Source organism: Rhizobacter sp. P2_G4 (genome assembly GCF_056403575.1).
In genome coordinates, this window is record NZ_JBFUFG010000002.1 from 1 (window position 1) to 113,654 (window position 113,654).

At 64.4% G+C, this 113,654-nt stretch carries 108 protein-coding genes (1 of these 108 running past the window's edge); 63 read left to right on the forward strand and 45 right to left on the reverse strand.

Translation table 11 applies throughout. From position 1 onward, the window contains the following. Positions 1-3: 3 nt before the first annotated feature. From AC1DYS_RS06615 to rfbB, 7 genes are all read right to left on the reverse strand, one after another. Positions 4-1,779 carry a DUF4214 domain-containing protein gene (locus AC1DYS_RS06615; RefSeq protein ID WP_477897314.1) on the reverse strand — a complete coding sequence of 592 codons (1,776 nt, stop codon included), beginning with the start codon at positions 1,777-1,779 and terminating at the stop codon, positions 4-6. Then, positions 1,776-3,647, reverse strand: a complete 1,872-nt coding sequence (locus AC1DYS_RS06620; protein WP_477897315.1) for a hypothetical protein — start codon at positions 3,645-3,647, stop codon at positions 1,776-1,778. The genes AC1DYS_RS06615 and AC1DYS_RS06620 overlap by 4 nt, the downstream gene beginning before the upstream one ends. Before the next feature lie 14 nt (positions 3,648-3,661). Then, entirely contained in the window at positions 3,662-4,840 is a 1,179-nt protein-coding gene (locus AC1DYS_RS06625) for a polysaccharide biosynthesis/export family protein (RefSeq protein ID WP_477899572.1), read from the reverse strand. A gap of 176 nt (positions 4,841-5,016) precedes the next feature. Beyond that, positions 5,017-5,565, reverse strand: a complete 549-nt coding sequence (gene rfbC, locus AC1DYS_RS06630; RefSeq protein ID WP_477897317.1) for a dTDP-4-dehydrorhamnose 3,5-epimerase — start codon at positions 5,563-5,565, stop codon at positions 5,017-5,019. Beyond that, entirely contained in the window at positions 5,565-6,458 is an 894-nt protein-coding gene (rfbA, locus tag AC1DYS_RS06635) for a glucose-1-phosphate thymidylyltransferase RfbA (RefSeq protein ID WP_477897319.1), read from the reverse strand. Before rfbA ends, rfbC begins: the two co-directional genes overlap by 1 nt. 24 nt (positions 6,459-6,482) lie before the next feature. Then, on the reverse strand, positions 6,483-7,379 hold the full coding sequence (rfbD, locus tag AC1DYS_RS06640; protein ID WP_477897321.1) for a dTDP-4-dehydrorhamnose reductase: 897 nt from the start codon (positions 7,377-7,379) through the stop codon (positions 6,483-6,485). Beyond that, positions 7,376-8,443, reverse strand: coding sequence for a dTDP-glucose 4,6-dehydratase (gene rfbB, locus AC1DYS_RS06645; protein WP_477897323.1), 1,068 nt, complete (start codon positions 8,441-8,443; stop codon positions 7,376-7,378). The genes rfbD and rfbB overlap by 4 nt, the downstream gene beginning before the upstream one ends. Before the next feature lie 186 nt (positions 8,444-8,629). Here rfbB and AC1DYS_RS06650 point away from each other — a divergent pair, with 186 nt between their 5' ends. Continuing rightward, the gene (locus AC1DYS_RS06650) at positions 8,630-10,042 is read left to right on the forward strand and encodes a DEAD/DEAH box helicase (RefSeq protein WP_477899574.1); all 1,413 of its coding nucleotides are present in this window, start codon (positions 8,630-8,632) and stop codon (positions 10,040-10,042) included. A gap of 3 nt (positions 10,043-10,045) precedes the next feature. On the opposite strand, the gene AC1DYS_RS06655 is transcribed toward AC1DYS_RS06650, so the two are convergent. Together AC1DYS_RS06655 and AC1DYS_RS06660 are read right to left on the reverse strand one after the other, a co-directional pair. After that, on the reverse strand, positions 10,046-10,810 hold the full coding sequence (locus AC1DYS_RS06655) for an SAM-dependent methyltransferase (protein WP_477897325.1): 765 nt from the start codon (positions 10,808-10,810) through the stop codon (positions 10,046-10,048). Beyond that, positions 10,807-11,400 (reverse strand): Maf family nucleotide pyrophosphatase, encoded by a 594-nt coding sequence (locus AC1DYS_RS06660; RefSeq protein WP_477897327.1) that lies wholly within the window; start codon positions 11,398-11,400, stop codon positions 10,807-10,809. The genes AC1DYS_RS06655 and AC1DYS_RS06660 overlap by 4 nt, the downstream gene beginning before the upstream one ends. A 58-nt stretch (positions 11,401-11,458) precedes the next feature. Here AC1DYS_RS06660 and AC1DYS_RS06665 point away from each other — a divergent pair, with 58 nt between their 5' ends. The 22 genes from AC1DYS_RS06665 (at position 11,459) to nagZ (ending at position 30,662) form a co-directional block, all read left to right on the forward strand. Next, positions 11,459-12,004 (forward strand): YceD family protein, encoded by a 546-nt coding sequence (locus AC1DYS_RS06665; protein WP_477897329.1) that lies wholly within the window; start codon positions 11,459-11,461, stop codon positions 12,002-12,004. 124 nt (positions 12,005-12,128) lie between these two features. Continuing rightward, positions 12,129-12,311, forward strand: a complete 183-nt coding sequence (gene rpmF, locus AC1DYS_RS06670; RefSeq protein WP_047490326.1) for a 50S ribosomal protein L32 — start codon at positions 12,129-12,131, stop codon at positions 12,309-12,311. 140 nt (positions 12,312-12,451) lie between these two features. Next, a complete protein-coding gene (gene plsX, locus AC1DYS_RS06675; RefSeq protein ID WP_477897331.1) occupies positions 12,452-13,564 on the forward strand; it encodes a phosphate acyltransferase PlsX in 1,113 nt (370 codons plus the stop codon). Further along, positions 13,561-14,553 carry a beta-ketoacyl-ACP synthase III gene (locus tag AC1DYS_RS06680; protein ID WP_477897333.1) on the forward strand — a complete coding sequence of 331 codons (993 nt, stop codon included), beginning with the start codon at positions 13,561-13,563 and terminating at the stop codon, positions 14,551-14,553. Before plsX ends, AC1DYS_RS06680 begins: the two co-directional genes overlap by 4 nt. A 42-nt stretch (positions 14,554-14,595) precedes the next feature. Then, positions 14,596-15,534, forward strand: coding sequence for an ACP S-malonyltransferase (gene fabD / locus AC1DYS_RS06685; protein ID WP_477897335.1), 939 nt, complete (start codon positions 14,596-14,598; stop codon positions 15,532-15,534). Next, on the forward strand, positions 15,531-16,280 hold the full coding sequence (gene fabG, locus AC1DYS_RS06690) for a 3-oxoacyl-ACP reductase FabG (protein ID WP_477897337.1): 750 nt from the start codon (positions 15,531-15,533) through the stop codon (positions 16,278-16,280). The genes fabD and fabG overlap by 4 nt, the downstream gene beginning before the upstream one ends. Before the next feature lie 124 nt (positions 16,281-16,404). Then, positions 16,405-16,644 carry an acyl carrier protein gene (gene acpP / locus AC1DYS_RS06695; RefSeq protein WP_047490312.1) on the forward strand — a complete coding sequence of 80 codons (240 nt, stop codon included), beginning with the start codon at positions 16,405-16,407 and terminating at the stop codon, positions 16,642-16,644. A 16-nt stretch (positions 16,645-16,660) separates the two neighbouring features. Continuing rightward, on the forward strand, positions 16,661-17,905 hold the full coding sequence (gene fabF / locus AC1DYS_RS06700) for a beta-ketoacyl-ACP synthase II (RefSeq protein WP_477897339.1): 1,245 nt from the start codon (positions 16,661-16,663) through the stop codon (positions 17,903-17,905). Positions 17,906-17,971: 66 nt separating this feature from the next. Next, positions 17,972-18,409 carry a hypothetical protein gene (locus AC1DYS_RS06705; RefSeq protein WP_477897341.1) on the forward strand — a complete coding sequence of 146 codons (438 nt, stop codon included), beginning with the start codon at positions 17,972-17,974 and terminating at the stop codon, positions 18,407-18,409. A gap of 9 nt (positions 18,410-18,418) precedes the next feature. Continuing rightward, the gene (gene rpoE / locus AC1DYS_RS06710) at positions 18,419-19,027 is read left to right on the forward strand and encodes an RNA polymerase sigma factor RpoE (RefSeq protein ID WP_477897343.1); all 609 of its coding nucleotides are present in this window, start codon (positions 18,419-18,421) and stop codon (positions 19,025-19,027) included. Positions 19,028-19,066: 39 nt separating this feature from the next. Next, complete coding sequence (locus AC1DYS_RS06715; RefSeq protein ID WP_477897345.1) at positions 19,067-19,711, forward strand: sigma-E factor negative regulatory protein; 645 nt, start codon at positions 19,067-19,069, stop codon at positions 19,709-19,711. A gap of 20 nt (positions 19,712-19,731) precedes the next feature. Continuing rightward, positions 19,732-20,754: a MucB/RseB C-terminal domain-containing protein gene (locus tag AC1DYS_RS06720; RefSeq protein WP_477897347.1), complete on the forward strand. Its 1,023-nt coding sequence runs from the start codon at positions 19,732-19,734 to the stop codon at positions 20,752-20,754. A 78-nt stretch (positions 20,755-20,832) separates the two neighbouring features. Further along, a complete protein-coding gene (locus tag AC1DYS_RS06725) occupies positions 20,833-22,260 on the forward strand; it encodes a Do family serine endopeptidase (RefSeq protein WP_477897349.1) in 1,428 nt (475 codons plus the stop codon). 515 nt (positions 22,261-22,775) lie between these two features. Beyond that, a complete protein-coding gene (lepA, locus tag AC1DYS_RS06730) occupies positions 22,776-24,584 on the forward strand; it encodes a translation elongation factor 4 (RefSeq protein WP_477897351.1) in 1,809 nt (602 codons plus the stop codon). Next, the gene (lepB, locus tag AC1DYS_RS06735; protein ID WP_477897353.1) at positions 24,584-25,549 is read left to right on the forward strand and encodes a signal peptidase I; all 966 of its coding nucleotides are present in this window, start codon (positions 24,584-24,586) and stop codon (positions 25,547-25,549) included. The genes lepA and lepB overlap by 1 nt, the downstream gene beginning before the upstream one ends. 47 nt (positions 25,550-25,596) lie before the next feature. After that, positions 25,597-25,965 (forward strand): DUF4845 domain-containing protein, encoded by a 369-nt coding sequence (locus AC1DYS_RS06740; protein ID WP_477897355.1) that lies wholly within the window; start codon positions 25,597-25,599, stop codon positions 25,963-25,965. A gap of 29 nt (positions 25,966-25,994) precedes the next feature. Further along, positions 25,995-26,702, forward strand: a complete 708-nt coding sequence (gene rnc / locus AC1DYS_RS06745; RefSeq protein ID WP_477897357.1) for a ribonuclease III — start codon at positions 25,995-25,997, stop codon at positions 26,700-26,702. Between the two features lie 4 nt (positions 26,703-26,706). Next, entirely contained in the window at positions 26,707-27,627 is a 921-nt protein-coding gene (era, locus tag AC1DYS_RS06750; protein WP_477897359.1) for a GTPase Era, read from the forward strand. Then, positions 27,628-28,404 carry a DNA repair protein RecO gene (gene recO / locus AC1DYS_RS06755; RefSeq protein WP_477897361.1) on the forward strand — a complete coding sequence of 259 codons (777 nt, stop codon included), beginning with the start codon at positions 27,628-27,630 and terminating at the stop codon, positions 28,402-28,404. A 10-nt stretch (positions 28,405-28,414) separates the two neighbouring features. After that, a complete protein-coding gene (locus AC1DYS_RS06760; protein WP_477897363.1) occupies positions 28,415-29,212 on the forward strand; it encodes a pyridoxine 5'-phosphate synthase in 798 nt (265 codons plus the stop codon). Next, the gene (gene acpS, locus AC1DYS_RS06765; protein WP_477897365.1) at positions 29,209-29,610 is read left to right on the forward strand and encodes a holo-ACP synthase; all 402 of its coding nucleotides are present in this window, start codon (positions 29,209-29,211) and stop codon (positions 29,608-29,610) included. The genes AC1DYS_RS06760 and acpS overlap by 4 nt, the downstream gene beginning before the upstream one ends. Beyond that, entirely contained in the window at positions 29,607-30,662 is a 1,056-nt protein-coding gene (nagZ, locus tag AC1DYS_RS06770; RefSeq protein WP_477897367.1) for a beta-N-acetylhexosaminidase, read from the forward strand. The genes acpS and nagZ overlap by 4 nt, the downstream gene beginning before the upstream one ends. A gap of 69 nt (positions 30,663-30,731) precedes the next feature. Here the strand turns inward: nagZ and AC1DYS_RS06775 are convergent, their stop codons facing one another. After that, positions 30,732-33,749: an Rne/Rng family ribonuclease gene (locus AC1DYS_RS06775; RefSeq protein ID WP_477897369.1), complete on the reverse strand. Its 3,018-nt coding sequence runs from the start codon at positions 33,747-33,749 to the stop codon at positions 30,732-30,734. A gap of 606 nt (positions 33,750-34,355) precedes the next feature. Between AC1DYS_RS06775 and AC1DYS_RS06780 the strand changes: the two genes are divergently transcribed. Genes AC1DYS_RS06780 through AC1DYS_RS06795 form a run of 4 tightly spaced genes read left to right on the forward strand, consistent with a single transcriptional unit; the run spans position 34,356 to position 37,441 of the window. Then, entirely contained in the window at positions 34,356-35,381 is a 1,026-nt protein-coding gene (locus AC1DYS_RS06780; protein ID WP_477899576.1) for an RluA family pseudouridine synthase, read from the forward strand. Then, positions 35,378-36,040 (forward strand): HAD family hydrolase, encoded by a 663-nt coding sequence (locus AC1DYS_RS06785; protein ID WP_477897371.1) that lies wholly within the window; start codon positions 35,378-35,380, stop codon positions 36,038-36,040. The genes AC1DYS_RS06780 and AC1DYS_RS06785 overlap by 4 nt, the downstream gene beginning before the upstream one ends. Beyond that, on the forward strand, positions 36,033-36,422 hold the full coding sequence (locus AC1DYS_RS06790) for a Rieske (2Fe-2S) protein (protein ID WP_477897373.1): 390 nt from the start codon (positions 36,033-36,035) through the stop codon (positions 36,420-36,422). Before AC1DYS_RS06785 ends, AC1DYS_RS06790 begins: the two co-directional genes overlap by 8 nt. Continuing rightward, the gene (locus AC1DYS_RS06795; protein ID WP_477897375.1) at positions 36,419-37,441 is read left to right on the forward strand and encodes a S49 family peptidase; all 1,023 of its coding nucleotides are present in this window, start codon (positions 36,419-36,421) and stop codon (positions 37,439-37,441) included. Before AC1DYS_RS06790 ends, AC1DYS_RS06795 begins: the two co-directional genes overlap by 4 nt. Before the next feature lie 28 nt (positions 37,442-37,469). On the opposite strand, the gene kdpE is transcribed toward AC1DYS_RS06795, so the two are convergent. The 8 genes from kdpE to lysA form a co-directional block, all read right to left on the reverse strand. Next, on the reverse strand, positions 37,470-38,162 hold the full coding sequence (gene kdpE / locus AC1DYS_RS06800; RefSeq protein ID WP_477897377.1) for a two-component system response regulator KdpE: 693 nt from the start codon (positions 38,160-38,162) through the stop codon (positions 37,470-37,472). After that, complete coding sequence (gene kdpD, locus AC1DYS_RS06805; RefSeq protein ID WP_477897379.1) at positions 38,159-40,876, reverse strand: two-component system sensor histidine kinase KdpD; 2,718 nt, start codon at positions 40,874-40,876, stop codon at positions 38,159-38,161. Before kdpD ends, kdpE begins: the two co-directional genes overlap by 4 nt. Before the next feature lie 8 nt (positions 40,877-40,884). Continuing rightward, a complete protein-coding gene (locus tag AC1DYS_RS06810; protein WP_477897381.1) occupies positions 40,885-41,853 on the reverse strand; it encodes a magnesium and cobalt transport protein CorA in 969 nt (322 codons plus the stop codon). A 57-nt stretch (positions 41,854-41,910) separates the two neighbouring features. After that, positions 41,911-42,489 carry a potassium-transporting ATPase subunit KdpC gene (kdpC, locus tag AC1DYS_RS06815; protein ID WP_477897383.1) on the reverse strand — a complete coding sequence of 193 codons (579 nt, stop codon included), beginning with the start codon at positions 42,487-42,489 and terminating at the stop codon, positions 41,911-41,913. 13 nt (positions 42,490-42,502) lie between these two features. Then, the gene (kdpB, locus tag AC1DYS_RS06820; RefSeq protein WP_477897385.1) at positions 42,503-44,590 is read right to left on the reverse strand and encodes a potassium-transporting ATPase subunit KdpB; all 2,088 of its coding nucleotides are present in this window, start codon (positions 44,588-44,590) and stop codon (positions 42,503-42,505) included. Positions 44,591-44,595: 5 nt separating this feature from the next. Beyond that, entirely contained in the window at positions 44,596-46,386 is a 1,791-nt protein-coding gene (kdpA, locus tag AC1DYS_RS06825) for a potassium-transporting ATPase subunit KdpA (RefSeq protein WP_477897387.1), read from the reverse strand. After that, positions 46,383-46,475, reverse strand: coding sequence for a K(+)-transporting ATPase subunit F (gene kdpF / locus AC1DYS_RS06830; protein ID WP_477897389.1), 93 nt, complete (start codon positions 46,473-46,475; stop codon positions 46,383-46,385). Before kdpF ends, kdpA begins: the two co-directional genes overlap by 4 nt. Positions 46,476-46,682: 207 nt before the next feature. Continuing rightward, positions 46,683-47,906, reverse strand: a complete 1,224-nt coding sequence (gene lysA, locus AC1DYS_RS06835) for a diaminopimelate decarboxylase (RefSeq protein ID WP_477897391.1) — start codon at positions 47,904-47,906, stop codon at positions 46,683-46,685. An 81-nt stretch (positions 47,907-47,987) separates the two neighbouring features. On the opposite strand from lysA, the gene AC1DYS_RS06840 reads away from it, so the two are divergent. The 10 genes from AC1DYS_RS06840 (at position 47,988) to AC1DYS_RS06885 (ending at position 55,857) form a co-directional block, all read left to right on the forward strand. Continuing rightward, on the forward strand, positions 47,988-48,914 hold the full coding sequence (locus AC1DYS_RS06840; protein WP_477897393.1) for a LysR family transcriptional regulator: 927 nt from the start codon (positions 47,988-47,990) through the stop codon (positions 48,912-48,914). 77 nt (positions 48,915-48,991) lie between these two features. Further along, positions 48,992-49,732 (forward strand): hypothetical protein, encoded by a 741-nt coding sequence (locus AC1DYS_RS06845; protein ID WP_477897394.1) that lies wholly within the window; start codon positions 48,992-48,994, stop codon positions 49,730-49,732. A 153-nt stretch (positions 49,733-49,885) separates the two neighbouring features. Continuing rightward, positions 49,886-50,248, forward strand: a complete 363-nt coding sequence (locus AC1DYS_RS06850) for a PspC domain-containing protein (protein WP_477897396.1) — start codon at positions 49,886-49,888, stop codon at positions 50,246-50,248. A gap of 102 nt (positions 50,249-50,350) precedes the next feature. Next, positions 50,351-52,384 (forward strand): S9 family peptidase, encoded by a 2,034-nt coding sequence (locus AC1DYS_RS06855; protein WP_477897398.1) that lies wholly within the window; start codon positions 50,351-50,353, stop codon positions 52,382-52,384. A gap of 257 nt (positions 52,385-52,641) precedes the next feature. Then, positions 52,642-53,142, forward strand: coding sequence for a hypothetical protein (locus tag AC1DYS_RS06860; RefSeq protein ID WP_477897400.1), 501 nt, complete (start codon positions 52,642-52,644; stop codon positions 53,140-53,142). 42 nt (positions 53,143-53,184) lie between these two features. Beyond that, the gene (locus tag AC1DYS_RS06865) at positions 53,185-53,655 is read left to right on the forward strand and encodes a group II truncated hemoglobin (RefSeq protein ID WP_477897402.1); all 471 of its coding nucleotides are present in this window, start codon (positions 53,185-53,187) and stop codon (positions 53,653-53,655) included. 36 nt (positions 53,656-53,691) lie between these two features. Then, the gene (locus tag AC1DYS_RS06870) at positions 53,692-54,273 is read left to right on the forward strand and encodes a putative glycolipid-binding domain-containing protein (RefSeq protein WP_477897404.1); all 582 of its coding nucleotides are present in this window, start codon (positions 53,692-53,694) and stop codon (positions 54,271-54,273) included. Between the two features lie 19 nt (positions 54,274-54,292). Beyond that, positions 54,293-54,907 carry a DUF1294 domain-containing protein gene (locus tag AC1DYS_RS06875; RefSeq protein ID WP_477897406.1) on the forward strand — a complete coding sequence of 205 codons (615 nt, stop codon included), beginning with the start codon at positions 54,293-54,295 and terminating at the stop codon, positions 54,905-54,907. 27 nt (positions 54,908-54,934) lie between these two features. Next, a complete protein-coding gene (locus tag AC1DYS_RS06880) occupies positions 54,935-55,312 on the forward strand; it encodes a VOC family protein (protein WP_477897408.1) in 378 nt (125 codons plus the stop codon). A 74-nt stretch (positions 55,313-55,386) separates the two neighbouring features. After that, complete coding sequence (locus tag AC1DYS_RS06885) at positions 55,387-55,857, forward strand: GNAT family N-acetyltransferase (RefSeq protein ID WP_477899578.1); 471 nt, start codon at positions 55,387-55,389, stop codon at positions 55,855-55,857. A gap of 27 nt (positions 55,858-55,884) precedes the next feature. On the opposite strand, the gene ureG is transcribed toward AC1DYS_RS06885, so the two are convergent. The 9 genes from ureG to ureE all read right to left on the reverse strand — a co-directional run bounded on the left by ureG (position 55,885) and on the right by ureE (position 62,535). Then, positions 55,885-56,535: an urease accessory protein UreG gene (gene ureG / locus AC1DYS_RS06890; RefSeq protein ID WP_477897410.1), complete on the reverse strand. Its 651-nt coding sequence runs from the start codon at positions 56,533-56,535 to the stop codon at positions 55,885-55,887. A 52-nt stretch (positions 56,536-56,587) separates the two neighbouring features. Continuing rightward, positions 56,588-56,914, reverse strand: coding sequence for a hypothetical protein (locus AC1DYS_RS06895; RefSeq protein WP_477897412.1), 327 nt, complete (start codon positions 56,912-56,914; stop codon positions 56,588-56,590). 26 nt (positions 56,915-56,940) lie between these two features. Further along, complete coding sequence (locus tag AC1DYS_RS06900; protein WP_477897414.1) at positions 56,941-57,786, reverse strand: dioxygenase family protein; 846 nt, start codon at positions 57,784-57,786, stop codon at positions 56,941-56,943. Positions 57,787-57,909: 123 nt separating this feature from the next. After that, positions 57,910-58,230, reverse strand: a complete 321-nt coding sequence (locus tag AC1DYS_RS06905) for a hypothetical protein (protein ID WP_477897416.1) — start codon at positions 58,228-58,230, stop codon at positions 57,910-57,912. Beyond that, on the reverse strand, positions 58,227-59,081 hold the full coding sequence (locus tag AC1DYS_RS06910; RefSeq protein ID WP_477897418.1) for a dioxygenase family protein: 855 nt from the start codon (positions 59,079-59,081) through the stop codon (positions 58,227-58,229). Before AC1DYS_RS06910 ends, AC1DYS_RS06905 begins: the two co-directional genes overlap by 4 nt. Positions 59,082-59,171: 90 nt before the next feature. Then, complete coding sequence (locus AC1DYS_RS06915; RefSeq protein ID WP_477897420.1) at positions 59,172-60,302, reverse strand: ATP-binding protein; 1,131 nt, start codon at positions 60,300-60,302, stop codon at positions 59,172-59,174. A gap of 46 nt (positions 60,303-60,348) precedes the next feature. Beyond that, a complete protein-coding gene (locus tag AC1DYS_RS06920) occupies positions 60,349-61,068 on the reverse strand; it encodes a response regulator (RefSeq protein WP_477897422.1) in 720 nt (239 codons plus the stop codon). A gap of 106 nt (positions 61,069-61,174) precedes the next feature. Next, complete coding sequence (locus AC1DYS_RS06925; protein WP_477897424.1) at positions 61,175-61,909, reverse strand: urease accessory protein UreF; 735 nt, start codon at positions 61,907-61,909, stop codon at positions 61,175-61,177. Then, positions 61,909-62,535 (reverse strand): urease accessory protein UreE, encoded by a 627-nt coding sequence (gene ureE / locus AC1DYS_RS06930; protein WP_477897426.1) that lies wholly within the window; start codon positions 62,533-62,535, stop codon positions 61,909-61,911. The genes AC1DYS_RS06925 and ureE overlap by 1 nt, the downstream gene beginning before the upstream one ends. A gap of 181 nt (positions 62,536-62,716) precedes the next feature. On the opposite strand from ureE, the gene AC1DYS_RS06935 reads away from it, so the two are divergent. After that, positions 62,717-63,292 carry a hypothetical protein gene (locus tag AC1DYS_RS06935; RefSeq protein ID WP_477897428.1) on the forward strand — a complete coding sequence of 192 codons (576 nt, stop codon included), beginning with the start codon at positions 62,717-62,719 and terminating at the stop codon, positions 63,290-63,292. Between the two features lie 49 nt (positions 63,293-63,341). Here the strand turns inward: AC1DYS_RS06935 and AC1DYS_RS06940 are convergent, their stop codons facing one another. From AC1DYS_RS06940 to ureA, 6 genes are all read right to left on the reverse strand, one after another. Further along, positions 63,342-63,995: a LysE family translocator gene (locus AC1DYS_RS06940; protein WP_477897430.1), complete on the reverse strand. Its 654-nt coding sequence runs from the start codon at positions 63,993-63,995 to the stop codon at positions 63,342-63,344. Between the two features lie 61 nt (positions 63,996-64,056). Then, a complete protein-coding gene (locus AC1DYS_RS06945) occupies positions 64,057-64,629 on the reverse strand; it encodes a flavodoxin family protein (protein WP_477897432.1) in 573 nt (190 codons plus the stop codon). 64 nt (positions 64,630-64,693) lie between these two features. Then, complete coding sequence (ureC, locus tag AC1DYS_RS06950) at positions 64,694-66,409, reverse strand: urease subunit alpha (protein ID WP_477897434.1); 1,716 nt, start codon at positions 66,407-66,409, stop codon at positions 64,694-64,696. A 121-nt stretch (positions 66,410-66,530) separates the two neighbouring features. After that, entirely contained in the window at positions 66,531-66,836 is a 306-nt protein-coding gene (locus AC1DYS_RS06955; RefSeq protein ID WP_477897436.1) for an urease subunit beta, read from the reverse strand. A gap of 10 nt (positions 66,837-66,846) precedes the next feature. Continuing rightward, entirely contained in the window at positions 66,847-67,449 is a 603-nt protein-coding gene (locus tag AC1DYS_RS06960; protein ID WP_477897438.1) for a HupE/UreJ family protein, read from the reverse strand. Between the two features lie 302 nt (positions 67,450-67,751). Next, entirely contained in the window at positions 67,752-68,054 is a 303-nt protein-coding gene (gene ureA / locus AC1DYS_RS06965; protein WP_047492318.1) for an urease subunit gamma, read from the reverse strand. A gap of 82 nt (positions 68,055-68,136) precedes the next feature. Between ureA and AC1DYS_RS06970 the strand changes: the two genes are divergently transcribed. From AC1DYS_RS06970 to AC1DYS_RS07015, 10 genes are all read left to right on the forward strand, one after another. Further along, entirely contained in the window at positions 68,137-71,712 is a 3,576-nt protein-coding gene (locus tag AC1DYS_RS06970) for a hybrid sensor histidine kinase/response regulator (RefSeq protein ID WP_477897440.1), read from the forward strand. Between the two features lie 239 nt (positions 71,713-71,951). Next, entirely contained in the window at positions 71,952-72,494 is a 543-nt protein-coding gene (locus AC1DYS_RS06975) for a type IV pilin protein (protein ID WP_477897442.1), read from the forward strand. Continuing rightward, a complete protein-coding gene (locus AC1DYS_RS06980) occupies positions 72,488-73,111 on the forward strand; it encodes a pilus assembly FimT family protein (RefSeq protein WP_477897444.1) in 624 nt (207 codons plus the stop codon). The genes AC1DYS_RS06975 and AC1DYS_RS06980 overlap by 7 nt, the downstream gene beginning before the upstream one ends. Before the next feature lies 1 nt (position 73,112). Next, positions 73,113-73,496, forward strand: coding sequence for a type IV pilus modification protein PilV (gene pilV, locus AC1DYS_RS06985; protein ID WP_477897446.1), 384 nt, complete (start codon positions 73,113-73,115; stop codon positions 73,494-73,496). Beyond that, positions 73,493-74,689 (forward strand): PilW family protein, encoded by a 1,197-nt coding sequence (locus AC1DYS_RS06990; protein ID WP_477897448.1) that lies wholly within the window; start codon positions 73,493-73,495, stop codon positions 74,687-74,689. Before pilV ends, AC1DYS_RS06990 begins: the two co-directional genes overlap by 4 nt. A gap of 11 nt (positions 74,690-74,700) precedes the next feature. Further along, the gene (locus AC1DYS_RS06995) at positions 74,701-75,312 is read left to right on the forward strand and encodes a pilus assembly PilX family protein (protein WP_477897450.1); all 612 of its coding nucleotides are present in this window, start codon (positions 74,701-74,703) and stop codon (positions 75,310-75,312) included. A 10-nt stretch (positions 75,313-75,322) separates the two neighbouring features. Then, positions 75,323-79,294, forward strand: a complete 3,972-nt coding sequence (locus tag AC1DYS_RS07000) for a pilus assembly protein (RefSeq protein WP_477897452.1) — start codon at positions 75,323-75,325, stop codon at positions 79,292-79,294. Positions 79,295-79,305: 11 nt separating this feature from the next. Further along, positions 79,306-79,872, forward strand: a complete 567-nt coding sequence (locus AC1DYS_RS07005; protein ID WP_477897454.1) for a hypothetical protein — start codon at positions 79,306-79,308, stop codon at positions 79,870-79,872. A 157-nt stretch (positions 79,873-80,029) separates the two neighbouring features. Continuing rightward, complete coding sequence (locus AC1DYS_RS07010) at positions 80,030-80,992, forward strand: response regulator (RefSeq protein ID WP_477897456.1); 963 nt, start codon at positions 80,030-80,032, stop codon at positions 80,990-80,992. 9 nt (positions 80,993-81,001) lie between these two features. After that, positions 81,002-81,325: a low molecular weight protein tyrosine phosphatase family protein gene (locus tag AC1DYS_RS07015; RefSeq protein WP_477897458.1), complete on the forward strand. Its 324-nt coding sequence runs from the start codon at positions 81,002-81,004 to the stop codon at positions 81,323-81,325. Between the two features lie 21 nt (positions 81,326-81,346). Here AC1DYS_RS07015 and AC1DYS_RS07020 read toward each other — a convergent pair whose 3' ends face one another. Next, entirely contained in the window at positions 81,347-82,591 is a 1,245-nt protein-coding gene (locus tag AC1DYS_RS07020; protein ID WP_477897460.1) for an MFS transporter, read from the reverse strand. Between the two features lie 198 nt (positions 82,592-82,789). Between AC1DYS_RS07020 and AC1DYS_RS07025 the strand changes: the two genes are divergently transcribed. Beyond that, entirely contained in the window at positions 82,790-83,056 is a 267-nt protein-coding gene (locus AC1DYS_RS07025) for a hypothetical protein (protein WP_477897462.1), read from the forward strand. Between the two features lie 161 nt (positions 83,057-83,217). Next, positions 83,218-83,943: a c-type cytochrome biogenesis protein CcmI/CycH gene (locus AC1DYS_RS07030; RefSeq protein WP_477897464.1), complete on the forward strand. Its 726-nt coding sequence runs from the start codon at positions 83,218-83,220 to the stop codon at positions 83,941-83,943. A gap of 22 nt (positions 83,944-83,965) precedes the next feature. Here the strand turns inward: AC1DYS_RS07030 and AC1DYS_RS07035 are convergent, their stop codons facing one another. Further along, entirely contained in the window at positions 83,966-85,639 is a 1,674-nt protein-coding gene (locus AC1DYS_RS07035; RefSeq protein ID WP_477897466.1) for a caspase family protein, read from the reverse strand. A gap of 6 nt (positions 85,640-85,645) precedes the next feature. Further along, positions 85,646-86,488 (reverse strand): OmpA family protein, encoded by an 843-nt coding sequence (locus AC1DYS_RS07040; protein WP_477897468.1) that lies wholly within the window; start codon positions 86,486-86,488, stop codon positions 85,646-85,648. On the opposite strand from AC1DYS_RS07040, the gene AC1DYS_RS07045 reads away from it, so the two are divergent. Continuing rightward, a complete protein-coding gene (locus AC1DYS_RS07045; RefSeq protein WP_477897470.1) occupies positions 86,487-87,914 on the forward strand; it encodes an autotransporter outer membrane beta-barrel domain-containing protein in 1,428 nt (475 codons plus the stop codon). The genes AC1DYS_RS07040 and AC1DYS_RS07045 overlap by 2 nt on opposite strands. Positions 87,915-87,937: 23 nt before the next feature. Next, positions 87,938-89,158, forward strand: coding sequence for a glycosyltransferase (locus AC1DYS_RS07050; protein WP_477897472.1), 1,221 nt, complete (start codon positions 87,938-87,940; stop codon positions 89,156-89,158). On the opposite strand, the gene AC1DYS_RS07055 is transcribed toward AC1DYS_RS07050, so the two are convergent. From AC1DYS_RS07055 to AC1DYS_RS07065, 3 genes are read right to left on the reverse strand one after another with little or no spacing between them, the layout of a single operon-like run. Further along, positions 89,117-89,878 carry a head GIN domain-containing protein gene (locus AC1DYS_RS07055; protein WP_477897474.1) on the reverse strand — a complete coding sequence of 254 codons (762 nt, stop codon included), beginning with the start codon at positions 89,876-89,878 and terminating at the stop codon, positions 89,117-89,119. The genes AC1DYS_RS07050 and AC1DYS_RS07055 overlap by 42 nt on opposite strands. A gap of 5 nt (positions 89,879-89,883) precedes the next feature. Next, positions 89,884-90,624 carry a LytR/AlgR family response regulator transcription factor gene (locus AC1DYS_RS07060; RefSeq protein ID WP_477897476.1) on the reverse strand — a complete coding sequence of 247 codons (741 nt, stop codon included), beginning with the start codon at positions 90,622-90,624 and terminating at the stop codon, positions 89,884-89,886. A gap of 2 nt (positions 90,625-90,626) precedes the next feature. Continuing rightward, entirely contained in the window at positions 90,627-91,733 is a 1,107-nt protein-coding gene (locus tag AC1DYS_RS07065; protein WP_477897478.1) for a sensor histidine kinase, read from the reverse strand. A 220-nt stretch (positions 91,734-91,953) separates the two neighbouring features. On the opposite strand from AC1DYS_RS07065, the gene AC1DYS_RS07070 reads away from it, so the two are divergent. Further along, positions 91,954-93,477 carry an Lcl domain-containing protein gene (locus tag AC1DYS_RS07070; protein WP_477897480.1) on the forward strand — a complete coding sequence of 508 codons (1,524 nt, stop codon included), beginning with the start codon at positions 91,954-91,956 and terminating at the stop codon, positions 93,475-93,477. Between the two features lie 21 nt (positions 93,478-93,498). Here the strand turns inward: AC1DYS_RS07070 and AC1DYS_RS07075 are convergent, their stop codons facing one another. Beyond that, positions 93,499-94,395: an alpha/beta hydrolase gene (locus AC1DYS_RS07075; RefSeq protein ID WP_477897482.1), complete on the reverse strand. Its 897-nt coding sequence runs from the start codon at positions 94,393-94,395 to the stop codon at positions 93,499-93,501. Between the two features lie 83 nt (positions 94,396-94,478). Continuing rightward, entirely contained in the window at positions 94,479-96,278 is a 1,800-nt protein-coding gene (locus AC1DYS_RS07080; RefSeq protein WP_477897484.1) for a phospholipase D-like domain-containing protein, read from the reverse strand. A 222-nt stretch (positions 96,279-96,500) separates the two neighbouring features. Between AC1DYS_RS07080 and urtA the strand changes: the two genes are divergently transcribed. From urtA to urtE, 5 genes are all read left to right on the forward strand, one after another. After that, entirely contained in the window at positions 96,501-97,772 is a 1,272-nt protein-coding gene (gene urtA / locus AC1DYS_RS07085) for an urea ABC transporter substrate-binding protein (RefSeq protein WP_477897486.1), read from the forward strand. Positions 97,773-97,933: 161 nt separating this feature from the next. Then, positions 97,934-99,544 carry an urea ABC transporter permease subunit UrtB gene (gene urtB / locus AC1DYS_RS07090; RefSeq protein ID WP_477897488.1) on the forward strand — a complete coding sequence of 537 codons (1,611 nt, stop codon included), beginning with the start codon at positions 97,934-97,936 and terminating at the stop codon, positions 99,542-99,544. Then, the gene (gene urtC / locus AC1DYS_RS07095) at positions 99,541-100,671 is read left to right on the forward strand and encodes an urea ABC transporter permease subunit UrtC (RefSeq protein ID WP_477897490.1); all 1,131 of its coding nucleotides are present in this window, start codon (positions 99,541-99,543) and stop codon (positions 100,669-100,671) included. The genes urtB and urtC overlap by 4 nt, the downstream gene beginning before the upstream one ends. Then, positions 100,668-101,531, forward strand: a complete 864-nt coding sequence (gene urtD, locus AC1DYS_RS07100; RefSeq protein WP_477897492.1) for an urea ABC transporter ATP-binding protein UrtD — start codon at positions 100,668-100,670, stop codon at positions 101,529-101,531. The genes urtC and urtD overlap by 4 nt, the downstream gene beginning before the upstream one ends. Positions 101,532-101,534: 3 nt before the next feature. Beyond that, positions 101,535-102,227: an urea ABC transporter ATP-binding subunit UrtE gene (gene urtE / locus AC1DYS_RS07105; RefSeq protein WP_477897494.1), complete on the forward strand. Its 693-nt coding sequence runs from the start codon at positions 101,535-101,537 to the stop codon at positions 102,225-102,227. A gap of 60 nt (positions 102,228-102,287) precedes the next feature. Here urtE and AC1DYS_RS07110 read toward each other — a convergent pair whose 3' ends face one another. Beyond that, a complete protein-coding gene (locus AC1DYS_RS07110; RefSeq protein ID WP_477897496.1) occupies positions 102,288-103,058 on the reverse strand; it encodes a DUF4397 domain-containing protein in 771 nt (256 codons plus the stop codon). Between the two features lie 258 nt (positions 103,059-103,316). Here AC1DYS_RS07110 and AC1DYS_RS07115 point away from each other — a divergent pair, with 258 nt between their 5' ends. The 5 genes from AC1DYS_RS07115 to AC1DYS_RS07135 all read left to right on the forward strand — a co-directional run bounded on the left by AC1DYS_RS07115 (position 103,317) and on the right by AC1DYS_RS07135 (position 110,698). Then, positions 103,317-103,991 carry a glutathione S-transferase family protein gene (locus AC1DYS_RS07115; RefSeq protein ID WP_477897498.1) on the forward strand — a complete coding sequence of 225 codons (675 nt, stop codon included), beginning with the start codon at positions 103,317-103,319 and terminating at the stop codon, positions 103,989-103,991. Positions 103,992-104,121: 130 nt separating this feature from the next. Then, positions 104,122-107,145, forward strand: a complete 3,024-nt coding sequence (locus AC1DYS_RS07120) for a type VI secretion system Vgr family protein (protein ID WP_477897500.1) — start codon at positions 104,122-104,124, stop codon at positions 107,143-107,145. Next, positions 107,097-108,026: a DUF4123 domain-containing protein gene (locus AC1DYS_RS07125; RefSeq protein ID WP_477897502.1), complete on the forward strand. Its 930-nt coding sequence runs from the start codon at positions 107,097-107,099 to the stop codon at positions 108,024-108,026. The genes AC1DYS_RS07120 and AC1DYS_RS07125 overlap by 49 nt, the downstream gene beginning before the upstream one ends. Positions 108,027-108,065: 39 nt before the next feature. Then, a complete protein-coding gene (locus AC1DYS_RS07130) occupies positions 108,066-108,704 on the forward strand; it encodes a DUF3304 domain-containing protein (protein WP_477897504.1) in 639 nt (212 codons plus the stop codon). Beyond that, positions 108,701-110,698 (forward strand): phospholipase effector Tle1 domain-containing protein, encoded by a 1,998-nt coding sequence (locus tag AC1DYS_RS07135; RefSeq protein ID WP_477897506.1) that lies wholly within the window; start codon positions 108,701-108,703, stop codon positions 110,696-110,698. Before AC1DYS_RS07130 ends, AC1DYS_RS07135 begins: the two co-directional genes overlap by 4 nt. A 61-nt stretch (positions 110,699-110,759) precedes the next feature. Here AC1DYS_RS07135 and AC1DYS_RS07140 read toward each other — a convergent pair whose 3' ends face one another. From AC1DYS_RS07140 to AC1DYS_RS07150, 3 genes are all read right to left on the reverse strand, one after another. Continuing rightward, positions 110,760-111,905, reverse strand: a complete 1,146-nt coding sequence (locus AC1DYS_RS07140) for a DUF6607 family protein (protein ID WP_477897508.1) — start codon at positions 111,903-111,905, stop codon at positions 110,760-110,762. 91 nt (positions 111,906-111,996) lie between these two features. Continuing rightward, positions 111,997-112,827, reverse strand: a complete 831-nt coding sequence (locus AC1DYS_RS07145; RefSeq protein ID WP_477899580.1) for an urease accessory protein UreD — start codon at positions 112,825-112,827, stop codon at positions 111,997-111,999. A 2-nt stretch (positions 112,828-112,829) separates the two neighbouring features. Beyond that, positions 112,830-113,654, reverse strand: partial view of an MFS transporter gene (locus AC1DYS_RS07150; RefSeq protein WP_477897510.1) — the 3' portion only. Its footprint extends 423 nt past the window's final position; 825 of the gene's 1,248 nt are visible here — the last part of the coding sequence; its start codon lies beyond the right edge, outside the window; the stop codon is at positions 112,830-112,832.

The window sequence follows — 113,654 nt, forward strand, 5'->3', positions numbered from 1 at the left end:
TTCTCATCGTGTCCTCGCCGAACCGTTCGCTTTAGCAGCTTCTTTTATCTGGCGGTAGATCATTTTTGTATTTGCACTGCCATCCAGAATCTCATTATGAGAATCACTTATCTCTAGATTAGAAGTGGCCTTCATTTTAGAAATTTCAATGAGTGCAGCGTCTATTTCATCGAAACGCATCGCAGACATTTGAGCAAGAGCTGCTAGCTGTTGATTCAGAGACAATATTTGAAGTGACATGGGCCGGAGTGCGCTCATCGCGACACGGCGGACTACCTTTGTCATAAAGCTCGGGCGATTACGCCTAGCCCGCGCCAAGACCTGCTCGAGATCGTGTGGCTTGGAGAGTGCGGGCTGCATGCCTTCAGGCGAGGTCGCAAGCGCTGCGATAAGCTGTTCTTTGTCAGCTCCAGATCGGACTTGATTGAGGAAGGCTTCAAAGCCAGACGGATCTGCGCGTCTGCCAAGGATAGTCAGGTAAGCGCAATTGACGAAATCAACGTCATTGAGCATAAGCAGCTGTTCCACCGATTGGGCGGGTTGATTGGTTGGCGCTTGGTGATGCATCGGTAATCGTCTCGAGGAAGAAAGGGAAGGCGTGAGCTTCGAAGGAGAGCCGTTACCAGCAACATCAAGGCTAGGGGCCATTAGTTGCTGAAGGTTTGGGTCAGAGATCGGTCGTCGAGCGCCGCTTCCAAAAACTCGTAGTGGTCTGGTCAAACGCCACGACCATGAGCCGCGGAGTTCGGTGAGCGCCGCGTTCAATGCCTGCTGTACTGTTTTTTCCACATACAACTGGCGGCGAAGTTCGTTCTGCAATTCCTCAGCAGCCCCGGCGAGGAGCTGTCGATTGTCCGTCGCCTCCCTTTCTAAGGCCTGCAGCGCACCGTGCTGCTGCGCGGTGACCACCTCGAGCTGGCGTGATGCATCCTTCTGCACCTCGGCCAATTGTTGAGCCGCGAGCGCGTGCTGGGCTTCGCGCGCATGCAGCCAGGCTGTTGCGTCGTCGGCCCTGGCTTGCTGGGCCTGCCTCGATCGTTCGTAGGCCTCCAGCAGTGCTTGGTGGGTGGCCGAATGCTCATGCGCTTGCTTGTGCAGCGCCGCCACGGCCTGGGCGAGCTGGGCTGAGAGCGAGGCTTCGTTTTGYGCGGCCAGCTCAACCACTCGGGCGCGCTCGCCGGCGGCAGCGTCGAGGCGGACCTCGAGTTCAGCACGGCGCCGTTGGTGCTCGCGCGCTTGTTCGTCAAGCCGCGTGAGCTGTTCATTGCAGATCAGCAGGCGGTGCTCGAGGTCAGCCTGCTTTTCGCGGTGCGCGTGCGTCTGGTCGGCAATGGCGCTCTTGAGCCGGCTCACCTCGTCACCGAGCTGACGCTCTCGTTCGCGAGACTCTTGCAGCAGGCGTTCTCGCGATTGACGGCCCTGTGATGCTTCAAGTTCGAGTGACTTGATCAGGCCAGCCTGGTTCGCCTCGGAGTTGGCGACAGCCCGGACGACGAGCGAGCGTACGCGCTCGTCTCCGGCAAGCCGCTCTTCACTCAACGCTTTCTGCGCAGCCGCAAGCTCACCTTGCAACTGGCGCAGCTGCAAGGCGTGGCGTTCATTGGCTTGGCGAAGCGCGCTCGCGTCGAGTTGAGCTTCGGCCGCTGCCTGGGTGGCCCGGTTCAGCTCGGAGGCGCTGGATTCAATTTGCGCTCGCAGCTTTGCCTCTTGCTCGGCAAAGGCGGCGTTGATGGCGTTGAGGTGATCGGCCGGTGTGGCCGGGTGTGCGGGTTGAGTCATGCTTGTACTGTTTGCCCCGCGGGCTCCGAAAGAGCAACCTCGAAACCCATAGCTAAAACCGGGCCAGCACCGTGGAGTGCATGATCAAGCGCATTCGGTGGCTGGCAAGAGATCGTCAACCGGTGCAGCTCGACACCTGGGGGCTGCCGGTCGTGCGCCTCGCCGGTGAGCGCAGCTTCTTGCGACTGAGACAACTCCAACGTGATTTCGCACGAACACGACTGAGGTCGGACCATGAAGTCGACAACCTGTTGTGTTGCACCGCTTGGCCGAAAGAATACGCATGCCAGCAGCTGCGCTTCGTGCGAGATTTGCACAAGCGCAGATCGAGCAAGCAGGCTTCCCGCTGCGTGCAACTCCATGCGCACGGCCACGACGGCTTGTTGTCGCAGCGCATCTGGTGCGACAGGAATGCTCAGCCGCGACAGCAACCCGCTTGTCCAGTATCCGCCGCTGGCGGGTGCGTGGAAGCCCATCGCCAGGTACTGCGCGGCGTGGTCCGACTGGGTTTGTACTTCGCGCTCTTCGCCAACCCTCAACGGCGGCTCACGAAGTTCTAGCTGAAGCCCAAGTGCCTTGGCCCGGTCCGCCGCCTGGCTCGGTGACAGGGGTTCACTGGCGTTTGTCAGCCCGGCAAGAATCTCTGCCTGACGAACGTTTGAGAGAGTGGCCGATGGAATCAAGGTCTTGCGGCTCGATAGGCTTTCTGCGCCTTGCTGGACCGGCCGGAAAGCCCAGGCCTCCAGGCTTGTGCGTAGGTAGTCTTCACCGAACGCAAAGGCGCYGATTGACTGTGGCGCGCCCTCGAGCGCGGCAGGCATGTCGGCCAACAGGTGGCGCCACCGCTGGGGGTCGCAGATCGAGTGACCGAACGCGCCTGGGCTTGGAACATCGACACCCTCGACGACAAATATTCGGCGAGGGTCGTCTATTAAGAAGTCTGTTTGGAGGCCCATGGCGTGCGCTTCGACACCGAGCGACGAGGCGAGCGTGACGACTTTCGGGATGGCACTGTTGCTGAACAAGGTGCCATAACCGTTGGCATTGGTCGCGATGACTGTCTTGCCGTGGGCGCTGCGCAGATAGTCGAAGACGCTGGCGCTGGTGGCGCGGTACGGGTGCTCGAGAAAGACCACCTCTTCAAATCCCGACAGCTTTTGTGCAATGGCTTCGGCATGGTCTTCCCACCTAGAGAAGCGTCCGTTGCGAATTAGCACTGAATCGAATTCGGTCTGCCCGACCAAGATGGGCAACCCGGGCGGCACCGCACAGGCGGCGGGTTGCCGCCGGACAAACAGCGCGCGGAAACGCCGCACCTGGCTCTCGATCTCAAACTGCGGAATCTGCTGCGAACCAAGCCAGTCGGCAATGGCCGGCACGTTGGTTGTAGCGCCAAAGCATAGGTCGCGCAGAAAGCGCAGCGGGTGAACATAAAAGTTCACATAGGGGCGTCCGTTTGCATGCAGATGACGTTTCAGCGTGGGTGGTATCTCGAAGCCCACCACGAGGTCGAACTCACACAGGCGCGCGAGTTCGGCAGGGAAGATGTCGAGCCCTGATGTGTCGTAGCGTTGAGCCCACGCGTGGTCGGCGTTCTGCTGGTATTCGCTGAGCGCGTTGGGGTTGCCCACCGCTTGCTCGAACGCTGCCGTCGCGGTGGGCGGCAAGACGACGTTCACGTCGACGCCCAGTTGCTTCCAGGCGAGGTTGCCTGTCAGCAGCTCAACGAGCCAGGCCAGGTTCCGAGACTGAAAGCTGCTGTACCGGCCGCCGCCATAGACGAAGCGAAGAAAGTCGCAGGTGAATGCCACCCGGCTGGCCGGGCGACTCAGTCCACTCTTCGCAAGCCTCGGTTTCTTTGCTTGCATGTTTGATGGCGCTTCTACTTCGTCAGCTGAATCCCTGTGAGCACAGGGTAGGCCACTGAGAACACCAGATTCAAGAACTTTTGCAGTTCGGTCGCCGGCGCGTTTGACACATAGACGATGTCTTTGTTATTGATGGCAAAGCTCTGCATCACGAAGAAGCTGCTGGGGTTCTTCAAGTCGAGCCGGTACACGACTGGAACCATGCCGTCGGGCGTGGTGGCTGCCGGGCTGCGAGGCCAGTCGAGTGCGCCCTGAGGTTCCAGTCGGAAGATGAACACCCCTTGGGCATCTGAGCGCGAATCGATCAACCCACCTGCGCGAGCAAGCGCTTGGGCGAGGGTGATGCCTTGCGCTTCGAAATTCACTTCCTCGTTCTTTCCTGTAGCGCCCAATGCGGTGAAGCTGAGCGGCTGGAAGAGGGCGGTTACCACATCGCCCGCTCTAAGCGGCACGTTTTGACGGGGATCCCGAATGACTGCATCGAGCGGCATCGCGTAGTAGTCGGTGCCACGGGTCACCTGCAACGTCATTTTGCTCACGGGCTGGCGCACGCCACCTGCGGCGGCGAGTGCGTCGAGCAACCGTTCGCCGGCCGCGCTGAGCGGCAGGCGCACGCTGTTGGCCACCTCACCCACGACGGTGACGGTGGCCGAGACATTGCGCGTCTGCCGCAGTGTCACTTCCGGCAGATGGGCCTTGCTGTTGAGGCGCTTGACGATCTCGGTTTCGACATCGCGGAGAGTTTGCCCGACAACAGGAATTCGGCCAGCAAATGGCACCGTAATGCTGCCGTCGCGCTCGACCACTTGATCGGGCAGGGTGGTGACGCGGGCTGTCGACGTGGCGGAGCGGGTGTCGATGCTGCTGGTCAATCCGAACAGCGTTGCGGGGGGGGCCTCCCACACGCTGACTTCAAGCACATCACCAGGGCCGATGCCTGCATAAGGTGCTGGTGTTTGGCCGAGTTTCTCGGAGAAGAGCTGTTGCGTGCGCTGCGCCAGCAGGCGGCGCGTGATGGCATCGTCGACTTCAACGACCTGGATGGCCGCCGTGCCGGGGCCAGACGTGTTGGTTTGAATCTCTTTGGTGCTCGGGCCCGAGGTCGGCATCTGGGAGCAGGCTGCCAGCAGCGTCAGACCGGTGAGGGCGATCGATTTCAGCAGCATGGAGCGTAGGAGGGGGGCGCGAGACATGAATGCCAAGGGGTCAACTTCTTCCATAGTTTTTTGTCGAGGCGCGCGGGTCCGCCGGCAGGCGATAGTTTTGAAGCCGTAGCCCCCGTTTCGGCGTGCCCGCGTCGGGCGATTAYCTGTGCAGTTCTGCGCCAGGCAGCACGACAATCAGCCGAAAGACGAAGGGCATGTTGCGATCAGAATGCCGCGGCCGACGACAGTGGCGGTGCGGCGGCATCCTTGGTGGCCAAGACCGGTGCAGTACCGAGGTCCGGCCAGGTGATGCCCAGTGCCGGGTCTGACCAGAGCACGCAGCCTTCGGCCTGCGGATTGTAGAAGTCGGTTGTCTTGTACAGAAAGTCGGCGCTGTCGCTGGTGACCAAAAAGCCGTGCGCCATGCCCGGTGGCAGCCAAAGTTGGCGATGGTTCTCGCCCGTCAGTTCAACGCCGATCCACCTCCCGAAAGTCGGGCTGCTGCGCCGAATGTCCAAGGCCACATCGTAGACGCTGCCTTGCGTGACCCTCACTAGCTTGCCCTGAGCGTGAGGCGGCTGTTGGTAGTGCAGTCCGCGCAACACGCCTTTGGCCGAGCGCGAATGGTTGTCTTGCACGAAAGCAACCTCTAGGCCCGTCACGTCGCTGAAAGTCTTCTGGTTGAAGCTTTCCATAAAGAAGCCGCGGCTGTCGCCGAACACCTTGGGCTCGAGGATCAGCACGCCTTCGATGGCGGTCTTGGTTACCTTCATCAAAAGACCTGACTCTTCACGATCTGCATCAGGTACTGGCCGTAGCCGTTCTTGAGCATGGGCTGGGCCATCGCTTCCAGTTGCTGGGCTGTGATCCAGCCCGAGCGAAAGGCAATCTCCTCGGGGCAGGCGACCTTCAGCCCCTGACGCTTCTCGAGCGTGGCGATGAACTGGCCTGCTTCCAGCAGGCTGTCATGCGTGCCGGTGTCGAGCCATGCATAGCCACGGCCCATGATCTCGACGTTGAGGTGGTCCTCCGCAAGGTAGTGCGCGTTGACGTCGGTGATCTCGAGTTCGCCTCGGGGGGACGGCTTGATGTGGGCGGCGATGTCGCACACGTGTTCGTCGTAGAAATAGAGGCCCGTCACCGCGTAGTTGCTCTTCGGTGCCTTGGGCTTTTCTTCGATGCTGAGTGCGCGCTTGTTCGCGTCGAACGCCACCACGCCATAGCGCTCGGGGTCGTGCACGTGGTACGCGAACACCGATGCGCCCGAGCTGCGGCCCGCGGCCGAGTGAAGCAGGCCCTGCAGATCGTGGCCGTAGAAGATGTTGTCGCCCAGCACCAGAGCGCTGGGCTTACCGTCGACGAACTGCTTGCCGAGGATGAATGCCTGTGCCAGGCCGTCCGGGCTCGGTTGCACGCAGTAGCTGATGTTGACGCCCCATTTGGCGCCATCACCCAGCAGGGCCTCGAAGCGCGGCGTGTCTTGCGGCGTGCTGATCAGCAGGATGTCGCGGATGCCGGCGAGCATCAGCGTGGCCAGCGGGTAATAGACCATGGGCTTGTCATACACCGGCAGCAGCTGCTTGCTGATGGCCAGCGTGGCGGGGTGCAGGCGGGTGCCGGAGCCGCCGGCGAGGATGATGCCCTTGCGGACGGGTGCTGTGCTCATGCGGGGGCCGTTCGGAGATGAGATTCAGACGAGGACTTCGGTGAGCATGCGCTCGACACCGGCCTGCCACGCCGGCAGTGTGAAACCAAAGGTCTCTTGAAGCTTGCGCGTGTTCATGCGCGAGTTGCTTGGGCGCTTTGCAGGCGTCGGGAACGCGCTGGTGGGCACGGGCTCGATCGCATCGGCGGCGACCTTGATTGGCTGGCCTGCATTGCGCGCGAACTCGACAACGTGCTTGGCATAGCCATGCCAGCTGGTCTCGCCGCTGGCGACGGCGTGGTAGGTGCCAGACAGCACCGGTTGCTGCTGTGCGACGCGGAGTGCGTGGGCGGTGATGTCGGCCAGCAGGTCGGCTCCGGTGGGGGCGCCGATCTGGTCGTTGATCACGGTGAGTTTGTCGCGTTCCTTTGCCAGGCGCAGCATGGTCTTGGCGAAGTTGCCGCCTCGCGCGGCGTAGACCCAGCTCGTACGGAAGATCAAGTGGCGTACGCCGCTGGCGCGAATGGCGTTTTCGCCTTCGAGTTTGGTCTGGCCATAGACGCTCAGCGGGCCGGTCGGCGAGTCTTCGAGCCAAGGCGTCGAGCCGCTTCCATCGAAGACATAGTCGGTGCTGTAGTGCACAAGCCAGGCGCCGATCGCAACGGCCTCACGGGCCAGCACGCCGGGGGTGGAGGCGTTGATGGCGCGAGCCAATTCGGGCTCGCTTTCGGCCTTGTCGACGGCCGTGTGGGCGGCCGCGTTGACGATGATCTGCGGGGCCACGGCGCGCACGGTAGCGGCCAGCGATTCGGGTTTGGAGAAATCAGCGCCCAGCGGCCCGGGGCTGTCGAAATCCAGCGCGATCAGTTCGCCCAGCGGGGCCAGTGCGCGCTGCAACTCCCAGCCGACTTGCCCGTTCTTGCCCAGCAGCAGGATCTTCATGCGCTGGCCCGGTCGGCGTAGTTGCGGCTGACCCAGTCGCGGTAGGCGCCGCTTTGGACGTGGTGCACCCACTCGGTGTTGTCGAGGTACCAGCGCACGGTCTTGCGGATGCCGGTATCAAACGTCTCGGCCGGCTTCCAGCCCAGCTCACGCTCGAGCTTGCGTGCGTCGATGGCGTAGCGGCGGTCGTGGCCCGGGCGGTCGGTGACGTAGGTGATGAGTCGGCTGTAGCTGCCGGCCGGGTCGGGCTTCATCTCGTCGAGCAAGGCGCAGACGGTCTTGACTATCTCGATGTTGGGTTTCTCGTTCCAGCCGCCCACGTTGTAGGTTTCGCCGAGACGCCCACGTGCCAGCACCTCGCGGATGGCCGAGGCGTGGTCTTTCACGTACAGCCAGTCGCGCACCTGCTGGCCGTCGCCATAGACGGGCAACGGCTTGCCGGCGAGGGCGTTGACGATCATCAGCGGGATCAACTTCTCGGGAAAGTGATACGGCCCGTAGTTGTTGCTGCAATTGGTGGTGACGACCGGCAACCCGTAGGTATGGTGCCAGGCACGCACGAGGTGGTCACTGGCTGCCTTGCTGGCGGAGTAGGGGCTGTTGGGCTCGTACGGGTGGCTCTCGGTGAACGCCGGGTCGGTGGGCGCCAGCGATCCGTAGACCTCATCGGTGGACACGTGGTGGAAGCGGAACGCCTGCTTGCGGTCGGCTGGCAAGGGCGCCCAGTACGCCCGGGCGGCCTCGAGCAGGGCGAAGGTGCCGTTGACGTTGGTCTGAACGAAGGTGCCTGGGCCGTGGATGCTGCGATCGACGTGGCTTTCAGCCGCAAAGTGCACAACGGCGCGAGGCTGGTGCTCTGCGAGAAGGCGGTCGAGCAGCGGGCGGTCGCCGATGTCGCCTTTTACGAAGATGTGCCGCGTGTCGCCATCGAGCGATTTCAGGCTCTCGAGGTTGCCGGCATAGGTGAGGGCGTCGAGGTTCATCACCGGTTCGCCCGTCGCGGCAATCCAGTCGAGCACGAAGTTGGCGCCGATGAAGCCGGCGCCGCCAGTGACAAGAATCATGGTGTTGGCGTGGTTGTTGAGGAGGGAGTCACACCGACTGCTGCGGGCGATTCTAGTGGCGTGTGTCAGGTCATCGGAGGGCATTTGCGGCCGAGGGATAATCTTCGGATGACCAAAACCGCTCTAGAACCCGTCGGTCTCGTGCCTTCACAAGAGGCAAGTGCCGAATCTGCCGCACCAGCCACCATGGAGTTTGCATCGCTGGGCCTCGCCCCGGTGCTTGAAAGGGCGGTCGCTGAGTCCGGCTACACGACCATGACGCCCATCCAGGCCAAGGCGATTCCGATCGTGCTGGCCGGGCGAGACGTGATGGGTGCTGCACAGACGGGCACCGGCAAGACGGCGGCCTTCTCGCTGCCGCTGCTTCACAAGATGATGAAGCACGAGAACAGCAGTGCGTCGCCTGCCCGGCACCCGGTGCGAGCGCTCGTGCTGGCGCCCACGCGCGAGTTGGCCGACCAGGTGGCCAAGAACATCAAGACCTACTCCAAGCACACCAAGCTGCGGGCGATGGTTGTCTTCGGTGGCATCGACATGAAGCCGCAGACGCTGGAGCTGAAGACCGGCGTCGAAGTGCTGATCGCTACGCCGGGTCGCCTGCTCGACCACATCGAAGCCAAGAACTGCGTGCTCAACCAAGTGGAGTACGTGGTGCTCGACGAGGCGGACCGCATGCTCGACATCGGCTTCTTGCCCGACCTGCAGCGCATCCTGAGCTACCTGCCCAAGCAGCGGCAGACGCTGCTGTTCTCGGCCACGTTTTCGCCCGAGATCAAGCGCCTGGCCGAGAGCTATCTGCAGGACCCCATCCTGGTCGAAGTGGCTCGGCCGAACGCCACGGCCACCAATGTGGAGCAGCGCTTCTACAGCGTGACCACCGACGACAAACGCGCCGCGGTGATTAAGCTGCTGAAAGACCGCGATCTCAAGCAGGCCATCGTGTTCGTCAACTCCAAGCTGGGTTGTGCGCGCCTCGCGCGCTCGCTGGAGCGCGACGGGCTGAAGACGAACGCCTTGCACGGCGACAAGTCCCAAGACGAACGCTTGAAGGCGCTTGAGGCCTTCAAGAGAGGCGAGGTCGACGTGCTGGTCTGTACCGACGTGGCGGCGCGTGGGCTGGACATCGCCGATCTGCCGGCAGTCTTTAACTTCGACGTGCCGTTCAACGCCGAAGACTATGTGCACCGCATCGGCCGCACGGGGCGGGCAGGCGCTTCGGGTCTCGCGGTGACGCTGGTCACGCGAGACGACGCTCGCCTGGTGGCTGACATCGAGAAGCTCATCAAGAAGAAGATCGAACTCGAGCCGATCGAGCTCGACGACGCCCGCCCACCGCGCGAAGAGCGGCCGCGGCGTGTGCGTGAGGAAGCTCCGTCGGAGGAGAGCCCGCGCCCGTCGCGCAGCTACGCTCAGTCGCCCCGTGCGTCGCGTGACCCCTTCTTCGACAAGCCCTACGAGCCCAGCGAATCTACGGACACCCCGGCGTGGGACAACAAGGCGTCGGCGCCCACACCTGCGGTGCGCGGCCTCTCGCCCAACATCAAACCCAAGAAGAAGGTGGCTGCGCTGTTCGGCGGTAAGCCGACGACGACGAGCTGAGGTTCACTGCGCCAGCAGGGAAAAAACGGCGGGAATGTCCGCCGGCATCCGGATCGCGGCGGTTTTCCACTCGGCGACCGTGCGGGTTCGGGTCCAGGCCTGAGGCAATGTCAGGCCGCAGCTCACGGAGAGCAAGGTGTCTCCTCGCAGATGCATCAGCAGCGCCGACAACAGCGCTTCGTTGCGATACGGCGTCTCGATCATCAATTGCGTTTGCGCGCCGCGCTTGGACAGTGATTCCAGTTCGCGAATCCGCTGGCCCCGCTCCGCCTGATCGACCGGCAAGTACCCCACAAAAGCAAAACTCTGCCCGTTCAGGCCGCTTCCAGCGAGGGCAAGCAAGAGCGAGCTTGGGCCGGACAGCGGTATCACCTCGACCTGCAGATGATGTGCCGCCTGTACCAGTGCTGCGCCGGGGTCGGCTATGGCCGGCAGGCCTGCTTCCGAAATCAAGCCGATGTCGTGGCCTTGCAGGGCGGGCTGCAGCAGGGGCTTCAAGTCCGGCGGCGACGTGAGCCGCGACCCTTTGGCGGGGCGAGGCAATTCGACGATGGAAAGCGCTTGCAACGGTTGGGCAAGCGGCGCGATGGCGTCCACCCGCTTCAGGAAGGCCCGCGTGGTCTTGGCGTTTTCAGCCACCCAATGCGTCAGTCGGGCGGCCGTGCGAATGACGGTCAGGGGCAGCACTTCTTGCAGGTCCGCATCGCCCGCCACTCCGAAATCCAGCGTATTGGGAATGAGGATCAACCGACCCCGGGGTGATGTCATGGCTGGAGCGGGTCGATGCCGGCTGCACGCAACAGCTCGCAGGTCTTGATCAACGGGAGGCCGACGAGTGCGGTTGGATCGTCGGACTCGATGGCGCTGAGCAGGGCGATCCCAAGGGCCTCTGACTTGGCGCTGCCGGCGCAGTCGTAGGGTTGTTCCGTGCGCAGGTAGTGCTCGATTTCGGCATCAGTCAACGCCCGGAAGCGAACGGTCACCGGTACCAGCGCTGATCCTTCGTAACCTGTGGCGAGGTTCACCACGGCTACTGCAGTTTGGAAGACCACGGCCTTGCCACGCATGGCACGTAGCTGCTCGGTCGCTTTGGCGTGGGTGCCGGGCTTGCCGATCGGTTCGCCGTCGAGATCCGCCACTTGGTCGGAACCGATCACCACGGCGTGGGGGTGCAGCGCCGCCACAGCGCGGGCCTTGGCGACGGCCAGTCTGAGGGCCAAGTCGGCCGGTGCTTCCTGGTGAGCCGGCGTTTCGTCGACGTGGGGCGCTTGAACGTCGAACGGAATCCGCAGTCGTTCGAGCATTTCACGGCGATAACGCGAGGTGGAACCAAGGATCAGAGCGGGGCGTTCTGTCATGGGCGGGATTGTCCCATTCGAGGGTAGGTTTCGTGGGCTGAGACTTACACTGCGATCCATGAAAGCGCGTGATTTCGACCCAACCAAGCTCGACGTGGAAGCTTTTGCGAAGGCCGATGCCAGCATCGAGGGCGCATGGCCCATCGCCCAACTGGAGCGGCTTGCGTCTTTGACGGTTGCGCCGGCAGAAACCGATCTGGTAGCTTGGCAGGCTCGGGGGGAGAGTCGGGCAATGCGTGGGGGCCAGCCGCAGGCTTGGCTGCACATCGAGGCCAAGACTCAGGTGATGCTGGAGTGCCAGCGCTGCCTGGCTCCGGTGGCCGCAGATGTGGATGCAAAGCGTTCCTTTCTGTTTGTTCATGGTGAAGAAGCTGCCGCCGAACTTGACGCCGACAGCGAGGACGACGTACTTGCCCTGACACGTTCGCTGGATTTGCGGGACCTGATTGAAGACGAACTGCTGCTGGCGCTGCCACTCGTCCCACGCCACGAAACTTGTCCGCAGCCGTTGTTGCAGAGCGAAACTCCGGCTGCGGCCGAAGAAAAGGCTCCTCACCCCTTCGCGGCATTGGCCTCTCTCAAGCGGGGGAGTTTGCCCAACTAGGCGGTGTCATTTCGCCATGCTAGAATTGCAGGCTTTCCGTCGGGTGTTCCGCCCACGGCACCAACCCCTGGCTCCTGTGCTCAATTTCTAGAGCTTGAGCTGCAGGAGATCTAAGGAGCATTCCATGGCTGTCCAGCAAAACAAGAAGTCGCCTTCCAAGCGCGGCATGCATCGTGCACACAACTCGCTGACCAATCCGGGCACGGCGATCGAGCCGACCACCGGTGAAACGCACTTGCGTCACCACATCAGCCCCAACGGTTTCTACCGTGGGCGCAAGGTGCTCAAGACCAAGGCAGACGCCTGATATCGCAGCGGCGTTTGGCGCTACCTTGTGGCGCCTGTTCGCGACTTCTCGCGTTCACCGCTGATGCTTGAGTCAACACTTCCACCCGGCCTGCAAAACGCTGCAGTGTCGGGTGTTTGTTTTTCCGCGTCGTGGCACTCATGAATTCCCATCTGGCGCATCCTGTCAATGACGCGGTTCGTCTGTCCGTTGATTGCATGGGGGGCGACTTCGGCCCGTCGGTCACCCTGCCGGCATGTCGCGCGTTTCTGGCTGCGCACCCCCAGGCTCATCTGATTCTGGTTGGCAAGGCAGATGCCTTGGCGTCGGCGGCTGGCTGGGAGCGTTGCACCATCGTGGCGGCCAGCGAAGTGGTCGAGATGGACGATCCGATCGAGGTGGCTCTTCGCCGCAAGAAGGACTCGTCACTCCGGGTGGCACTCAACCAACTCAAGGCCGGGCCAAATGGGGAGCCAGCGAGCGCTCACGTTTGTGTCTCCGCGGGCAATACCGGCGCCCTGATGGCGGTGGCTCGCTATCTTTTGAAGACGCTCGAAGGCATCGACCGCCCTGCGATTGCGACGGTGATGCCCAACGAGCGCGACGGCTTCACCACCGTGCTCGACCTCGGTGCCAATGTGGATTGCTCGCCGGAACATCTGCTGCAGTTTGCGGTGATGGGCAGCGCACTCGTCTCGGCTGTCGAAGGCAAGGAAAACCCATCGGTGGGCTTGCTGAACATCGGCGAAGAAGCCATTAAGGGCAGCGAAACCATCAAGAAGGCCGGCGAGTTGCTGCGCAATGCTGCCGAGGGCGGCCACTTGAACTTCTACGGCAACGTGGAAGGCAACGACATCTTCAAGGGCACGACTGACATCGTCGTCTGCGATGGCTTCGTCGGCAACGTGGCGCTCAAGACGGCCGAAGGCCTGATCGCGACCCTGGTGGGCTTCATCAAGCAGGAATTCAGCCGCAACATCTTCACCAAGATGGCGGCCGTGGCGGCACTTCCCGTGCTGAACAACCTGAAGCGGCGCATCGATCCGCGGCGCTACAACGGTGCCGCCTTGCTGGGCCTTCGTGGCCTGGTGTTCAAGAGCCATGGTTCTGCCGACGCCTTCGCGTTCGAAGGGGCCTTGAATCGGGCTTATGATGCGGCCCGCAATTGTTTGCTTGACCGGGTGCATGATCTGATTCTCGAGACGCTCGAAGCGATGCCCTCTGGTGGCGACGCCGACGAGCCAGTGAATCCCGACGACGCCCTCGCTGCATGACACCACCTCTTCCTGCCAGCTATTCGCGTATCACCGGGACTGGCAGCTACCTGCCGCCCAACCGCGTGAGCAACGCCGACCTTGCCGTCCAGCTCGCCGGCAACGGCGTCGAAACCTCAGACGACTGGATCGTTGCCCGTACCGGTATCCGGGCTCGCCACTTTGCTGCGGCCGATGTGCCCTGCAGCGACTTGGCGGTCGAGGCATCTCGCCAGGCTTTGGCCTCGGCCGGCGTCGACGCTTCGCAGATCGATCTGATCATCCTCGCCACGTCCACGCCGGACATGGTGTTCCCTTCTACTGCCTGCATCGTTCAGCGCAAGCTTGGCATCCAAGGCTGTGCAGCCTTCGATGTACAAGCCGTTTGCTCCGGCTTCGTCTACGCGCTGACGATTGCCGATTCAATGATCCGCACCGGCGCTGCACGCAAGGCGCTGGTCATCGGCTCCGAAGTCTTCTCGCGAATTCTCGATTTCTCCGACCGCACCACCTGCGTACTGTTTGGTGATGGTGCTGGTGCCGTGGTGCTCGAGGCCAGCGACACGCCCGGAATTCTCGCCACGGAATTGCATGCCGATGGGCGCCATGTCGACATCCTCTGCACGCCTGGAGCGATGGCGGGTGGAGAAGTACTGGGCTTGCCTTTCCTCAAGATGGACGGGCAAGCCGTGTTCAAGCTGGCCGTTGGTGTGCTTGAAGACGTCGCGCGCTCCGTGCTCGAGAAGGCGAATCGCGAGGCGACCGACATCGATTGGCTGATTCCTCACCAAGCCAACATTCGCATCATGCACGGCACGGCCAAGAAGCTGAAGTTGCCGCTGGAGAAGGTCGTCGTCACCGTCGACGAACACGGCAACACGTCGGCTGCGTCCATCCCACTGGCGCTGGATGTGGCCGTTCGAGCGAATTCCATCCAGCGCGGTGACACCGTGATGCTTGAAGGCGTGGGCGGCGGCTTCACTTGGGGTGCTGTACTGCTGGATTTCTGAGCCAGCTGTACCTGCTCGCTGCGACGACAAGAAAGTGCTGCCATGACACCGTTTGCATTCGTATTCCCGGGCCAAGGCTCGCAGTCCGTGGGCATGCTGAATGCCTGGGGCGACCACGCTGCCGTGCGGGCCACTCTCGCCGAAGCCTCTGAAGCGCTTGGCGAGGACATGGCTGGAATCATCCAGCAAGGCCCAAAGGAAACGCTGGACCTCACCACCAACACCCAACCATACATGCTGACGGCGGGCGTAGCGTGTTTGCGGGCCTGGTTGGCGGAGACCGGAGTCCAGCCGTCTGTGGTGGCCGGACATTCGCTGGGTGAGTACACGGCCCTCGTGGCTGCCGGTTCCCTCACGTTGGCGCAGGCCTTGCCGCTGGTGCGCTTTCGCGCGCAAGCGATGCAGCAAGCCGTTCCGGTGGGGCAGGGCGGCATGGCTGCCATCCTGGGTCTCGATGCGCAGACAGTGATCGAAGGTTGCGCAGAAGCTGCGCAGCTGGTGGGCGAGCCCGTGGAGGCTGCGAACTTCAACGATCCCAAGCAGACCGTGATCGCCGGAACCAAGGCTGCTGTCGAGCGTGCATGTGAAGTGCTCAAAGCCAAAGGCGCGAAGCGCGCATTGTCGCTGCCGGTCTCAGCGCCTTTCCATTCCAGCCTGATGCGGCCGGCGGCCGAAGAGCTCAAGGCCCGTCTTGCCGACACCGACATCAAGGCGCCGCAAATCCCGCTCATCAACAACATCGATGTGGCGGTGCAAACCGACCCGCAGGCTATTCGTGATGCGCTCTATCGGCAATCGTTCGGCGCAGTGCGCTGGGTCGAGACGATTCAATCCATGCGTGCTCGCGGCGTGTCCCTCATCGTCGAGTGCGGGCCAGGCAAGGTGCTGGCTGGCATGGTCAAGCGCATCGACGCTGAAGCGACAGGCCTGCCCATGTTCGACCCCGCCAGCTTGGCTGAAGCGAAAGGACTGTTGTCGTGAGTGAGATTCAATTGGCAGGCCAGGTTGCGCTCGTCACAGGTGCGTCCCGCGGTATTGGCCGGGCCATTGCCTTGCAGTTGGCCGGACAAGGTTTGAAGGTCATCGGCACGGCCACCACCGATGCCGGTGCGCAGGCGATCAACGACGCACTAGCAGCGTTCCCTGGAAGTCGCGGCTTGTGTCTTAACGTCAACGATGGCGCAGGTGTCGACGCGGCCATCGATGCGATCGTCAAGGAGCATGGTGCGCTGCATGTTTTGGTCAATAACGCTGGTATCACGCGCGACATGCTGTCGATGCGAATGAAGGACGACGACTGGGATGCGGTGATCGACACCAACCTCAAGGCCGTCTTCCGTACCAGCCGGGCTGCGACCCGCCCGATGATGAAGCAGCGTTACGGCCGCATCATCAACATCACCTCGGTGGTCGGCGCCAGCGGTAACGCCGGCCAGACCAATTACGCGGCGGCCAAAGCCGGTGTGGCCGGCATGACGCGATCGTTTGCCCGTGAGTTGGGTAGCCGTGGCGTCACGGTCAACTGTGTGGCGCCGGGTTTCATCGAAACGGACATGACCAAGAAGTTGTCTGAGCAGCAGACCAATCTGCTGATGTCGCAAATTCCGCTGGGCCGCCTGGGGCAGGCCGCCGACATCGCTCATGCAGTGGCTTTTCTTGCCTCGCCGCAGGCGGGCTACATCACCGGCACTGAGCTGCATGTCAACGGCGGCATGTTCATGAGCTGAGCTTTTCTTTTCTCGTTTTATCCGGTTCCTTGGCCCGACCGGCGCGTGCTGGGCGTGTCTTAGAGAAGACACCTTACAAGCCGTAGAATCTCGGGCTGTTTACGTAAACCCTCCTGGAGGAGTCATGAGCGATATCGAAGCACGTGTGAAGAAAATCATTGCCGAACAACTAGGCGTGCCTGAGGCCGATGTGTCCAGTGAAAAGGCATTCGTGGCCGATCTCGGCGCCGACTCGCTTGACACGGTAGAACTGGTCATGGCGCTGGAAGACGAATTCGGCATCGAGATCCCCGACGAAGAAGCCGAGAAGATCACCACTGTCCAGTTGGCGATCGACTACGCGCTGAAACACCAGAAGGCTTGAACCCGGAGTGGTATCAATGACTCGTCGCCGCGTCGTTGTCACTGGCCTGGGGCTGATCAGCCCCGTGGGCAACACAGTGGAAGAAGGCTGGGCCAACCTGGTGGCAGGGCGCTCCGGCATTGACACCATCACCAAGTTCGATGCGTCGAACTTCAGCTGCCAGTTCGCAGGTGAGGTGAAGGGGTTCAATGTCGAGGAGTACATGCCGGCGAAGGAAGCGCGCCACATGGACACCTTCATCCATTACGGCGTGGCGGCCTCCATCCAGGCGGTGAAGGACTCCGGTCTGCCCACTGGCGATCAACTGACCGAAGAGCAGGCCGAGCGCATCGGCTGCCTGGTGGGTTCAGGCATCGGCGGTCTTCCGCTGATCGAAGAAACCCATGCTGAGTACGCGTCACGCGGACCACGGCGGATCTCGCCGTTCTTCGTGCCGGCATCGATCATCAACATGATCTCGGGTCATGTGTCGATCCGATTCGGCTTCACCGGTCCCAACCTGGCGATCGTGACGGCCTGCACCACAGGCTTGCACTCGATCGGCCAGGCTTCTCGCATCATTGAGTACGGCGATGCCGATGTGATGGTGGCTGGCGGTGCCGAATCGACCATCTCGCCGCTGGGCATCGGTGGCTTTACCGCGCCTCGGGCCTTGTCTACACGGAACGATGATCCCAAGACGGCCTCCCGGCCCTGGGACAAGGACCGCGACGGCTTCGTGCTGGGCGAGGGTGCGGGTGTGCTGGTGCTCGAAGAGTACGAACATGCCAAGAAGCGCGGCGCGAAGATCTATGCCGAGCTCAGTGGTTTTGGCATGGGCGCCGACGCCTTCCACATGACGGCACCCAACGTCGATGGGCCCAAGCGCTCCATCCGCGCAGCTCTGCGAAATGCCGGCATCGATGGTAGCCAGGTGCAGTACCTCAACGCTCACGGCACGTCGACGCCGCTGGGCGATGTGAACGAGAGTAATGCCATCAAGCTGGCTTTCGGTGACCACGCCAAGAAACTGGTGGTGAATTCCACCAAGTCGATGACGGGGCACCTGCTCGGCGGTGCAGGCGGCATCGAGTCGGTATTCACCACCTTGGCGTTGCACCATCAGGTGTCCCCGCCCACGATCAACATCTTCAACCAGGATCCTGAATGCGACCTGGATTACTGCGCCAACACCGCACGTGACATGAAGATCGAATACGCCGTGAAGAACAACTTCGGCTTTGGTGGGACCAACGGCACGCTGGTGTTCAAGCGCATCTGACCGCGCTGCGGTCAGGTTCTTCTTTCCGCGTCTGCCATGCACGCGTCTCCTCCTTTCCAGATGGCCGTGCATCGCTACGGCGTTTGGCGGGCGGCAGCTGTGTTTCTGGTGGCCTCAACGACGGCTGCCGTGGCGGCATGGCTCGTTCACTCTCATGTCATGACGCTTGTTTGGGCAGTGCTTTGTTTGCTCGTCTCCGGATCGGTCGCCGTGCTTGCCCATGCCTGGCGCCTGCGGCCTGTCAGCTTGCGCTGGGATTCGCAACGCTGGCATCTCGGGCCTTTGACCACGACCTGGCACGAGCACGACGCCGGTCGCCTTTTGGTGGCCATAGATTTCGGTGCTTGGATGTTGCTGCGCTTCATCCCGGACAGTGCGACCGTGCTGCGCCCCGGCGTCTGGCTCCCCGTGCAACGCCTCGGTCACGAGCCAGCATGGCATTCGCTACGCTGTACGGTATATTGCGCGCGACCTGTATCCCTGCCCGCCGTGGCGCCGTTCTGAATTCTCTGAATGACCGCCACTGACGCCGATGCCCCCCTGATCGAGCGCGTCAAGCTCGGCGACGTGAAGGCGTTCGAGATGCTCGTGGTGAAGTACCAGCGGCGCATCGAACGGCTGATCGGCCGGATGGTTCGCGACGTCGATCTCGTACCCGACATTGCGCAAGAGACCTTCATCCGGGCCTATCGTGCGATCCCGCAGTTTCGCGGGGACAGCGCGTTCTACACCTGGCTCTATCGCATCGCAGTCAACACGRCCAAGAAGGCCTTGGTCGACTTGAAACGCGACCCGATCGTGACGGAATCCGCACGCGCGCTGCGCGATGAAGACGATGAAACTTCCCGCGGGGAAACCGAACTAAGTGACGGCGAAACCCCGGAAGCCTTGCTGGCGAGCAAAGAAATTGCATCTGCCGTGAACGCCTCCATAGAAGCGCTGTCTGAAGATCTGCGGCAGGCCATTACCCTGCGTGAAATCGAAGGCCTCAGCTATGAAGAAATCGCTGAGGTCATGAATTGCCCGATTGGTACCGTTCGGTCGCGGATTTTTCGTGCGCGCGAAGCCATTGCGCAGAGGTTGCGGCCTTTGCTGGATACGCGCGAGGGTGAGCGGTGGTAAGCGCAGGTGTGGTGATGTGTTTGAGTGCTGGAGGTTGTGATGTCTCAATGGTCTGAAAGCAAGCTTCCCCCGACGGACGAGCTGTCGTCGCTGATGGATGGTGAACTGGACGCATCGGCCGTGAGCCGAGCATGCGGCCAGTGGCGAGACGACCCTGAGGTACGCGCTCGGTGGCACACCTATCATGTGATCGGCGACGTGCTCCGGTCCGACGAGCTGGCCTCGGATGGCGGGCACGATGCCGCTTTCCTCGCAGCCTTCAGGCAGCGCTTGGCTCAAGAACCCGTGGTGTTGGCGCCTGCTGCGTTGGGTGCTGTGCAAGTAACCGTGGCGCGTAGACGCTCCTGGGTGGCTCCCGCTGCAGTAGCTGCAGGTTTCGTCGCAGTGGCGGGTGTGCTGGTCGTCACGCAGTTGTCGGGAGGCCTGTCGCTATTGAGTTCGCAGCCGAATGCCAGCTTGGCCAAGGTGCAAAGCCCGTCCTCCGTGATGGTCGTGGCCGTGGATGGAGCGGCCTCGTCCGGTGCGGCAGACGATCTACCCGCTGTTGTGCCAAATGGTCGATTGATTCGCGATGTGCGCCTTGACGAGTACCTGGCGGCGCACAAGAAGTTCGGCGGCAGCTCGGCCCCGGGTGGCCCCTCAGGTTTCCTGCGCAACGCGGCCGCCGACGGCACGGTTCGCTGATTCGCCGCTCCATCACGCACATGCTGTCTCGCCTGCCTGCCTTCGTATTCGCTTGTGCTGCCGCCGCTTCCGTTCCTCTGGCCCATGGTCAGAGTGCGTTGGCGAACGGCGATCCACTGGTCGAGGCACGTGAGACACGGGCCTGGCTGACGCGCATCCAGGATGCAGCCAACAAGCGCAACTTTGCCGGCACCGTGGTGGTCAGTGCCGGCGGTACGGTTGCCAGCACTCGCCTCGCCCACTATTGCGAGGGCCGCGATCAGTTCGAGCGCATTGACTCTCTCGATGGCCAAGTGCGCAATGTGTACCGACACAACGATGTCGTGCACACCGTCTGGCCACAGCGTCGTGTGGCCGTGGTCGAGCAACGCGATCAGATGAGTTCCTTTCCGGGTCTGCTGCAGGCCGGAAGCGATCACGTCCAAGACTTCTACGACCTCAAGCCAGTGGCCTTGGAGCGGGTGGCCGGGCACGAAGCGAACGTGCTGGTGCTGAGGCCGCGCGACAAGATGCGTTTCGGCTATCGCCTGTGGGCCGATAAAGCTACTGGCTTGCTCTTGCGCTCTGAAGTGCTCGGTGAGCATGGCGAAGTGCTGGAGTCATCGGCCTTCTCAGACGTGTCCATTGGCATCCGCGCGCAACCCGATAGCGTGCTCCAGGCGTTGAAGAAGCTTGATGGCTTCCGCATGATCAAGCCCGCGTTGGTGCCGACACAATTGGAGACGGAGGGCTGGACGCTCAAGGCGTCTGTGCCTGGCTTCAAGATGGTCAGCTGCGTCAAGCGCCCATTCGAAGGCGCGTCGCACGCGTCATCGGACGCCGCAGACCAGGCGTTGCAGACCGTTTACTCCGATGGCTTGACTTACGTCTCCATCTTCATCGAACCCTACAGCCCCGAACGCCACAGCCGACCGATGTTCACGACCATCGGCGCGACCCAGACCATGATGCGCCGTGAAGGCGATTGGTGGGTCACCGTGATGGGCGATGTACCGACTGCTACCTTGCGCCAATTTGCCAATGGGGTGGAACGCAAGAAGTAGCGGTTGAGCGACGAGCGAGGCATGCATCAGACCTCGCAACGTTGTCTCGATTCAGGGTTTCACAATCGAGGGGTTCGCATGCGTTCCAGCATTTCCATCGGGCCGAGGGCCTGGAGTGGCCCGCGCTCGCTGCAGCGAGTGGTAGCAGCCTTTGCGGCTGCGGGTGTAGTGGGCCTGACTGGAACGCTGTTGCCGCTCCCGAGCAAAGCGCAATCACGTGAGTTGCCTGACTTTGCCGATCTGGTCGAGCGTGTGGGCCCCGCTGTCGTCAACATCCGCACCACCGAGCGCGCGCCGGACGGACCGCGTACGCCCTTTCGCCGCCGCGCACCCGCGCTGCAAGGCAGCGACGAAGTGCCGCGTGGCGAGGGCTCGGGCTTCATCCTCAGCGCAGATGGCTATGTGATGACCAACGCGCACGTTGTCGAAGGCGCGACCGAGGTCTACGTCACCCTGACCGACAAGCGCGAGTTCAAAGCCAAGATCGTTGGTGCCGACGAGCGCACCGACGTGGCGCTGGTCAAGATCGAGGCCAGTGGGCTTCCCTTGCTGCGCATCGGCGACGTGAGCCGCTTGCGCGTGGGCGAGTGGGTCGTGGCCATTGGTTCGCCCTTCGGGCTCGACAACACCGTCACGGCAGGCATCGTGAGCGCCAAGCAGCGCGAGACAGGCTCCGATGTTCCGTTCATCCAGACCGATGTGGCGGTCAACCCCGGCAACTCGGGCGGCCCGTTGATCAACATTCGCGGTGAGGCGGTGGGGATCAATTCGCAGATCCTGAGCCCGGTAGGCAGCTTCGTTGGAATTTCCTTTGCGATCCCCATCGACGAGGCCATGCGCGTCGCTGATCAGCTCAAGGCAACGGGTCGCGTGGTGCGTGGCTACCTCGGCATTGCGCCGACCGATGTGCCGCGCGAACTGGCCGAGGAATATGGTTTGAACAAGGGCAAGGCCAAGGGCGCGTTTGTGCGCCAAGTCGTGCCCGGTGCGCCGGCCGACAAGGTCGGTATTCAACCGGGAGACGTGGTGCTCTCGGTCAACGGAAAACCTGTTGAAGGCGCAGTGGAACTTCGCCGCACCTTGGCTGCGTTGAAGCCTGGCTCGTCGGTGATCCTGCAGGTCAACCGCCGCGGAAAGTTGATGGAGTTCAGGCCCAATCTGGCCGAACTGAATCCTCAAGTGGCGGCGATCGATCGTCCGGAAATTGCCGACCAACGCACATCGGTTGTCGCTAAGGTATGGGGCCTCACCGTCGCCAATCTCACCGAGGCAGAGCGACAGGCTGCACGCGGCGTTGCGGGCGTTCGCGTGACGGCTGTCGCCGCAGGCGCCGAGGCTGTGGGTATGAGGGTGGGTGACGTGATTCTTGCAGTCGGAACCGACGACACGGCTGACACCAAGCAGTTCGACGCGGTGGTCTCCCGCCTCGACAAGACTCGCTCACTGCCTGTGACCGTGCTGCGAGGAGAGTGGGCCCAATTTCTGCGAATTCCCGTCGTCAAGTGACGCGCACGCCGATTGCTAGGAAACCGAGTCCCGTTTCAAGGGATTTGCACCAGAAAAAAATACCTGCAGCTTTCACATCTCTGGAAAGTCAGTGTGTGCACACATATGAAATTTGGATTCCGTCTTTTGCCGCCTACAATTGTTGATCGGTGAGGCTGTTTATCGTCACCATCGGCAACGAGTTTCAACGTTCCAAACTATCCCCAAGCTGCCCACAAGCATTTGTGGATAAACTGTTGACAGTTTTTCATGTTGGTGACTCGCAACGGCGTGAAATCAAGCAATGGCGCGGTTTGCAGCGAGGGGCTTTTGGCTACAATGAAAGCCCAACAAGCAGTTGCCATACGTTTTGTTGGAAGGCGCGTCAAAAGTTCGACGTGCCTTTTTTTTAGCCTCTTTTTAGTCTTTGCGCGACGCATCTCGCGCTCATCTTGTCTTGCGATTGAGAGCTTTTGCTGCGACGGTCGCGCCGTTGTCTCTACGCGAAGCCTCTCGCCAAGCATTTAGCGGTTTGCATGGATCACATCCGAAATTTCTCCATCATTGCCCACATCGATCACGGCAAATCCACGCTCGCCGATCGCTTGATTCAGCGCTGTGGCGGCTTGAGCGACCGCGAGATGGAAGCCCAGGTACTCGACTCGATGGACATCGAGCGCGAGCGCGGCATCACCATCAAGGCGCAAACTGCTGCGCTGACTTACATCGCCCGCGACGGCCAGACGTACCAGCTGAACCTGATCGATACGCCCGGGCACGTCGACTTCTCATACGAAGTGAGCCGCTCCTTGTCGGCCTGTGAAGGAGCCCTGCTGGTGGTCGATGCCAGCCAAGGTGTGGAGGCACAGACGGTTGCGAATTGCTACACCGCGCTCGACCTGGGTGTCGAAGTGGTGCCGGTGCTCAACAAGATGGATTTGCCCAACGCCGACCCGGCGAACGCGAAGGCGGAAATTGAAGATGTGATCGGCATCGACGCCGACAATGCCATTCCATGCAGCGCCAAGACCGGTGAGGGCATCGACGACATCCTTGAAGCGGTGATCACCCGCATGCCGGCGCCCAAAGGGAKGCCGAATGCGCCGTTGCGGGCGATGATCATCGACTCCTGGTTCGACAACTATGTCGGTGTCGTGATGCTGGTCCGCGTGGTCGATGGCGAGCTCAAGAAAGGCGAGCGCTTCAAGATGATGGCCAACGGCTCTGCTTATGCTGCAGAGCAATTGGGCGTGTTCACTCCCAAGTCGGTATCGCGCGATGCTCTGCGAGCTGGAGAAGTGGGTTTCGTGATTGCCGGCATCAAGGAGCTGCAGGTGGCCAAAGTGGGGGACACCCTCACGCTGGAAAAGAAGCTGCCCAACAATATGGGCTCGGCCAGTGAGGCGCTCCCTGGCTTCAAAGAAATCCAACCCCAGGTGTTCGCCGGCCTGTACCCCACCGAAGCGAGCGAGTACGACCAGCTTCGCGATGCGCTGGAGAAGCTCAAGCTCAACGATTCGTCACTGCGCTATGAGCCCGAGGTGTCACAGGCGCTGGGATTTGGATTTCGTTGCGGATTCCTTGGCCTTTTGCACATGGAGATCGTGCAGGAGCGCCTTGAGCGGGAGTTCGATCAAGACCTGATCACCACCGCGCCGTCGGTGGTGTATGAGGTGGAGTTGGGAGGCGGGGAGGTCATCAAGGTAGAGAACCCGTCGAAGATGCCCGACCTGGGTCGCATCAGCGAGATTCGCGAGCCCATCGTGACCGTGCATCTGTACATGCCACAGGATTACGTCGGCCCGGTGATGACCCTGGCCAACCTGAAGCGCGGCAACCAGCTCAACATGGCCTACCACGGCCGCCAGGTGATGCTCACGTATGAGATGCCGCTTGCCGAGATCGTGCTGGACTTCTTCGACAAGCTGAAGAGCGTGTCGCGCGGCTACGCGTCGATGGACTACGAATTCAAGGAGTACCGCGCCTCCGACGTGGTGAAGGTCGACATCCTGCTCAACGGCGATCGGGTCGACGCACTCTCAATCATCGTGCACCGGGTCCAAAGCCAGTACCGCGCGCGTGCCGTGGTGGCCAAGATGCGCGAGCTCATCTCGCGCCAGCAGTACGACGTGGCAGTGCAGGCCGCCATCGGCGCCAACATCATTGCGCGTGAGACAATCAAAGCGCTTCGTAAGAACGTCATTGCCAAGTGCTATGGCGGCGACATTTCCCGCAAGCGCAAGCTGCTCGAAAAACAAAAGGCTGGCAAGAAACGCATGAAGCAAATCGGCTCCGTCGAGGTGCCGCAGGAAGCGTTCCTGGCCATCCTCCAAGTGGACGATTGATGGGTTCTTTGACCGGTTTGCTGTATGCGTGCCTCGTGGTGTATCTGGGAGGCTGGTATGTGGGTAAATGGACAGGCAACTTCTCTCTGCTGCTGTTCATCCTGACCTTGGTGACGCTGGCCTACTGGCTGGCTGAGCGCTTCTACTTCGCCCCCGCCCGTCTCAGGGCTGCGAAGACGCTCGAACGGCACGACGCTGCGCGCCGAGAAGATCTCGCCAAGAAGGGCATCGCGAAGGTCGATGGCGATGTCGCGCAAGCCCGCGAAGCCTTGCTGATGCAACCCTGGTGGCTGGATTGGACGGCGGGTCTGTTCCCGGTCATCCTGGTTGTCTTTTTGCTGCGCTCGTTCCTGTTCGAGCCGTTCAAGATTCCATCGGGTTCCATGGTGCCCACGCTGCTCATCGGCGACCTGATCCTGGTCAACAAGTACCACTACGGTGTACGCCTGCCGGTCATCAACAAGAAGATCATCGAAATCAACGATCCGCAGCGCGGTGACGTGATGGTGTTCCGCTATCCGGCCAATCCCAGCGTCGATTACATCAAGCGGGTGGTGGGCGTGCCGGGTGATGAGGTGGCGTATCTGAATCAGAAGCTCTACCTCAACGGTAAGTTGGCCGAGACACAGCCACTGCCCGAGTTTTACGACGACGAGAGCACGCGGTACTTCAAGCAGTACAGCGAAAAGCTCGGACCGGTGGAGCACCGGATATTGGTGGACGTGCAAAGGCCGTCCTATATTCGACCGACCGACCCGTTCCCGTTCAAGGAAAACTGTCGCTACAGTGCCGAAGGGGTCACTTGCAAGGTGCCCGCAGGCCACTACTTCATGATGGGCGACAACCGCGACAACTCGGAAGACTCGCGCTTCTGGGGCTTCGTGCCGGACCAGAACATCGTCGGCAAGGCCTTTTTTGTCTGGATGAATTTCGGTAACCTCGGGCGCATTGGCGCTTTCCATTGATGAGCGCGACCCTTTGCAGATCAAAATATCAAGAGGAGCATGAGGCCATGACCGTTGAGTTTCACAAGAGGCGTTCCCAGCGGGGTGTCACCCTGTTCGGGCTGCTTTTTTGGGCCATCATCATTGGCTTCTTTGCTCTCGTGGGCTTGCGCGTATTGCCGACGGTGAACGAGTTTTTCACCATCAAGCGTGCGGTCGAGAAGATTTCAGCCAGTGGCGCCACCACCGTGCCTGAAATCCGCAACGCGTTTGAGAAGCAGAAGGAGATCGAGTACTCCATCGTTTCGATCACCGGCAAGGACCTTGAAATCACGAAGGTCAATGAGAAGGTGGTGATCTCCTTTGCCTACAACAAGGAAATCGAACTGATGAGCCCCGTCTTCTTGTTGATCAAGTACGAAGGGCGTTCGAGGTAAGGCCGTGGCCTGATTCGAATCGACGATCCATGGACGCCCGCCTCGCCGCCCTCCAGCAACGCCTCGGTCATCGGTTTGCCGATCCCGAGCTGCTGAGCCGCGCGGTGACGCACCGCAGTTTCGGGGCCGACCACAACGAACGTCTCGAGTTTCTGGGCGACGCGGTCTTGAGCTTGGCCATCAGCGCTCTGCTGTTCGAACGTTTTGGTGGTTCTGACGAAGGCGATCTGACCCGGGTTCGTGCCCACCTTGTGCGTGAAGACACCTTGCACCGTGTGGCCGTCGTGATCGGCCTGCCCGAGGTCTTGCGTTTGAGCGAAGGCGAAGCGCGTGGCGGTGGCGCGCAGCGTCCGTCCATCCTCGCTGACGCGTTGGAAGCCATCATCGGTGCAACCTTTCTTGACGGCGGCTTCGAGCCTGCGCGTGCGCTGGTTCAGCATCTGTTCGGCGAGGTCATCGCTACCACCGACATCGACAGCTGGACCAAGGACGCGAAGACCGAACTGCAGGAATGGCTGCAAGCGCGCCGCCTGCCCGTGCCCAGCTACCGCATTGCCAGTACCCGGGGCCAGGCCCACGCACAGACCTTCGAGGTGGAATGCGCTGTTCCCGCATTGAGCCTCACCGAAACCGGCGAAGGCCGTTCGCGTCGCGTAGCGGAGCAAGAAGCCGCACACCGCATGCTGGTGGCCTTGAAGGCCAGCGACGACAAGCCCGACAGCGCGCTGCGTTCGTGATCCCATGACCGAAAACCAGGTGCCGGACGGCTCGGCCACCCCCAACAACCTGCGCTGCGGCCTCGTGGCCATCGTCGGGCGGCCCAACGTGGGCAAGTCGACGCTGCTCAACGCGCTGGTGGGCCAGAAGGTCAGCATCACCTCGGCCAAGGCTCAGACCACGCGCCACCGCATCACGGGCATCCGCACGGTGGACGATACGCAGTTCGTTTTCGTTGACACGCCTGGCTTCCAGACGAAGCACAGCGCGCCCCTCAATCGCAACCTCAATCGCACCGTGCAAGGTGTGCTCGGTGACGTGGATGTGGTGCTGTTCGTCGTCGAGGCAGGGCGTTTCGGGCTGGACGATGCCAAGGTGCTGGCGCTGATGCCCTCCGACAAGCCGGTGATCCTGGTCGCCAACAAGCTCGACGCCGTGCACCGCCGAGCCGATCTCGTGCCCTGGTTGAAGGGCATGCAAGACCGCCATGCCTTCGCTGAGTTCGTGCCGCTCACGGCCAAGAAAGACGCTGACGTGCAGCGCCTGCTCGACATCGTCAAACCCTATTTGCCCCAGCAGTCGTGGTTCTACGACGAAGATGCGCTGACCGACCGCAGCGATCGCTTCCTTGCCAGCGAACTCATCCGCGAGAAGCTCTTTCGCTTGACCGGCGATGAGTTGCCCTACACATCCACCGTCGTGATCGACAAGTTCGAGGAAGAGGGCAACCTGCGCCGCATCGCCGCCACCATCATCGTCGAGCGCGACGCCCACAAGGGCATGGTCATCGGCAACGAGGGCGAGCGCCTCAAACGCATCGGCTCCGAAGCCCGGCAGGAGCTGGAGCGTTTGATGCACGCCAAGGTTTTCCTCGAAGTGTGGGTCAAGGTGCGCTCCGGCTGGGCCGACAACGAAGAGCATTTGCGCAGCTACGGCTACGAGTAGATGGCCACGCGGGTCACACGCGCACCAGCCACGCTGACTGCTTTCGTGCTCCACCGATATGACTGGAGCGAATCGAGCCTGATTCTCGATCTCTTCACACGCGAGCAAGGGCGTCTGGGCGTGATCGCCAAAGGCGCCAAGCGACCATATTCGCAGCTGCGTTCGGTGCTGCTGCCGTTTCAGCGCATCCAGGTGTCGCTCGGGCGAGCACCCAAGACCGACTCGACCGGTGAACCGACCAGCGAAGTGCAAACCCTGCGCGCCGCCGAATGGGCAGGTGGCAGTGCGATGCTCACCGGGGCCGCACTGTTCAGTGGGTTCTACCTGAACGAGCTGCTGATGAAGCTGCTGGCTCGCAGCGACTCCCATCCAGCCCTGTTCGACATCTACGCCGGCACCTTGTCGGCCTTGGGCAGCAACGACGAGGCTGCGCTGCGTGCGTTCGAGGTGTCGCTGCTCAAGCAGATCGGCCTGCTGCCGGACCTGAGCCTGGTCACCTTGACGCAAGAAGCCGTTCGCGGCGAGCACCGCTACGCCCTGTTGGCCGAGGCCGGAGTCGGTGCTCCGCGTGCCACCGACCCTGCGTTGCCCGGCAGCGTGTTGATCGGCCTGCAGGCCGCCCTGGAGCATGGCAGCGTGCCCGCATTGCAGCAGGCCTGTGCCCTTGCTCTGCCAGAGCTCAAAGCGGCGTTGCGCGGCTTGCTTCACTATCATCTCGGTTCGCCTGTGTTGCGCACGCGCCAGGTCATGCTCGACGTGCAAGCCCTCGACCGATGAATCGCCTGCCATGAACCCATTGCTCATCACCGGACTGGACGCCCACCGAGGTTTCACCTCCTTGTCTGTCAACGTGAACCTGGTGGCGCAGATTCGCAACCGGCGCCCGCTGGACTTTCCCAGCGTCACGCGCATGGCGACCCTGGCGCTGGAGGCGGGCGCCCACGGCATCACCATCCACCCACGTCCGGACCAGCGCCACATCCGCACCCACGACGTGCACGACCTGTCCGAGCTGATGAAGCAGTGGCCGCAGGCCGAGTTCAACATCGAGGGCAACCCGCTGCAGAACCTGATGGCGCTGCTGCGCGAACTCGCTGCGAAAGGCCAGGCTCCGCAGCAATGCACCTTCGTGCCTGACGATGAATCACAGCCCACCTCTGACCACGGCTGGCGCTTCCCGCAAGACGCTGCACAGCTGGCGCCTTTGATTGCAGAAGCGAAGGCGCTCGGCATTCGCGTCAGCCTGTTCATGGATCCGCAGCCCGAGGCGATGATCGCCGCGCGTCAGGTCGGCGCCGACCGCGTGGAGCTCTACACCGAGAGCTACGCGCGCGCCCACGGCACGCCTGACGAACCCGCCGTCCGGGCCGCGTTCGCCGTGACGGCCGAGGCAGCCCTGCGTGAAGGCCTGGGCATCAATGCCGGGCATGACCTGAACCGCGCGAATCTCGCGGACTTTCTGCGTGGCGTGCCGGGCGTCCAAGAGGTGTCGATCGGCCACGCGCTGATCTCCGACACGCTGGAGCTCGGCATGACGGAAACGGTGCGCGCCTACCTCCGCTGCATCCACGAAGCCGTCGCATGATCTACGGCATCGGCACCGACATCTGCGATGTGCGCCGCATTGCCGCCACATACGCCCGCCGCGGTGAGCGCTTCGCCGAGAAGGTGCTCGGCCCGCACGAGATCGAGGTGTTTCGCTACCGGCTCGCCAAGGTCGAGGCACGCGGGATCAGCTACCTTGCCACACGTTTCTCTGCCAAGGAGGCCTTCTCCAAGGCGATCGGTCTCGGGCTTCGCATGCCGATGACCTGGCGTGCGTGCGAGTTGGTGAAGGCGCAGAGCGGCAAGCCTGAGATTCGTCTGCACGGCGCGCTGGCCGAATGGTTCGCCGCCCGCCGTTTGCTCGCCCATGTGACGGTGTCCGACGAGACCGATTACGCAGCCGCTTTCGTGGTGGTTGAAACCCAAGACCAACGATGAACGACATCCAACATTCGCCAGTGATCCTCGACATCGCAGGTACCGCGCTGACCGACGACGACCGCCGCCGCCTGCAGCACCCACTGACTGGCGGGCTGATCTTCTTCACACGCAACTGGGTCAATCGGCAGCAGATTACCGAGATCACCGCGGAGGTCAAATCCATCCGCCCCGATCTGCTGATCACCATCGACCACGAAGGCGGTCGTGTCCAACGCTTTCGCACCGACGGTTTCACCCACCTCCCGGCCATGCGTCGGCTCGGCGAGCTGTGGATGGAAGACGCGATGCGCGCCACTGACGCCGCCAGTGCGTGCGGCTACGTGCTCGGCGCCGAGCTGCGTGCCTGCGGCATCGACCTGAGCTACACACCGGTGGTCGACCTCGATCACCGCCGCAGCGAGGTGGTGGGTGACCGCGCCTTCCACCGCGACCCGCGCGTTGCCACCTTGCTGGCCAAGAGCATGATGCATGGCCTGCTGAGCGCTGGCATGGCGAATTGCGGCAAGCACTTCCCCGCGCACGGGTACGCGATTGCTGACTCCCACGTGGCACGCGCCGTCGACGACCGCTCGCTGAAAGCCATCCTCGCCGAGGATGCGCGGCCCTACGACTGGCTGACCACCACGCTCACCTGCGTGATGCCGGCCCACGTGACCTTTCCCAAAGTCGACGCGCTGCCAGCCGGCTTCTCGGCCCGTTGGCTGAAGGACATCCTGCGTGGCCAAATCGGCTACACCGGCGCCATCTGCTGCGACGACCTCAGTATGGAAGGTGCGCGCATTGCCGGCAGCGCCGTCGAAGGTGGCATCGCTGCCCTCAACGCAGGCTGCGATTTGGTGCTGCTGTGCAACCAATCCAAGGTCGATGGCGGCAAGCCGGTCGATGCGCTGCTCGATGGCTTGCAGCAGGCGCTCGAGCGCGGCGAATGGCAAGCCGACGCCGACAGCGAAGCACGCCGCATCGACCTGTTGCCGCAGACCGCGCCGCTCACCTGGGATGAGCTGATGCACCACCCGGCCTATCAGCTCGCGCTGGAACGCCTGCCGTAGAGTCGTCTGTGCTGGAATGAAAAAGGGCGCACCGTGGTGCGCCCTTTTCGTTGGATGAAGCCCCGTTCTTCAGGCCTGAGGTTGCGAGCCGCCTTGTGCGGTCTCGAATGGCAGCTTGATCTGAGACAGATCCTTGCGAGTCTCCACCAGCACCAGCGGACCTTCATCCACTGCTTCCAGTGGCTTGGGCTCGCGTGGCACATGCACTGGCTTGGGCTCACGCGCCATCGCTTCTTGCACTGCACGGATCTTCTCGGCGTCCGAGTTCACCCATTGCAAGCCGGCGGATTCGGCTACCGACTGCAGTTGCTCGGTCGGCAGCACAAAAGGTGCGTGAACTGCTTCGGGTGCGGGAGCTACCGCAACGGGAGCGGGCGGCGCGGCCGTCACCACGGGCGCGGACACCGGTGCCGGGGTCGGTTCCGGTTGTGCTTCAGCCAGCGTGGCTGGAACCGGCTCGGCTTCGGCAGCAATCACCGGCTCCGCGGTTTCGACCTGCGCCGCGATCACGGCACGCGGCTCGTCCACTGCGATGTCAGCGGTTTGACCATCAACAGCTGAGGCGTCGACAGCTGCCGTGCCTTCTGCACCTTCCTCGCGACGCTGGCGGTCACGACCCCGGCCACGGCCACGGCGACGACCGTCGCGCTCACCACGTTCCGCGCCTTCGGCTGCCGGTACAGCGCCCTCTGCGTCAGCCGTCACCGGCTCAGCTGATTCATTCGCGGTTTCGAGCGGCAGGGCTGGCTGTGCGGTGTCGTCGGTCGATACCGCTTCTGCGGTTTCGCCTTGACGGGTCTCGTCACGGTCACGCCCGCCACGTCCGCCACGGCGGTTGCGGCGGCGGCCGGTGCGTTCGCCCTGGGCTTCAGCAGTGGCGGTTTCTGGGGCGTCGCCACCCGGCACCGTGTCGACGAAGGCGCGCACCTGCGTCGCCTCGTCGGTCACCGTCTCTGGAGCGGGCTGGCGGCGCGGCTCACCACGCTCGGGGCGCGGGCCACGGCGCCCTTCCTGGCGTGGTTCGCCGCGGCCTTCGGCTGGCGGCGCATCGCTGCGTGCTTCCTGGCGGCGGCTGCGGTCTTCGCTGCGGGCTGGCGCCTCTGCGCTGACTTCTTCCGGCTTGTCACCACGCTCGTTGCGACGGCCACGGCCATCACGGCCGCCGCTGCGCTCACCACCGCGTTCTGCACGTTCGCCGCCGCGCTCGCCACGGCCACCGCGACCGTCACGGCCGCCTTGACCACCACGGCCACCGCGACCATTGCGGTCACCGCGACCTTCGCCACGTTCCTGCTTGTCGGTCGCTGGCGCCTTGACGGCTGGCTCAGCGATCACCGGTGCGGGCTGTTCGCTCGTGCCGAAGAGTTTCTTCACCCATGAAAAGAAGCCACCACCCGACGAGACAGGCGCTGCCGCCGCCACGGGCGCAGCGACCGGTGTCGGCGCAGCCACAACCGGCTCAGGCTTGGGCACGACGATGGGTGCGGGCGTCTCGGGCAGGATGCCCTTGATCACCGGCTCCTGCTTGGCCTTGGTCTTCTCTCGGCGGGTGATGCCAACTTCATCGTCCGGCTCCTCGATCATCGAGTAGCTGACCTGCAGGTTCTCGAGACGCGGGTCGTCGTGGCGCAGGCGCTCCAGGCGGTAGTTCGGTGTTTCCAGGTGCTTGTTCGGCACCAGCAGCACGGTGATGCGCTGCTTCAGTTCGATCTTGGTAATTTCGGTGCGCTTCTCGTTCAGCAGGAACGAGGTCACCTCCACCGGTACCTGCACGTGCACGGCGGCGGTGTTGTCCTTCATCGACTCTTCCTGGACCATGCGCAGGATCTGCAGTGCGCTCGATTCGGTGTCGCGGATGTGGCCAGTGCCGTTGCAGCGCGGGCAGGTGATGTGGCTGCCTTCGCTCAATGCCGGACGCAGGCGCTGGCGGCTCAGTTCGAGCAGGCCGAACTTGCTGATCGAGCTGAACTGCACGCGGGCGCGGTCTTGGCGCAGCGCGTCGCGCAGGCGGTTCTCCACGTCGCGGCGGTTCTTCGACTCTTCCATGTCGATGAAGTCGACCACGATCAGGCCGCCCAGGTCGCGCAGCCGCATCTGGCGCGCGATTTCGTCGGCGGCTTCGAGGTTGGTGCGGGTGGCGGTTTCTTCGATGTCGGAGCCGCGCGTCGAGCGGGCCGAGTTCACGTCGACCGAGACCAAGGCTTCGGTGTGGTCGATCACGATGGCGCCGCCCGAAGGCAGGTTCACCGTGCGCGAGAACGCGGTCTCGATTTGGTGTTCGATCTGGAAGCGGCTGAACAGCGGCGCGTCGTCGCGGTAGCGCTTGACCTTCGATGCCGACTCCGGCATCACATGGCTCATGAACTGCTGCGCCTGGTCGTAGATGTCGTCGGTGTCGATCAGGATCTCGCCGACGTCGGCGGTGAAGTAATCGCGGATCGCGCGGATCACCAGTGACGATTCCTGGTAGATCAGGAAGGCGCCCTTGCCAGCCTGTGCTGCGCCATCGAKGGCGCTCCACAGCTTGAGCATGTAGTTCAGGTCCCACTGCAGCTCGGGCGCGGTGCGGCCGATGCCAGCCGTGCGGGCGATCAGGCTCATGCCCTTGGGGTACTCGAGCTGGTCGAGGTTTTCCTTCAGCTCTTCGCGGTCTTCGCCCTCGATGCGGCGCGACACGCCACCGCCACGGGGGTTGTTGGGCATCAGCACCAGGTAACGGCCGGCCAGCGAGACCATGGTGGTCAGTGCTGCGCCCTTGTTGCCGCGCTCTTCCTTCTCGACCTGCACGAGCAGCTGGTCGCCTTCCTTGATGGCGTCTTGAATGCGTGCGGTCCGCACGTCCACGCCTTCACGAAAGTAGTTGCGCGAGATTTCCTTGAACGGCAGGAAGCCGTGGCGGTCTTCGCCGTAGTCGACGAAACAGGCTTCGAGCGACGGCTCGACGCGGGTCACGACCGCCTTGTAGATATTGCCCTTGCGTTGCTCTCGGCCTTCGATTTCGGTTTCGAAGTCCATCAGCTTTTGACCATCGACGATGGCCAGGCGACGTTCTTCTTGCTGCGTCGCGTTGATCAGCATGCGTTTCATGTGCGCTCCTTGGTCGCCTCCTCCGCTGTGTGCGGTAGGGGCAACTCACTCAACATGCCGCCACTGAAAAATCAGGGGCGACTCATCGATGCACGAGAAACGTGAATGAACCGGAAGGAATCGCCCTGGACTGCGGTGACGGGGTGCCGATCAGTGGATCGGTGGCCCGTCTGGCAGCGTTGGCGCATGCGTGGCAGTGGGCACAGTGGTGGGCCGTGAGGCTCGTGTTCGGGACCGAGCCACGGCGCTGCCAGCACGACGAGCGCGCGAGGGACAGTGTGGGGTGGGGGCCGGGAACAACATCCGCTTTGATCACTTGGACGCGGGTGGGAGACTTGAATTCATGCCGCGCTTGTGGCGCTGGCTGTATCCGCTGTCTCCCGCCTGGAAACCTTTTTTGCAGGGTTCGTTCTTGTTTCTCTGCCGCACCGGGTTGCCAGCTGTCTGGTCACTTGGGGGCCAGACCCGCCGCACGCCGGGTGCGTTGCATCACCTTGTGGCTAGGCCTTCGGCTTCGCCGCCGCGTGTTCTACCGTGTGCTTGGCTGAGGAGCGCCGCAGGTGCGACGTAAACTCAGATAAATCAATCACTTACAGCGAAAACGTGGTGCAACGCATTATAAGGGCCAAAAACGGGCCAGCGGCAAATGCCCGCGAGGCCTCGCCCAAGCCCGCCGTGCACACGGTCGAGATCGACGAAGGCTCACAGGGGCAGCGGCTCGACAACTTCCTGGTCAAGCTGCTCAAGGGTGTGCCCAAGACCCATGTCTACCGGGTGATCCGTTCGGGCGAAGTGCGGGTCAACAAGGGCCGAGCTGCTGCCGATACGCGCCTGGAACTGGGCGACATGGTGCGCGTGCCGCCGGTGCGGGTGGCCGAGAAGACCTCGGCGCCGGCAGCGCCGGCCCGCGAATTCCCCGTCGTCTTCGAAGACGAACACCTGATCGCCATCAACAAGCCCGCCGGCGTGGCAGTGCATGGCGGCAGCGGCGTCAGTTCAGGGGTCATCGAGCAATTGCGCCAGGCCCGCCCCATGGCCAAGTTCCTGGAGCTGGTCCACCGGCTCGACAAGGAAACCTCTGGCCTGCTTTTGATCGCCAAGAAGCGCTCGGCGCTGGTGGCGCTGCAGGAACAGTTCCGCAGCCGCGAGACGGGCAAAACCTATTCGGCGCTGGTGATCGGTACCTGGCCTGCGAGCCGCAAGGTGATCGACGTGTCGCTGCACAAGTTCCTCACGGCCGAGGGCGAGCGCCGCGTTCGCACCGTGGATCAGGACAACGAAGACGGTCGCCGCTCGATCACGCTGGTGAAGGTCGCGCAGAAGTTCGCCAACTTCACGCTGCTCGACGTCACCATCAAGACCGGCCGCACCCACCAGATCCGCGTGCATCTGGCGCACGAAGGCCACCCCATCGCCGGTGACGAAAAATATGGCGACTTCGCCGCCAACAAGGCCTTGGCCAAAGGTGACGCCGCCAGCGGTCACCGCTTCGACCGCATGTTTCTCCACGCCCGACGCTTGCGCTTCGAGCACCCCGCCACAGGCGAGGGCATGGAATTTGAGGCACCCTTGCCACCCGAATGCGACGTCTTCATCGAGGCGCTCGCTTCCATCCGATCCGCATCATCATGACCCGACCCCGCCGCTTCGACCTCATCGCCTTCGACTGGGACGGAACACTGTTCGACTCCACCGCGCTCATCGCCCGCTGCATCCAGGCCGCCTGTGCCGACGTCGGCGTGCCGGTGCCGAGCGACAAGGACGCGAGTTACGTGATCGGCATGGGCCTGATCGAGGCCCTTCAACACGCCGCGCCCGGCTTGCCGCGCGAGCGCTATCCCGAACTCGGCGCACGCTACCGCCATCACTACTTCGCGCGCCAGCACGAGATCGTGCTGTTCGACGGCACCTTGCCGATGCTGAAGGCGCTCAAGGCACGCAACCACTGGCTGACGGTGGCCACGGGCAAATCTCGCAAGGGCCTGGACGAAGCGCTCAGCAGCGTCGAGCTGCATGGCGTGTTCGACGCCACGCGCACCGCCGACGAAACGGCCTCCAAGCCCCACCCGATGATGCTGCTGGAGCTGATGCGCGAGTTCGGCGTCGAGCCCGAGCGCACGCTGATGATCGGCGACACCACGCACGACCTGCAGCTCGCCATCAACGCCGGCGCGGCCAGCGTGGGCGTGAGCTACGGGGCCCACACGCCTGAGACCTTCGCCGCCTTCTCGCCGCTGCACATTGCGCATTCGGTGGGTGACCTCAGCGGCTGGCTGGCCCGCCATGCTTGAAGCCGCAACACTCCCGCCACCACAGCACCTGTGCGCCGCAGACCAGCTCACCGAGCGCGGCGCGGCCCTCGTCTTTGACGTGATGCACTACCGCGAGCCGGCGCGCGCCTTTGCGCTGCGCTTCGACGGCCAGATCGTCGCCTACCTGAACCGCTGCTTGCACGTGCCGACCGAGATGGATTGGCAGCCCGGTGAGTTTCTCGACAGCAGCAAGGAATTCATCATGTGCTCCATCCACGGCGCGGTGTACGAGCCCCAAACCGGGCGCTGCGCCGGTGGCCCCTGCGGTCGCGGCAAGCTCACCTCGATCCAGGTGATCGAGCGTGATGGGCAGGTGTATTGGTATCCTTCCCGCGACACCCAACCTGTGCTCTTCGAATGAACCCCCAAGACGATATTCCGCCGGCAGCCGAACCGGCTGCGGCAGCGCCAGCCGTGCCGGCTCCCGCTGTGCCGATTGCAGCCGCCGCGCCTGCCGCGCCAGGCTGGGACCAGACCATGGCCGCCTTCGCCAAGGACTACCTGGCCGACCGCCGCACCGAGCGTCGCTGGCGCGTTTTCTTCCGCCTGATGTGGATTGGCCTGTTCGCCGTGCTGTTCTGGGCCGCACTCAATGCGCGCAACCATGCGGCCGCGCCGAGTGGTCCGCACACCGCGCTGGTCGAGGTGCGTGGCGAGATCGCAGCCGATGGCGAAGCCAGCGCCGAGGTGCTGGTTGCCGCGCTGAAGGCCGCGTTCGAGGACGACGGTGCACAGGCTGTGGTGCTGCGCTTCAACTCACCCGGCGGCAGCCCGGTGCAAGCTGGCATCGTCAACGACGAGATCCGCCGTCTCAAGGCGCTCTACAAGAAGAAGGTCTACGCGGTGGTCGAGGAAGAGTGCGCCTCGGGGGCGTATTACATCGCCGTGGCGGCTGACGAGATCTACACCGACAAGGCCAGCATCGTCGGCTCGATCGGCGTGTTGATGGACAGCTTCGGCTTCACCGGCACCATGGAAAAGCTCGGCGTCGAGCGCCGCCTGATCACGGCCGGCGAGAACAAGGGCATCGGTGACCCGTTCTCTCCGCTGACCGACAAGCAACGCGCCTACACGCAGGCCACGCTCGACCAGATCCATCAGCAGTTCATCAAGGTCGTCAAAGAGGGCCGCGGCAAGCGTCTCAAGGTATCGGCCGACACTTTCTCAGGCCTGTTCTGGAACGGCGAAGAAGCCGTCAAGCTCGGCCTCGCCGATCACCTGGGCAACCTCGACTACGTAGCACGCGAAGTGGTGAAGGCCGAAGACATCATCGACTACACCCCGAAAGACAACGTGGCCGAGCGCCTCGCCAAGCGCTTCGGTGCGTCGATCGGCGCGGGCGCGGTGAAGGCCATGCGCAGCATGGGTTCGATCCGCTGAAGTTCAGCGCACGAATAGGCGACGAATCTCAGGGAACGAAGCGGTAGCCGATGCCCGTCTCGGTGACGAGGTGGCGCGGTTGTGACGGGTCCGTCTCGATCTTGCGCCGCAGGTGGCCCATGTAGACACGCAGGTAGTGCGTGTCTTCCAGGTGGTTCGCTCCCCACACGGCGCTGAGCACCTGGCGGTGCGTGAGCACGCAGTCTGGCCGAGCGGCCAGGTGCGTCAGCAACCGGTATTCGATGGGCGTTAGGTGCAGCGGCTCGCCTTGGCGCTCAACCGTGCGGCGCCCCAGGTCGATCTTCATGTCACCGAACTCCAGCGAGGTGCTGCCTGCGGTGGCACCCGCTGCGCGTCGGCGCAGGTGGGCGCGCACACGGGCCAGCAATTCACCGGCACCGAAAGGCTTCACCAGGTAGTCGTCGGCCCCCGCATCCAGTGCGGCGATCTTGTCTGCCTCGGTCGTCCGGGCCGACAGCACCAGCACCGGCACGTCCGACCAGGTGCGCAGGTCGCGGATCAGGTCGACGCCGTCGCCGTCGGGCAGGCCGAGGTCGAGGATCACGATGTCGGGATGGCGCGTGCCGGCTTCGATCAGCCCGCGCTGCACGCCGTCGGCTTCGTGCACCTCGAAGCCTTCTCTTGTGAGCGACAGGCGCACGAAGCGGCGAATCTCCGCTTCGTCTTCCACCACCAACACCTTGACGATCGGTTCACTCATGTCTCGACATTGTCCGCTTCGATGCGATCCAGGCTGGGTGGCGTGCCACGCGGCAGCTTGACGCTGAAGCGCGCGCCGCCGCCTGGCCGCGTCTCCCCGCGGATCGTGCCGCCGTGCGCTTGCACGATGGCGCGGCAGATCGCCAGGCCCAGGCCGACGCCGGGTGCGGCACTCTCCTTGCGGCCGCGTTCGAACATCTCGAAGATCGCTTCCTCGCGCCCCTTGGGCAGGCCCAGCCCATGGTCGTCAACACACAGCGTGACATGCGCGTCCGAGGCCCGCGCGCTGATCTCGATCGCGCTGCCGGCCGGCGTGTACTTCACCGCGTTCTCAAGCAGATTGCACAGCACGCGCTCGAGCAGCACGGCATCGACATCCAGCAGCGGCAAGTCCTCGGGCAGCGAGACGCGCACGCGGCTGAGGTCGAGCGAGCCGCTCATCGCCTTCAACGCGCTGCCCACCACTTCTTCGAGTGGCTGCCACTGGCGGTTGAGCTGCACTGGGCCGGCCTGCAGGCGCGCCATGTCGAGCAGGTTGTTGACCAGTGCGTTCATGCGAAGCGCAGCCTCGCGCATGCCGGTGACGATCTCGCCTTGCGCACCGGTCGGCGCCGGCTCCACCAGCGCCAGCGAATCGGCCATGCCCACGAGCGCCGCCAGCGGCGTGCGCAGGTCGTGCGAGATGGCGGCCAGCAGCGAGTTGCGCAGCCGCTCCGATTCCATCTGCAGCGTGGTGCTCTGCGCCACGTCCACATAGTGGATGCGCTCCAGCGAGATGGCGAGCAGCGACGCGCAGGTGTCGAGCAGGCGGCGCTGCTCGGGGCCGATCAGCCGGGCAGGATTTTTCGGTTCGATGGCCAGCACGCCGCGCACGCGCATCGGCGCCTTCAGCGGCAGGTACAGCACCTGCGAGCCGGGCAGGGTGTCGGTGCCGTGCCCGGCCGCTTGTGCGTGGGAATGAGCCCACTGCGCGACACCGAGGTCGATGTTGGTGGCTGGCTCGAAACCAGGCAACGACAGCGGCAAGGGCGGTGCGACACGGTCCTGCAAATCGGCCACCAGCAAGCCGGAGCGCGCCTCGAACTCCGACCGCAGGAAGCGCGCAGCGATCTCGGCCACCTGCTCCGGCATTAACGCACCGGACAGGTCGCGTGACATCGCATACAGCGCGCTGACACGCTCCTCCCGCTGCGTGGCCACACGCGCCTGGAACTTGAGCCCCGCGGTCATCTGGCCGATGAGCAGCGCGACCACCAGCATCACTGCAAAGGTCAGCAGGTACTGGGCGTTGCCCACGTTGAAGGTGAAGCGCGGGGGCACGTAGAAAAAGTCGAACGCCCCCACGCTCAGAAAGGCGGCCATCACCGCCGGCCCACGCCCGAAGCGCACGGCCACCAGCACCACCGCGAGCAGGAACACCATCACGATGTTGGCGAGCTCCAGCTTCGAGTGAAGCGGTGCGGTGAGCAGCGTGACGGCAGCACAGATCGCAGCGCTCCAGGCGTATGGCTGCCACGGCTGGGCCGGGTCGGTCTGCGATAGCGAACTTGAGGGCGGGACAGTCGCGCCGCGCTCGCGGGCTGGCAGCGCGATCTGAATGACGTCGAGGTCATTGCCTTGACGGCCGACCGCCTCGGCCAGCGTCGGCCGCCACGGCCGCGGCAGGCGCCCGGTGTCGCGGCCCAGCACCACACGCGACAGGTTGTGCTCGTGCGCGTACTTCACCACGGTGGCGGCCAGCGTTTGCCCGCTCAGCGAGGCCGTGGTGGCGCCTGCGTCTTGCGCGAGCTTGAGCAGGCGCAGCACGCGCTGGCGCGCTGCCTCCGGCAGGCGCTGCAGCTTCGGCGTCTCGACGTGCACGCAATGCCAGGGCACGTCGAGCTGGGTTGCCATGCGGGCAGTGGCGCGCACCAGCTTTTCAGACCGCTCGTCGGGGCCGATGCACAGCAGCAGCGCTTCGCGCGTCTGCCACACCGGCGGCGCGGCCATCGTGCGGCGGTACTGCAGCATCTCGTCGTCGACGCGGTCGGCAGTGCGGCGCAGCGCCAGCTCACGCAGCGCGATGAGGTTGCCCTTGCGGAAGAAGTTGCGCACCGCCGCGGCGGCCTGCTGTGGCAGGTAGACCTTGCCCTCCTTCAGGCGCTGCAGCAGCTCGTCGGGCGGCAGATCGACGATCACCACCTCGTCGGTCTCGTCGAACACGCGGTCGGGCACCGTTTCCGACACGCGGATGCCGGTGATCCCGCTCACCACATCGTTCAGGCTCTCGAGGTGCTGCACGTTCATGGCCGACCAGACGTCGATGCCGGCACCAAGCAGCTCTTCCACGTCTTGCCAGCGCTTGGGGTGGCGCGAGCCGGCCACGTTGGAGTGTGCGAGCTCGTCGACCAGCACGAGCTGCGGCCGGCGCGCGAGCGCCGCGTCGAGGTCGAACTCTTTCAGCGTGCGCTGACGGTAGGCCACCTCTTTCAGCGGCAGGCGCTGCAGGCCATCGACCAGGGCCTCGGTCTCGGCGCGGCCATGGGTCTCGACCAAGCCGATCACCACGTCGCCACCTTGCGCACGCAGCGCGCGTGCTGCGGAGAGCATCGCGTAGGTCTTGCCGACGCCGGCCGAGGCGCCGAAGAAGATCTTCAGCTTGCCGCGCTTCGCCTGCACCTCTTCCTGCTTCAGGCGTGCGAGCAGTTCATCGGGGTCGGGTCGGAGGTCCGTCACGTCGGCCACTACAACCAGCCCACCTTCCTGAAGCGCCAGTACATCACGCTGCAGGCCACGACGATGAGGCCCAGCGCCATCGGGTAGCCGTACGGCAGCTTCAGCTCCGGCATGCGCTCGAAGTTCATGCCCCAGATGCCGGCGAACGCGGTGGCCACCGCGAAGATGCCGGCCCAGGCCGCCAGACGCTTGGTGGTTTCGGACTCTTCGATGGTTACCATCGCCAGGTTCACCTGGATGGCAGTGCCGATGGTGTCGCGCAGTGTGTCGAGCGTGGCGTTGATGCGCAGCAGGTGGTCGTAGACGTCGCGAAAGTATTCGCGGCTACCTTCGCACACCGAGGGCACGCGGCCGCTCGAAAGCTTGCCGGTCGACTCCATCAGCGGCGTCACCGCGTGCTTGACGACCATGATGCGGCGCTTCAGGCCGTACAGGTGCTCGATGTTCAGGCGCGCGGCGCCGCGGTCGAAGATCTGGCCCTCGATGCCTTCGAGCTCGGTTTCCATCGCGTCGATGACGGGGAAGTAGCGGTCGACCACCGCGTCCATCAAGGCATAGAGCACGAAGCCGGCACCATGGCGCAGCAGGTGCGGCTCGCGTTCGGCGCGTTCGCGCACGCCTAGCAGGCTGTGCTGACTGCGGTTGCGCACCGAGAGCACGAAGTTGCGGCCGACGAACACGTTCAGCTCGCCGACGCACAGCTCGTCGATGGCGCTGAACTCCACCGAGTGCATCACCACGAACAGCGTGTCGCCGTACTCCTCGACCTTGGGGCGCTGGTGCCCGTGGCGTGCGTCTTCCACCGCCAGGTCGTGCAGGCCGAACTCCTGCTGCATGGTGGCCAGCTCGTCATCGCTCGCATCGCGCAGGGCCACCCACACGAAGCAGTCGGGCCGGCAGACGTGCTTGCTGATGTCGGCGACGCTGATGTCGGCGAGCTTCTTTCCTTCCTGGTAGGCAACGCAGTTGATCAGCATGGTGTTCTCTCCCGTTGGCTTCTGCGCCATTCTTGCGCCGATTTCAACTGCGCATGCTCAGGGCTTGCCAGCGGCATCGAGCGCGAGGTTGAGTGCCAGCACGTTGACGCGCGGCTCGCCCAGAAAGCCCAGCATGCGGCCTTCGGTGTGGCGCTCGACCAGTTTGCGCACGGCCTCGGGCGCCATGCCGCGCACGCGGGCCACACGAGCCGCCTGGTACTCGGCGGCAGCCACGCTGATGTGCGGGTCCAGCCCGCTGGCCGAGGTGGTGACGAGGTCGACCGGCACGAGCGCGGTGTTGCCCGAGTCGGCCGACTTGAGTGCGTCGACACGGCCTTTCACCGCGTCCACCAGCGCCGGGTTCAGCGGCCCGAGGTTCGAGCCGCCGGAGCCGGTGCCGTTGTAGGGCATCGGTGCGGTGCTCGATGGGCGGCCCCAGAAATACTTCGGGTCGGCGAAGTTCTGGCCGATGAGGCTGGAGCCGATGGGCTTGCCGTCTCTCACCACCAGGCTGCCGGCCGCCTGCGCAGGAAAGGCAAGCTGAGCTGCACCGGTGACGAGCAGCGGGTAGGCGACGCCGGTCACGGCAGTCAGCAGCACGAAGAGGCTCAAGGCCGGGCGAATCAGGTTTTTCATCTTCAGCTCCAGTTCAGACGAGGCCGGCGACGCCGAGAACCAGGTCGATCAGCTTGATGCCGATGAACGGCACGATCACGCCGCCGACGCCGTACACCGCAAGGTTTCGGCGCAGCAGCGTCGCGGCGCCGACGGGCCGGTACTTCACGCCCTTCAGCGCCAGCGGGATCAGGAAGATGATCACCAGCGCATTGAAGATCACCGCCGACAGGATGGCCGACGATGGGCTGCCCAGATGCATCACGTTCAGTGCGGCGAGTTGCGGGTAGGTGGTGACGAAGGCGGCCGGGATGATCGCGAAGTACTTCGCGATGTCGTTCGCGATGCTGAAGGTCGTGAGCGAGCCGCGCGTCATCAGCATCTGCTTGCCGGTCTCCACCACCTCGATCAGCTTGGTCGGGTTGCTGTCGAGGTCGACCATGTTGCCGGCCTCCTTGGCGGCCTGCGTGCCGGAGTTCATCGCCACGGCGACGTCGGCCTGCGCCAGCGCCGGCGCGTCGTTGGTGCCGTCGCCGGTCATCGCGACCAGCTTGCCTTCGGCCTGGTACTGGCGGATGAGTGCGAGCTTCTGCTCCGGCGTGGCCTCGGCAAGAAAGTCGTCGACACCGGCTTCGGCTGCGATGGCGGCGGCGGTGAGCCGGTTGTCGCCGGTCACCATCACCGTCTTGATGCCCATGCGGCGCAGTTCGGCAAAGCGCTCCTTGATGCCACCTTTGACGATGTCCTTCAGCTCGATGACGCCGAGCACCTTGGCCCCGTCGGCCACGACCAGCGGGGTGCTGCCGCGGCGCGACACGTCGTCCACCGCCGTGCTCAGTGCAGGCGGAAAAGCGCCGCCCAGGGCTTCGACATGCTTGCGGATCGCTTCGGCTGCGCCCTTGCGCACCTGGCGCGCGCCTTGGGTGGCCGGCAGGTCCACGCCGCTCATGCGCGTCTGCGCCGAGAAGTGAACGAACTGGCCGTTCAGCGCTTGCAGGTCGCGCTCGCGCAGATTGAACTTCTGCTTGGCCAGCACCACGATGCTGCGGCCCTCGGGCGTCTCGTCTGCCAGCGAGGCGAGTTGCGCCGCGTCGGCGAGTTCGCTCTCGCTCACGCCCGGTGCCGGAAGGAAGGTCGATGCCTGGCGATTGCCGAGTGTGATGGTGCCGGTCTTGTCGAGCAGCAGCACGTCCACATCGCCCGCGGTCTCGACGGCACGGCCTGAGGTCGCAATCACGTTGGCCTGCATCATGCGGCTCATGCCCGCTACGCCGATGGCCGAGAGCAGGCCCGCGATGGTGGTGGGGATCAGGCACACCAGCAGCGCGATCAGCACGGTCACGGTGATGGGCTGAGAGGCCACACCCGCTGCCTTGGCCATGTCCACGCTGAACAGCGAGAAGGGCAGCAAGGTCACCGTGACGACCAGGAACACGATGGTCAGCGCCACCAGCAGGATCGTCAGCGCGATCTCGTTCGGCGTCTTCTGGCGCTTGGCGTTCTCGACCATCGCGATCATCCGGTCGACGAAGGTCTCACCCGGGTTGGTGGTCACGCGCACGACGATCCAGTCCGACAGCACGCGGGTCCCACCGGTCACGGCCGAGAAGTCGCCGCCCGATTCGCGGATCACCGGGGCCGACTCACCGGTGATGGCGCTCTCGTCCACCGAGGCCACGCCTTCGGTCACCTCGCCGTCGGCCGGTACCACGTCGCCGGCGAGCACCAACACGATGTCGCCCTTGCGCAGGTTCTGCGACTCCATCGGGTGCCACTTGGCCCCATAGGCCGGGCCTTCCATCTTCTTGGCCCAGGTCTCCTTCTTCAGGCCGCGCAGCGAGGCCGCTTGCGCCTTGCTGCGGCCTTCGGCCATGGCCTCGGCGAAGTTAGCGAAGATCACCGTGAACCACAGCCACAGCGTGATGGCGAGGATGAACGCTGGCGGGGCTTCACCTTGGCCGCCGATGGCCTGGGCGGCGAGCAGCGTGGTGATGATGCTGCCGACGTAGACGACGAACATCACCGGGTTGCGCCATTGCACGCGCGGGTCGAGCTTCTTGAACGAGTCGACGATCGCCGGTTTCACCAGCTTGGGGTCGAACAGGGTGAAGGTGGTGCGCATGAGGGTCACTTCCTGAGAACGAGGTGTTCAACCACGGGGCCGAGCGCGAGCGACGGCACGTAGTTGAGCAAGCCGACGAGCAGCACCACGCCGATCAGCAGCACGACGAACAGCGCGCCGTGTGTGGGCATGGTTCCAGGGGTCACGGCAATGCGCTTCTTCGCGGCCAGCGAGCCGGCGATGGCCAGCACCGGCACGATCACGCCGAAGCGGCCGAACCACATCGCCACCGCCAGCAGCACGTTGTAGAACGGCGTGTTGGCCGACAGCCCCGCGAAGGCGCTGCCGTTGTTGTTGCCGGCCGAGGTGAGGGCGTACAGGATCTCCGAGAAGCCATGCGCGCCCGGGTTGGCGATGCCGGCACGGCCCGCCTCGCTCATCACCGCGATGGCGGTGCCCAGCAGCACCAGCAGCGGCGTCACGAGGATGGCGATCGAGCTCATCTTCATCTCGTGCGCCTCGATCTTCTTGCCCAGGTACTCGGGCGTGCGGCCGATCATCAAGCCCGCGATGAAGACTGCGAGGATGGCGAAGATCAGCATGCCGTACAGGCCCGTGCCGGTGCCGCCGAACACCACCTCGCCGAGCTGCATGTTGACCAGCGGCACCAGCCCGCCCAGCGGCGTGAAGGAGTCGTGCATCGCATTCACGGCGCCGCAGGATGCGTCGGTGGTGACGGTGGCGAAGAGGGCCGACGCGGCGATGCCGAAGCGCGCTTCCTTGCCTTCCATGTTGCCGCCCGGCTGCGCGGTGCTCACCGACTGGTCGACACCCAGCGAAACGAACTGCGGGTTGCCCTGTTGCTCGAAGTTCATCGCCGCGATGGCGCCGGCCACGAAGAGCACGAACATCGCGATCACCACCGTCCAGCCCTGGCGAGGGTCCTGCACCATTCGGCCGAAGGCGAAGCACAGGCCGGCCGGGATCAAAAAGATCAGCAGCATCTGCACGAAGTTGCTCAGCGCCGTCGGGTTCTCGAACGGGTGCGCTGAGTTGGCGTTGAAGAAGCCGCCGCCGTTGGTGCCAAGCATCTTGATGGCTTCTTGCGAGGCGACCGGGCCCATCGGCAGCGTCTGCGCCGCCGAGGTCTTGTCTTCCATCACTACTTGGCCCTGGTCGTTCTTCAGCGCCTGGCCGTCGGCACCGAGCTTGGGCACCTGGTAGTGCGTGGCTTCGATGGTCGTCACATCCTTGTTGGTGTCGAAGTTCTGCACCACGCCTTGCTGCACGAAGAACAGCGCCGACACGAACGCGATCGGCAGCAGGATCCACAGCGTGACGCGCGTCAGGTCGACCCATGCATTGCCGATGCCTTGCGCCGAGTGGCGCGCAAAGCCGCGGATCAGCGCGATCACGACGGCGATGCCGGTGGCGGCGGACAGAAAGTTCTGCACCGCCAGGCCCAGCATCTGGGTCAGGGTGCTCATGGTCTGTTCGCCGCTGTAACCCTGCCAGTCGGTGTTGCTGATGAAGGCCACGGCGGTGTTGAGCGCCGAGTCGGGCGACACATTGCCGAAGGCCTGCGGGTTGAGCGGCAGCCACAGCTGCAGGCGCTGCAGCGCATAGAGCGCGAACACGCCCAGCAGGTTGAACAGCAAGATGGCCAGCGCGTACTGCAGCCAGCCCATCTCGACTTCCGGCTTGATGCCGCACAGGCGGAACAGTGGCTGTTCGATGCGGCTTGCGAAGCGCAACTGGCCGGTCATCACATGGGCGATGTAGCGGCCCATTGGCAACGCCAGCAACAGCAGCACCACGCTGAACGCTGCGAGGAGAGCCCAAGCGTGGCCGCTCACGAGAAGTCCTCCGGCCGCAACAAGGCAGCCACGAGGTAGACCAGCAGCGCAATCGACACGACGCTGCCCAGCACGTAGAGCCAGCTCATGGCTTGGGCCCTCCGAGCCGGGCGCAGCCCTTGGTCATGGCGGCCAGGATCAGCCAGAACGCGGCGACCAGCGCCAGATACGCGATGTCCATCGACAACCTCCATCACAAGATGAAGGAATCGTAGGAATCAGCGCATCAAGATGTCGTCAAAGTTGTGGGGCGCCGTATAAAAACGGTATCAACGAGCCTCGCTGATCGCCGCCGTTCAACCTTCGACACGCTCCAGCGCCAGCAATTCATCCACCGTCTGCCGGCGCCGGATCAGGCGCGCCGTGTCGCCATCCACCAGCACCTCGGCGATGTAAGGCCGCGAGTTGTAGTTGGACGACATCGACGCCCCATAAGCCCCGGTGTCGTGGAACACGATCAGGTCATCCACCTGGGCCCGCGGCAGGTCACGCGTCAGCACCACACCGCCTTCGCCCTGCGTGAACACGTCGCCCGACTCGCACAGCGGGCCGGCCACCACGGTAGGCTGCACCGGGCGCGGCGTGTCATCTGCAGGCAGCAGCTCGATGCCGTGGTAGCTGCCGTACATCGACGGCCGCATCAGCTCGTTGAAGCCGGCGTCGACCAGCACGAAATGGTTGCCGCCCATCTGCTTGGTGGCACGCACCTCGGCCACCAGCACGCCCGATTCGGCGACGAGGTAGCGGCCGGGTTCGATCTCGAGGTGCAGCTTGTGGCCGCGCTGCTGCTCGATCTGCCGGCGGGCGGCGTCCCACAGGCTGAAGTAGTGCGCGGTGTCGATGGTGGGTTCGCCGGCGCGGTAGGGGATCGACAGCCCGCCGCCGGCCGAGATGGCCTCGATGGGCACGTCCACCCGGCCGACCATCTCGACCATCGCGCTGCACACCTGCTCCAGGTGCGAGTAGTCGACGCCCGAGCCGATGTGCATGTGCAGGCCGACGAGCTTCAAGCCATGCTGGCGGATCACCGCCAGCGCAGCCGGCAGGTCGGTGTGCCAGATGCCGTGCTTGCTGTGCTCGCCGCCGGTGTTGGTCTTGTTGCTGTGGCCGTGGCCGAAGCCGGGGTTGATGCGCAGCCACACGCGGTGGCCGGGTGACAGCGCGCCGAGCTGATACAGCATGTCGATCGAGCCGGCGTTGACGTCGATCTTCTCGGCCACCACTTTGGCGAGCGTGGCGTGGTCGAACAGGTCGGCGGTGAAGACGATGCCCGGCGCGGTGTAGCCCGCGGCCAGCGCGCGCTCGATCTCGCCCAGTGACACCGCGTCGACCCGCACGCCTTCTTGCCGCATCAGCCGCAGGATGTGCGTGTTCGAGTTGGCCTTCTGTGCGAAGCGCACGGTGTCGAACGCGCGCAGCGCGTTGATGCGCTCGCGGATGGTGGCAGCGTCGTAGGCCCAGACGGGGGTGCCATGGGTTTGCGCGATGGCGCGCAGCGTGGAGGGGCTGAATGGGTTCATGGCCTGCATGGTGCCGTGGGCGAGGCATTCTGAAAATTACTTGTTTGTCGGCCATCTATTCATTCTTGATATGCTGGATCGATGAAGATCACGCATCGCCAGGTCGAGGTGTTCCGCGCGGTGATGAACACCGGCAACGTCACCCAGGCGGCCCTCGCGCTGCACAGCTCGCAGCCCACCGTGAGCCGCGAGCTCGCGCGGCTTGAGCAGCTCCTGCAGATCAACCTGTTCGACCGCGTGCGGGGCCGGCTGCGCCCCACGGCGCAGGCGCTGGCGCTGCTCGAAGAGGTGCAGCGCTCCTACCTGGGGCTCGACCGCATCGCCTCGGCCGCCAAGTCATTGCGCGAGTTCACCCAGGGCCGCCTTGCCATTTCCTGCCTGCCGGCGCTGGCGCACGGCCTGCTGCCGCAGGCCACACAGCTGTTTGCGGCCGCCCATCCGCAGGTGGGCATCAGCATCACGCCGCAGGAGTCGCCGCTGCTCGAAGAGTGGCTCACCGAGCAGCGCTTCGATCTGGGGCTGTGCGAGCGCATCCACGCCCCGGCGGCCACAGCGCTTACCCCGCTGCTGCAGGCCGACGAGGTGTGCGTGCTGCCCGACGGCCACCCGCTGCTGGCCAAACGCGTGCTCAAACCGAAGGATTTCGCCGACCTGCCGTTCGTGAGCTTCGCACCGGCCGACCCGTATCGCTTGCTGGTGGACGAGATGTTCGAGCAGCAGGGCGTGCGCCGCCGGCTGGCGCTCGAGACGGCCAGCGCCGCCTCGGTGTGCGCCCTGGTGCGGCAGGGCCTGGGCGTGGCGATCGTCAACCCGCTGACGGCGATGGAGCTCGCCGGCGCCGGCCTGCAGGTGCGGCCGCTGTCGGTGTCCATCCCGTTCGCGGTGACCCTGGTGGTGCCGCAGCTGCGCCCGGCCAGCCCGCTGCGCGAGGCGTTCGTGAGGTGCCTGAAACAGGCGGCAAGCACGCTGCAGGCCAGTCTTCGGGATCTGTCCCGGCGGCCGCGCTGACCGCCCGAAATTGCATCAACCTGTAGACTTTCCGGGAATAAGTCACGAATCAGGCGGGTCGGACTAGTATCCGACCCATGCGCGACTTCGACTCGACTCTCTGGCGGATCAGCGCTTTCGAACGCGCACGGCAGGCGGGCGAGGACTCGCCCGGCCTCAACTTCGACCGGCCCACGCTGCTGCCGACCACGCTGCTGGCCGACCTGCAGCGCCTGGAAGCGAACCCTGCCGCCAACGACGTGGTCGAGGTCGTCGCCGCCTGCATCCGCAACCGCGAGGCCGCGCTGCTCTATCTGGCGCACGGGCCTTACGTCTGGCCGGTCACGCTGTTCCCGCGGCAAGAGATCTACCACTCGCCGGTCGACGTGACTGACATCGCCGCCGAAACCTCGCTTTCAAAGCTGACGCTGATCAGCGCCGAACCGCCCGGCATCATGCCGCCTGGCCACTCGCGCCATGAGCTGGTGGCCGCGGCCGACAAATACCGCCCGATCGCGAAGCTGCTGTGGGCCGTCGCGCTCAACGGCCCACGCGACTACGTGCTGAACGAGATCGGTGGCAAGGCGGCCTACCGCTTGTCCGGCCGCATCGAAGACCTGCCCGGCGCGCTGGGCGCTTTGCAACCTGCCGCCGTTCGCCTGCGCCAGGATTCGGCCTCGCTGCGAGACATCGCTGCCTGGCCCGGCATGAGCCCGCAGCGCGCTGCCCGGCTGCTGAATGCGCTGTACCTCACCGGCAGCTTGATGGTCACGCGCAGCCACCCCGCCGCGCGCGACGAGCCGGCCGGCTGGCGCGGGCTCTTCGGCCGGCGCAAGTAAGGCAAGTCCCTAACGCCGAGAGCGGTGCCGGGGAAGGCAGCCGCTCCGCCAATCTTGCGGCCCTGTCGCTCCCAGGTGCAGTCTGTCGCACGCTGCTGGTGCGCAGCGATGCAATCGCTAACCTGATGGCTCTCAACCTTCAGGAGATGCGACATGAGCATGAGCGACGAACTGGCCCGCCTCGGCCAACTGCACAGCCAAGGTGTGCTGTCCGACGATGAATTCGCCCGCGCCAAGGCGCGCGTGCTGAACGGGGTGGCGTCGGCCCGACCCGAAGCCCCGGCCGTCGCCGCCGTGAACGCAATGCGCCGCAGCCGTGACGAGCGCTGGCTCGGCGGCGTGTGCAGCGGCATCGGCAAGATCACCGGCATGGCCACCTGGATCTGGCGCCTCATCTTCACCTTGCTGGCGGTGTGCGGCGGAACCGGCGTGCTCTTCTATGTGCTGATGTGGATCTTCGTGCCCCTGGACGAGCCTGGCTTCCACCGGACCTCGGGCGGACAGCCCGTCGCGTAGCGCGCTTGGTGTGCTTGGTGCATCGCGCGGGCCGTTGCGTGAGGTACAAACGCAGTTCTTCCGGCGCCGACCCGGGCGCCGCACATCACTCACGAGGTGTCCATGATCCGTTCTCTCTTGTCGGTGCTGCTACTGGCCAGCACCGTGGCCTGCAGCGTTGCGCCGCAGAACCCGTCCAAGCCGGCGGCCGACGTGCCCCTGATCGAGCGCGCCAAGTTCTTCGGCAACCCCACCAAGACGGGCGGCCGCATCAGCCCCGACGGGAAGTGGCTCTCGTGGATCGCGCCGCGTGATGGCGTGCTCAACGTGTGGGTCGCGCCGGTGAACGACGTGAGCCAGGCCCGCGCGGTCACGGCGGAGAAGCTGCGCCCGATCCGCACCACCTTCTGGTCGCCCGACTCGAAGTCCGTGCTCTTCATCAACGACAAGGGCGGCGACGAGAACTTTTTGCTCTACGGTGTCGACGTGGCGAGCGGCGCACAGCGCAACTTCACGCCCTTCGAGAAAACCCGTGTGCAGGTGATCAACATCAGCCGCAAGGTGAAGGACCGCATCCTCGTCGGCATCAACAACCGCGACCCGCGCTGGCACGACGTCTACAGCCTCGACCTCGCCACCGCCAAGCTCACGCTGGTGCAGCAGAACGACGGCTACGGCGGCTTCATCAGCGACGAAGACCTCAACCTGCGCATCGCCGAGAAGTCGCGCGATGACGGCGGCACCGACTACTACCGCATGACCGGCGGCAAGGTTGAAGCCAAACCCATGGCCGAGGTGGGCCTCGAAGACTCGCAGACCACCAACCCGCTCGGCTTCACAGCCGACGGCAAGACGCTCTACTGGACCGAATCTCGCGGCCGCGACACGGCCGCGCTGGTCGCGCAAGACGTGGCCTCGGGCCAGACGCGCATCGTCGCGCAAGACCCGCGCGCCGACATCGGCGATGCGGTCTACGACCCGAAGACAGGCGTGGCGACCGCCTATTTGCTCTCGTACCTGAAGAACGAATACGTGGCGCTCGACCCAGCGATGAAGGCTGACGTCGACTTCCTGAAGGGCAAGACGACAGGCCAGTTCAGCATCACCTCGCGCACCGATGCCGACGACAAGTGGATCGTGGCCATCGACCCGGTGACCGCAGCCGTGTCCACCTGGCTCTACGAGCGCCAGGGCCAGCGCCTGACGCAGCTCTTCGTGAGCCGGCCCGAACTCGAAGGGGCGCCGCTCGTGCAGATGTACCCGCATGAGATCAAGGCCCGCGACGGGCTGACGCTGGTGTCCTACCTCACGCTGCCCAAGGCCGCCGATGCCAACGGCGACGGCAAGGCCGACAAGCCGGTGCCGATGGTGCTCTTCGTGCACGGCGGCCCGTGGGCGCGCGACGACTACGGCTACAACGGCTATCACCAGTGGATGGCCAACCGCGGCTATGCGGTGCTGTCGGTCAACTACCGCGGCTCCACCGGCTTCGGCAAGAAGTTCACCTCGGCGGGCGACATGCAATGGGGCCGCAAGATGCACGACGACCTGCTTGACGCCGTCGACTGGGCCGTGAAGAACGGCGTGACCACGCGCGACAAGGTCGCGATCATGGGCGGCTCGTACGGCGGCTACGCCACGCTGGCCGGCATGGCCTTTACGCCGACCGCCTTCGCCTGCGGCGTCGACATCGTCGGGCCGTCGAACCTCTTCACGCTGCTGAAGACCATCCCGCCGTACTGGGAGGCCTTCAAGCAGCAGATGTACAAACGCATGGGCGACCCGAACACCGAAGCCGGCCAGGCCGTGCTGAAGGAGCGCTCGCCGCTCTACTCGGCCGACAAGATCGTGCGCCCGCTGCTCATCGGGCAGGGCGCCAACGACCCGCGCGTCAACGTCGCCGAGTCCGACCAGATCGTCGCCGCCATGGCCGCCAAGAACATCCCCGTGACCTACGTGCTCTTCCCCGACGAAGGCCACGGCTTCGCTAGGCCGGTCAACAACATCGCGTTCAACGCGGTGTCGGAGAACTTCCTCGCGCAGTGCCTGGGCGGCCGGGCCGAGCCCATCGGCGAGACACTGAAGGCCTCGACGGCGCAGATCAAACATGGCGCGGAGTTCGCGCCTGGGTTGAAGGCGGCGATTGAGGCGAAGTGAATGAAGGAGCTGCCGTCATGTCAGCATCCACGGTCGTCTTCGTATGCCTGTACTGCAAAGTCACTTTTGCGCCTGATGAAGGTGGGCACTGCGGAAGATGCGGTGGCTTGTTCTGCTTAAGTCACTTGGCCCTTGGCAAAGAGAAGCAGATTCCGGGGCGGTCAGACATGAGGTGCTCTGGATGCCGGCTGGCAGACACAGGAGCCCCGCAAACATCACGGGGCTGTGATGCCGCCTAGAGTGAAATTGGAGGCTCCATGAACATTCAAAGATGTGTCGCTATCCTCGTGTTCACCGCCGCTCTTTCGACGACAAGCGCCATGGCAGCATCTCCTTGTGAAGCATCGGCGCATCGAGCGTTCGATTTTTGGCTGGGTGAATGGCAAGTTCACACACCGGACGGCAAGCTCGCTGGAGTCAATCGCATTTCGAGCGAGTACAACGGGTGTGTTCTTCATGAGCGCTATGACACGAACCGCGGCTACAGCGGCGAGAGCCTGAATACATACGATGCAGGACGAAAAGTCTGGCATCAGACTTGGGTCGATACGTCGGGCACATTGCTGGTACTGGAAGGTGGCCTGCGTGGTGGGAGCATGGTGCTCGAGGGGCAAACCACCGCAACCGATGCGCAGGTCACGAAGCATCGCATCACATGGACACCCAATGCCAATGGAAGCGTGAGGCAGTTGTGGGAGTCCACCGATGCAAAGGGCCAGTGGAGTGTTGCCTTCGACGGCATGTACACGCGCAAGTAACCTATCTCATCTCAAACGTTGAACCGCAGCAGAGGTATCCGCATGCAGACTTCTGGACCGCCGACCCTCTACGAATGGCTGGGGGGAATCGATGCCTTGAATCGCCTGACGACGCGCTTCTACGAGCATGTGAATCAAGATGAACTGCTGATGCCGGTCTTTGCCCACATGGGAGCAGATCATCCCGGGCATGTGGCGGCCTTTCTGGCCGAGGTTCTGGGCGGCCCCGCGGACTACTCCGCGCGCCATGGTGGGCATCCACGCATGATTCAGCAGCATCTGAATCGTCACCTCACTCAACACAAGCGGCGTCGATGGGTCGAGCTGCTTCTTGCAACGGCTGATGAGCTGGGGCTTCCGGATGACCCGGAGTTTCGTTCAGCGCTCGTGGGCTATCTGGAGTGGGGATCGAGGCTTGCTGTCATCAACTCGCAGCCGGGCGCGACCGTTGATCAACATGCACCCATGCCGAAATGGGGCTGGGGTGAAGTGAAGGGCCCGTACCAGGGGTGAGCTTGGCGCCTGCTGCACTGAACAGGAGAGTCGATCATGGCCTCTCAAACCCAAACGATCTGTTGGACGCCCACGTGGAATGAGAAACAGAAGGGAGTCGGACTCGAACATCTTCTTCTGGGGGAGGGCGAGGCCGACAGCACCATCCTGGCGATCGACGACGAGCATGGCCCGTTCCAACTCAGCTATCAGCTTCACTGGGACGCTTATTGGCAGATCCGCAGCGCAGAGCTGCTCGTCAAGACAGCACGCTTCACCGGATCGCTCAGCCTGCAAACTGACGGTCTCGGTCGTTGGCAGCATCGCGATGGCCGCGCCATTGATGAATTGGACGGTTGCAGAGACATCGACATCTGGCCCACTCCGTTCACCAACAGTTTTCCGATCCGCCGCGAACCGTTGCAGGTGGGTGAACGGCGCCTTTTCCGCATGGCGTGGATATTTGCCCTCGACCTCACTTTCCACGCGCAGCCGCAGGCCTACACGCGCCTTTCCGACAGCCTCTATCTTTTCGAGAATCTTGACGGAACGGGCTTCCGTGCGGAGCTTCCGGTTGATGACGAAGGCATCGTGCTTGACTACCCGGAACTCTTTCGCCGCGTGAAGAGCGGCCACTAGCCCGAAGCGCCGATCAAGCATGAGATTTTCGGGACAACTTAAATCTTGGGATGCCGAGCGTGCCTTCGGCTTCATTGAGCCCACTGACGGCGGCCAGGAGATCTTCTTGCATGTCTCCGCTGTCCCGACGCAGCTGCGCCCGCCGAAGATCGGTCAGCGCTTCACCTTCGAAGTCGAACTGAACCGAGAAGGCAAGAAGCGCGCTTCAAATGTTGGCGTGGAGCGTGCACCGCTCAAGCGCCGTCAACCGAGAAGAGACTCCCCAGCACACTGGAGCAGGGTCAGCGCACTCGCGATTCCTGTCTTCATCGCCATCTACATCGCTCTGGCGTTGACCCGCGGCGTATCGATCTGGTTTGCGGGAGCCTATGGCGCTCTCAGCATCGTCTGCCTGATGGCATACGCGTCTGACAAGTGGGCTGCCCTGGCCGGTCGGTGGCGCTGGTCGGAGAAGTCATTGTTGCTTCTTGGGCTCGTCGGTGGTTGGCCGGGAGGTCTCGTGGCTCAGCAGTTGCTTCGTCACAAATCAAGCAAGGCATCGTTCCGCAGTGCTTTCTGGGTGACCGTGGTTGCGAATGTCGCTGCCTTCGTCGTCTTTCACGTGTACATCAAGGCCGCACTGCCGCTCATCTGACCAGACCCACACACCTTGGGAGAACTCATGTTTGATCACGTCAAATTCGGCGTCAGCGACTATGAAGCGAGCAAAGCGTTCTTCCTCGCGGCACTGAAACCGCTCGGCGTAGCCGTTGTGTCGGAGGGCTCGCCTGCGTACGGTGTCGAGCTCAGCCAGCCGAACGGCAAGGTGTCGCTGTGCTTGTGCCAAACGGCGGAGAAGCCCGCGCATCTCCACCTGGCGTTCGTGGCTGAGAGTCGCCAGCAAGTCGATGCCTTCTATCGCGCAGCGCTGGAGGCGGGTGGCAAAGACCATGGGGCGCCGGGTCTGCGCCCGAACTATCACGCGAACTACTACGCGGCTTTCGTCATCGGCCCGGATGGGCACAACATCGAAGCGGTCTGCCACGCATCCGAGGCCTGACAGCCCAGCCATCTCCGTCACGTGGGTGGCCGACGATGCCGCTTCAGTCAAACATTCCGCTACATCACCAAATCATGAACGTCTCTCTAGAGTCACCCGATCAGCCTGAGGTCATCGCCCTCATTGCCGAACTGGACGCTTACCAGGACGCGCTCTACCCGCCGGAGAGCAGGCATGCGCTGGACCTGTCGTCGTTGAAGCAGCCGAACGTCTTGTTTGCCGTCGCACGGGATGAATCGCATCGCGCGCTTGGCTGTGGCGCCATTGTTCTGAACCCGGAGTTCGGTGAGCTCAAGCGCATGTATGTGAGCCCGCAATGCCGTGGTCAGGGAGTCGCCAGGCGCCTCATGGCCTTGCTCGAGTCGAAGGCCGCGGAGCTTGGCTGCAGCTTGCTCAAACTCGAAACAGGTCCCTTCCAGCCTGAGGCATTGGGCCTGTACGAACGCTCTGGTTACGAGCGCAGGGGGCCGTACGGCAAGTACGCCGACGACCCGCTGAGCGTCTTCATGCAGAAGCGTCTTCTCCCAGGCACCGCTGTCAGATGAAGCAAGGGCGAGCCTGACGCAGCGATCTCAGGCGGCCGCCTTCAGCATGCCCTTGGTCTCGATGAAGGCCACTACTTCGGCGAGGCCGGTCAGCGTCTTGAGGTTGCTCATCACGAAAGGCCGGTTGGGCCGCATGCGTTTGGTGTCGGCTTCCATCACGCCGAGGTCGGCGCCGACGTAAGGGGCGAGGTCGGTCTTGTTGATGACGAAGAGGTCGCTCTTGGTGATGCCGGGGCCGCCTTTGCGCGGGATCTTCTCGCCGGCGGCGACGTCGATCACGTAGATGGTGAGATCGCTCAGCTCGGGGCTGAAGGTGGCGGCCAGGTTGTCGCCACCGGACTCGATGAACACGATGTCGGCGTTGGGAAACTTCTCGAGCATGCGGTCGACGGCTTCGAGGTTGATCGACGCGTCTTCGCGGATGGCGGTGTGCGGGCAGCCGCCGGTCTCCACGCCCATGATGCGTTCGGCGTCGAGCGCGCCGGCCACCGTGAGCAGGCGCTGGTCTTCCTTGGTGTAGATGTCGTTGGTGACGACCACCAGGTCGTATTGCGTGCGCATGTGCTTGCACAGCATCTCGACCAAGGTGGTCTTGCCCGAGCCGACGGGGCCGCCGACGCCCACACGCAGCGGCGGGAGTTTCTTCGTGCGATGGGGGATGCTGTGCAAGGTGTTCATTCGCCGATTATCTGCGCGGTGCAGCAGCCTCAGGGCCTTCCGTTGCGGTCGATCAGCGCGGGGGCGGCGGGCGTTGGCCTGAGCCGCCGGGGCCGCCAGCTGGCCGAGCGGCGAGCACGCCGTTCGTCATCTGGCAGGTGCCGGTGAGCGTCTCGCCGCTGCGACCGGTGAAGCTCACGCTGGCGCCTTCGGCCTTGCCCTTGCAGGCTGCAATGGCTTCAGGAGGTGGGCCAGGCGGAGCGCCGCTGGCCGGCGGTGCGGGCGGCTCAGCGGTCGTGGAGGTCGCGGCGGCCGTGGCAAAGCCGATGAGCGCCGCGCCGCAGGCGGCGATGACCGGGGCGATGAAGCGGATGTTGAGCATGGTGTTTCGTCCTGTCATGGAGTGCGCTCCTTGCCGTTCGGGGGTCAGACGGCGACGCCGACGTTCAGGGCAATGGCGTAGCCGGCCGAGACACTGCCGCTGATGGTGGGCGTCTCCAGCGTGGCGCCGTCGCTGAACACGCCGTCGGTGGACAGGCTGACCTGGCTGAAGTTCGAGACGCTCGCGCTGTAGCCGGTCGTTGCGAACACGGTGTCGCACTCCGCCTCCGGCATGGCGATCTGCGAGGTCTTGATCTTGTTGGTGGCGACCGTGGCTTTGGCCAGGCTGGGATAGACCTCGAAGTGGATGTGCGGCCAGCGGCCGGCGTAGCAGGCGGGGAAGATGGTCGTGAACGTCACCTGGCCATTGCTGTCGGTGCTCTGCACGCCGCGCAGGTAGTTCTGGTTGGTGACACCGGAGGAGTAGAGCGAATACAGGCCCTCACGGCTGCAGTGCCAGAGGTAGATCGCATAGCCCTCGAGGCTGGCGCAGCTGCTCTTCGTGTTGACGAGGGTCAGGGTGACGGTCAACGGCACACCGGCCGCGGTGCCCGAGGCACCGGCGATGCTGGTGCGGATGTCGCTGCGCACGATGCCCGACAACGTCAACACGTTGACCACGCCGCTCGAATTGCTGTTGGAGCCGTCGCCAGGGTAGGGGCCGGCCGTTTCTTCGGGGATGACGGAGCAGGTGCTCGTGCCGCTGCTGCCGGTCGATGAGCTGCCGCCAGTGGTACTGGTCGTGCTGGTGCCGTCGTCGTCGCCACCACCGCCGCAAGCCAGCAAGGGGGCGACTGCGGCACCGGCGGCCAGCCACAGCAAGGAACGCCGGCGCTTCAGCATCGTGTTCAGGTCGTGGGCGAGGCCGTGGTCGTGGTCATGAGTGTGCATGGTGGTGCTTCCGTGAAGTGATGGGTGCAATGGTGTGGGGCGACTGTTGCAGGCGTATCCGCTTTGTGTGTCAACGCCGAAGCGGTCGCTACAAGACGCCTCGCGTGCAGCGCAAATGGGCGCTCACGTCAGCTCCCGCGGTGTGCGGCGGTCGGATGAGCGGCTGCCCATCCTTGCGGTGCCGTCGGGGACGAGCTGTGCCCGGGAGGCCTGCGACTTGACCCATTCGGCTTGCAAGGTGTCGACGCCATGGGTGATCCGGCGCAGCCAGGCCAGCGCGACCGCCGTGTGGCCGCTCTTGACCAGCCGCTCCGCGATCACGCCGGCCTGCTGGGTGGCAGCGAGCAGGCGGCTCGGTTCAAGCGCCGAATCCAGGTCGGCGATGGCCAGGCGCTGCACCAGGGCCTGCAGCTCGTCGGCACCGGGCGCTTGCATGGCAATCATGCGGCGATGCCGATGGTGAGCGCGGCGGCATAGCCGGTGGTCACGCTGCCGGTCATGCTGGCCATCTGCAGGCTGGTGCCGTCGCTGAACACGTTGTCGTCGGCGAAGCTCATCTGCGCAAGGTTGGCTGCGCTCGGGCCGTAGCCGCGGGTGGCGTAGACCTCCTGGCAGGTGGCGACCGGGAAGGCGAGCTGTGATGTCTTGAGCTGGTTGGCAGAGCCGGTGGCGGTGGCCAGGTTGCGGTACACCTCGAAGTGGATGTGCGGCATGCGGCCTGGGTAGCAACCGGGGAAGACGGTGCTGAAGGTCACCCGGCCCGCGCTGTCCGTGACTTGCAGGCCGCGCAGGTAGTTCTCGGCCGTCACGCCATCGGAATACATCGAGTACCGGCCGGCCGCGTCGCAATGCCACAGGTAGATGGCGTAGCCGGCGAGGTCTCTGCAGTTCGACAGAGTGTTGACGAGGCTGAGCGTCACCGTCAGCGCCATGCCCGTGGCCACGCCGGTGGCACCGGCGAAGCTGCTGCGGATGTCGCTGCGGTCGATGCCGGCGAGCATCAGCGCATTGGCCACGCCGCTGTCTGTGCTGTTGGATCCGTCGCCAGGGAAGGGACCGGCCGTCTCTTCGGGGATCACCGCGCAGGTGCTGGCGGCGCTGGTGTTGCCGGCCGATGCCACCGTGCTGATGCCGGTGCTGCCCGACGTGGTGCTCGTCGCCTTGCCACCGCCGCAGGCGAGCAGCGGTGCGCTGGCGACGCCTGCCGCGCCGGCGAGCCACAGCAGCGCACGCCGGCGCTTCTGCAGGGTGGTCAGGTCGTGGGCCAGCCCTTCGGGGTGGTCGTGGTGCGGCATGGTGGCGTCTCGTAACTCGCGATGACGCCAGTCTGAAGACGCGCTGTATCCACCGTATCGCCTTTTTGTGTCAAGGCCGACACGGTTGCATCAAGCCACCCCGGTGCCCACCGATTCTTTCAGGGGCAACAGCAGTTCGGCACGCAAGCCACCGCCTTCGCGGTTGGCCAGCGTGAGCTGCCCGCCATGGCGGCGTGCCAGGTCGCGGGCGATGTACAGGCCCAGGCCAGTGCCGCCGGTCTGCTTGCTGCGCGAGGTGTCCACGCGATAGAAAGGCTGGAAAACCGATTCGAGCTGGTCGGCCGGGATGCCGGGCCCGCGGTCGTCGATCAGCAGCTGCACGCGGTCGGCCTGCACCTGGACCGAAATGTCGGCCGAGCCACCATGGCGAATCGCGTTGCTCAGCAGGTTCGCGACGACGCGGTTCAGTGCGGCCGGCTGGCCCGGTACCACGGCCGGCTCGGTGGCCTCAGCGTTCTGCAGCGTGACGGCATGGCCCTGCTCGGCCAGGTCGTCGGCGAGCGATTGCACCAGCGCGCGCAGGTCGACGCGCAGCGGTGCAGCCGCCGTCCCGTGGTTGAGCTGCATCATCTCCAGCACGCTGGCGATGAGCTGGTCCATCTCGCGCACGTCGTTGATGGAGCGCTCGGTGTGGGCGTTGGGCTCCATGTGCTCGAGCCGCAGGCGCAGGCGCGAGAGCGGCGTGCGCAGGTCATGCGAGATGGCCGCCATCAGCAGCGCCTGGGCGCTGAACTGCTCATGCAGACGGCGTGACATGGCGTTGAACACCTCGGCCGTCCGGCGCACTTCGAGCGTGCCTTGCGTTTCGTCCAGCGTGGGTGCGGGCCGGTGCGAGCCCAGTCCCTGCGCCAGCGCGCGCGAGGCGTCGGCCAGCTGGCGCATCGGCATCGACAGCCAGCGGGCGCCGATCCATGCGGCTCCGCCGATGACGATGCCGCGCACGAGGTAGTCGATCCACAGCCAGCGCCCGAGCGGGCTGTCGTCCGGCGGGCCGCCATCGGGCGGCCGGTCCATGCCCGGCCCACCCATCGGCGGCAGCGAAGGCATGGGCGGCAGGCCTGCTTCATGTGGCATGCCGTCCGGGGGCGGTCCCATCAACTCCTGCACCGACAGGAAGCCGGCCAGGTGGCTGACGACCAGCGCCACCCACATCAACAGGAAGAGGCGCTTGAACAAGGTGTCTTCGAGAGGGTTCTTCATGGCAGCTCTTGCCAGGCCTGGGTAAGCGACGCGGATGCGCGGGACGTCATCCCAGATCGGCGTCGAAGGAGTAGCCCTCGCCCCGCACGGTGCGGATCAATGCCGGGTCATCCAGCTTCTGCCGCAGGCGCGAGACCGCGAGGTCGATGCTGCGGCCGGTGATCTCGACGCCGGGCGCATGGGCCAGGTCGAGCAGGCGGTCGCGGCTGAGAACACGCCGTGGGTGGTCGACGAAGGCCGACAGCAGGCGGAACTCGGCGCTCGACAAGGCCAGCACCACCTGCTGCGGCGAGCTGAGCTGGCGGCGCAGACGGTCGAACACCCAGCCGTTGAAACGCACCACCGCATCGGGCTGCTCGGTGCTCTGCGGGCTGCGCCCGGAGACCGAGCCGGCACGCCTCAGCACGGCGTTGATGCGGGCCACCAGTTCGCGTGGCTCGAAGGGTTTGGGCAAGTAATCATCGGCCCCCAGTTCGAGGCCGACGATGCGACTCGCCGGGTCGCCCTGGGCCGTGAGCATGATGACCGGCAGCGGGTAGCTGCTGCGTACCCAGCGGCACAGGTCGAGCCCGTTGGCGTCGGGCAGCATCACATCGAGCAGCAGCACGTCGAACGGGTCGGCGGCGCCAGGCTGGCCGGTGGGCAGCGTGCGGCGCAGCGAGGCGCCGTCGGGCAGCGTGGTGACCCGCATGCCGTACTGCTGCAGGTAGCCGGCCATCAGCGTGCGCAGGTCGGCGTCGTCGTCAACGAGAAGCGCGTGGATCATGAGGACTCCCCGCTCGCCGCGTACGTCGATCGACCCTCCAAGAGGGTCGGGCCTTGCTTGGGAGCGGCCCGGCGCGGCGGCCCGCCTCGTTGAGGGTAATGTCGCTTCATGAACGGAAGAGACGCGAGTACTGCGTCTCGTGTTGCGCCGAGAGGATGGCGAGCATCGGCGTGAAGGCCTGCCGCTCGCTGTCCATCAGGCGCATGGCGTGGTCGACGGCATCGGGGATGGCGGCGCTGAGCTGCGACAGCACGCGCTGGCCCGCACTCTGGCCGAGCGGCACTGCCTTGAGCGCGGCCTGCATCATGTTCTCGGCCCAGCTGAAAGCGAAGCTGAGCAGGCTGTCGCGCCACGGCGCGCCGGTTTGCGCCGCGGCGAGCGCGAAGGCCACGGGCCAGGTGGGTGCGGGCTTCAGGGCGCCGAGCTGCGCGACGCGGGGGTCGACCGCTGCGTCGCCAGGCAGGCCGCGGTTCTTCAGCCACTCGACCAGCGAGCGGCCCATCTGCTCGGTCTGCAGCCTCATCTCGCTGGCTTCACGCGTGGTCGTGACCCAGGCGTTGAGTTCGGCGATGGAGGTGATGTCGGCTCGCTGCCAGGCCTTGAAGGCCTTGGCCGCCACGGCCAGCTCACCGCGCGCCAGCCCGAGGTGCAACTGGTCGAGCAGCCACGATGCCGTCTGCGCTTCGTTGGTGACCAGGCCTGCTTCGACGGCGGCTTCGAGGCCTTCGGAGTAGCTGAAGCCGCCCACTGGCAAGGCCGGCGAGGCCAGCCACATCAGTTGCAACAGCGATGTGGCGGAGAGCGCCGGGCTGCCGCGGCGCGAACTGGGCTTGGACCTCATCAGTGGTCGTGCTGGCAGCCGGGCCCGTGGACATGGCCGTGCCCATGCTCGTGGGGGTGCTCGTGCTTGGCCTCGTGCTTGTGTTCGTGCTGATGTCCGTGGTCATGCCCGTGATCGTGGCCATGGGCCGCGTGGTCGTGCCCATGGTCCTGGTGGCCGTGGCCATGCCCGCTGGCGGCGTACGCACCGCCTTCCGGCTCGAACGGAGCCAGCTCCTCGGTCACGATCAGGTGCATCTGGCGCAGCATGTCGGCCAGCACGTGGTCGGGTTCGAGGTGCAGGTGGTCGGGCTGCACTTCGAGCTGCACGTGGCGGTTGCCCAGGTGGTAGGCGGCGCGCAGCAGGTCGAGCGGCGTGCCATGGTCGGGGCAGGTGCGCACCACCAGCACCGGCTGCGGCGTGGCAACCACTTTGACCAGCGAGCCGTCTTCGGCCACCAGCACGTCGCCGCCGCGCACCGCGGTGCCGCGCGGCAAGAAGACGCCGAGCGTGCGGCCTTGCGAGTCGTCCGTGTCGAAGCGGCTCTTCTGCCGGGTGTCCCAATCGAGCACCACAGTGGCGGCGCGTTTCAGCAGGGCGGGCGCCAGGCCGGCGCCTCGGGGAATGAGTTTGTTGATGGTCAGCATGGGGGTCTCGCGTAGCGCTGGTGAACGGTAGCCGCGAGTGTGACATCAGCACGGTTTGGTTTCGTGTCTGCCGGTTGCGCCAGCGTTTACGTAACTTTTCCGTGGCTTCAAACCACGGAGGCTGGCTTACAGTCTGATGTCGCCAGTCGCGTTCCGCTCATCCACACAGGAAGATAAAACCATGTCCCGATTCACCTTCGCATCCGCGCTGACCGCCCTGGCTTCTGCCGCACTGCTTGCTGCCTGCGGCGGCGGCGCCGCAAGCGTCGGTGGTACGGTCAGCGGTCTGCCGAGCGGCAACACCGTCACGTTGCAGAACAACGCTGCCAACGACCTGGCCGTTACCACCAACGGCAGCTTCTCGTTCAGCAACACGATCGAGTCCGGCACGGCCTACGCGGTGACGGTCCTGACGCAGCCGGTGAGCGCCAGCTGCTCGGTGACCAATGGCACCGGCACCATCGATTCCTATGGCAGCGATGTCAGCAACGTCACTGTCACGTGTACGAGCACCGCCTCGGTCACCGGCACCATCACCGGCTTGGCCAGCGGCACGGCGGTTACGCTCGTGAACAGCGGCTCGAACCTGGTGATCGCCGCCAACGGGACCTTCGCATTCCCCGGCATTCTGGCCGCCGGCACAGCCTACAGCGTCACGGTCAGCACGCAGCCCGCTGGGCAGACCTGCACGGTGTCGAACGGCTCTGGCACGGTGGTCACGGGAACGCCTACCGCCATCGTCGTGAGCTGCGCCTGAGAGAAGCACGCCACGCTGAAAAGCGTGGCGTTTGATGCCGCTCGCTTGATCAGCGGGCCGGCTTGTTCGTGGAGAAGGCGGTCAATAGGCCGAGCCCGATGAACGATGCGCCAGCCGCCCGCGTGCCCCAGCGGGCATGCGTCCCGAGGCGGCTCAGCCGGGGTGCGATCAGGCTCGCTGCGAGCACGTAGCTCAGATCGGTGCAGCCGGCCACGGCGCAGAACAACCCACCGAGCGCGAGGCTTTGCGGCAGGTGAGGCGCGGTGGCGCTCATGAACTGCGGCAGGAAGGCGGCGAAGAACAGCGCCGTCTTCGGGTTCAGCAGCGCGACCACGAAGCCATCGCGAAAGATGCGCGAGTGCTTCATCGCCGGCAGCGCGGCCGCCGCCGGGCCGACGCTGTTTGCCGAGCGCAGCATGCGCACGCCCACATACATGAGATAGCACGCGCCGGCCCACTTCACCACCGTGAACGCCATCGACGACACCGCGAACAGTGCCGCCAGGCCGAGGGCTGCGCCGATGGCATTGCCGAGGTTGCCCAGCGCCACGCCGGCGACCGATGCGAGCCCCGAGCTTCGACCCTGCGACAGTGTGCGCGTGAGGATGTAGACCACGGCCGGCCCCGGTGTCAGCGCGAGGATCAGGCTGGCGGTGATGAAGGCCAGCAGCAGGGGCAGCGGTGGGAGCAGGTCGGCGAGCATGAGGTCTCCTTCGTGATGTCGGTGATGCAGTATGTTGCCAGCCAAGCCGGCAGAGCGGCGGCTAGGCCACTGACGTGAAGAACCGACGGGCCGCGGCTAGCGCCGGCGCATCGGTCGCCACGTCGCCGGGGCGGCTGCCGTGGCCCAGCAGCACGCCCTTCCATTCCATGCGCAAGTAGTTGGCGGTCAGCCGCAGCGTGCCCAGCAACGGCTCGGCGCCCGCAGCGTCGTCACCGCTGATGACCGTGACGACCCACAGCCTCTTGCCGGGCATGCGTGCCTTGAACTCCATGCCCGGCACGCGCATCCAGCCCGACCAGTGGTCCAGGTAGAGCTTGGCGCTCGCCGGCAGGCTGTACCAATAGACCGGTACCACCATCACGAGGTCGGTGCACCAGAGCGTCGCGTCGGCGAGTGTGGCTTCGTGGCCTTCAGGCGCCGGGTAGACGCCGACGTCGTGACGGATGTCCAAGAAGGGCTGGAGCGGCGTTTCGCTCAGCCGTAACCAGCTCTGCTCGACGTCGGCGGGCATGGCCAGCGATGCTTCGCGCGCAAGCTGCTCGGCGTTGCCGCCGACGCGCGCGCTGGACAGCACGAAGAGGAAGCGTCTCGAATCGTCGGGCTTGGTGCTCATGGCCGCAGTAGACCACTTCGTGTCGCGCCGCTGAGGCCGTCGCCGGCAAGGCCTCTGCGTCGCCTCAGAACAGGAAGTACTTCTGCGCCATCGGCAGCACGGTCGCGGGCTCGCAGGTCAGCAGCACGCCATCGGCGCGCACTTCATAGGTCTGCGGGTCGACCTCGATGTTGGGTGTACCGCTGTTGTGGATCATGTCGGCCTTGCCGATCTTGCGGGTGTTGCGCACGGCCACCGCGCGACGCTGCAGGCCGAGCTGCTGCGGCACGTTGAGGTCGATGGAAGCCTGCGACACGAAAGTGACGCTGGTCGCGTTCATCGCCGCGCCGTACGCGCCGAACATCGGCCGGTAGTGCACCGGCTGCGGCGTGGGGATGGAGGCATTGGGATCACCCATTGCGGCCGCGGCGATCATGCCACCCTTCAAGATCAACGAGGGCTTCACGCCGAAGAAGGCGGGCTTCCACACCACCAGGTCGGCGAGCTTGCCCACTTCGATCGAACCCACCTCGTGCGAGATGCCTTGCGTGATGGCGGGGTTGATCGTGTACTTGGCGATGTAGCGCTTGACGCGGAAGTTGTCGTGCCGCGCGCTGTCTTCAGGCAGCGTGCCGCGCTGCTCCTTCATCTTGTGCGCCGTCTGCCAAGTGCGGATGATCACCTCGCCCACCCGGCCCATGGCCTGGCTGTCGGACGACATCATCGAGAACACGCCCACGTCGTGCAGGATGTCTTCGGCCGCGATGGTTTCGCGGCGGATACGGCTCTCAGCGAAGGCCAGGTCTTCGGCGATCGACGCATCGAGGTGGTGGCACACCATCAGCATGTCGAGGTGCTCGTCGACCGTGTTCACGGTGTACGGCATCGTCGGGTTGGTCGACGAGGGCAGCACGTTCGACAAGCCCGCGCACTTGATGATGTCGGGCGCATGGCCGCCACCCGCGCCCTCGGTGTGAAAGGTGGCGATGGTGCGGCCCTTGAAGGCGGCGATGGTGTCCTCGACGAAGCCCGACTCGTTGAGCGTGTCGGTGTGGATGGTGACCTGCACGTCGTGCTTGTCGGCCACGCTGAGGCAGCAGTCGATGGCGGCTGGCGTGGTGCCCCAGTCTTCGTGCAGCTTCAGGCCGTAGGCACCGGCCTCGATCTGCTCTTCTAGTGCGCCAGGCAGGCTGGCGTTGCCCTTGCCCTGGAAGCCCAGGTTCATCGGGAACGATTCAGCGGCCTTCAGCATCTGGTGGATGTACCAGGGCCCCGGCGTGCAGGTGGTGGCGAAGGTGCCAGTGGCCGGCCCGGTGCCGCCGCCGAGCATGGTGGTCACGCCGCTCATCAGCGCCTCTTCGATCTGCTGCGGGCAGATGAAGTGGATGTGGCTGTCGATACCGCCAGCGGTGATGATGTTGCCTTCGCCCGCAATGATCTCGGTGCCCGGGCCGATGACGATGTCGACGCCGGGCTGCACGTCGGGGTTGCCAGCCTTGCCGATGGCGCTGATGCGCCCGGCCTTGAGCCCGATGTCGGCCTTGACTATGCCCCAGTGGTCGATGATCAGCGCGTTGGTGATGACGGTGTCTGCCACGTCTTTGGCGAGCCGCTGGCTCTGGCCCATGCCGTCGCGGATGGTCTTGCCGCCGCCGAACTTCACCTCTTCGCCATAGGTGCCGGCGGCGAGGGTGAAGTCTTTCTCGACTTCGACGATCAGGCCGGTGTCGGCCAGGCGCACCCGGTCACCGGTGGTGGGGCCGAACATCTCGGCGTAGGCGCGTCGGTTGATGGTTGCCATGTGATGTCTTCTTAGGTTCGATGCGAAAAACCCGTTCGGCCTGAGGTATTGAAGACCTGCTCAGATGAACGCGCGGCTTCGATGCCTCAGCCCGAACGGTGGGTGGTGTGTGGCCAGCGGATCAGAGTGCCCCTTGCACCAACCCACGAAACCCGTAGGCCTTGCGGTCGCCTGCGAAGTCGACCAGCTCCACGGTGCGCTGCTGGCCAGGCTCGAAGCGCACCGCGGTGCCCGAGGCGATGTTGAGCCGCATGCCGTGCGCGGCCTGGCGGTCGAACTTAAGCGCGGCGTTGGTTTCTGCGAAGTGGTAGTGCGAGCCAACCTGGATCGGCCGGTCGCCGCTGTTCTCGATCACCAGCGTGATGGCGCGACGGCCGGCGTTGATGGTGATGTCGGGGCCGTCGGTGAGCAGTTCTCCGGGGATCATCGCGGCAGCCTCAGGCGATGAGCAACGAGGCGCCGAACAGCGCGACGGCAGCACCCGCCACACGCGGCGCCCACACGCTGCGTTGTTGCAGCAGCTTGCCGGCGGCGAGGCCTGCGCCGTGGAGCAGGGCCGTTGCGCTGACCATGCCGATCAGCGACCACGCTGCCTGAGGGCCGGCCAGTTCGGCACCGTGCGCCACGCCGTGGAAGAGGGCGAAGCCGGCAGCGAGCAGCGCACCTGCTGCCAGCGGCAGGCGGGCGTTGGTGGCGACCAGCAGGCCCAGCACCAGCACCGAAGCCGCAATCATCGGTTCGATGGCGGGCAGCGCGAACCCGGCCAGGCCGAGCATGGCGCCGATCAGCAATGCGCTTGCGAACGCGAGCGGTGCCACCCAGATGCGCTTCGTGGCGAGTGCGCTCCAGATGCCGAGCGCGACCATCGCCGCCATGTGATCGAGGCCGGTGAACGGGTGGATAAAGCCGGCGGCCAGCGCTTCGGCGGCGTTGTGCACATGAGGCGCGGCGCCGGTGTGGGCGAGTGCCAGGCTCGGCACCACGGCCAGGGCGAGCAACGCTGTGCGGGTAGCGGCTTGGCGAGAGATGAGACGGGTCATGCGATTCTCCTGATGAGGGATGTTGCCCTAGGGCCTGTTCATACCAAATGGGCGCTCGCGCCCAGGGTCTGCGAGGTGCAGGGCAAGGCGCGGGCGAGGCCGTGTGCTTCTTGCACACAACGAGCCCGCAACGCCGCCATGCGCCTCGCAGACCCTGGGCCCGGCGGGTGATCTAATGAAACGGCCGCCTACAGCGTTGCAAATGCTCGCTGTAGCAAGTGCTACAGCTGCGCTTTGCGCCTCGTTGGCGGCCGTTTCATTAGTCACGCGAGCGCCCATTTGGTATGAACAGGCCCTAGCGGTCATGTGATCGGTTGGTGCACAGTCACCAGCTTGGTGCCGTCGGGGAAGGTGGCTTCGATCTGGATCTCGGGGATCAGCTCGGCGATGCCGTCCATCACATCGGCGCGGGTCAGCACGGTCTTGCCTTCGCTCATCAGCGCGGCGACGGTCTTGCCTTCGCGGGCGCCTTCCATGATGGCGGCGCTGATCAGGGCGATGGCTTCGGGGTAGTTGAGCTTCAGTCCCTTGGCCTTGCGGCGCTCGGCCAGCAGCGACGCCGTGAAAATCAGCAGCTTGTCTTTTTCTCGAGGGGTCAGTTCCATGGTGGTGCGGCAGTGCAGAAGGTATGCAACATCTTAGGGCGCGGCAGGCCGTTGTGGCATGGGGCTTGCGCGGGGACAACGCATGAAGCTTGCCACGTCCACGCCACCTGACAACCCGCGCCTCGGGCCTGCCATGGTGCCCGAACCCGCTGGTGCAGCGCAGGCCGATGGCGCCGTTCAACGGGTGGTCAAGGTCCGCCGCGACTACAACAGCTGGGTCGCCCGCGAGACGATGGAAGACTATGCGCTGCGCTTCGCACCGCACAGCTTTCGCAAATGGTCGGAGCTGCGCGTGGCCAACACGGCCTTCGGCGCGGCCTCGTTCCTGGTGCTCGAAGCGGTGGGCGCCACGCTGCTGGTTCAGTACGGCTTTCTGAACGCGTTCTGGGYCATCCTCGCCACCGGGTTGATCATCTTCCTGGCCGGCCTGCCGATCAGCATCTACGCTGCGCGCCATGGGCTGGACATGGACCTGCTCACTCGCGGTGCCGGCTTCGGCTACATCGGCTCGACCATCACCTCGCTGATCTACGCGAGCTTCACCTTCATCTTCTTTGCGCTCGAAGCGGCCATCATGGCCTACGCACTGGAGCTGGCGTTCGACATCCCGCCGGCCTGGGGCTACCTGATCTGCGCACTCGTGGTAATCCCGCTGGTGACGCACGGCGTCACGGCGATCAGCCGCCTGCAAGTGTGGACGCAGCCGCTGTGGCTGCTGATGCTGATCGTTCCCTACATCTTCGTCTTCAAGCACAACCCCGGTGTGCTGTCGGAGCTTGCGAACTACGGCGGCAGCGACGGGCAGGGCACCAAGTTCAACGTCTACCTCTTCGGCACCGCCATGACGGTGGGCATTGCGCTCATCACGCAGATGGGCGAGCAGGTCGACTACCTGCGCTTCATGCCGGAGAAGACCGAGGCCACGAAACGCCGCTGGTGGGCGGGCGTGCTGATCGGTGGCCCCGGCTGGGTGGTGCTGGGTGTGGTCAAGATGCTCGGTGGCGCCTTGCTGGCGTACCTGGCCATCAGCCACTCGGTACCCACCGACCGCGCAGTCGACCCGAACCAGATGTACCTCGCGGCTTACGAATACGTGTTCGCCCGCCCGGGCTGGGCGGTGGCGGCGGTGGCCTTGTTCGTAGTGATCTCGCAGCTCAAGATCAACGTCACCAACGCCTACGCCGGCTCGCTGGCGTGGAGCAACTTCTTCGCGCGCCTCACGCACAGCCACCCCGGCCGCGTGGTGTGGGTGGTGTTCAACACCACGATCGCGCTGATGCTGATGGAGCTCGACGTCTTCAAGGCGCTCGGCGGTGTGCTCGGGCTGTTCTCGAACATCGCTATCTCCTGGATCATGGCCGTGGTGGCCGATCTCGTGATCAACAAGCCGCTGGGTTTGTCGCCGCCCGGCATCGAGTTCAAGCGTGCGCATCTGTACGACGTGAACCCGGTCGGGGTGGGGGCGATGAGCGCGGCCTCCATGCTGTCGGTTGCGGCCTATCTCGGCATGTTCGGGCCGCTGGCCGAGGCGTTCTCTGCTCTCATCGCGCTCGTCACCGCCTTGATCGCCTCGCCATTGATTGCGTGGTGGACGAAGGGCAGGTACTACATCGCACGGCATCACGACACGCAATCCCCTGCGGTGGCGGCTCTCCGAGACGGCGCTCGCCGGCCTTGGGGCGGTCCGGCACCCGCCCGGCCCGACACGAAGCCTGGCCTGTTCACCCGCCTCCAGAGCTGTGTGATCTGCGAACGCGAATACGAAGCCGACGACCTCGCGCATTGCCCGGCTTACCTCGGCAACATCTGCTCGCTGTGCTGTTCTCTCGATGCGCGCTGCAACGACCTGTGCAAACCCGAAGCGCGCCTGTCGGCGCAGTGGGCCGGCGCACTGCGCGCGATGCTGCCGAAACGGGTGTGGCCCTACATCGACACTGGCCTCGGCCACTACCTGCTGTTGATGGCCATCGTGGTGCCGCTGTTGGCCGGCATGTTCGGTCTGCTCTACCACCAGGAGGTGCGCACCCTCGGCGAACAGGCCGCCACCTTCGGCCCCACGCTGCGGCTCGGTTTTCTCAAGGCCTTTGCGGCGCTGTTGTTGGTGAGCGGCATCGTCGCGTGGTGGCTGGTGTTGACACACAAGAGCCGGCAGGTGGCGCAAGAAGAATCCAACCGCCAGACGCAGGCCGTGCACGAGCAGACGCTGGCGCTGCGCCGCGAGATCGACTCGCACCGCCGCACCGACGACCAGTTGCAGAAGGCCAAGCGCAGCGCCGAACTCGCCAACCAAGCCAAGAGCCGCTACATCACCACCGTGAGCCACGAGCTGCGCACGCCGCTCAACAGCATCCTCGGCTATGCGCAGCTGCTGGAAGAAGACGCGTCCATCCCAGCGCACCGCAAGCAGGCGGTGAGCGTGATCCGCCGCGGCGGCGATCACCTGCTCTCGCTGATCGAAGGCACGCTCGACATTGCGCGCATCGAAGGCGGCAAGTTGAAGCTCGAGTCCAAGCCGCTGCGTTTTCGCGATTGCGTGCAGCAGATCGTGCGCATGTTCGAGCTGCAGGCCGCGGGCAAGGGCATCGAGTTCCGGGCCGAGCTCGCCGACGTGCTGCCAGCAGTCGTGCGTGCCGACGAGAAACGGCTGCAGCAGATCCTGATCAACGTGCTCGGCAATGCCGTGAAGTTCACGCACACCGGCAGTGTGGTCTTCCGCCTTCGCTATGCGCGCGAGATTGCGCAGTTCGAGATCGAAGACACCGGCCCAGGCATTGCGCCCGACGAGATCGAGCAGATCTTCGAACCCTTTGCGCGCGGCAGCGAGGCCACCAGTGGTGGCACCGGCCTCGGCCTGACCATCAGCAAGATGCTCACCGACCTGATGGGCGGCGAGATGACGGTGAGCAGCACGCAAGGCGTCGGCACCGTCTTCCGCATTCGCCTTTTCCTGCCCGAAGCGCGCGGCGCGGTGGCCGCGCTCGAGGTGCCGCGCGCCAGCCGCATCGGTTACCGCGGCGAGCGCCGGCGCATCCTGATCGTCGACAACGAAGAGGTCGACCGCTCGCTGCTCGTGAGCATGCTGCAGCCGTTGGGCTTCGAGCTGATGCAGGCGGCGTCGGGTCACGAATGCCTGGAGGTGGTGGCGGCGTTCGCGCCAAATGCCGTTCTGATGGACCTGGCCATGCCGGGCATCGACGGGTGGGCAACGATCCGCGCCATCCGCTCGCAGCAGCTGAGCGCGGCGCCCATCGCCATCGTGTCCGGCAACGCCTTCGACAAGGAGCTCGAGAACGACGTCGGCATCACGCCGCAAGACTTCGTGCTCAAGCCGGTGCGCGTGCACGAGTTGCTTGACTGGCTGGGCACCCGCCTCGCGCTGGAGTGGTTGGAGTCGCCGCGTGTCTCGGCAGACACCGGCACGCCGACCACCGTGTCGGCGGATTGGGTGTTGCCCGGCGAAGCCGATCTCGAGGCGCTGGACGAACTGGTCCGCCTCGGCTACTTCCGCGGCATCGTCAACAAGCTCGACAAGATCGAGGCCGACGATCCTGCGCACGCGGGTTTCGTGAACCATCTGCGCGGCCTGGTGCGCCAGTTCCAGCTCGATGCCGTGAGCCGGGTCTTGACCAAGGCGCTGCACGACCGGCACGCCACCTGAGCGTGGCTGCGCGCCTGCGCAGCCCGAACGACTGCGCTGTGAAGCGAATACTCGGCTGAGTTTCCGAAGGCGCGTTCGGTATCCACGCGGGCGCTGTGAAGTGATTCACACCTCAGCGAAGCCTCAGGTCTTGATCAGCAAATCATCAGGGGTCGGTCATGCCTTCTGCGTGCCCGCGCTTCAGACTCGTTCTTGACGTTCAAGACGGCTGTCTTGTGCGACCCAATGAGGCTGTGCAGATGATGAAGCGTGACGAGTTCGTATTCCATTTCGATTCATTGGCAGGACGTGATCCTGAGCAGGTGGCGATGTCCTGTGCCGTGCCCGCTGTGTCGGGCAGCAGGGCCCTCCAAGCCGGCTTTACGCTGATCGAACTGATGATCACGGTGGCGATCATCGCGATTCTTGCTGCCGTCGCTTTGCCGGCCTACACCGACTACGTGCTCCGCGGCCGGCTGGTGGAGGGAACGAATGCGCTGTCCGCACTGCGCGCGCAGATGGAGCAGTACTACCAGGACAACCGTACCTACAAGGACGTCGGCTCGTTCAAGAGCCCATGCGACGACGACAAGGTGCCGGCACTCAAGTACTTCAACGTCAAGTGCTCGAACGTTGACAAGACCACCTACACGCTGACCGCTAGCGGCACGGGCATGACCGCCGGGGCTACCTACATCGTGGACCAGCAGAACACGATGACCACCACGGGCCTCCCCACCGCCTGGGGCGCGGCGCCTTCGAAGAACCAGTGCTGGATCATGCGCAGAGGCGAGACATGTTGAGTGATGCCCGGCGCAGCAGCGGCTTCACCCTGATCGAGCTGATGGTCACCATCACGCTGATCGCCATCTTGATGCTGCTCGCCATCCCCGCCTTCGGCACCTGGTCGGCCGACGCACGTGTGCGCAGCACGGCCGAATCGCTGCAGAACGCCTTGCGCATGGCGCAGCTGACGGCGGTGGCCCGCAGCCGCTCGACCGTCTTCGCGTTGACGAATGCCACGCCGGCCGCGAATGCCGCGCCGGTGGCCAATGGTCGCAACTGGTACATCGAAGCGCTGCCGATGGCCGACGAGGATGAAGACAAGGTCTCCGACAGCTTCATCCAAGGTGCCACGGTGGCCGGGCAATACGGCGTGACGATCGCCGGGCCGGCGTCGCTGTGCTTCAACTCGCTAGGGCGTCAAGTCACCAAGACGCTCACCAAGCCATCGACCACCTGCACGGCACCGACCGACGACAACACGGCGACCACCAAGTCCGACACCCTCGGCACCTACACGGTCTCCAAAGCCGGCGCCTCGCGCAAGTTGCTGGTGCGCGTGTACCTCGGAGGGCGAGTTCGCATGTGCGACGCCGCCAAGACACTCATCAACAATGAAAACCCGGACGGGTGCTGAGATGCGTTCCATTCATTCGTCGGTTCGTCCCGCGCAGCAAGGTTTCACCTTGATCGAAGTGATGGTGGCGGTGCTGATTTTTGCGTTCGGCGTGCTCGGCATCGTCGGCATGCAGGCACGGGCCGCGCAGTTCTCGGTGCAGGCCGAAGACCGTGCGCGAGCGGCGCTGCTGGCCAACGAGATCGTTACTCAGATGTGGGCGCAGCAGACCACCTCGCTGGATGAAGCCAAGTTTCTCGTGCCCTGGAAGAAGCGGGTGGTCGACGAACTGCCCGGCGGCGCCGGCAAGGTCGAAGCGGGTGAGGTCACCGTCACCTGGCACCCGCCCTCGCGAGCGAAGGCCGATCCGGATTACCGACTGGTGACCAAGGTGGTGATGCCATGAGCGCGTTGAATCGTCTGAAACGCGCGCGCTTCGCCGTGTCGGCAAAGCGCAGTGCCGTGCGGGGCGTGACGCTCATCGAACTGATGGTCGCCTTGCTGATCGGCTCTGTTCTTTCGCTGGCGGTGTTCGGCATGATGGCCACCTTCGAAGGGCGGCGCCGCACGCTGGGGTCGACGGCCGATCTGCAGCAGGCCGGCACGATGGCGATGTTCCAGATCGACCGCTGGGTGCGCAGCGCCGGCACGGGTTTCGTCCAGTCGAATGCCTATGCCTATGGTTGCGCGTTGTACGCGGCCAAGGCGAACACGCAGATCCTGCCCAGGGCGTCGGCGCTCGATGCGCCGTTCGGCAGCGTCAACCCGGGCAGCAGCGGCGTCTTCCGTCTGGCTCCGCTGTTGATCTTGCCGGGCCAGACCAAACCCGGCGCCAGCAACCAGGCCTCCGACGTGTTGGTGTTGATGTCCGGCGGCGCGGGCAACGGCAGCGTTGGGACCCTGTTCTCCGAAGCGGCCACCGCGCAGCAGCTCAGCCTTGAGAACACGGTGGCCTTCAGTGCCGATGACCTGGTGTTGCTGGCTGACCAGCAGCCATCGGCCAGCGGCGGTGTCGCGCCTTGCCTGCTGACGCAGGCCAAGACTGAGACCCTGGCGCTGGGCGGTGCCTGGTACAAGGACTCGATCGACACGGTCTCGGTGGTCGGCTACACCGACACCGCGGTCGCCATCGATCTTGGCAACGTCGGCAAGAACCGCCCGCCGTCATTCCAGCTCGTGGGCGTGGGAGACCACAACACCCTCTACAGCTACGACCTGCTGCAGACCGTAGACACGCCGCTCCAGGCACGCGCCGAAGGCGTGTTCGAACTGCACGCGCTGTACGGTGTCGACACCGATGGAGATAGCAAGGTGGACGCCTGGGTGTCGCCCTCCAGCGGCGACTACTCACTCGCCACGCTGTCGGCTGGAACGAGCGCCTCCGCAAACTTGCTGAAGAACATCAAGGCGGTGCGCGTCGGCCTCATCTTGCGCACGTCGCTGCCCGAGAAGGATGTGGTCAGCCCCGCCAAGCTCGAGCTTTTCTCGGACATCAACAGCGGCTCGTTGACCTATTCGCGCACCCTCACGGGTGACGAACAGAACTACCGCTACCGCACCATCGAAGCCACGATCCCGCTTCGCAACAACCTTCTGTGATGGCGCGCCGCATGGAACAAGCCTCCGCTCCCCGGCGCCTGTCGAACCGACCCGTGCGGCCAGCGCGGCAGCGCGGCGTGGTGTTGGTCGTCACGATGATTGCGCTGCTTCTGCTGCTGGTGGGCGCCGCGGCCATGCTGCGCTCGGTCGACACCTCGTCGGTGCTGGTCGGCAACCTGTCGTTTCGCCGTGACCTCACTAACCGTGGCGAACAGGCCGTCGTGGCCGCCCGCAAGGCACTGGTCAGCGGGGCACTGAGTGCAGAGACGACGCGCAACGCCAACCTCGCTTCCGCGTACTACTCGGCCGTCAAGTTCGAGAACGCGTCCAGCGGCATTCCCAAGGTGCTGGTCAGCGACTCGGCTTTCACCTCAGCGGGCATGACGGTGGCCGACATCTCGGACGACGACGTCGTTGTGCGCTATGTGATCGACCGCCAGTGCACGGCCGCCGGCGAGTTCGACACCCGCACCTGCGAGGTGGTGGCGCTGGCAGGGGATGACAGCGGCTCCAACTGGCTGCGCAAGCCCGGAGGCGTGTCGCGCCCGCTGTACCGGATCAGCGTGCGCGTGACCGGGCCGCGCAACACGCAAGCCTATTTCCAGACCACTTTTTCCTACTGAGCGCATTGCCATGGATTCGTTTTCTCCCACCATCGCTGCGTACCCGTCCTTGCCTGGCCTGCGCAAGACGTGTGAACGGTGGCTACGCCGATCTGCCTGTTTGCTGCTGGCTGTTGCCGCACTGCCAAGCATCAGCGCCACGGCAGTGACCGTTGACCTGGCCGACCAGCCGCTCTTCGGCACCGTGTCGGTCCCGGGAAACCTGATCCTCGCGCTGTCGGTGGAGTGGCCCACGGCAACGACACCGGCTTACCCGATCTCGACCGAGTACACGCCGGCCAGCACCTTCCTCGGGTACTTCGATCCCGCCAAGTGTTATGCCTACCAAGTCGTCAAGACCGGCACAAACGACAAGCCCGATTACTCGACCAGCTATTTCGCCCCTTCCGCCAAGGCCACCGGTCACGTCTGCTCGGACGGGTGGAGCGGCAACTACCTGAACTGGGCATCCATGCAGACGCTGGATGCGTTCCGATGGGTGCTGACCGGAGGCTATCGGAGCGTCGACACCGTGGGTGAAACGATACTGACCAAGACCTTCGCAGCGAACATCGGTCGCGCGTCAAAGAACCCGGACAAGTCGCTGACGTCGAACATAGCCGGTGCCGTCCCGATGAAGACCTGGACGTCGTTTACCACCAGCGTCAAGAACCAGGGGTCGGCGATGCTGTTCACCGGCGCGGGCGTGAAGGCGTCGCGTGACAACTCCCCAGGCATCGGTTGTCTGAAAGCGAGAAACTGTGTCGACAGCAACAAGGCGGTCGTCGACTTGGGATCGGAGTCCAACGCCTTGCCGGGCACTCTCGATGCGTCGGCTGTCTATCGCATCTATATCAACGTGAAAGTGTGCGACGCGAAGTTCGGGCTCGAAGAAAACTGCAAGCAGTACGGCTCCAGCCACAAGCCCGAAGGTCTGATGCAGAGCTACGCAGGCAACCTGCGCTACTCCGCCTTCGGCTACCTGAACGACTCCAATGACAGCCGCAACGGCGGCGTGTTGCGCGCGCGCATGAACTTCATCGGCCCGACCAAACCTGTGTTGGGCTCGGCGGCCGTCACCAACCCGACCCCCGAATGGGATCCTTCCACGGGCGTCATGCCACCGAACCCGAACAGTGACGATGCCCGAACGGCTGCTTTGGCATTGGGCTTGTCAAGCACGGACATAGCAAACAGTGGGGTAATGAACTACCTGAACAAGTTCGGCTACGAATCCCGCAGCTACAAGACAAGCGACCCTGTCAGCGAGCTGTACTACGCAGCTTTGCGATATTTCAAGCACCAGGGCAACCTCGCCGCCTACACGGACATGCCTGGCGACCGGAAGCTGAAGCTCGCGTATGCCGACGGGTTCCCTGTCATCACGGAGTGGGACGACCCCATCATCTATTCGTGCCAGAAGAACTTCATTCTCGGCATTGGCGACGTCAACACGCACAGCGACGGCAATATCGATGACACATCGATCAAACTCAAGGCGGCAACGAATATGGTTGGCCAACTGGAGGGCTACAGCGGCGACCTGGCCTCTGAAGCGGTGATCCCGAGCTTCGGCAACACCTATTTCATTGCGGGCCTGGCTTACGACGCCCACACCAGGGACATCCGGCCGGACGACAAGGCCATGCCCGACAAGCAGACTGTCAGCACGTATTGGATGGATGTGCTGGAAGACCAGGTGTTCCGCCACAAGAGCCAGTATTGGTTGGCCGCGAAGTACGGTGGCTTCAAGGTGCCCGAGAAGTTCGATCCCTATTCCCGCAACAACGGAACCGACAGCATCGGCGAAGAGAGCGGCTGGCGCACGAACAACGACACCTTGACGTTCGAGACGGACCCGTCCTTCAACACGCTGAGGTACTCGACTGACGGCAGCGGCACCACCGACAAGCGGCCCGACAACTACTTCCCTGGGAATCGGCCCGAGGCGATGAAGGACGGGCTGACCGAAGCCTTCGCCAAGATCGCAGGCGAAGTGGCTTCTGCACACGGAACCGCCTTGGCGACCGCGTCACCCAACGTGACCAGCAGCGGCGCAGTGAGCTACGCGGCGTCATACGACGCCAAGAACTGGACGGGCGCGGTGGTCGCTTCGACGGTCACCTTCGATCCGAAGACCGATGTGCCGACCTCGGTCACCAAATGGAGCGCCCAGGACGTGCTCGACGCTTCGAGCGTGACCGCATCGTCACGCAAGATCGTCACCTGCTGCACCAGCGCCGGCGCTGGCCTGCCGTTCACTGTCTCGGCACTGAAGGGAACCCAGCTGAACTATGCGTCGTTCGGTGCTGTGCCCGGCGTAGCGAAGGATTTGCAATCGGTGTCGGACTACGTTGACTACTTGCGCGGAGACAGGTCGAAGGAGATCGGCAACGCCACCGACGAGAAGAAGGGCAAGTACCGCGCTCGTGCATCTCGGCTCGGCGACATCATCAACGCCAAGCCGCTCGCGGTCGGAGCGCCGAGCTTCCCGTATTTCGAGGTCTACAACCCCGGCTACGGCGCATTCAAGTCCACTCAGGCGAAGCGCAAGACGGTCGTATACGCAGGCACCAACGACGGCATGTTGCATGCATTCGACGGCAGCGTGGACACCAAGGAATCAGGCAGCGAATTGTTTGCCTACATTCCGAGCTTCGTCTACGGAAGCACCAGCACTGCCGGCACCACGGGCCTCGCCTCGCTGGGCAACCCGAACTTCACACACCATTACTTCGTCGATTCGACGCCGGGCCAGTTCGACCTCGACCTGAACAAGACCAGCGGCGCCACTGGCAAGGGGCCTGACTGGCGCACCTTGCTGATCGGTGGCCTCGGCAAAGGCGGCAAGGGCTACTACGCGATCGACGTTACCGACCCCGATCCGGTCACCTCGTGGACCAGCGAGACCGCCATCGCCGGCAAAGTGATGTGGGAGTTCACCGATTCGCGCATGGGCTACAGCTATGGCGCGCCCAGCGTGGTGAAGACCAAGAAGTACGGCTGGGTCGTGGTGTTCACGTCCGGCTACAACAACAGCGATGGCAAGGGCTACTTCTTCTTTGTCAACCCACGCACCGGCGAGTTGCTCGAAGCCGTCGCCACGACAACGGGTTCGACCTCGGCGCCGGTCAACCTCGCGCACCACACGGTGTTCGTGCCGCACTACACCGACATGACCGGCGACGCTGTCTATGCCGGTGACCTGCAGGGCAATCTGTGGCGGGTGGGCCTGACCGGCACCACAGGCAGCTACAGCGCTCCCACGCAGATTGCCACGTTGACCAACGCCGGAGGAGAGGCCCAACCCGTGACGACCCGTCCCCTGGTCGAGGTAGACCCCAATTCGTCGAAGCGCTACGTGATGGTCGGCACCGGTCAGTTGATTGGCGAAAGCGACATCACCAGCAAGTCGGCGCAGGCGTTCTACGCCATCGTCGATGGTACGGATGCGTTTGGTGGTTTCTACACGAGCGGCACGGCCAACAGCACGCTGCCCAACGGCGCCTCGTTCCCGGTCACGCGCAATGCGCTCCAGGCCAACGCCGATCTGCTCATCGGGATTGGCAGCAAACCCACCTCGGTGATGGGCTGGTATTTCGACCTGCCCGTGAGCGACAACATCGCGCAGCGTGTCAACGTCGATGCCACGGCCAACCGGGGTACCGTCGCGTTCATCGGCAACCTCCCCGTGGGGTCGGCCTGCGAGTTCTCGGGCACCGGCACGCTGTACGCGGTCAACTTCGCCACCGGGCAGACCGTGCTGCAGAAAGTAGACGATGCGACAACACCCGGCAACGGCGCACCCGCGACCGTCAGCCTGATCGCATCGTCCAAGCCCATCAAGGGCACCCTCACCGAGGTGAGCATCATGCGAGTCATCGGCAAGCTGCGCCTGTATGCCGGCGGCAGCACCGGTGACGTTGTCCACGCACCCGCCAACCTGAACACCGCCGCCGGCGTCAAGCAGCTGAACTGGCGCGAGGTTCCGCTCTCCGAGTGAGCGAATTCGAGATGAGGCACCGCCACGCTTTGCGAGGCTGCGCTGCGGTACTGCCTGCTGTGCTGCTGGCCCACGCCGGTGTCGGCGGGTTGGTGATGGGCGGCACGCCGCGCAGCAGTGATACGCCGCACCGGCCCGTGATGGTTGCGCAGATCGTTGCCCCGGCGCAAGCCGTGACGCCGACGAGCCTGCACGCTGCCCCGCTTGCGCAAGACCCACCAAGCCGGCAAGAAGCGCTTGCAGCGCCGGAAGCGCCCGTCCCACAGACCGGTGTGGCCGCCTTCGCCGACTTCAAGCCGTCGAGGGATCTGGATCGCGCGGCTGTGCCCCGTTCAGCGCCCGACGTCTCGATGCTAGAGGGGCTGCACTTTTCGGGTCTGCCGATGCGCTTGCGCCTCTACGTGGACGCCACAGGCAAGGTCGCCGACGTGGTGGTGCTGCAAGCCACCGATGACGACGAGGTGCTGGACCGTGTGCGCCACATGTTCCTGTCAACGGCCTTCATTGCCGGCCGTCTTCGCGGCGAGGACGTCGCGTCCTACAAGGACCTTGAGCTGGTGCTGACGTCGCCGGGATAACCCGGTCCGAGTGCATGGTCAGCGCTGCTTTGCTGATGGTGGTGAGGTCCGTATTCCTGCGCACCACCGCTCGCAGTGGAAGTGCGGCCTCGGCTGGGCTACGCTCGCGGTATTGCTCGTCCGCCCGGCCGGGCCTGTTTTCTCCGCGCCCGCCAGCATGACCGACAAACTCCCCGATCGCAGCGTCAGCCAAATTGTGCTGATCGTCGACGACGTGCCCGACAACCTGTCGCTGCTGCATGACGCGCTCGACGAGTCGGGCTACACCGTGCTGGTGGCCACCGACGGCGAAAGCGCCTTGCAGCGCGCCCTGCAGGCCGTACCCGACATCGTGCTGCTCGATGCGGTGATGCCGGGCATGGATGGTTTCGAGGTCGCGCGCCGCCTGAAGGCGCAGCCGGATACCGCACACATCCCCGTCATCTTCATGACCGGCCTCACCGAGACGGAGCATGTGGTGGCGGCGTTTGCGGCGGGTGGTGTCGATTACGTCACCAAGCCCATCCGGCCGCAGGAGGTGCTGGCCCGCATGTTGGTGCACCTGCAGGGCGCCCGCCAGGCGCGCCAGGCACGCAATGCGCTGGATGCCTTCGGCCACGCCACCATGGCCGTGCACGTCACGCACGACACCAGTGCCAACCTGCGCGCCGGCCGCGCCGTGTGGCAGACGCCGCTGGCGCGCCAGCTGATGCACACCTACTTTGCCGTGGCGCCCGGCCAGGTGCCCGAGGTCTTGCTCGAATGGCTGCGCGAACAGTCCGACCTGGGTTCTCAAGGGCTCGAGCTGAAGCCACTCACGATCACCCGCGAATCGAAGCAGCTGGTGTTCTCTCTGCAGGAGCGCACCAGCGACGACGACTGGCTGATGGTGATGCGCGAGGTGTCGGACGCCGCCGTCGTCGACGCGGTGCTGCAGGCCTTCAAGCTCACGATGCGCGAAGCCGAGGTGCTGTACTGGGTCGTCAAGGGCAAGACCAACCGCGACATTGGTGACATCCTCGGCAGCAGCCCGGCCACCGTGAAGAAACACCTGGAGCACGTGTTCGAGAAGCTGGGCGTGGAAACGCGCAACGCAGCGGCGTCGCTCGCGATGAAGAAGGTGCGCCTGCTGGCGGGGTAGCGCTTGCCGATGAGCCGAGTTCTCTTCGTGTGCGGCAAGAACCGCTGGCGCAGCCCGACGGCCGAGCAGGTGTTCAGCGAACACCCGGGCATCGAGTGTTCATCGGCCGGGCTGAGCCACGATGCCGAGACGCCGCTGTCCGTTGAGCTCATCGAGTGGGCGGAACTGATCTTCGTGATGGAGAAGCTGCACAAGACGAAGTTGTCGGCGCAGTTCCAGGCTCGCTTGGGCGGCAAGCGAGTCGTCTGCCTGAACATCCCGGACAACTACCGATTCATGGACGCAGCGCTCGTCAAGCTGCTGCGAGTGAAGGTCACGCCCTTTCTGCCGTAGCCACGTCGCCGCGGCAGGCACTCAGGCGCCGCGGTGCGCGTGCGGTGAATGCGTGCGCAAGCGGCTGAAGCCGAAGCCGACCACCAGCACGCCAAGCGCCCCCAGCCCGATGACGACGCGCGAGCCGGCGATGCCGATCAGCATGCCCGCGGCCCAGACGCCAGCCGTCTGGCCCATGTAGAACAGCGACGCGAAAGACGCCACCGCCGCGCCACGGCGCTCGGGTGCCATCTGCGTCGCGTTGGTCTGCAGGGTGTTGTGCAGCATGTAGAAGCCCAGGCCGGCGATGAAGCAGCCGGGGATCGACCACCACCAGGTCGGGCCGAAAGCCACCAGCGCGAGCGACAACGCCATCAGCACGCCGCCCCAGAGCGCCATGCCGGCTTCGCCGAGGCGCTTGACCATCCACTTCGACGCACCGGCGAAGAGCAGGCCGCCCATGCCGAACAGCATCACCAGCAGGCCGGCGGATGCCAGCGAGATGGCGAACTGGGCATGCAGGTGGGCGGCGATGAACGCGAAGCACCCATAGAGAAACCCGCCTTCGAGAAACACCGTGAGCAGCACCACGCGGGCCCAGGGCTTGGCCAGCACCGCGCCGAACTCGGCCACCGTGCGCTGGACCACGTGCCCCGCCACGCGCGAGGTGAGCTTGGCCTGCGCCGGCAAGCGCTTGTCGAGCGACAGCAGCGCGATGCCGATGCCCAGGAAGATGGCCGCGATGCCGATGAACGGCCAGTGCCGGCCGAGGTGATCGGCCGCCAGGCCCCCGACCAGCACGCCGGTCGACAGGCCCATGATCTGGCCCACGAGAAAGCGTGCAATCACCGGCTGGCGGATGGCGTAGGGCACCACGTCGCCGATCCATGCCATCGACAGCGGGATGACCGCGGCCGCCGTTGCGCCCGACAGCAGGCGCGCAACGATCAGCGACTCGAAGTTGGGCGCCAGCCCGCAGGCCAGCGAGGTGAGGGCGGAGGCCATGCAGGCCCAGGCCACGACGACGTACTTGCCGTAGCGATCGCCCAGCGGCCCGAACAGCAACTGCGAGAAACCGTAGGCAATCGAGAAGGCCGTCACCACTGACGAGGCACCGCCCAGCGACACGCCGAACTCCATGGCCAGGCGGGGCAGCAGTGGGTCGGTAATCCGCAACGACACGCCGCTGGCAAAAGCCGCCAACGCCAGCAGCAGGATGGCCTGCGCGGGCACAGGCAAGGCGTCGGGCGGGGCGGCGGAAGTGAGGGATGGGGCAGGCGAACTCATGTGCCGCGCCAGCATAGCCGTGCCCATTTGCCGGTGCCGATGYAGGGTTGAACCCATGGAGTTCGCGGGCGCAACGAATGAAACTTGACGAGGTAGCCACGAAGCGCGAATGAAACGCAGCGCCGCGACCATCCGTTTCGGAGCATCGGCCCGCAAACGCGTCGGCAGAGTCGCTCCGACCTTCAGGAGGAATGCGACATGAACATCGAACTGGGCCACCGCGTGAAGACCTTCGGCCTGGCCGTGGCCGTGCTGTTGGCGACCGTGGCCGCAGGCGGCAATTGGCTGGACCACAGCGTGCCGCTCGACGGCGTTGCCACCTCCACCGAGCCGCTGTCGCCAACTGAAGGGGAGTCGCAGTTCGTGCAGTCGGGCGGCTTGGTGCCTGACGCTTGCGGGGACGCTGACTCTGCGGAAGGCGATGGGAATCCGTCGGGCAACACGCGTATCGCCACGGCGTCCTGAATCGCGGCACCGTCGCCACCCATCCTGGGACTGGTCACCGACCAGGCTCTGCGGCATGCTGTCGGTCGATGTATGCCCAGATGCGACGGTCCATGACAGATGAAGTCCAGAAAATCCGAGAACGACTGCAAGATCTTCATGACCAGCACACCACGGGATTCGTGGACGACGCTCAGTACGCAGAGAGCCTGCTGATTCTGGAGAGAAAGCTCGTTGAAGCCGTGATGAAACAGGGCGCCGATGAGGCGCCCGGCCTGAAGCACGTGGCTGCCGAGTTGCCGCCGACGGAGAAAGAAGTTCCGCGGCCACAGCGAGCGCGCGCGAAGTGGCTGTCCTGGCTGGCTGCGGCCGCCTCGGTTCATGTGTTGGCAGTCGCCGTCTACTGGTGGTCAGCCTCGCGCGATGCGTTGGTTCGGCCCGCCGCTGCTGAGATCCCGGTGCCGCAGCCCCCCATTCCACAAGCGAGCGCCGAGACCAGTTCGCCTGCAGCCCAGTCGGCCGCCGAGATTGAGATGGCCACGCCCACTGTCACGCCGGGCGATACCGCCATCACCGGCACGGTGACGCTCTCTCCCTCGCTGGCTCAGCGTGCCAACGCCACCGACACCGTGTTCGTCTATGCGCACGCGCTGAATGGGCCGGCCGTGCCGCTGGCAGTGATCCGCAAACAGGTGAAAGACCTGCCGATCGATTTCAGGCTCGACGACAGCATGAGCATATGGTCCACGGCCAAACTGTCATCGGTCTCGCAGGTGATCGTGACCGCCCGCGTCAGCAAGAGCGGAGATGGCAAGGCGACGAAGGGCGACTTGCAAGGCGTGTCGCCCGCCATCTCGGCAGGAACATCTGGCCTGCAGATCGAGATCGGCAGCGTCGTCGACAAATAGGCCGCAGCCTCGCTGCCGATTTTCAGATCGGCGAGAACACGAAATCGCCGGCTTCGTGGCCGGCAAAGCCGATCGGTGCGTACTGCGGCTTCTGCTCGATCTTGAGCCGTCTGGCGAGGTGGGCAAAACGCGCGCTCACCGACTGGTACAGCTCCTGCGCAGCCACCGGTGAGTTCACCTGCGACAGCACGTCCAGCAGGCTGCGTGCGAACAGCGAGTGCTCGATGCTGCCGCCGTCGACCACCGGCTCAAGCCCGCCCGAGGTCATCGCGACGCGAGCGCGTTGCTTGCTCAGCTGCTTGAGCGGGCTGCTGCGTTGTTCGAGCGTCAGCGCCTGGTCCACCGCAGGGACCAGCGAGCGCGTCAAGGTGCCCGAATAGCACGAGTCGGCGATCACCAGCACATGCCTTGCTGTCATGGCCGACAACTGGTCGGTGACATCGATCACCGACACCCACTGCGCGAGATCCTTTTCATCGCCATCGACAGGAATCCAATAGCCGCGGGCGGTGACGGAGTCCATCTGTCCGTGGCCGGCGTAGTACACCACCACCTGGTCTTGCGGCCCGACTTGCTGGCGCAGCTTGTTCAATGCAGACAGCAGCTGCTGCCGCGTGGCGTCTTGCAGCAGCGTCACCTGGAAGCCGAAGCGCTGTTTCAGCACGTCGGTGACGGCCTGTGCATCGGCGCGTGGCGTGTCGAGCTTGGGCCAGTGCTGGTATTGCTGGTTGGCCACGACGAGCGCGAAGCGCTTGCCAGGCAGAAGCGGCGCCTGAGCGCCAGCCAGCACGCTGGTGGAGGCGCTCACCGCGGATGCTGCTGACGAGGTGGCCAGCGGCGCGGAGCGTTGCACCAGCGTCAACTCGCTTTGCGCCTGGGCGCCGGTGTCGTCTTCGGCTTGCACCAGCACAATGGTGCGAGCATCCGTCACCGTGACGGGAATGTTCAGCAGGCCTTGTGCGTCCGGTGTCTGCGCCTGACCGTTCACTCGCACGGACTTCAAGCCCGCGCTGCCCGCCACCCGCACGATCACGTCGAGAGGGCCGGCCGCGCTCTCCAGCACCACCGGGCCACCGGCCGCGCGGGGAACCGGCGAGGCACCGACGGGCGAGACGAAGTCCACGCGCAGCTTGTCGGAGCGTTGGAGCGACAGGCCGGTGACCAAGCCACCCGTGGCCTGGTTCACCAGCTGGGAGACCCGGTTCAAGGTGTCCATGGAGCCGACGGCCTTGTTGCCCGCGAGCATCACCGACTTCTCCAAGAAGCCGGCCAGGTTGATGAGCGAGCGCGCGTCGCCCTGCGCTGCGGCCTTCTCGTACCAGGACTTGGCCATTGCCTTGTCGCCGCGCTGCTCGAAAAGCTCACCCACGGTCGTCTGCGCTTCCGGGATGCCCTCGGCGGCCATGGGCAGCCACATCTTGATGGCGGCCGTCTGGTCTTGTGGCTCGACGTACTCGCCACCGCCGGCCTTGCACTGAGCGGGCGTGTTGCGCACCGCCTTGCGCGGCATCACGCTCGTGCTGAACGCGCCGAGCCGGCGCACCTGGCCCGGCAGCAGGCAATGGACCAGGCCGGCAGGCGCGGCGTCCACAGCCGCGTCGGGCTTGTCAGCCGCAATTGATGCAACGCTCCACATCAGGCAGAACACGCCCACACCGCTCGCCAGAGAGCTGGCGATCACACGCTGGAGTGCCATGACGGATCAGCGCGCTCTGAACTGGACGCGCCGGTTCGCAGAGCTGTAAGGATCAGCCTTGTTCAGCAACTTGTGCGGGCCTTTGCCTTCCACCGTCAAGAGCGTGACCGGCAGCTTCTTGCTGCTCACCAGATAGGCGCGAACTGACGCGGCGCGGCGGTACGACAGGCTTTCGTTGTAGTGCACGCTGCCTTTCGCATCGGTGTGGCCCTCGACCACCACCTTGATCGTGCCCTCGGTCAGCCGGATGCCTTCGGCGATGACGTCGAGTTGCTCCTTCGCCTTCGGGCTCAGCACGGCGGAGTCGAACTCGAAGTGAACCGGCACCGACACGGCGCTCGCCTCGTTGACCGTCTTGGTCGGGGTCTGCTCCAGCAGTGCGAACGGCGAGCGGCCGTTCTGCGTGGGAAGCCCGCGCAACTTGGTGTTCTCGCTCGCGCCGCGCGAAAGGATGTCGGCGATGTCTTGAGCGGACGGTGCCTGGCCCTCTTCATAGACCATCACGGTCTGGGCCTGTGCGGCGATTGCGCCGCAGGCGAATGTCAGCACGGCGGCGATGTGAAGAGCAGCGCGAGAGGTAACGCGAGAGGCAACGCGAGGCGAGAAATTCTGAATGGACATGTTGTTCTTCCCTGAACGTGAGCCAAAAATTTTCCCATGGCGATGCAGCCGAACTGCCCCCGCAGAAGAGGGATGAAAGCCTTCGTTGTTGCAACAAACAGAAACGGTCGTTGTGGTGATGACGAGACCACCCGCAATGGGGGTTTCGAGTGCGCTTGTGCATCCGCAGAATCCGCGGCTTTGCTCTTCATCACCGGAGGCTGCATCGCCTTCTTTGCCACACAACATGAAAAAAGAAACCGCCCATCACCCGCTCTCCGCACTGGCCTTGATTCCCTGTCTCTTCTCTGTGGCGACCTCGGCGTCTGCAGAAGTTCGCTGCGCTCCGACTGTCAGCCCAACGCACGTGCGACCGGGAGGCGCGATCACCCTGCAAGGCAACTGCCGCGACTTCAGTGCAGAGAACCCCGATGGCATCCCGCTGACGCAAGGTGCCGAGGCGTGGCAGATCGCTCTCGCGAGCGGCAATGCCAGCGTGGGGCAACGTTCGCTGCCCGATGGCAACCTCACCGTGACGGCACCCACCATCCCGGGTGAGCAGCGTTATGTCGTCACCAGCATCGAAGGCTACGGCGGGCCGATCGACTTGGGTGGCGAAGGCGGCTTTCCGTCTGTCACCGTGACGGTCGACGAGACCGCTGCGCCGAGTGCGCCCACACTCGATCAACTCAGCACCGCACTCACCGGCCTGCAGACCCAGCGAGTGCGCAGTCGGCTCAACGAAACACAAGCCCATCTGCGGACGCTGCGCGCCAGTGCTGCGATGCCGCTGTTCGACGTGCAAGGCGTGCCCCTGCCCGAGGGGAAGAAGGAAGCGGCGAGCCCGCAACGCCTCGGCGTTTATGTGGGCGGCTTCGGCGACTACCTGCGCCAGAACGCTTCGGCCACTCGGTCTGAACTCAAGGCCCGAACCGTGTCGCTGTCGCTTGGTGCCGACTACCGCCTCGACGACGCTTGGGTGATGGGCGCGAACATCGGAGTCTCCGACTCGCATGCCACGTTCTCGGGTTCATCGAGCGACCAGAAGAGCAAAGGCAAACAGGCCACCGCGTATGCGAGCTGGAGCCTGTCGCCCACGGTGTACGTGACGGCAACGCTCAGCTACGAGGTTAGCAAGTTCGACACCGTTCGAGATTCCGGCAGCGGGCAGCTTTCGATCGCGTCGCCCCGAGGCCGCGGTCTCGGCGTCAGCCTGTCGGGCGGGCAGGACTTCGCGTTCGGCCCGTGGTCTATCGGACCGTATGTGCGCGTGGACAGTGTCACCTCCGACATCGACGCTTTCGAGGAGCACGGCAGCGAGGCAGCGGTGTCCGTGGGCGCACAGCGCACGCGCTCGAACACCTTCAACATCGGCGCGCAGACCCAGCTCAGCGTGCCGGTCTCCTGGGGCGTCGTGCTTCCCTACCTGCGGCTGGAAGCCTCTCGCCGCAGCGACAGCACGCAGCAAGCGGCAACCGCCACGCTGCTCAGCGACAACACCGCCTTGCTGGTGCCGAGCGACGCCGACACCCGTGGCAGCTACGGCAGCGTGGCGCTCGGCGTCTCCGGCGTCAACCAGGGCGGCATCAGCTGGTTCGCCGACTGGGAGAACGGCATTGCGCAAAAGGGCTACCGCACGCAGCGCTTCGGGTTCGGGCTGCGCTTCGAGCTGTAATTCAGGCGAAACCGGAGTCGACCATGGCGCACTTTCTGCTGGCGTGGGAGCTTGGGGCCAACCTGGGCCACGCTACGCGCTTGCGTTCGGTGGCGCGGGCGCTGAAAGCGCGCGGCCATCGGCTGAGCTTCGTGCTGCGCGACGTGGTGCGCGTGCAGCGATTCCTGGGGCCGGCGTGGGGGCCGGTTTATCAGGCGCCTCTGCTGCTCGATGGTTCTGTCGCGCCGGCGTGGACGCTGGCCGACATTCTTCTCTCGTGCGGGTACGAATCGGCCGACACCTTGAGCGGCCTTGCCGGAGCGTGGAAGTCACTGATCGAATTGAGCGGGTGCGATGCGGTGCTGGCCGATCACTCGCCCACGGCCTTGCTGGCGGCGAGGCTGTGCGGTGTGCCGGCGCTTCACCTGGGCCACGGGTTTTCGATTCCGCCGCGCGAGTCGCCTTTGCCGGTGTTTCGCGATTGGGTGCCGGTGGCAGATTCGCATGCCGTTGACTCCGATGCGCGTGCGCTGGCCAGCGTGAACGGCGTGTTGGCGGCCCATTCGTTGCCACGGCTGCAGCAGCTGTGCGATCTGTTCTACCCCGAGCAGACGATGTTGTGTGCCTGGCCCGAACTGGACCATTACCAGGACGCAGGGCGTTCACCCACCGACTACCTCGGTCCCGACTGTGAGTTCGTCCCCGGGGCGGACCCGGCCTGGCCCGACGCGCCAGGGCCGCGTGTCTTTGCCTACCTGCGCGCGTCGTACCCGGAATACGCCGAGGTGCTGCGCGCGCTCGACGCGATGCGTTGCTCAACCGTCTGCTACTTCCCCGATCGATCGGCGTCGAATGTCGTGTTGCCCGAGTCTGCGCACATTCACTACAGCGACCAGCCTGTGGACCTGAAGCAGGCGCTGTCGACCTGCGCGCTGGTGGTGTGCCATGCGGGCCAGGCGACGGTGGCGCAGGCCGTGGTCTCGGGTGTGCCGTGTCTGATGCTGCCCACGCAGACGGAGCAATTTCTGCTGGCCCGGCAGTTCGAACAGTCCGGAGCCGGCATCAACGTAGCGTCGTTGGCTCGGCCCGTCGACTACGCAACCTTGATCGGCAAGTTGACCCGCCCGGAGTCCGCGCACGCCGCTGCCGCACGGGCGCTGGCACAGCAGTACCGCGACTTCAATCCGGCGGGTTTGACGGCGCAGATCGCCTCGGCAGCCGAGTCACTGCTTCTCGCCTCGGCTGTTGACCGAGCCCAAGCCTGAGGTTGAACGCTTGACGTCCGGCTGCCCCCAGTAGTCGACGGTACCGACACCTGAGATGCTGACGCGCAGGCTGTCTGTGACCCACAGAATGGCGTTGCCCACACCGCTGATCGACACCACGGCGTTTTCGGCCCGCAGCTGATCGGCCAGCAGTTTGCCCTTGCCGGAGATGTTCAGCTTGAGCTCGTCGACCTTTCCAACGAGCTGACCGTCACCGGCGCCGGAAATGTCGAACCTCAGTTGGTCGACGTGCAGGTCATCGAAACGAGCCACGCCCGAACCCGAGATGCTGATCGCCAGCTGTTCACTCTTGATGGGCCCCGGCGCATAGAGATCGCCGGTGCCGGACAAGCTCAATCGGCTCACTTCACGCATCTGGACGTCGATTTGCAGCCGGCCGGAGTTCCAGAACTTCCAGCTGCCGGCCGAGCTGATGCGCAGCCGCTTGTTGGCGAGAGACACCTCGACGCTGTCCTGCACATTGCTGTCGCCCGAGATGAAGATCTGGTCTCGCGCACCCTGCGTGAGCTTGATCAGGGCCGAGCCGTCCACCTCCAGCCGGTCGAAGGCACCGGGCGCATACAGCCTGCCCTCGGGAGTGGGGGGCTGAGCTGGCCGTTGCGGCTGCGGCGGCGCGGGTGGTGGCGGTGGTGCGGGCGTTTGCGCGAGCGCGCCTGCCGTTGTCAACGCCAGTGCGAGCCATGTCAGATATCGATTCAAGGTTTTCATATCGATTGGTCCCGCAGCTTCTTGGAAATTTCGCGCGTGGCCGTCATGCGGGCGCCATCGCGCATTTGCACGACGAGCTGGGAGTTCTCGTCGGGCGTCATCGAGTCGACGAAATCGAGGTTGACGATGCAGCTGCGGTGCAGCCGCAAGAAGCGCGAGGGGTCGAGGCGCTGCTCGAAGCTGTTGATCGGCAGGCGCACGAGAAAGCTCCGCCCCCTGCTCACCAGCGCTGTGTATTTGTTGTCGGAGCGCAGGTACTCGATGGTCTCGACGTTGAGCGGAAAGATCTTGCCCTGGTCACGCACCAGCACGCGCGTCAGCGGCTCGCCGCCGGGCGCTTGCAAGGCGTCGACCGTGGCACCCAGCGAGGGTGGGCCTGACTGCACGGCATGCTCCACCGCCTCGGCGAAGCGCTCGCGCGAGAAGGGCTTCAGCAGGTAGTCGACGGCATGCAGCTCGAACGCGGTGATGGCGTGCTCGTCGTACGCCGTCGTGAAGATAACGGCCGGCTGCGCATCGTCTTCGGCCAGTGCCTTCAGCACCTGCAGGCCGGTGAGACCGGGCATGTGGATGTCCATCAACACAAGGTCGGGCCGCAGCGCGCGGATCTGCGCGAGCGCACTTTCTCCATCGGCGCAGGTGGCCACCAGCGAGAGCTGCGGCATCTGCGTCACCCACTCGGCCAGCGCTTCGGCGGCCAAGGGTTCGTCTTCGGCGATCAGGACAGTGGTTTTCATGGTCATTGCGGAATCCACAGGTCGACGCGAAAGCCCGCGCCCGGGGCGGTGCGCACGTTCATGCGCGCGCGGCCGTCGTAGTCGATGGCGAAGCGGCGCCGCAAGGCGGCCAGGCCGATGCCGCGACGTGCGTTGCCGGCACGTTCGTCGAGCTGGGCCGGGTCGCAGCCGGGGCCGTCGTCTTCGACGCTGAGTTCCAGGCCCTGGTTCATCGCGTTGTGGCCGCTGCGGATGCTGATGATGCCGCCCTTCAGGCGCGGCGCCACGCCATGCAGCACGCTGTTCTCTACCAGCGGCTGCAGCGTCAGTGGCGGGATCTCGTCTTGCAGCGTGGCGGGGTCGAGCTGCCAGTCGATGTGCAGGCGCGAGCCGAGGCGCAGGCTTTCGAGTGCGAGGTAGTCGCGCACGAACTCGACCTCGTCAGCCAGCGCCACGCGGTCGGCGGCGCTGCGCTTGCTGTCCAGCACATAGCGCAGCATGCCCGAGAAGCGCATCAGCGCCGCCTCGGCGGCTTGCGCATCCTTGCGCGTCAGTGCGATGAGCGAGTTCAAGGTGTTGAAGAGGAAGTGCGGGTTCAGCTTGCCGCTGATAGCCGCCAGCTCGGCGCGTGCCAGTGCCGATTCGGCCTGCGCCGCAGCGAGCGCAGCTGACCGCGCGCGGCGCGTCTGCAGCAGCGCCGTGAAGCCGGTGGCGATGGCGGCGTAGACGACTACGCCCCAGATCGCACGCCACAGCAGCGTCTGCATCAGCACCGCAGAAGCGTGGTTACTGCCGAACAACAGCCATGCACTCGTGAACTCGCAGGCCTGCCACAGCACGCCGAATGCAAGCGCCGCCACGGTGTGGAGCACGGCGACGCCAGCCGGCGAAAACTCGCCACGCTGCAGCATCCGCACCCACGGGTAGACGGCGATGCCCAGCAGCATCGGCGGCCACAGGCTCAGCGTCGCCTGGTAGACCGCCTCCCACAGCTGCCACAGCCCACGCTGGAACTCGGCGCCGGCCAGCACGTAGAGCAGCCACGACAGCAGGCAGGCGCCAGCGTAGGCGAGCCACAGAGGGCGGTCGCTGGCGGAATCATGTGGGGGCAGGGCACCTGGCGTGGACATGGCGGCCATCTTAGGGATTGGTCACGAGGGCTGGCGGGCGAGGCGACCAATTGCCAGATCGGGTGACCGATTTGCGGTTTTCGGCGCCGGTGTCGTGACGTGCTGGGCCGAATGGGCGGAAACGCGAGTCCGCTGGTTAAGACCGTCGTTCATCGACCGATATCCGGGGAGTCGTCTTCCACGCTTGATCTGGGAGCACTCACCGACGGGGCGGACAGCAATGCAACAGACCAGACTCCTCACCGCGGCCCTCGGCCTCGCCTTGCTCAGTGCCTGTGGCAGCGACAGCGGCGGCAGCTCGAACACAGTCGCAGCTGGAAGCTCCGGCGGGCCCGTGTTCGCCTTGGTGTCTGGCGTCGTGGTCGACAAGGCCGGTGTGCCGGTGCCTGGTGTGACCGTGAGCGTGTTCCATCACAACACCAACACCACCGTCACGGCGACCACCGATGCCAACGGCGCGTACTCCGTGGCCGGGCTGGACACCGTCAACAACGCCGACTACGCGGTCTACGCGCAGAAGGCCGGCCTGGCGTTTCAACCGGTTGTCAGCGACCCGGCAGGTGCCGTGACCAAGTTCGACTTCAACGGGCTCTATCGAACCGTCATCCGGTTCCCGTCCTTGCCATCGCATGATGTGTCGGGCGTGAACTTCACCGCCTATCGCGCGGGCGACAGGGTGGCCAGCCTGCCTCGAACGGGGCAGACCACCAGTTACGCGAGCGGAGACGACTCGTCTGCACAGGCCGGCCTGGCATGGCCGGGTGCGCGCTTCACCGACAACGCCGACGGCACGGTGGCCGATCACCTCACCGGCCTGGTCTGGTTGAAGGATGCAGGGTGCATGAGCCCGATGGCATGGGCCGCGGCGCTGACCGCTGCCAACCAGCTGGCCAGCGGCGCCTGCGGGTTGACGGACGGGTCGACGGCAGGCCAGTGGCGCATGCCCAACGCCAACGAGCTGGAGAGCCTGGTCGACGTGTCGCGCAGCAGCCCCGCGGTACCCGCATCGAGCCCCTTTGTCCACATCGACCTCGCAGCGGCCTACTGGACGTCGACCACCTACATGGCCTTGACCGCCAGTGCCATGGCGATCCGTTTCACCGACGGGCGCTGGATCAATGGGGCGGACTCCGGCGATGGCAGCTTCGGGAACGCCAAAGCCACCGTGGCCAATTCGCTGTGGGCCGTGAAGTCAGGCCCAGCGGGCGCGGTGCAGCCCTTGGCGACCGGGGTGTATGCCGGGGTGGGTGGCGGATCGTTCGGGGCGCGCGACGATGCGAGCCTCCAACTGGGCGCGCCGCTCACCGCGTCACGCTTCATTGACAACGGTGATGGCACCGTGGCGGACACCGTCACAGGCCTCACCTGGCTGAAGCAAGCCGATTGCATTCACCAGCCTTGGGCGGGTGCGTTGGCGACAGTGAACGGCCTGGCGAGCGGCCAATGCGGCCTGGCGGACGGCTCGACGGCGGGCCAGTGGCGCATGCCGAACCGCAGCGAGATGCTGAGTTTGTCAGACCGCGCGCCCACGTTTCCGCAGGCTTCGTACTTCGGCGGCCAGTACCAGGGCACGAACACCGTGACCGGCCCGGTGATCTTCGGCAACTTCATCGTGTCCGACTACTACTGGACCTCCACCACGAATGCCGCCGATCCGTCGCAGGCCTGGACGATCTACAGCTGCGACTTCGGCGTCTACAACGTCACCAAGACCGAAGTGCGGTACTCGCTGGCAGTGCGATAGCGGCCACAGCCGCCATCCGCATCACTGAGTCGCGACCGGCATCTGACCCACGCCGAACAACTCGGCCAGGGCCTGCCGGTACTGCGGCTGGCCCACGTCGTTGGTGTTGTGATGAGAGCCACCCTCGACGAGCATGAAGCGCTTGGGCTCGCGTGCGCGCTCGAACAGCGCGTGCCCGAGGGCGGGCTGGATCAAGGTGTCGTCGCTGCCATGCACCACCAGCACCGGTGAGCCCACGTCGGCGATGCGCGAGGCGGCGTCGAAGCGCTGGGTGATCAAGGCCGACAGCGGCAACCAGCCCCAGCGGAAGGTGGAGACCACGTCGGGGATGGACGTGAAGGTGCCTTCGACGATCAGCCCGGCTTCATCCGTCACTTCGGTGGCCAGCTCGACGGCGATGGCGCCGCCCAGCGAGTGGCCGAAGATGAAGCGCCGCGCCTTCGGGCGTTTTCGGGCCAGCCAGGCCCAGGCCGCGCGCGCGTCTTCGGCGGCCATGATTTCCGAGGGCAGCACGGCGCTGCTGCGGCCGAAGCCGCGGTAGTCGATGCCCAGCACCGAGAAACCCAGTTCGTGCATGCGCCGCATGCGCGTGGCGCTGCTGCGCACGTCCCAGCGCGCGCCGTGCAGGTAGAGCAGCACGGGTGCGGTGTCATCGGTTTGTGGCAGCCACAGGCCATGGAGCTTGACGGGGTCGCCCTGGTGGCCGTCGGCGTGCGACTGAAAGCTGATCCACGCGTCGTCCATGCCCTCAGCAGCGGCCATGCCGCCACCCCAGCTGCGGTCACTGGGCTGGAAGATCCACTGGCGCTGCTTTTCGTCGAGCGTGGTGCAGCCCAGTTGGAAGCCGAGAAACGCGAGGAGGACCAAGGTGAGCACGCCCAGTCGGCGAGCCGAGAAACGGGGCGGCTGCGAAGTCATGGCCGCTATGGTTGCACGCCGGCAATAGGCGACCGCCGCGCTCGGCTTGGCGAAGACGCCGTGACGCTCGAAAAAGTCTCGGTTCAGGTGCCCTTCATCTTGACGAAGAGCTGCACGCGCTTGAAGCGCAGCTTGCCCGGCGCGTACTTCTGCAGCCAGCTGTCGTCTTCGGTGAGCTCCAGGCTGCCGTCTTTCGGTGGCGGCACGCCGGCCTTGCGTGCCTGGGCGGTGGCCTCGACCACCGAGCGGAAGTAGTAGTGGTTGAACAACCGATTGAACTCGGTGAAGTAGATGTCGGCCACGCGCCGGCTGCCGCGAATCAGCAGCATGTTCTCGTCGTTGTCGTTGGTCGAGGCTTCGCTGAAGTTGGCCGAGCCGGTCGCGACGATCGGGTCGGCGCCCAGTGGGTCCATCAGCATGAACTTCGAGTGGATGAAGCTCACGTGCGTGTTGAGCTGCAGGCCGCCGGCGCTCGTCTCCTTCGCCCAGCGGTGCAGCGGCTCGCGCAGAAAGGAGCCCCAGGCCTGGTACACGTTGTTCGACGCGTTGATGCGTATGAAGGGCAGCTTGCTCTTCTTGTCGGGCTTGTCCTGCTTCTCGAGCAGCAGGAAGGAGAGGTGGCTTTGCGGCGTGTTGTCCTTCAGCTGTTCCTTGAACAGCTTGTTGATGCCGAAGGCCAGCGTGACGCACGACAGGTCTTGCGCACCGTCGAGCATCGCGGCGTACATCTCCAGCACCTCGGCACCGGAGCGCGGGCTGAAGACCGGCGTGATGCCTGGCGGAATGTTGTGCCAGTCGACCGGTGCGGTGAGCAGGGCCTCGACGTCGACCTTGAACTGCTTGTTCTTCTTCAGTACGTCGCTCCGCGCATCGGCCTTGAGGCCTCCGGGGTCGCCGCTCAGCACGATCCAGTAGTCACGAAACTGAGCTGCCAGGGCGGGGTTGCGCACCCAGTGGCCGACGTTGGTCTGGCCGTGGATGCCGCCCATTGAGAGGTTGGTCGAGCCCGTCCACACGGCGGCCGGCCGCGCAGTGGCGCCTTTCAGCAGCACCATGAACTTGTTGTGCTGGATGTCGTTGGCGCGGGCCTCGCGCAGCAGCACCACATTCTTCAGCGGGATCTTCGCGGCCTTGATCATCCGCAGGTTCTCTTCGCGCGGAAAGCTTTCGTGGAAACCGTCTTTGTCGGTGAACTCGTTGACCTTGCCGTCGACGATGAGCCTGAGCAGCACGCCGCGGTCGAGCGCGGCCTTCAGCGCTTCGAGCACCGGCAGGTAGCGAAACTCGTAGAAGCAGCCGAGCAGCGTGTCGCCGGCCTTGGCCTGCTGGATGAACTTGAGCATGGCTTCGTCGAGTTCGCGGCTCAGCCATTGCAGGGCTTCCAGTTGCTGGGCTGGAGAGAGCGTCGGGTCGTCCGGCCGCTTGTTGGCGAACCGGCGCGCATAGGCCTGGCTGCTTGCCACGCCGCGGTTGAAGAAGACGTCATGCTCTTCGCTCGCCTTGAATTGCGGCTCCATGCGCACGGTGATCTTGATCGGCTTGGCCTTGCGGTCGAGCTTCTTCGGTGCGCCCTTGAGCGGGTGAAAGTGGTAGTGGTAGGTGCGGCCGGGCTTGCCGGTGAAGTCGTCCCACACGAAGCTCTGCACCGGGTGGTCGAAGGTGCTGACCTCGGTGTTTTCATCCGGATTCGGGATCACCGAAGGGAAGACCTTGAAGCCGCGCAGGTAGTAGCGCTCGTTCTCCAGCGGGTCTTCGCGTTCCACCGCGAAACCGAGCAGGCCCTGGGTGTTTGCCTTGGCCGAATCGATGGCGAAGGAAACGGTGTTCACGCCGGAGACGGCCAGAACCTGGTAGCCGCCGACGACGGCTGACTTGAAGCGCATGTCTGCCTCCCTTTGTCTTGTGTGCGGATTCTTGAGCTGCAACTGAGCGCTCACAACCCCTAGGGTCGAACTCCTGCAAGTTGCGGGATGGGCCGCGCAGCATTGGAGGCGTAGCCGACTACGCCTTCTGTCGTATTTGCCGATCGGGGGCCGGTCCGTAACCTGCGCTTGTCCGCCTCAGAGGGGGCGACAGCCCTCATAACACCCCAGGAGCGTTTGTTCATGAAAAACACCCGTCGCCATTTCGCGAAATCGCTCAGCGCCGTGGCGCTTGGCGTCGCCGCCATTGGCCTGCCGCAATTCGCGCAGGCTGCTGACACCATCAAGGTCGGCATCCTGCATTCGCTGTCGGGCACCATGGCCATCTCCGAAACCGTGTTGAAGGACACGGCGCTGATGACCATTGCCGAAATCAACGCCAAGGGCGGCGTGCTCGGCAAGCAGCTCGAGCCCGTGGTCGTCGACCCAGCCTCCAACTGGCCGCTGTTTGCCGAGAAGGCGAAGCAGCTGATCTCGCAAGACAAGGTGGCCGTGATGTTCGGCTGCTGGACCAGCGTGTCGCGCAAGAGCGTGCTGCCGGTCGTCGAAGAACTCAACGGCCTGCTGTTCTATCCCGTCCAGTACGAAGGCGAAGAGCTCAGCAAGAACGTGTTCTACACCGGTGCGGCGCCCAACCAGCAAGCCATTCCTGCTGTCGAATACCTGATGAGCAAGGCCGGTGGCGGCGCCAAGCGCTTCGTGCTGCTGGGTACCGACTACGTGTACCCGCGTACCACCAACAAGATCCTGCGCGCCTTCCTGAAGAGCAAGGGCGTGGCCGACAAGGACATCGACGAGAAGTACACCCCGTTCGGCCACAGCGACTATCAAACCATCGTGGCCGACGTGAAGAAGTTCTCCGCCGGTGGCAAGACCGCGGTGATCTCCACGATCAACGGCGACTCGAACGTGCCCTTCTACAAGGAACTGGGCAACCAGGGCCTGAAGGCGACCGACGTGCCGGTGGTGGCCTTCTCGGTGGGTGAAGAAGAGCTGCGCGGCGTGGACACCAAGCCGCTGGTGGGGCACCTGGCCGCATGGAACTACTTCATGTCGATCAAGAACCCGACCAACGACGCGTTCAAGAAGCAATGGGCCGAGTACGCCAAGTCGAAGAACCTGCCGGGCGCCGACAAGCCGCTGACCAATGACCCGATGGAAGCCACCTACATCGGCATCCACATGTGGGCGCAAGCCGTCAAGAAGGCCGGCAGCACCGACACCGACAAGGTCATCGCTGCGATGGCTGGCCAGACCTTCCCGGCACCGGGCGGCTTCATCTCGACGATGGATGCCAAGAACCACCACCTGCACAAGCCGGTGTTCATCGGCGAAGTGAAGGCCGACGGCCAGTTCAACGTGGTGTGGAAGACCCCCGCTCCGGTGAAGGCCAAGCCGTGGAGCCCGTACATCGAAGGCAAYGACAAGAAGAAGGATGAACCGGAAAAAAAGTAACGCCTTGAGTTACTGATTGACTGGAAACAACCGGGGTGCGCGTGTCACCCCGGTTGTTCGATCGGAAGGCCTCGGCCTCGTCATTCCCGCGCAGGCGGGAATCCACGATGTGCCGCGATGCTGGATTCCCGCCTGCGCGGGAATGACGGAGTGGGAAATCGATGTTTGCACGCTGGTTGAATGTCCTGTGTCGAAGCTTGTTGCTGCTGTGCGCTCTTGGTGCCGCCACAAGCGGTCACGCGTTGACTCGTGAACAGGCTTTGGCCTTGGTCAAAGGTGAGAACGACGAACGCATCACGGCCTTGACGGCCTCGCTGACGCGTGGCGATGAAGGCCTGGCCAAGTACCTGCAGTCGGTGCTCGACGACGAGGTGAAGTTCACGGCCGATGCGGCTTTCGTCGTGCGTGACGGCAAGGCGCATGACGCTGCCACCGGCGCCGAAGTCCCGCTGCCTGCGGGTGCCGAAGAGGTCATCAACAGCAACCAAATTCGCCGCGAGGTCGAGGGCACCTTGGCGGCCCTCAAACTGTTTTCTGCGGACCTCGCCGAGCGCCGGGCGGCCATCAAGGCCTTGAAGGAAGAGGCCGACGAAACGCGCTTGCCGCTGATCGAAAAGGCGCTGGCCGCCGAGGCTGATGAATCGCTGAAGACGCAGCTGAAGCAGGTGCGCGCCGCGGTGCTCGTATCCTCAAGCGATGTGGCCAAGCGGCTCGATGCGGCCAAGGCGTTGGCCGAGAGCTTGACGCCGGCCACCAAGACCTTGTTGATCGACCGCCTGAAGCCGGCCGCCGAGGGTGGCGAGTCCGACGTGGCGGTGCGCAGCCAGCTCGAGATCGCGCTCAAAGCCATCGACGCGCGCCTGGCCTGGGGCGAGCGCCTGGGTGTGATGTTCACTGGCGCGAGCCTGGGCAGCATCCTGCTGCTGGTGGCGCTGGGGCTGGCCATCACCTATGGCTTGATGGGCGTCATCAACATGGCGCACGGTGAGCTGATGATGATTGGCGCATACGCGACCTACGTGGTGCAGAACCTGTTCAAGGCCTACATGCCGGGCATGTTCGACTGGTACATCCTGCTCGCGATACCGGCTTCGTTCTTCGCCGCGGCGCTGGTCGGTGCGGCGCTGGAGCGCAGCGTGATCCGCTGGCTCTATGGCCGGCCGCTCGAGACCTTGCTGGCCACTTGGGGCATCAGCTTGGTGCTGATGCAGGCGGTGCGGTCACTCTTCGGCGCGCAGAACGTGCAGGTGGAAAACCCGGCGTGGCTGTCGGGCGGGGTCAACGTGCTGAGCAATCTGACGCTGCCTTACAACCGCATCGCGATCGTCGCGTTCGCGGCCTTGGTGCTCGCCGGTGTGTCGCTGCTGATCGCTCGCACACGGCTTGGTTTGTTCGTGCGCGGGGTCACGCAGAACCGCAAGATGGCGGCCTGCGTGGGGGTCAACACCGCACGCATCGACACCTACGCGTTTGCACTCGGCTCCGGCATCGCCGGCCTGGCGGGCTGTGCGCTGTCTCAAGTCGGCAACGTGGGGCCGGACCTCGGGCAGGGCTACATCGTCGACTCGTTCATGGTGGTGGTGTTGGGTGGCGTGGGGCAGCTGGCCGGCACCGTCTACGCCGCGCTTGGCCTCGGCGTGCTGAACAAGCTGCTCGAAGGCTGGCAGGGCGCTGTGCTCGCCAAGATCATGGTGCTGGTGTTCATCGTGGTGTTCATCCAGAAGCGGCCGCAGGGCATCTTTGCCATGAAGGGCCGGAGCGCCGAAGCATGAAGAACGAATCGATCCCGATGCCTCTGATGGCACCCGTCACCCGCCTGCTGTCGCCCAAGGCCTGGATGGGCGTGATGGCGGCGCTCGCCGCCGTGCTCGTGCTCGCACCGCTGCTGAACCTGGTCGTCCCGGCCGGCAATGTGTTCCACCTGAGCGACTACGCGATCAGCCTCATCGGCAAGATCATGTGCTACGCCATCTGCGCGCTCGCGATGGACTTGATCTGGGGCTACACCGGCATCCTCTCGCTCGGCCACGGCGTGTTCTTCGCGCTCGGCGGCTACGCGATGGGCATGTACCTCATGCGCCAGATCGGGCGCGACGGCAACTACCAGTCGGACCTGCCCGACTTCATGGTCTTCCTCGACTGGAAGACGCTGCCCTGGCACTGGGCGGCAAGCGACAGCTTCATCGCCACGCTGTTCCTCATCGTGCTGGTGCCTGGCCTGCTCGCGTTCGTGTTCGGCTTCTTCGCCTTCCGCTCGCGCATCAAGGGCGTGTACTTCTCGATCATCACGCAAGCGCTCACCTACGCGGCGATGCTGCTGTTCTTCCGCAACGAGACGGGCTTCGGCGGCAACAACGGCTTCACCGACTTCAAGCGAATCTTGGGCACGCCAATCGCCACGCCGTCGATGCGCATGCTGCTCTTCGTATTGACCGGCCTGGCGCTGATCGGCAGCTTCTTGTTGGCGCGCTGGCTGGTGTCAAGCAAGTTCGGCCGCGTGCTGCAGGCCATTCGCGATGCCGAGAGCCGGGTGATGTTCACCGGCTACGACCCGCTGAAGTACAAGCTGTCGATCTGGGTGATCTCCGCGGTGATGTGCGGGATTGCCGGTGCGCTCTACGTGCCGCAGGTGGGCATCATCAACCCGGGCGAAATGTCGCCGGGCGCAAGCATCGAGATCGCGATCTGGGCGGCGGTGGGCGGGCGCGGCACGTTGATTGGCCCGATCGTCGGCGCGTTCTTCGTCAACGGCGCGAAGAGCTGGTTCACCCAGGCGTTCCCGGAGTTCTGGCTCTACTTCCTCGGTGCCTTGTTCATTGCGGTGACGCTATTCCTTCCACAGGGAATCATTGGCCTGGTGCGCAAGCTGAGCGGGAAGACGAGCGAGGTGAAGGCATGACCCCCGAACTGATGCAGGCCGGCGTGCGCGTTCGCCGGGCGCTGGAAGAGCGCCAGCACCGCACCGGCTACAGCCGCGTGGTGCAGCAGGGCGAGTTGAACGTGGCGCACGGCGCCATCCTGTACCTGGACGACATCACCGTCAGCTTCGATGGCTTCAAGGCGCTGAACGCGTTGAGCCTCAGCATCAGCGCTGGCGAGCTGCGCTGCATCATCGGCCCGAACGGGGCTGGCAAGACGACGATGATGGACGTGATCACCGGCAAGACACGGCCCGACCTGGGCAAGGCATTCTTCGGCTCGACCATCGACTTGCTGCGCATGCGCGAGAACGAGATCGCGTCCATCGGCATCGGCCGAAAGTTCCAGAAGCCCACGGTGTTCGAGCAGCTGACCGTGTTCGAGAACCTGGAGCTTGCGCTCAAGGCCGACCGCGGCGTGCAGGCCTCGATGTTCTTCCGCCTGAGCGGTGAGCAGCTCGACCGCATCGGCGCGATGCTAACGCTGATCCACCTGAAGGACAGTGCGCAACGCGTGGCGGGCTTGCTTTCGCATGGGCAAAAGCAGTGGCTGGAGATCGGCATGCTGTTGATGCAGGACCCGAAGCTGCTGTTGCTCGACGAGCCGGTGGCCGGCATGACCGACGAAGAGACCGAGCGCACCGCGGAGCTGTTTCTCTCGCTCGAAGGCAACCACTCGCTGGTGGTGGTGGAGCACGACATGAAGTTCATCCACGAGCTCACGCACGGCAACCCGGCGAAGAAGGTGACGGTGCTGCATGAAGGCAGCGTGTTGGCCGAGGGTTCGCTGGCCGACGTGCAGGCGAATGAAAAAGTCGTCGAAGTCTATTTGGGACGCTGAAGCATGTTGAAAGTAGAAGGCGTCAACCAGTACTACGGCGGCTCGCACATCCTGCGCAACCTGTCGTTCGAGGCCAAGCTCGGCGAGGTGACGGTGGTGCTCGGCCGCAACGGCGTGGGCAAGACCACGCTGCTCAAGAGCCTGATGGGCGTGGTCCCGGTGAAGACTGGCAGCATCCACCTCGATGGCTCGCCGATCACCAACGACACGCCCTACGAGCGTGTGCGCAAAGGCGTGGGCTATGTGCCGCAGGGCCGCGAGATCTTCGGCCGCCTGACGGTGGAAGAGAACCTGCGCATGGGCCTGGCCTACAAGAGCGGCAGCACGCCGATCCCGGCAGAGTTGTTCGACCTCTTCCCTGTGTTGAAACAGATGATCAACCGCCGCGGCGGTGACCTCTCGGGTGGCCAGCAGCAGCAGCTGGCGATTGCCCGCGCACTGGCCGCGGGGCCGAAGCTGTTGATCCTCGACGAGCCGACCGAAGGCATCCAGCCCAGCATCATCAAGGACATCGGCCGTGTGATCCGCATGCTGGCCGATCGCGGCACCATGGCCATCGTGCTGGTCGAGCAGTTCTACGATTTCGCGGAAGAGCTGGCCGACCAGTACCTGGTGATGGAGCGCGGCGAGATCGTGCAACGCGGCCTTGGCGACAACATGGAATCCGAAGGCGTGCGTGCGCGCATGTCGATCTAGACCACAAGGCAGAACGGCCCGCCGAAGCGAGCCGTTTACCACCAGAGCGTTGTCTCAGCTTTAGAGCGTGTTGCTGATTTCCTGGGTCGCAGCAGCGTCGTTCGCCTTCACTGCGAGCACCTTCACATCGTTCGCTGTGATGGAGGCGGGCAGCACCGTCAACAGCCAGTCAGCGTTGTTGGTGACAGTGACCGGCGCCAGGAAGAGCGGCGTCTTCGAGCCGGTAGCCGTGATGGTCAGGTTGTAGGCACCCGAGCCGACGGTGAAGTCGACGGAGTTGGCGCCCGAGGCCGGGTTGGCGGTCTTGTAGGGGACACCGGCGAAGTTGGGCTGCACGGTGTTGATGTCGACGCCCGCCTGGGTCAGGTAGACGTCGACAGTGCCCGCGTTGGCGGACGCGTGCAGCACCCGCACGCGGGCGTTGTTGGCGGTCAGTTCCTTGTCGTACGGGTCGGAGATGAACAGCACTTCGGCGCCGGTGATGTTGGCGTCAGGTACGGCGACCAGCGTGTACTTCCCGCCGCGACCGGCGTCGAACGGTATGGTGCCCACTGTCACGTTCCCGGTGGAGGTGGCGACGCGCCATGTGGCTGTGCCGGTAGACACGTCGTAGTACTGGGAGGCGCCCTTGTAAGACACGCTGGTGGCGTCCGCTTGTGCCACGTCATTGCGGTAGAGCGTGAGAGCCGGGCTTGCGGTGGCCGCGTGGACGAAGCGGACCTTTGGGTCGGCAATGTTCAGGCGGTCGTCGAGGCTGTCGTCTCCTCCGCCGCAAGCGGCAACGAGCAAGACGGGTGCGGCAGCGAGCAGGAGCTTGTAGATGGATTTCATGATGAGCGGCCTCAGTAGGTTTGTTGGGATGCCTCGCCAAAAACGGCATCGGGATGACGTCTGCAAGTGCGTGCAAATTTATGTGTGCTCGCCCAAAAGCCGTGTCAGACGCCTTGGGCTTGTCAGGTGGGCGATGCCTGAGTTGCCTGTCGGACAAAGCCTCAACTTGGTGCGGCAGTGCAGCAGATTGGCTTGTGGGGCAGGTCGCTTGCCAGTGCGGGCCACAATGCCGGCTTCTTTGCTTGTGCACGTACTTCCATGATCACTGTCCATCACCTGAATAACTCGCGCTCGCAACGCGTGCTGTGGCTGCTCGAAGAGCTGGGTCTCGACTACGAGATCAAGCACTACCAGCGTGACCCGGCGACCATGCTGGCGCCCGAATCGCTGCGGCAGGTGCATCCCTTGGGCAAGTCGCCCGTGATCACCGAAGGCGACGTGACCGTGGCGGAATCGGGCGCCATCATCGAGTACCTGATCGAGCGCCATGGCAACGGCCGGCTGGTGCCTGTGGCGGGCTCGCCAGAGCGCCTGCGCTACCGCTACTGGCTGCACTTTGCCGAGGGTTCGGCCATGCCACCGCTGCTGCTCAAGCTGGTGTTCATGACGATCATGCAGGCCAAGATGCCGTTCTTTGCAAAGCCCATCGCCCGCGGCATTTCGGGTCGCGTGTTGAACACGCTCGTCGACCCCAACCTGAAGCGCCAGCTCGATTTCATGGAAGCCGAGTTGGGCAAGAGCGAGTGGTTTGCCGGCAGCGAATTCACTGCCGCCGACATCCAGATGAGCTTTCCTCTGGAGGCGGCTGCACAGCGGGCTGGCCTCGATGCGTCTCGCCCGCGACTGATGGCATTCCTGAAAAAGATCCATGCGCGGCCGGCGTACGCCCGCGCGCTGGAACGCGGTGGTCCGTACAGCTTCGCCAACGACTGATCACGCCACCCCCATTGGAGGGGGAACCCCCGCCATTGGGGCGGAAGGCCGGTAACAGTTCGTACGACCCCGCACCGACAGAGGGTCGGCTGACAAAATTCCCAGGCAATCAAGCCCAGGAACAAGAAAAATGCTCGACCGACTCAGCGACGCGGCCCAAGGCGCTGTCAGCAGCTTGACCAGCGCGGCGCAAGCGCAGCTCGCTTCGCTGCTCGCCGGCTGGACCAGTGCTCAGCGCCTTTTCACGCTGGAAGGTGAGGGCTCGATCAGCGAGTTGATGGTCGAACGCTTCAGTGCCGTCGACGCCATCAGCGAGCCCTTTCAGCTGAGCTTAAGTACGCTCAGCCTCAACGCATACATCCGGCCGCAGGCCTTGCTGGGTCAGCGCTTGACGTTGAACACCACACTGTCCGACGGAAGCCGCAGCAAACGGAGCGGTCTAGTCTTTCACGCCGCGCAAGGCCCTGCCGACGGCGGCATGGTTCGCTACCAGCTCACCGTCCAACCCTGGGTGGCCATGCTGGCGCATGGCAGCCACAGCCGCGTATGGCAGGACAAGAGCATCACCCAGATCATCGACGACGTGCTGGGTGCCGACTCATACCGCAGCCATGCCGCCTGGCAATGGGGCGAGGTGGCAGAAGACGGCAGCACCGAGGACCTGCAGGCCTTTTTGGCGCGGGGTCCCAACGCAGGCGTGCGCTCGTATTGCGTGCAATACCGCGAGACCGATCTCGTCTTCGTGCAACGCCTGCTGGCCCAGGAAGGCCTGGGCTGGCGTGTTGAAGAGTCCGACAAGGCGCCGAGCGGACATCAGCTGGTCTTCTTTGCCGACAGCACGCGCTGGCCGCAGAACATCACCTCGAAGGCCAAGCTCGGCGGTGCCGGTATCCGCTTCCATCGAGGCGCTGCGGTCGAGCAGCAAGATGCGATTCAGAGCTTCGGTGGCTTGCGTCAACTCAACCCTGCCAGCACCGCCGTCCTGCAGTGGGACTACCAAGGCAAGCGTGCCGTGGCAAGCGAAGCCCCCACCGCCTTTTATTTCGGCAGCAAGAACATCCAAGACATGGCCTCGTGGCTACAGCATTACGAGTTGCATGGCGCGAGTGCAGACACCGGCGAATGCACCAGCGGCCAAGTGCAGCACCGCGCCACGTGCCACCAAGAGGCCTTCGAAGCGCGCAACAAGACCTGGGTCGCCCGCGGCACGGTGCGCAGCCTGCGTGCAGGCCAATGGTTTGCGCTGGCGCAAAGCACGCTAGACGCGCTGGGCGAGTTGGGCCAGGCCGCTGCCGATCGCGAATTCAGTGTGCACACCGTGCACAGCCTCGGCATCAACAACCTGCCCAAGGAACTGAGCCACCAACTGGCCCACACCGCTCATCAGGAAGATGCATTTGCTGACTTGAATGGTGCGGAGCGTGAATCGACTCTGCTGTCTGCGCTGAACGACGATCCGGAGCTGGCGATCCAGGCTGCCGAACTCGGGTATGCCTGCCGCTTCCAGGCCATTCGCCGCGCGATTCCGTGGCGGCCCATGCCAGTGAATCAACCCACCGCGCTTGGACTGCAATCAGCCATCGTCGTCGGGCCTGGCGGCAACGTCACGGCCAGCGGTGCGGATGAGCTGTACACCGATGCCATGGGCCGCATCAAGGTGCAATTCCATTGGCAAAGCGCTCCGCACGCCGATGCGCGAGACGACAACCGCACTACTTGCTGGGTTCGCGTGGTGCAGCGCTGGGCCGGCGCGGGCATGGGCCACCAGTTCATCCCGCGCATCGGGCAGGAAGTGCTGCTGCAGTTCATCGAAGGCGACATCGAGCGGCCCATCGTCACCGGTGCGCTCTACAACGGCCGGGGCGAAGCCGGCTTGCCAGCCACACCCGGCGGCGCTGCAGCCGAGAGCGACACCAGCGCCTACAGCGAGAGCAGCGACCACCGCCCGAGCGCACAAGGCAATCTGATGGGCTCCGGTGCCGGTGGCCACGCACCTGCCTGGCACGGTGGCGCCGCAGGAGCGGCCACGACCGATGCGAAGGCACAGAACAACGCCGCTGCAATGAGCGGCGTCAAAAGCAAGGAGTTCGGTGGCGAAGGTTTCAACCAGCTGGTCTTCGATGACACGCCCGGCCAGCTGCGTGTGCAGCTGGCCAGCACGCAGCACGCCAGCCAACTCAACATGGGTTACCTGATCCACCAGGCCGACAACCACCGTGGCAGCTTCCGCGGCCAGGGCTTCGAGCTGCGCACCGATGCCTACGGCGCCATCCGTGCCACGCAGGGCCTGCTCATCAGCAGCTACGGCACCGGCCTCAGTGATCCCGCAGGCGACAACGCCCCCGGCATGGCCTTGCTCAAGCAGGCGATGACCCTGGCCGACAGCTTCAGTCAAGCCGCCAAGACGCATCAGACCACGGCGCTTGCCAGTGCCATCGGCACGACGAAAACCGGCACCAGCGCCCTCAGCGACAAGGCCGCGCCGATGAAAGCGCTGTACCAAGCGGCCAGCGGCACCGTGAGCCAAAGCGCGCTCGACAACGCGATCAGCGACGCGAACAACAAGAGCACCCAGGCCGGCAACGGCAAACTGCCGCACACCACCGACCCCATCGTGGCGATCTCTGCCAAGGCGGGCCTCGCGACCGTGGCAGGGCAAGACATCCAGTTCGCCAGCGGCGAAGGCATCAGCTGGCAAGCCGGGCAAGACCTGCACATCGCAGGCGGCAACCAATTCCGGGTGAACACAGGTCAGAGCATCGGCATCCTCGCAGGCGCAGTGCAAGCGGGCGAGGGCGCGAAAGGCAAGGGGCTCACGATGATCGCGGGCCAAGGGCCGGTGCAAATGCAGGCCCAGGCCGGTCAGGCGCAGGTCGCAGCCAAGGGCTTGATCAATGTGCAAAGCGCGAACGCGCACATTGACTGGGCGGCGGCGAAGAAGATCACGTTGGCGACATCGGGTGGAGCGCAGATCGTGATCAGCGCTGATGGGATTACTTCGCTGTGCCCAGGCAAGATCACCGTCAAGGCGGCGCAGAAGAGCTTCATCGGAGGCGCGAGCGAAAGTTATGCATTGCCCGGCTTGCCGAAACGAGTGTGCATTGCATGCCTGCTCAAGGCGCAAGCGGCGGGAGCGGCATTCGTGCCGCGCTGAGGATGAGCACATCACACTCCCCGTTGTGGCTTGGGCTGCAGAAGCTATTGCTTGATGAGCAGGGTGACAGGTTGTATCTGCTGGTCAATCAATCTGCGTTCGCCAGCAATATGAGGTCCATCGAAGCGCTGTCATCCTTTAAGAAGCAGCCTTTGCTCGGGCAAGGAGCGGATGCTTGGCGTGACAGCGCCACGCCATTCGTCGCCGCATTGCAAGGCGCCACTTCGGACGAAGGAAAGATGCGGGCGCTTCGGCGTCTGTCCGACGACGGGTGTTATGGCAGCGCCCTTCATGTGATCGCCAGTGACTTGGCGTTGCACGCCCTGGCCGACGAACTGACCGTTCGTTGCGAAGCTCTGCTGCCAGACGACTACGAGGTCTTGCTCAGGTACTTCGATACTCGCGTTCTGACGTCTCTGATAGAGGTGATGACCCCCAAACAGTCAGCGATGTTCTTTTCGTGTTCGCAGCGCTGGCACTATGCCGATCGACGCGGTGTGCTAATTCAGGCTCACTTGGTCGATGAACAGACTGAAAGCGCCGTATCGGCTCCCTTGGTCTTGTCGATCGTTCAGCAGAATGCCTTGATCCAGGCTGGTGAAGTGGACGCAGTCATTGACGTGCTCATGCGCAACAAGATCGTGCCCCTGCTTGACATGCCCTTTCCGGAGCGCCATCCGACCATCAGCCGCCTTATCAACGCGGCCGAGGGTTGGGCGCTGAGTTCCACGCCCGATCTCGCCGCCTACTGCAGCTTGGCTCTGCTCCAAGGTGCGGGCTTTGACAAGGATGAACCTTGGAGTTCTCAGTTGGCATTGGTGAAGAGAGGTGACATGAAATTCTCGGATGCGTTGGCGTTCGTTGATGCGCAGCTTGTATAGCTTTCAAGAACCAATCTGAAACGACAGGACCACCATCGCATGAGATTTCTGCCAACACGCCGCTGCTCCGAGAGAGTGCTGGAGCCGCTGATCCGGATCTCGGTCGCGATAGGCTGTGCAGCGTCTGTGCTCATGGCCTGCGACAGTTCTGCAAACGGGCTGGCGGCGCCGAAAGCTGCCAGCGGCAAGCTCCAAACCCCTCCCGAGTGGCCGACTTTCAACGGCGTCAAGCTGTACACCGGACCGCATTCGACTCCCAAAGGGTTGAAGGGGCTCACGATCCGGGGCTTCAATTACACCGATTTCTACATCGGCGACTTTGCAGTCGACGGTGCAGGCGGTGGGAACGTGGAAGTGTCGGATCAGCATACGGGCGGCGGCAAGGGTACTTGCTGTGCGCCCATCCCTGGAGGAATCGACTTGCCGACTACGGTGGAGATCTCCTGGAAGCGAGACGGTGATGTCCCGTACTGCAAACAGGAGGTGCTGCTGAACGGTCCGGTGCCGAAGGAGCCCTACGCATTCGATGTTCATTTCTATCAAGACGGAACTATCCAGGTGGCGATTTCCGAGTTCGATACGGACGTCCGTGTCCGTCTGGATCGGTTCAGTGCGCTTCAGCGCAAAGCTTCCGGCAATGTGAACAACGACACAAAGTTCTCAAGGTGCGGTCCATGAGCAAGACAATTCAGCCACTGGAACAGTCTGGGGGCGACAAACAGAGCGGGGCAGACATCGCTGATCTGCGCACCCAAGCAACAGAACGTCCAGCAGCACCTGCAAGCCCGAAGCCTGAATCAGCTGCTGCTGCGGTTGCTTGCTCCGCAGGGAAGGCGGCGCCTGGCTGCCAGCAGCGGATCACGATGTCGATCTTCTTTGATGGAACCGGCAACAATCTGGATGCAGACACGCACACTGATGAGCATAGTAATGTTGCCCGCTTGTTCAGAGCCCACCCGCGTGACGACTCCAGCCAGCAAATTTTTGCGCGCTATGTGCCCGGTCTTGGCACTTACTTCAAAGACATAGGAGATCCCGGCGGAACCGCGACAGGCCGCGGTGCGGGAGCCTATGGACAAGAACGCCTCGACTGGGCGTTCAAGGAACTCGCAAACATCTTGAACACGGCGGAAAAGCGAGCTGCCGACAACAAGAGCCAGATCATCGAAGTTCGACTTGCCGTATTCGGTTTCTCACGAGGTGCGGCTTCCGCACGCGCCTTTTGCAGAGAGCTTCAGAAGTCTTGTATCGGCACACGCGGCCATCACAAAGTGCGCGCGGGTGCGATGGGAAGTTCTGGCATCGTCTTAAAGGGCGGCTATCCCATTGAGGTCTACTTCCTGGGAATTTTCGACTCCGTGGCATCTGTCGGCCTCCCTCTTGCGGCGAACAACATTGCCGCCGCCCGACGAAACGAGAACACTTGGCGTGGTGCGGGAGGGGTGGGTGAAGACAACCTGACGGGGCTCGCGTTCGGCGAGCCGGGGGCCGATCCGTCGCCAGGCATGGCAGATGGTCATGCAGATTGGGCCGATGGGTTGAAAGTAGCTGACGTAGTAAGCCAGTGCACTCATTTGGTAGCTGGCCACGAAATTCGCAACTCCTTTCCCTTGGACAGCGCATTGCATGGCATGAGCTATCCCTTGGGCGTTTCGGAGATGGTTTTTCCTGGTGTGCACTCAGATGTCGGTGGCGGGTATCGCCAAGGCGAAGGCGGACGCAACTCCATGCTGTCGAGGGTGCCGCTGCGAGTGATGCTTGATGCAGCTGTCAAGGCTGGAGTTCCTCTGCCCAGTTTGACCCAGCTATCGCAGGCCTCACTCGACAATCAAAAGGATTTTGCGCTCGACGAAGCTGGCGCCAAGGCCTACGCGGACCTGCTAGTACTGTGGAAGAAATACATGGGCACCGTCGTGACCGGCGGGCAGCCTCTAGGCGCAGTTGTGTTGTCTCACATGCGCGAGTACTGGAAATACCGTATCACGGTAGCGATTGAACGATCCAACCCCGCCAATGCGGAAAGACGGACCCCCAGGGCTCTGAGGAAGCGTGTTTTGACCCCAGAGCAGCAGACGATTTCAAACAATGAAAAAGAGTTTGCGCAAACGCGGGCGGTGCTCGAAACAGATGCAGTAGAGAAAAGGCGGGCCTATACCGCCTTACAGGCGCAGCGTGAGAGCGCTGAGCAAGCACTTGAAGCTGCCCGATCCAGTTCCGGTTATACGAATCAGGTGCCCTTGTGGAAAGGACAGGTGGATCAACTCAGCAGGCAGGAGACAAGAGCCCATGATCAATGGCGCGCCGCGCAGGCCAAGGTTGATGGTGCTGCCAATGACAGCGAGTTGATTGAGAACCTTGATGACTACGATGCTTGGTTGCTGCAAGATGCCGAGTGGCTCCACTTCCAGCATAACAAGTATCCCGAGCGGCGGATGCGTCCTCACTATCGAGCGCTGCTTGATGCGTACGAAGAAGTCGTCAAGGGCAAGCGCCCTTTGAGCCGTGAGTCCGATGTGTACCAGTTCTTCAGTCGGTATGTGCATGACTCCCTTGCAGGCTTTGCTACCGACAACACTCGACCGTCAGACCCTCGGGTGATATACCTGGGTGGGGACCTGAAGTACCGTTATGCGAAGGTGGAGGACGCACAAGAGTCTGTGATGACGGGCTAATCCATCCAATGTACCCAGGACTTCGCGGTTGAGATGCAGTTCCGGGCGAACCAGTGGCACCTCAGCGGTCAACTCCCATGCCGACGAGCACGTCACGAATCAGCTTGGCATTGTTGTCACCGTTTGCTGTGCCCTTTTCTTCGATCTGATCCGCCCGTTCAAACAACGGCATGAACATGCCAAGCTTGTCGACCGGCCCTCGCAGCGTGATCGTGCCTTGCTGTTCGAACGCTGCTGACCACGCATCTCTCACTTGGTCCCAGAACGTGCGCGTGCGTTCGTAGTAGCGATCCGCTGCCGCAAAGTCGGCATCACGCAGGCGCTCATAACGCGCCATGCCGTACTCGCGTGCCACGTAGGGGCGGCTGCCGTCGATGCCGCGTTGCGCTGTGAGTACCGTCTTGAGGTTGTTCTCCTCTTGCGTCCAGCCGGTCGGGCCGATGGTGTGGCGGTTGGTACCGAGGAGCACCTGGTAGTCGTCACGCACGCTCCATTCGCGTCGAGGCAGCGGTCGCCAGGTGTCTGCGCTGAGCCAAGTGGAGAAACTGGCTGAGTGTTGCCAGCCGCCGATGCTCGCGTAGCGCGGCGACTCGTCCACTTGGTAGACGGTCTGCATCCAAGCGCCTTGCCGCTCCGCATCGGCTACCGGCCGCCGTTCCCAGCGATCACCACCTTTGTATTCGACGATCGCATCGGGCTCGTAGCGCCAGTCCTGGCGCCAGTGCTTGGTGACGAAGGGATCGCTGATCTTGCCGTTCTTGTCGAGCAACCGCATCTCGAGGATGTGGACGAGGCTGACGAAGCCAGCTTCGTCTTTGTCGACGTAGACCTTTTCCGTCCCCCAGGATTGATAGGGCCCGAGCGGTTTGCCGGTCGCGGCATAGGTGGCGACCTCGAGAAAATCGAAGGTGACGCGGTAGGTGCCTGCCATCGCGAGGATGGCCCGACGATCGCGTTCCTGCGGTGTGAGCCCCGGTGCCTGGAGCGCCTTCCAGGCCGCAGATGGTTCGTGGTCCAGCGTCACCGGTGCGCCGCGAGTCGAACCACCGCGTGGCTTGAGCGCGCTGCCATCGAGCGGCCATGAGAACGTGTAGCGAGGTGGCTCCGGCGGAGCCTTAGGCACGGGTTCGGCTGCACGGGCACCGAAGTAGGTGCCGAACCACGCGACAGCCAGCGCGTAAACGATCCACGTTTTGAAAGCCTTCATGCGACGGTAAGGGCCTGTCAGATCAACAACCCAGTGTACGAACGCTGCCGATAGCAGCGGCTGTTTGACCGGGTGAAGGGTGCGGTCTTGATCAGGTCCGCCACACACGTGGCGGCGTCGCGGGCAGTGACCAGGCCAGCGCTCTCCACCGCCGCCAGACTTCGGTCAGCAGATGCATCGCCGGCTCCACGCGGTGCGCCAGTGCACGCAGCACCACCACCTCGGCATGCGGCGCGGTGCAACCTGCAGTGGCTCGCAAAGGGGCCGCATCCATGGCTTCTCGCGCGGCATCCAGCAGGGCATCTCGCCGCGGCGTGGCAATCGCTTGCCCAGCGGCGAACCACATGGTCGCCAGCACGCTGCGGCCCGCCCAGCCCAGCGGTGAGTCGAGCAGGCGGCTGTCGCTGCCATCGACCGTGCCGCGCTCAAGCCACACGCCGGGCAGCTCGATCTGTTGCGTGTAGCGGCCTGCATTGAAGCGCTCGTTGCTGGCCGGCAGGCCGAGTGCCAGCACATCCCAGCCGATCATCTCTGCGCCGGGTGCGAGCTCGAAGCGCATGCGGTTCTCGGCCAGCGTGTTGCGATAGAGGATGGTCTCGAGCGGCAGCCACTCGAGCCGCGCGCCGTCGTCCACTTGGGCGGTGAGCATCTGCTGCGCCAACGCGCCGGTGCTGCGGTAGAAGCGGGTGGCACCCGGTGTGGTGATCAACGCATGGCTGCCGGTGCCGACGTGTGCGCTGATCTGCAGCACGTCGCCGCCCACCACGCCGCCGGGCGGGTGCACGAGCACGTTGTGGCAGATGGCGTCGCCTTCCGGGTACAGGCTCTGAAGAATGCGCAGCGGGCCGTTGTGCTCGTCGTGCACGACGCTGCGTTGTGCCTTGTTCCGGTAGGTGAGCTTGAGGTGTCCGTGCCAACCCATGGTCATGTTCTCTTCGTTATGGCTAGCGATGGCGCGTTGCGCACATGCGGGTTGAGCTGCGTGACAACGGCCATCCCCACATACCAGGCCGCAAACAACAGCGCGGTCGGCGTGCTGCCGATGTGCTCCAGCAGCAAACCGCACAATGCCGCGCCCAGCGGGTTGAAGCCAAAGGCCAGCAGCCGAAAGCTGCTGTTGACGCGACCTTGCAAGGCGTCCGGGATCAGCGCCAGCCGGTAGCTGAACTGCACGACGTTGTAGACCGGCGCCAGCGTGTAGACCAGCGCAAAGACGGCGCCGAGCAGATAGAACTTCGGCACCACCAGGTACAGCGGGAACAACAAGGCCTGTGTCCACACTACCGCAACGATGACTTGCCCGAAGCTGAAGCGCCGCTGAATGCGCCCGCCGATCAGCGAGCCCGCGATGCCGCTGATGCCACCGATGCTGAAAACGAGGCCGATGTCGAGGTCGCTCGCACCCATCTGCTTGGCCAGCACGATCAGCAACAGCGGCGTGGCAGCGTAGACGAAGTTCATCGCACCCGTCAGCAAGGCCATGTAGCGGATCAGCGGCTGGTGCCAGAGCCAGCCCAGGCCTTCTGCGATCTCGGCCTTCAGCCGACGCGTGGCAGTGGCGGGCGGGTTGCGAAAGTCGGTCTTGATCTTCCACAAGCAAGCCGCCGACACGAGGTACGAGAACGCGTCGGCAACAAAAGGTGCAGCGCGCCCCAGAGTCTGGAACATCAGTGTGCCGAGCGACGGGCCGGCGATCTGCGCGGCGCCGAAGGCGGCTTCGTTCTGCGCCGCGGCCCGCGGCAGGTCAGG

Coding starts and splice junctions, on each gene's coding strand:
- AC1DYS_RS07045 (WP_477897470.1), top strand. CDS start 86,487: ATGAAAAAAGAAACCGCCCATCACCCGCTCTCCGCACTGGCCTTGATT.
- acpS (WP_477897365.1), top strand. CDS start 29,209: ATGATCTACGGCATCGGCACCGACATCTGCGATGTGCGCCGCATTGCC.
- AC1DYS_RS07060 (WP_477897476.1), bottom strand. CDS start 90,624: ATGAAAACCACTGTCCTGATCGCCGAAGACGAACCCTTGGCCGCCGAA.
- AC1DYS_RS06650 (WP_477899574.1), top strand. CDS start 8,630: ATGGAGTTTGCATCGCTGGGCCTCGCCCCGGTGCTTGAAAGGGCGGTC.
- AC1DYS_RS06785 (WP_477897371.1), top strand. CDS start 35,378: ATGACCCGACCCCGCCGCTTCGACCTCATCGCCTTCGACTGGGACGGA.
- AC1DYS_RS07080 (WP_477897484.1), bottom strand. CDS start 96,278: ATGCGCTTCAAGTCAGCCGTCGTCGGCGGCTACCAGGTTCTGGCCGTC.
- ureC (WP_477897434.1), bottom strand. CDS start 66,409: ATGGCAACCATCAACCGACGCGCCTACGCCGAGATGTTCGGCCCCACC.
- kdpE (WP_477897377.1), bottom strand. CDS start 38,162: ATGAGTGAACCGATCGTCAAGGTGTTGGTGGTGGAAGACGAAGCGGAG.
- AC1DYS_RS07025 (WP_477897462.1), top strand. CDS start 82,790: ATGAACATCGAACTGGGCCACCGCGTGAAGACCTTCGGCCTGGCCGTG.
- AC1DYS_RS07015 (WP_477897458.1), top strand. CDS start 81,002: ATGAGCCGAGTTCTCTTCGTGTGCGGCAAGAACCGCTGGCGCAGCCCG.
- AC1DYS_RS06875 (WP_477897406.1), top strand. CDS start 54,293: ATGAGATTTTCGGGACAACTTAAATCTTGGGATGCCGAGCGTGCCTTC.
- AC1DYS_RS06905 (WP_477897416.1), bottom strand. CDS start 58,230: ATGATTGCCATGCAAGCGCCCGGTGCCGACGAGCTGCAGGCCCTGGTG.
- kdpF (WP_477897389.1), bottom strand. CDS start 46,475: ATGAGCTGGCTCTACGTGCTGGGCAGCGTCGTGTCGATTGCGCTGCTG.
- fabF (WP_477897339.1), top strand. CDS start 16,661: ATGACTCGTCGCCGCGTCGTTGTCACTGGCCTGGGGCTGATCAGCCCC.
- AC1DYS_RS07010 (WP_477897456.1), top strand. CDS start 80,030: ATGACCGACAAACTCCCCGATCGCAGCGTCAGCCAAATTGTGCTGATC.
- era (WP_477897359.1), top strand. CDS start 26,707: ATGACCGAAAACCAGGTGCCGGACGGCTCGGCCACCCCCAACAACCTG.
- AC1DYS_RS06960 (WP_477897438.1), bottom strand. CDS start 67,449: ATGACCCGTCTCATCTCTCGCCAAGCCGCTACCCGCACAGCGTTGCTC.
- AC1DYS_RS06945 (WP_477897432.1), bottom strand. CDS start 64,629: ATGAGCACCAAGCCCGACGATTCGAGACGCTTCCTCTTCGTGCTGTCC.
- AC1DYS_RS06860 (WP_477897400.1), top strand. CDS start 52,642: ATGAACATTCAAAGATGTGTCGCTATCCTCGTGTTCACCGCCGCTCTT.
- AC1DYS_RS06810 (WP_477897381.1), bottom strand. CDS start 41,853: ATGCTGATCAACTGCGTTGCCTACCAGGAAGGAAAGAAGCTCGCCGAC.
- AC1DYS_RS06955 (WP_477897436.1), bottom strand. CDS start 66,836: ATGATCCCCGGAGAACTGCTCACCGACGGCCCCGACATCACCATCAAC.
- AC1DYS_RS06870 (WP_477897404.1), top strand. CDS start 53,692: ATGGCCTCTCAAACCCAAACGATCTGTTGGACGCCCACGTGGAATGAG.
- AC1DYS_RS06655 (WP_477897325.1), bottom strand. CDS start 10,810: ATGACATCACCCCGGGGTCGGTTGATCCTCATTCCCAATACGCTGGAT.
- AC1DYS_RS07130 (WP_477897504.1), top strand. CDS start 108,066: ATGAGATTTCTGCCAACACGCCGCTGCTCCGAGAGAGTGCTGGAGCCG.
- AC1DYS_RS06665 (WP_477897329.1), top strand. CDS start 11,459: ATGAAAGCGCGTGATTTCGACCCAACCAAGCTCGACGTGGAAGCTTTT.
- rfbC (WP_477897317.1), bottom strand. CDS start 5,565: ATGAAGGTAACCAAGACCGCCATCGAAGGCGTGCTGATCCTCGAGCCC.
- AC1DYS_RS06760 (WP_477897363.1), top strand. CDS start 28,415: ATGAACCCATTGCTCATCACCGGACTGGACGCCCACCGAGGTTTCACC.
- AC1DYS_RS06885 (WP_477899578.1), top strand. CDS start 55,387: ATGAACGTCTCTCTAGAGTCACCCGATCAGCCTGAGGTCATCGCCCTC.
- AC1DYS_RS06990 (WP_477897448.1), top strand. CDS start 73,493: ATGAGCGCGTTGAATCGTCTGAAACGCGCGCGCTTCGCCGTGTCGGCA.
- urtC (WP_477897490.1), top strand. CDS start 99,541: ATGAAGAACGAATCGATCCCGATGCCTCTGATGGCACCCGTCACCCGC.
- AC1DYS_RS06625 (WP_477899572.1), bottom strand. CDS start 4,840: ATGTCTCGCGCCCCCCTCCTACGCTCCATGCTGCTGAAATCGATCGCC.
- recO (WP_477897361.1), top strand. CDS start 27,628: ATGGCCACGCGGGTCACACGCGCACCAGCCACGCTGACTGCTTTCGTG.
- AC1DYS_RS07065 (WP_477897478.1), bottom strand. CDS start 91,733: ATGTCCACGCCAGGTGCCCTGCCCCCACATGATTCCGCCAGCGACCGC.
- kdpB (WP_477897385.1), bottom strand. CDS start 44,590: ATGCGCACCACCTTCACCCTGTTCGACCCCAAGCTGGTGAAACCGGCG.
- kdpC (WP_477897383.1), bottom strand. CDS start 42,489: ATGAAAAACCTGATTCGCCCGGCCTTGAGCCTCTTCGTGCTGCTGACT.
- urtB (WP_477897488.1), top strand. CDS start 97,934: ATGTTTGCACGCTGGTTGAATGTCCTGTGTCGAAGCTTGTTGCTGCTG.
- AC1DYS_RS06740 (WP_477897355.1), top strand. CDS start 25,597: ATGACCGTTGAGTTTCACAAGAGGCGTTCCCAGCGGGGTGTCACCCTG.
- pilV (WP_477897446.1), top strand. CDS start 73,113: ATGCGTTCCATTCATTCGTCGGTTCGTCCCGCGCAGCAAGGTTTCACC.
- AC1DYS_RS07005 (WP_477897454.1), top strand. CDS start 79,306: ATGAGGCACCGCCACGCTTTGCGAGGCTGCGCTGCGGTACTGCCTGCT.
- AC1DYS_RS06920 (WP_477897422.1), bottom strand. CDS start 61,068: ATGATCCACGCGCTTCTCGTTGACGACGACGCCGACCTGCGCACGCTG.
- AC1DYS_RS07125 (WP_477897502.1), top strand. CDS start 107,097: ATGCCTGCTCAAGGCGCAAGCGGCGGGAGCGGCATTCGTGCCGCGCTG.
- lepB (WP_477897353.1), top strand. CDS start 24,584: ATGGGTTCTTTGACCGGTTTGCTGTATGCGTGCCTCGTGGTGTATCTG.
- ureA (WP_047492318.1), bottom strand. CDS start 68,054: ATGGAACTGACCCCTCGAGAAAAAGACAAGCTGCTGATTTTCACGGCG.
- ureG (WP_477897410.1), bottom strand. CDS start 56,535: ATGAACACCTTGCACAGCATCCCCCATCGCACGAAGAAACTCCCGCCG.
- urtE (WP_477897494.1), top strand. CDS start 101,535: ATGTTGAAAGTAGAAGGCGTCAACCAGTACTACGGCGGCTCGCACATC.
- AC1DYS_RS07140 (WP_477897508.1), bottom strand. CDS start 111,905: ATGAAGGCTTTCAAAACGTGGATCGTTTACGCGCTGGCTGTCGCGTGG.
- AC1DYS_RS07145 (WP_477899580.1), bottom strand. CDS start 112,827: ATGGGTTGGCACGGACACCTCAAGCTCACCTACCGGAACAAGGCACAA.
- nagZ (WP_477897367.1), top strand. CDS start 29,607: ATGAACGACATCCAACATTCGCCAGTGATCCTCGACATCGCAGGTACC.
- AC1DYS_RS07135 (WP_477897506.1), top strand. CDS start 108,701: ATGAGCAAGACAATTCAGCCACTGGAACAGTCTGGGGGCGACAAACAG.
- rpmF (WP_047490326.1), top strand. CDS start 12,129: ATGGCTGTCCAGCAAAACAAGAAGTCGCCTTCCAAGCGCGGCATGCAT.
- rfbB (WP_477897323.1), bottom strand. CDS start 8,443: ATGATTCTTGTCACTGGCGGCGCCGGCTTCATCGGCGCCAACTTCGTG.
- AC1DYS_RS06980 (WP_477897444.1), top strand. CDS start 72,488: ATGTTGAGTGATGCCCGGCGCAGCAGCGGCTTCACCCTGATCGAGCTG.
- acpP (WP_047490312.1), top strand. CDS start 16,405: ATGAGCGATATCGAAGCACGTGTGAAGAAAATCATTGCCGAACAACTA.
- AC1DYS_RS06995 (WP_477897450.1), top strand. CDS start 74,701: ATGGAACAAGCCTCCGCTCCCCGGCGCCTGTCGAACCGACCCGTGCGG.
- fabD (WP_477897335.1), top strand. CDS start 14,596: ATGACACCGTTTGCATTCGTATTCCCGGGCCAAGGCTCGCAGTCCGTG.
- AC1DYS_RS07040 (WP_477897468.1), bottom strand. CDS start 86,488: ATGTTGTGTGGCAAAGAAGGCGATGCAGCCTCCGGTGATGAAGAGCAA.
- AC1DYS_RS06845 (WP_477897394.1), top strand. CDS start 48,992: ATGCGCGACTTCGACTCGACTCTCTGGCGGATCAGCGCTTTCGAACGC.
- AC1DYS_RS06865 (WP_477897402.1), top strand. CDS start 53,185: ATGCAGACTTCTGGACCGCCGACCCTCTACGAATGGCTGGGGGGAATC.
- AC1DYS_RS06895 (WP_477897412.1), bottom strand. CDS start 56,914: ATGACAGGACGAAACACCATGCTCAACATCCGCTTCATCGCCCCGGTC.
- AC1DYS_RS07035 (WP_477897466.1), bottom strand. CDS start 85,639: ATGGCACTCCAGCGTGTGATCGCCAGCTCTCTGGCGAGCGGTGTGGGC.
- AC1DYS_RS06935 (WP_477897428.1), top strand. CDS start 62,717: ATGTCCCGATTCACCTTCGCATCCGCGCTGACCGCCCTGGCTTCTGCC.
- plsX (WP_477897331.1), top strand. CDS start 12,452: ATGAATTCCCATCTGGCGCATCCTGTCAATGACGCGGTTCGTCTGTCC.
- AC1DYS_RS06840 (WP_477897393.1), top strand. CDS start 47,988: ATGAAGATCACGCATCGCCAGGTCGAGGTGTTCCGCGCGGTGATGAAC.
- AC1DYS_RS06725 (WP_477897349.1), top strand. CDS start 20,833: ATGCGTTCCAGCATTTCCATCGGGCCGAGGGCCTGGAGTGGCCCGCGC.
- AC1DYS_RS06915 (WP_477897420.1), bottom strand. CDS start 60,302: ATGAAGAACCCTCTCGAAGACACCTTGTTCAAGCGCCTCTTCCTGTTG.
- AC1DYS_RS06880 (WP_477897408.1), top strand. CDS start 54,935: ATGTTTGATCACGTCAAATTCGGCGTCAGCGACTATGAAGCGAGCAAA.
- AC1DYS_RS07115 (WP_477897498.1), top strand. CDS start 103,317: ATGATCACTGTCCATCACCTGAATAACTCGCGCTCGCAACGCGTGCTG.
- AC1DYS_RS07020 (WP_477897460.1), bottom strand. CDS start 82,591: ATGAGTTCGCCTGCCCCATCCCTCACTTCCGCCGCCCCGCCCGACGCC.
- AC1DYS_RS06850 (WP_477897396.1), top strand. CDS start 49,886: ATGAGCATGAGCGACGAACTGGCCCGCCTCGGCCAACTGCACAGCCAA.
- rfbA (WP_477897319.1), bottom strand. CDS start 6,458: ATGAGCACAGCACCCGTCCGCAAGGGCATCATCCTCGCCGGCGGCTCC.
- AC1DYS_RS06660 (WP_477897327.1), bottom strand. CDS start 11,400: ATGACAGAACGCCCCGCTCTGATCCTTGGTTCCACCTCGCGTTATCGC.
- AC1DYS_RS07050 (WP_477897472.1), top strand. CDS start 87,938: ATGGCGCACTTTCTGCTGGCGTGGGAGCTTGGGGCCAACCTGGGCCAC.
- rfbD (WP_477897321.1), bottom strand. CDS start 7,379: ATGAAGATCCTGCTGCTGGGCAAGAACGGGCAAGTCGGCTGGGAGTTG.
- AC1DYS_RS06975 (WP_477897442.1), top strand. CDS start 71,952: ATGATGAAGCGTGACGAGTTCGTATTCCATTTCGATTCATTGGCAGGA.
- AC1DYS_RS06910 (WP_477897418.1), bottom strand. CDS start 59,081: ATGCCGCACCACGACCACCCCGAAGGGCTGGCCCACGACCTGACCACC.
- AC1DYS_RS07120 (WP_477897500.1), top strand. CDS start 104,122: ATGCTCGACCGACTCAGCGACGCGGCCCAAGGCGCTGTCAGCAGCTTG.
- AC1DYS_RS07000 (WP_477897452.1), top strand. CDS start 75,323: ATGGATTCGTTTTCTCCCACCATCGCTGCGTACCCGTCCTTGCCTGGC.
- AC1DYS_RS06720 (WP_477897347.1), top strand. CDS start 19,732: ATGCTGTCTCGCCTGCCTGCCTTCGTATTCGCTTGTGCTGCCGCCGCT.
- AC1DYS_RS07070 (WP_477897480.1), top strand. CDS start 91,954: ATGCAACAGACCAGACTCCTCACCGCGGCCCTCGGCCTCGCCTTGCTC.
- AC1DYS_RS06925 (WP_477897424.1), bottom strand. CDS start 61,909: ATGAGGTCCAAGCCCAGTTCGCGCCGCGGCAGCCCGGCGCTCTCCGCC.
- AC1DYS_RS06715 (WP_477897345.1), top strand. CDS start 19,067: ATGTCTCAATGGTCTGAAAGCAAGCTTCCCCCGACGGACGAGCTGTCG.
- AC1DYS_RS06790 (WP_477897373.1), top strand. CDS start 36,033: ATGCTTGAAGCCGCAACACTCCCGCCACCACAGCACCTGTGCGCCGCA.
- AC1DYS_RS06795 (WP_477897375.1), top strand. CDS start 36,419: ATGAACCCCCAAGACGATATTCCGCCGGCAGCCGAACCGGCTGCGGCA.
- urtD (WP_477897492.1), top strand. CDS start 100,668: ATGACCCCCGAACTGATGCAGGCCGGCGTGCGCGTTCGCCGGGCGCTG.
- rnc (WP_477897357.1), top strand. CDS start 25,995: ATGGACGCCCGCCTCGCCGCCCTCCAGCAACGCCTCGGTCATCGGTTT.
- AC1DYS_RS06855 (WP_477897398.1), top strand. CDS start 50,351: ATGATCCGTTCTCTCTTGTCGGTGCTGCTACTGGCCAGCACCGTGGCC.
- AC1DYS_RS07075 (WP_477897482.1), bottom strand. CDS start 94,395: ATGACTTCGCAGCCGCCCCGTTTCTCGGCTCGCCGACTGGGCGTGCTC.
- AC1DYS_RS07110 (WP_477897496.1), bottom strand. CDS start 103,058: ATGAAATCCATCTACAAGCTCCTGCTCGCTGCCGCACCCGTCTTGCTC.
- AC1DYS_RS06940 (WP_477897430.1), bottom strand. CDS start 63,995: ATGCTCGCCGACCTGCTCCCACCGCTGCCCCTGCTGCTGGCCTTCATC.
- lysA (WP_477897391.1), bottom strand. CDS start 47,906: ATGAACCCATTCAGCCCCTCCACGCTGCGCGCCATCGCGCAAACCCAT.
- ureE (WP_477897426.1), bottom strand. CDS start 62,535: ATGCTGACCATCAACAAACTCATTCCCCGAGGCGCCGGCCTGGCGCCC.
- AC1DYS_RS06680 (WP_477897333.1), top strand. CDS start 13,561: ATGACACCACCTCTTCCTGCCAGCTATTCGCGTATCACCGGGACTGGC.
- AC1DYS_RS06900 (WP_477897414.1), bottom strand. CDS start 57,786: ATGCACACTCATGACCACGACCACGGCCTCGCCCACGACCTGAACACG.